Annotated in this window: 106 protein-coding genes, 1 tRNA gene and 6 pseudogenes (2 of these 113 cut by a window edge); 61 read left to right on the top strand and 52 right to left on the bottom strand. The window is 53.8% G+C overall.

The features are described from left to right. From AC0L73_RS04825 to AC0L73_RS04785, 9 genes are all read left to right on the top strand, one after another. Positions 1-487, top strand: partial view of a replication-associated recombination protein A gene (locus AC0L73_RS04825; RefSeq protein ID WP_473655021.1) — the 3' end only. It extends 830 nt beyond the left edge of the window; only the last 487 of its 1,317 coding nucleotides appear in the window; the start codon falls outside the window, past its left edge; its stop codon occupies positions 485-487. Then, a complete protein-coding gene (gene crcB / locus AC0L73_RS04820; RefSeq protein ID WP_473655020.1) occupies positions 484-861 on the top strand; it encodes a fluoride efflux transporter CrcB in 378 nt (125 codons plus the stop codon). Before AC0L73_RS04825 ends, crcB begins: the two co-directional genes overlap by 4 nt. Next, a complete protein-coding gene (locus tag AC0L73_RS04815) occupies positions 861-1,859 on the top strand; it encodes an RluA family pseudouridine synthase (protein WP_473655019.1) in 999 nt (332 codons plus the stop codon). Before crcB ends, AC0L73_RS04815 begins: the two co-directional genes overlap by 1 nt. Before the next feature lie 388 nt (positions 1,860-2,247). Then, on the top strand, positions 2,248-3,921 hold the full coding sequence (gene leuA, locus AC0L73_RS04810; RefSeq protein WP_227949786.1) for a 2-isopropylmalate synthase: 1,674 nt from the start codon (positions 2,248-2,250) through the stop codon (positions 3,919-3,921). Positions 3,922-3,973: 52 nt separating this feature from the next. Then, complete coding sequence (locus AC0L73_RS04805; RefSeq protein WP_473655018.1) at positions 3,974-4,645, top strand: HAD-IA family hydrolase; 672 nt, start codon at positions 3,974-3,976, stop codon at positions 4,643-4,645. A gap of 96 nt (positions 4,646-4,741) precedes the next feature. Then, positions 4,742-5,443 carry an ATP12 family chaperone protein gene (locus AC0L73_RS04800; RefSeq protein ID WP_227949791.1) on the top strand — a complete coding sequence of 234 codons (702 nt, stop codon included), beginning with the start codon at positions 4,742-4,744 and terminating at the stop codon, positions 5,441-5,443. A gap of 9 nt (positions 5,444-5,452) precedes the next feature. Continuing rightward, complete coding sequence (locus tag AC0L73_RS04795) at positions 5,453-6,985, top strand: acyl-CoA carboxylase subunit beta (protein ID WP_473655017.1); 1,533 nt, start codon at positions 5,453-5,455, stop codon at positions 6,983-6,985. 24 nt (positions 6,986-7,009) lie between these two features. Beyond that, positions 7,010-8,671 carry an acetyl-CoA carboxylase biotin carboxylase subunit gene (locus AC0L73_RS04790; RefSeq protein WP_473655016.1) on the top strand — a complete coding sequence of 554 codons (1,662 nt, stop codon included), beginning with the start codon at positions 7,010-7,012 and terminating at the stop codon, positions 8,669-8,671. Further along, positions 8,668-8,976, top strand: a complete 309-nt coding sequence (locus tag AC0L73_RS04785; protein WP_473655015.1) for an acyl-CoA carboxylase biotin carboxyl carrier protein subunit — start codon at positions 8,668-8,670, stop codon at positions 8,974-8,976. The genes AC0L73_RS04790 and AC0L73_RS04785 overlap by 4 nt, the downstream gene beginning before the upstream one ends. Positions 8,977-8,980: 4 nt before the next feature. On the opposite strand, the pseudogene lipB reads toward AC0L73_RS04785, so the two are convergent. After that, a pseudogene (lipB, locus tag AC0L73_RS04780) lies at positions 8,981-9,645 on the bottom strand (lipoyl(octanoyl) transferase LipB). A 120-nt stretch (positions 9,646-9,765) separates the two neighbouring features. Here lipB and AC0L73_RS04775 point away from each other — a divergent pair. The 4 genes from AC0L73_RS04775 to mgtE all read left to right on the top strand — a co-directional run bounded on the left by AC0L73_RS04775 (position 9,766) and on the right by mgtE (position 14,102). Continuing rightward, positions 9,766-10,020 carry a FliM/FliN family flagellar motor switch protein gene (locus AC0L73_RS04775; protein ID WP_227949798.1) on the top strand — a complete coding sequence of 85 codons (255 nt, stop codon included), beginning with the start codon at positions 9,766-9,768 and terminating at the stop codon, positions 10,018-10,020. Between the two features lie 66 nt (positions 10,021-10,086). Continuing rightward, positions 10,087-10,173, top strand: a tRNA-Leu gene (locus AC0L73_RS04770). Between the two features lie 201 nt (positions 10,174-10,374). Then, complete coding sequence (locus tag AC0L73_RS04765) at positions 10,375-12,702, top strand: NADP-dependent malic enzyme (RefSeq protein WP_227949801.1); 2,328 nt, start codon at positions 10,375-10,377, stop codon at positions 12,700-12,702. Between the two features lie 2 nt (positions 12,703-12,704). After that, positions 12,705-14,102, top strand: a complete 1,398-nt coding sequence (mgtE, locus tag AC0L73_RS04760) for a magnesium transporter (protein ID WP_227949803.1) — start codon at positions 12,705-12,707, stop codon at positions 14,100-14,102. A gap of 78 nt (positions 14,103-14,180) precedes the next feature. On the opposite strand, the pseudogene AC0L73_RS04755 reads toward mgtE, so the two are convergent. Further along, positions 14,181-15,008: pseudogene (locus tag AC0L73_RS04755) on the bottom strand (LysR family transcriptional regulator); the annotation flags it as partial. 138 nt (positions 15,009-15,146) lie between these two features. Between AC0L73_RS04755 and AC0L73_RS04750 the strand changes: the two are divergent. The 5 genes from AC0L73_RS04750 (at position 15,147) to AC0L73_RS04730 (ending at position 19,901) form a co-directional block, all read left to right on the top strand. After that, a complete protein-coding gene (locus AC0L73_RS04750) occupies positions 15,147-15,629 on the top strand; it encodes a PaaI family thioesterase (RefSeq protein WP_227949807.1) in 483 nt (160 codons plus the stop codon). An 88-nt stretch (positions 15,630-15,717) separates the two neighbouring features. Beyond that, positions 15,718-16,890, top strand: coding sequence for an isovaleryl-CoA dehydrogenase (locus AC0L73_RS04745; protein ID WP_473655014.1), 1,173 nt, complete (start codon positions 15,718-15,720; stop codon positions 16,888-16,890). A gap of 35 nt (positions 16,891-16,925) precedes the next feature. Next, on the top strand, positions 16,926-18,113 hold the full coding sequence (locus AC0L73_RS04740) for an acetyl-CoA C-acyltransferase (protein WP_473655013.1): 1,188 nt from the start codon (positions 16,926-16,928) through the stop codon (positions 18,111-18,113). Positions 18,114-18,146: 33 nt separating this feature from the next. After that, a complete protein-coding gene (locus AC0L73_RS04735; RefSeq protein WP_473655012.1) occupies positions 18,147-19,283 on the top strand; it encodes an acyl-CoA dehydrogenase family protein in 1,137 nt (378 codons plus the stop codon). Between the two features lie 12 nt (positions 19,284-19,295). Beyond that, positions 19,296-19,901, top strand: a complete 606-nt coding sequence (locus AC0L73_RS04730; protein WP_473655011.1) for a DsbA family protein — start codon at positions 19,296-19,298, stop codon at positions 19,899-19,901. Positions 19,902-19,969: 68 nt separating this feature from the next. Here the strand turns inward: AC0L73_RS04730 and AC0L73_RS04725 are convergent, their stop codons facing one another. Continuing rightward, positions 19,970-20,752 (bottom strand): SDR family NAD(P)-dependent oxidoreductase, encoded by a 783-nt coding sequence (locus AC0L73_RS04725; RefSeq protein WP_473655010.1) that lies wholly within the window; start codon positions 20,750-20,752, stop codon positions 19,970-19,972. 104 nt (positions 20,753-20,856) lie between these two features. On the opposite strand from AC0L73_RS04725, the gene AC0L73_RS04720 reads away from it, so the two are divergent. Genes AC0L73_RS04720 through AC0L73_RS04700 form a run of 5 tightly spaced genes read left to right on the top strand, consistent with a single transcriptional unit; the run spans position 20,857 to position 26,695 of the window. Then, on the top strand, positions 20,857-22,464 hold the full coding sequence (locus AC0L73_RS04720) for a carboxyl transferase domain-containing protein (protein WP_227949818.1): 1,608 nt from the start codon (positions 20,857-20,859) through the stop codon (positions 22,462-22,464). A gap of 9 nt (positions 22,465-22,473) precedes the next feature. After that, positions 22,474-23,268, top strand: a complete 795-nt coding sequence (locus AC0L73_RS04715; RefSeq protein WP_473655009.1) for an enoyl-CoA hydratase-related protein — start codon at positions 22,474-22,476, stop codon at positions 23,266-23,268. 21 nt (positions 23,269-23,289) lie between these two features. Next, on the top strand, positions 23,290-25,311 hold the full coding sequence (locus AC0L73_RS04710; RefSeq protein WP_473655008.1) for an acetyl/propionyl/methylcrotonyl-CoA carboxylase subunit alpha: 2,022 nt from the start codon (positions 23,290-23,292) through the stop codon (positions 25,309-25,311). Then, the gene (locus AC0L73_RS04705; protein ID WP_227949824.1) at positions 25,308-26,213 is read left to right on the top strand and encodes a hydroxymethylglutaryl-CoA lyase; all 906 of its coding nucleotides are present in this window, start codon (positions 25,308-25,310) and stop codon (positions 26,211-26,213) included. The genes AC0L73_RS04710 and AC0L73_RS04705 overlap by 4 nt, the downstream gene beginning before the upstream one ends. A gap of 47 nt (positions 26,214-26,260) precedes the next feature. Then, the gene (locus AC0L73_RS04700; protein ID WP_473655007.1) at positions 26,261-26,695 is read left to right on the top strand and encodes a DUF1489 family protein; all 435 of its coding nucleotides are present in this window, start codon (positions 26,261-26,263) and stop codon (positions 26,693-26,695) included. Here AC0L73_RS04700 and AC0L73_RS04695 read toward each other — a convergent pair. Continuing rightward, positions 26,687-28,765 (bottom strand): molybdopterin oxidoreductase family protein, encoded by a 2,079-nt coding sequence (locus tag AC0L73_RS04695; protein WP_227949828.1) that lies wholly within the window; start codon positions 28,763-28,765, stop codon positions 26,687-26,689. The genes AC0L73_RS04700 and AC0L73_RS04695 overlap by 9 nt on opposite strands. A 195-nt stretch (positions 28,766-28,960) precedes the next feature. Here AC0L73_RS04695 and AC0L73_RS04690 point away from each other — a divergent pair, with 195 nt between their 5' ends. Genes AC0L73_RS04690 through AC0L73_RS04675 form a run of 4 tightly spaced genes read left to right on the top strand, consistent with a single transcriptional unit; the run spans position 28,961 to position 32,822 of the window. After that, positions 28,961-29,698, top strand: coding sequence for a lysophospholipid acyltransferase family protein (locus AC0L73_RS04690; RefSeq protein WP_227949830.1), 738 nt, complete (start codon positions 28,961-28,963; stop codon positions 29,696-29,698). Beyond that, positions 29,698-30,969: a 3-deoxy-D-manno-octulosonic acid transferase gene (locus AC0L73_RS04685; RefSeq protein ID WP_473655006.1), complete on the top strand. Its 1,272-nt coding sequence runs from the start codon at positions 29,698-29,700 to the stop codon at positions 30,967-30,969. Before AC0L73_RS04690 ends, AC0L73_RS04685 begins: the two co-directional genes overlap by 1 nt. After that, a complete protein-coding gene (lpxK, locus tag AC0L73_RS04680; RefSeq protein ID WP_473655005.1) occupies positions 30,966-31,949 on the top strand; it encodes a tetraacyldisaccharide 4'-kinase in 984 nt (327 codons plus the stop codon). The genes AC0L73_RS04685 and lpxK overlap by 4 nt, the downstream gene beginning before the upstream one ends. A gap of 3 nt (positions 31,950-31,952) precedes the next feature. Further along, entirely contained in the window at positions 31,953-32,822 is an 870-nt protein-coding gene (locus AC0L73_RS04675; RefSeq protein WP_473655004.1) for a lysophospholipid acyltransferase family protein, read from the top strand. A gap of 8 nt (positions 32,823-32,830) precedes the next feature. On the opposite strand, the gene AC0L73_RS04670 is transcribed toward AC0L73_RS04675, so the two are convergent. Further along, positions 32,831-33,898: a Leu/Phe/Val dehydrogenase gene (locus tag AC0L73_RS04670; RefSeq protein ID WP_473655003.1), complete on the bottom strand. Its 1,068-nt coding sequence runs from the start codon at positions 33,896-33,898 to the stop codon at positions 32,831-32,833. 221 nt (positions 33,899-34,119) lie between these two features. Next, a complete protein-coding gene (locus tag AC0L73_RS04665; RefSeq protein ID WP_473655002.1) occupies positions 34,120-35,229 on the bottom strand; it encodes an NAD(P)/FAD-dependent oxidoreductase in 1,110 nt (369 codons plus the stop codon). Positions 35,230-35,305: 76 nt separating this feature from the next. On the opposite strand from AC0L73_RS04665, the gene AC0L73_RS04660 reads away from it, so the two are divergent. The 6 genes from AC0L73_RS04660 (at position 35,306) to AC0L73_RS04635 (ending at position 40,004) form a co-directional block, all read left to right on the top strand. Further along, positions 35,306-36,304, top strand: coding sequence for a DUF3179 domain-containing protein (locus AC0L73_RS04660; RefSeq protein WP_473655001.1), 999 nt, complete (start codon positions 35,306-35,308; stop codon positions 36,302-36,304). 150 nt (positions 36,305-36,454) lie between these two features. Continuing rightward, a complete protein-coding gene (locus AC0L73_RS04655) occupies positions 36,455-37,336 on the top strand; it encodes a division plane positioning ATPase MipZ (protein WP_227949845.1) in 882 nt (293 codons plus the stop codon). 31 nt (positions 37,337-37,367) lie between these two features. Then, the gene (locus tag AC0L73_RS04650) at positions 37,368-37,691 is read left to right on the top strand and encodes an ArsR/SmtB family transcription factor (RefSeq protein ID WP_415776516.1); all 324 of its coding nucleotides are present in this window, start codon (positions 37,368-37,370) and stop codon (positions 37,689-37,691) included. A 105-nt stretch (positions 37,692-37,796) separates the two neighbouring features. After that, positions 37,797-38,849 (top strand): permease, encoded by a 1,053-nt coding sequence (locus tag AC0L73_RS04645; protein WP_473655000.1) that lies wholly within the window; start codon positions 37,797-37,799, stop codon positions 38,847-38,849. 215 nt (positions 38,850-39,064) lie between these two features. Then, positions 39,065-39,433 (top strand): hypothetical protein, encoded by a 369-nt coding sequence (locus AC0L73_RS04640; RefSeq protein ID WP_227949851.1) that lies wholly within the window; start codon positions 39,065-39,067, stop codon positions 39,431-39,433. Between the two features lie 187 nt (positions 39,434-39,620). Then, a complete protein-coding gene (locus AC0L73_RS04635) occupies positions 39,621-40,004 on the top strand; it encodes a VOC family protein (RefSeq protein WP_227949854.1) in 384 nt (127 codons plus the stop codon). Between the two features lie 3 nt (positions 40,005-40,007). On the opposite strand, the gene pgmG is transcribed toward AC0L73_RS04635, so the two are convergent. The 5 genes from pgmG to AC0L73_RS04610 form a co-directional block, all read right to left on the bottom strand. Then, on the bottom strand, positions 40,008-41,387 hold the full coding sequence (pgmG, locus tag AC0L73_RS04630) for a phosphoglucomutase/phosphomannomutase PgmG (RefSeq protein WP_227949856.1): 1,380 nt from the start codon (positions 41,385-41,387) through the stop codon (positions 40,008-40,010). A gap of 28 nt (positions 41,388-41,415) precedes the next feature. Continuing rightward, positions 41,416-42,723, bottom strand: coding sequence for a UDP-glucose dehydrogenase family protein (locus AC0L73_RS04625; protein ID WP_227949858.1), 1,308 nt, complete (start codon positions 42,721-42,723; stop codon positions 41,416-41,418). Between the two features lie 37 nt (positions 42,724-42,760). Then, positions 42,761-43,642: a UTP--glucose-1-phosphate uridylyltransferase GalU gene (gene galU / locus AC0L73_RS04620; protein ID WP_473654999.1), complete on the bottom strand. Its 882-nt coding sequence runs from the start codon at positions 43,640-43,642 to the stop codon at positions 42,761-42,763. A gap of 71 nt (positions 43,643-43,713) precedes the next feature. After that, positions 43,714-44,415 (bottom strand): DnaJ domain-containing protein, encoded by a 702-nt coding sequence (locus AC0L73_RS04615; RefSeq protein WP_473654998.1) that lies wholly within the window; start codon positions 44,413-44,415, stop codon positions 43,714-43,716. 3 nt (positions 44,416-44,418) lie between these two features. Next, entirely contained in the window at positions 44,419-45,126 is a 708-nt protein-coding gene (locus AC0L73_RS04610; protein WP_227949864.1) for a hypothetical protein, read from the bottom strand. Between the two features lie 143 nt (positions 45,127-45,269). On the opposite strand from AC0L73_RS04610, the gene AC0L73_RS04605 reads away from it, so the two are divergent. Beyond that, positions 45,270-46,541, top strand: a complete 1,272-nt coding sequence (locus AC0L73_RS04605; RefSeq protein WP_473654997.1) for an NAD(P)/FAD-dependent oxidoreductase — start codon at positions 45,270-45,272, stop codon at positions 46,539-46,541. Beyond that, positions 46,541-47,869, top strand: a complete 1,329-nt coding sequence (locus AC0L73_RS04600; RefSeq protein ID WP_473654996.1) for an MATE family efflux transporter — start codon at positions 46,541-46,543, stop codon at positions 47,867-47,869. The genes AC0L73_RS04605 and AC0L73_RS04600 overlap by 1 nt, the downstream gene beginning before the upstream one ends. A gap of 6 nt (positions 47,870-47,875) precedes the next feature. Here AC0L73_RS04600 and AC0L73_RS04595 read toward each other — a convergent pair whose 3' ends face one another. The 7 genes from AC0L73_RS04595 to AC0L73_RS04565 form a co-directional block, all read right to left on the bottom strand. Then, positions 47,876-48,916, bottom strand: a complete 1,041-nt coding sequence (locus AC0L73_RS04595) for an AbrB family transcriptional regulator (protein ID WP_473654995.1) — start codon at positions 48,914-48,916, stop codon at positions 47,876-47,878. A gap of 1 nt (position 48,917) precedes the next feature. Next, on the bottom strand, positions 48,918-50,141 hold the full coding sequence (locus tag AC0L73_RS04590; protein WP_473654994.1) for a threonine synthase: 1,224 nt from the start codon (positions 50,139-50,141) through the stop codon (positions 48,918-48,920). A 4-nt stretch (positions 50,142-50,145) separates the two neighbouring features. After that, positions 50,146-50,874 carry a hypothetical protein gene (locus AC0L73_RS04585; protein WP_473654993.1) on the bottom strand — a complete coding sequence of 243 codons (729 nt, stop codon included), beginning with the start codon at positions 50,872-50,874 and terminating at the stop codon, positions 50,146-50,148. Between the two features lie 9 nt (positions 50,875-50,883). Then, positions 50,884-51,651 (bottom strand): SDR family NAD(P)-dependent oxidoreductase, encoded by a 768-nt coding sequence (locus AC0L73_RS04580; RefSeq protein WP_473654992.1) that lies wholly within the window; start codon positions 51,649-51,651, stop codon positions 50,884-50,886. A gap of 86 nt (positions 51,652-51,737) precedes the next feature. After that, positions 51,738-52,163, bottom strand: coding sequence for a DUF6691 family protein (locus AC0L73_RS04575; RefSeq protein WP_473654991.1), 426 nt, complete (start codon positions 52,161-52,163; stop codon positions 51,738-51,740). Positions 52,164-52,165: 2 nt separating this feature from the next. Further along, positions 52,166-52,609, bottom strand: coding sequence for a YeeE/YedE family protein (locus tag AC0L73_RS04570; RefSeq protein ID WP_227949881.1), 444 nt, complete (start codon positions 52,607-52,609; stop codon positions 52,166-52,168). A gap of 1 nt (position 52,610) precedes the next feature. Continuing rightward, positions 52,611-52,925, bottom strand: coding sequence for an ArsR/SmtB family transcription factor (locus tag AC0L73_RS04565; protein ID WP_227949883.1), 315 nt, complete (start codon positions 52,923-52,925; stop codon positions 52,611-52,613). 92 nt (positions 52,926-53,017) lie between these two features. On the opposite strand from AC0L73_RS04565, the gene AC0L73_RS04560 reads away from it, so the two are divergent. Further along, a complete protein-coding gene (locus tag AC0L73_RS04560) occupies positions 53,018-53,878 on the top strand; it encodes an MBL fold metallo-hydrolase (protein WP_415776517.1) in 861 nt (286 codons plus the stop codon). A gap of 4 nt (positions 53,879-53,882) precedes the next feature. Here AC0L73_RS04560 and AC0L73_RS04555 read toward each other — a convergent pair whose 3' ends face one another. Continuing rightward, a complete protein-coding gene (locus AC0L73_RS04555; protein WP_227949887.1) occupies positions 53,883-55,316 on the bottom strand; it encodes a serine hydrolase in 1,434 nt (477 codons plus the stop codon). Between the two features lie 210 nt (positions 55,317-55,526). Here AC0L73_RS04555 and AC0L73_RS04550 point away from each other — a divergent pair, with 210 nt between their 5' ends. From AC0L73_RS04550 to clpA, 4 genes and pseudogenes are all read left to right on the top strand, one after another. Then, the gene (locus tag AC0L73_RS04550; protein WP_473654990.1) at positions 55,527-56,216 is read left to right on the top strand and encodes a hypothetical protein; all 690 of its coding nucleotides are present in this window, start codon (positions 55,527-55,529) and stop codon (positions 56,214-56,216) included. 240 nt (positions 56,217-56,456) lie between these two features. Further along, positions 56,457-57,017, top strand: coding sequence for a phasin family protein (locus AC0L73_RS04545; protein WP_227949891.1), 561 nt, complete (start codon positions 56,457-56,459; stop codon positions 57,015-57,017). A gap of 236 nt (positions 57,018-57,253) precedes the next feature. After that, positions 57,254-57,586, top strand: a complete 333-nt coding sequence (gene clpS / locus AC0L73_RS04540; RefSeq protein WP_265334816.1) for an ATP-dependent Clp protease adapter ClpS — start codon at positions 57,254-57,256, stop codon at positions 57,584-57,586. Continuing rightward, positions 57,586-59,949 (top strand): annotated as a pseudogene (gene clpA / locus AC0L73_RS04535) (ATP-dependent Clp protease ATP-binding subunit ClpA). Before clpS ends, clpA begins: the two are co-directional and overlap by 1 nt. A 63-nt stretch (positions 59,950-60,012) precedes the next feature. Here clpA and AC0L73_RS04530 read toward each other — a convergent pair. Continuing rightward, entirely contained in the window at positions 60,013-61,116 is a 1,104-nt protein-coding gene (locus tag AC0L73_RS04530; protein ID WP_227949895.1) for a ferritin-like domain-containing protein, read from the bottom strand. A gap of 141 nt (positions 61,117-61,257) precedes the next feature. Next, positions 61,258-62,413: pseudogene (locus AC0L73_RS04525) on the bottom strand (GNAT family N-acetyltransferase). Positions 62,414-62,608: 195 nt separating this feature from the next. Between AC0L73_RS04525 and AC0L73_RS04520 the strand changes: the two are divergent. After that, a complete protein-coding gene (locus tag AC0L73_RS04520) occupies positions 62,609-62,809 on the top strand; it encodes a hypothetical protein (RefSeq protein ID WP_473654989.1) in 201 nt (66 codons plus the stop codon). Between the two features lie 202 nt (positions 62,810-63,011). On the opposite strand, the gene AC0L73_RS04515 is transcribed toward AC0L73_RS04520, so the two are convergent. Further along, positions 63,012-63,479: a RidA family protein gene (locus AC0L73_RS04515; RefSeq protein ID WP_227949901.1), complete on the bottom strand. Its 468-nt coding sequence runs from the start codon at positions 63,477-63,479 to the stop codon at positions 63,012-63,014. A 32-nt stretch (positions 63,480-63,511) separates the two neighbouring features. After that, a complete protein-coding gene (locus AC0L73_RS04510) occupies positions 63,512-64,984 on the bottom strand; it encodes an aldehyde dehydrogenase family protein (protein WP_473654988.1) in 1,473 nt (490 codons plus the stop codon). Between the two features lie 159 nt (positions 64,985-65,143). Here AC0L73_RS04510 and AC0L73_RS04505 point away from each other — a divergent pair, with 159 nt between their 5' ends. After that, positions 65,144-66,406: an adenylate/guanylate cyclase domain-containing protein gene (locus tag AC0L73_RS04505; protein ID WP_473654987.1), complete on the top strand. Its 1,263-nt coding sequence runs from the start codon at positions 65,144-65,146 to the stop codon at positions 66,404-66,406. 25 nt (positions 66,407-66,431) lie between these two features. Here the strand turns inward: AC0L73_RS04505 and AC0L73_RS04500 are convergent, their stop codons facing one another. After that, a complete protein-coding gene (locus AC0L73_RS04500; RefSeq protein ID WP_227949907.1) occupies positions 66,432-67,148 on the bottom strand; it encodes a GGDEF domain-containing protein in 717 nt (238 codons plus the stop codon). 352 nt (positions 67,149-67,500) lie between these two features. Here AC0L73_RS04500 and AC0L73_RS04495 point away from each other — a divergent pair, with 352 nt between their 5' ends. Continuing rightward, complete coding sequence (locus tag AC0L73_RS04495) at positions 67,501-68,307, top strand: EipB family protein (protein WP_473654986.1); 807 nt, start codon at positions 67,501-67,503, stop codon at positions 68,305-68,307. An 11-nt stretch (positions 68,308-68,318) separates the two neighbouring features. Here the strand turns inward: AC0L73_RS04495 and AC0L73_RS04490 are convergent, their stop codons facing one another. Genes AC0L73_RS04490 through AC0L73_RS04480 form a run of 3 tightly spaced genes read right to left on the bottom strand, consistent with a single transcriptional unit; the run spans position 68,319 to position 70,555 of the window. After that, positions 68,319-69,596: a DNA polymerase IV gene (locus tag AC0L73_RS04490; RefSeq protein ID WP_227949911.1), complete on the bottom strand. Its 1,278-nt coding sequence runs from the start codon at positions 69,594-69,596 to the stop codon at positions 68,319-68,321. Between the two features lie 10 nt (positions 69,597-69,606). Continuing rightward, entirely contained in the window at positions 69,607-70,278 is a 672-nt protein-coding gene (locus AC0L73_RS04485) for a hypothetical protein (RefSeq protein WP_473654985.1), read from the bottom strand. Position 70,279: 1 nt separating this feature from the next. Then, on the bottom strand, positions 70,280-70,555 hold the full coding sequence (locus AC0L73_RS04480; RefSeq protein ID WP_473654984.1) for a DUF3572 domain-containing protein: 276 nt from the start codon (positions 70,553-70,555) through the stop codon (positions 70,280-70,282). Positions 70,556-70,720: 165 nt separating this feature from the next. On the opposite strand from AC0L73_RS04480, the gene AC0L73_RS04475 reads away from it, so the two are divergent. Together AC0L73_RS04475 and AC0L73_RS04470 are read left to right on the top strand one after the other, a co-directional pair. Further along, positions 70,721-71,083, top strand: a complete 363-nt coding sequence (locus AC0L73_RS04475; protein ID WP_227949917.1) for a response regulator — start codon at positions 70,721-70,723, stop codon at positions 71,081-71,083. Positions 71,084-71,086: 3 nt separating this feature from the next. Then, positions 71,087-72,496 carry a PleD family two-component system response regulator gene (locus AC0L73_RS04470; RefSeq protein WP_227949919.1) on the top strand — a complete coding sequence of 470 codons (1,410 nt, stop codon included), beginning with the start codon at positions 71,087-71,089 and terminating at the stop codon, positions 72,494-72,496. A 69-nt stretch (positions 72,497-72,565) separates the two neighbouring features. On the opposite strand, the gene rpmG is transcribed toward AC0L73_RS04470, so the two are convergent. The 15 genes and pseudogenes from rpmG to ruvX all read right to left on the bottom strand — a co-directional run bounded on the left by rpmG (position 72,566) and on the right by ruvX (position 86,272). After that, on the bottom strand, positions 72,566-72,733 hold the full coding sequence (rpmG, locus tag AC0L73_RS04465; RefSeq protein ID WP_161315630.1) for a 50S ribosomal protein L33: 168 nt from the start codon (positions 72,731-72,733) through the stop codon (positions 72,566-72,568). Positions 72,734-72,844: 111 nt separating this feature from the next. After that, positions 72,845-74,002: an MFS transporter gene (locus AC0L73_RS04460; protein WP_227949921.1), complete on the bottom strand. Its 1,158-nt coding sequence runs from the start codon at positions 74,000-74,002 to the stop codon at positions 72,845-72,847. Next, positions 73,995-74,651: an NUDIX hydrolase gene (locus tag AC0L73_RS04455; RefSeq protein ID WP_227949924.1), complete on the bottom strand. Its 657-nt coding sequence runs from the start codon at positions 74,649-74,651 to the stop codon at positions 73,995-73,997. The genes AC0L73_RS04460 and AC0L73_RS04455 overlap by 8 nt, the downstream gene beginning before the upstream one ends. After that, positions 74,648-75,367 carry an NUDIX hydrolase gene (locus AC0L73_RS04450; protein ID WP_227949926.1) on the bottom strand — a complete coding sequence of 240 codons (720 nt, stop codon included), beginning with the start codon at positions 75,365-75,367 and terminating at the stop codon, positions 74,648-74,650. The genes AC0L73_RS04455 and AC0L73_RS04450 overlap by 4 nt, the downstream gene beginning before the upstream one ends. A 62-nt stretch (positions 75,368-75,429) precedes the next feature. Then, entirely contained in the window at positions 75,430-75,804 is a 375-nt protein-coding gene (locus AC0L73_RS04445) for a DUF983 domain-containing protein (RefSeq protein ID WP_227949928.1), read from the bottom strand. Between the two features lie 223 nt (positions 75,805-76,027). After that, a complete protein-coding gene (rnr, locus tag AC0L73_RS04440) occupies positions 76,028-78,211 on the bottom strand; it encodes a ribonuclease R (protein ID WP_473654983.1) in 2,184 nt (727 codons plus the stop codon). A gap of 31 nt (positions 78,212-78,242) precedes the next feature. Continuing rightward, the gene (topA, locus tag AC0L73_RS04435) at positions 78,243-80,867 is read right to left on the bottom strand and encodes a type I DNA topoisomerase (RefSeq protein WP_473654982.1); all 2,625 of its coding nucleotides are present in this window, start codon (positions 80,865-80,867) and stop codon (positions 78,243-78,245) included. A gap of 72 nt (positions 80,868-80,939) precedes the next feature. Then, a complete protein-coding gene (gene dprA / locus AC0L73_RS04430) occupies positions 80,940-81,821 on the bottom strand; it encodes a DNA-processing protein DprA (protein ID WP_473654981.1) in 882 nt (293 codons plus the stop codon). After that, positions 81,799-82,059 carry a hypothetical protein gene (locus tag AC0L73_RS04425; protein WP_473654980.1) on the bottom strand — a complete coding sequence of 87 codons (261 nt, stop codon included), beginning with the start codon at positions 82,057-82,059 and terminating at the stop codon, positions 81,799-81,801. Before AC0L73_RS04425 ends, dprA begins: the two co-directional genes overlap by 23 nt. Positions 82,060-82,132: 73 nt before the next feature. Next, positions 82,133-82,783 (bottom strand): hypothetical protein, encoded by a 651-nt coding sequence (locus tag AC0L73_RS04420; protein ID WP_473654979.1) that lies wholly within the window; start codon positions 82,781-82,783, stop codon positions 82,133-82,135. Positions 82,784-82,858: 75 nt separating this feature from the next. Continuing rightward, positions 82,859-83,512, bottom strand: a complete 654-nt coding sequence (gene plsY, locus AC0L73_RS04415) for a glycerol-3-phosphate 1-O-acyltransferase PlsY (RefSeq protein WP_227949940.1) — start codon at positions 83,510-83,512, stop codon at positions 82,859-82,861. A 9-nt stretch (positions 83,513-83,521) separates the two neighbouring features. Further along, positions 83,522-83,926, bottom strand: a complete 405-nt coding sequence (locus tag AC0L73_RS04410; RefSeq protein WP_473654978.1) for an amidohydrolase family protein — start codon at positions 83,924-83,926, stop codon at positions 83,522-83,524. After that, a complete protein-coding gene (locus AC0L73_RS04405; protein ID WP_473654977.1) occupies positions 83,923-84,813 on the bottom strand; it encodes an amidohydrolase family protein in 891 nt (296 codons plus the stop codon). Before AC0L73_RS04405 ends, AC0L73_RS04410 begins: the two co-directional genes overlap by 4 nt. Further along, positions 84,810-85,757: an aspartate carbamoyltransferase catalytic subunit gene (locus AC0L73_RS04400; RefSeq protein ID WP_473654976.1), complete on the bottom strand. Its 948-nt coding sequence runs from the start codon at positions 85,755-85,757 to the stop codon at positions 84,810-84,812. Before AC0L73_RS04400 ends, AC0L73_RS04405 begins: the two co-directional genes overlap by 4 nt. Before the next feature lie 55 nt (positions 85,758-85,812). Beyond that, a pseudogene (gene ruvX / locus AC0L73_RS04395) lies at positions 85,813-86,272 on the bottom strand (Holliday junction resolvase RuvX). A 104-nt stretch (positions 86,273-86,376) separates the two neighbouring features. Here ruvX and gatC point away from each other — a divergent pair. The 3 genes from gatC to gatB are packed head-to-tail and all read left to right on the top strand — an operon-like array spanning position 86,377 to position 89,599. Then, complete coding sequence (gatC, locus tag AC0L73_RS04390; protein WP_227949949.1) at positions 86,377-86,664, top strand: Asp-tRNA(Asn)/Glu-tRNA(Gln) amidotransferase subunit GatC; 288 nt, start codon at positions 86,377-86,379, stop codon at positions 86,662-86,664. Further along, a complete protein-coding gene (gatA, locus tag AC0L73_RS04385; RefSeq protein WP_473654975.1) occupies positions 86,664-88,142 on the top strand; it encodes an Asp-tRNA(Asn)/Glu-tRNA(Gln) amidotransferase subunit GatA in 1,479 nt (492 codons plus the stop codon). Before gatC ends, gatA begins: the two co-directional genes overlap by 1 nt. Before the next feature lie 2 nt (positions 88,143-88,144). Then, a complete protein-coding gene (gatB, locus tag AC0L73_RS04380; RefSeq protein ID WP_227949953.1) occupies positions 88,145-89,599 on the top strand; it encodes an Asp-tRNA(Asn)/Glu-tRNA(Gln) amidotransferase subunit GatB in 1,455 nt (484 codons plus the stop codon). A 308-nt stretch (positions 89,600-89,907) separates the two neighbouring features. Here gatB and AC0L73_RS04375 read toward each other — a convergent pair whose 3' ends face one another. Beyond that, the gene (locus tag AC0L73_RS04375; protein WP_227949955.1) at positions 89,908-90,225 is read right to left on the bottom strand and encodes a hypothetical protein; all 318 of its coding nucleotides are present in this window, start codon (positions 90,223-90,225) and stop codon (positions 89,908-89,910) included. Between the two features lie 108 nt (positions 90,226-90,333). On the opposite strand from AC0L73_RS04375, the gene recO reads away from it, so the two are divergent. The 4 genes from recO (at position 90,334) to AC0L73_RS04355 (ending at position 95,752) form a co-directional block, all read left to right on the top strand. Beyond that, the gene (gene recO / locus AC0L73_RS04370) at positions 90,334-91,122 is read left to right on the top strand and encodes a DNA repair protein RecO (protein ID WP_227949957.1); all 789 of its coding nucleotides are present in this window, start codon (positions 90,334-90,336) and stop codon (positions 91,120-91,122) included. Positions 91,123-91,164: 42 nt separating this feature from the next. Then, the gene (gene parC, locus AC0L73_RS04365; RefSeq protein WP_227949959.1) at positions 91,165-93,393 is read left to right on the top strand and encodes a DNA topoisomerase IV subunit A; all 2,229 of its coding nucleotides are present in this window, start codon (positions 91,165-91,167) and stop codon (positions 93,391-93,393) included. A gap of 35 nt (positions 93,394-93,428) precedes the next feature. Continuing rightward, positions 93,429-95,039: an AMP-binding protein gene (locus tag AC0L73_RS04360; protein WP_473654974.1), complete on the top strand. Its 1,611-nt coding sequence runs from the start codon at positions 93,429-93,431 to the stop codon at positions 95,037-95,039. Positions 95,040-95,155: 116 nt separating this feature from the next. Next, the gene (locus tag AC0L73_RS04355) at positions 95,156-95,752 is read left to right on the top strand and encodes a biotin transporter BioY (protein ID WP_227949963.1); all 597 of its coding nucleotides are present in this window, start codon (positions 95,156-95,158) and stop codon (positions 95,750-95,752) included. Between the two features lie 60 nt (positions 95,753-95,812). On the opposite strand, the pseudogene AC0L73_RS04350 reads toward AC0L73_RS04355, so the two are convergent. After that, positions 95,813-97,388: pseudogene (locus AC0L73_RS04350) on the bottom strand (TRAP transporter large permease). Next, positions 97,385-97,915, bottom strand: a complete 531-nt coding sequence (locus tag AC0L73_RS04345) for a TRAP transporter small permease subunit (protein WP_473654973.1) — start codon at positions 97,913-97,915, stop codon at positions 97,385-97,387. The pseudogene AC0L73_RS04350 and the gene AC0L73_RS04345 overlap by 4 nt, the downstream one beginning before the upstream one ends. A gap of 539 nt (positions 97,916-98,454) precedes the next feature. Between AC0L73_RS04345 and AC0L73_RS04340 the strand changes: the two genes are divergently transcribed. The 3 genes from AC0L73_RS04340 (at position 98,455) to AC0L73_RS04330 (ending at position 103,270) form a co-directional block, all read left to right on the top strand. Continuing rightward, entirely contained in the window at positions 98,455-99,546 is a 1,092-nt protein-coding gene (locus AC0L73_RS04340; protein ID WP_473654972.1) for a TRAP transporter substrate-binding protein, read from the top strand. A 63-nt stretch (positions 99,547-99,609) separates the two neighbouring features. Further along, on the top strand, positions 99,610-100,605 hold the full coding sequence (locus AC0L73_RS04335) for a TRAP transporter small permease subunit (RefSeq protein ID WP_473654971.1): 996 nt from the start codon (positions 99,610-99,612) through the stop codon (positions 100,603-100,605). 10 nt (positions 100,606-100,615) lie between these two features. Then, complete coding sequence (locus tag AC0L73_RS04330) at positions 100,616-103,270, top strand: TRAP transporter large permease subunit (RefSeq protein ID WP_227949974.1); 2,655 nt, start codon at positions 100,616-100,618, stop codon at positions 103,268-103,270. Positions 103,271-103,365: 95 nt separating this feature from the next. Here AC0L73_RS04330 and AC0L73_RS04325 read toward each other — a convergent pair whose 3' ends face one another. From AC0L73_RS04325 to AC0L73_RS04315, 3 genes are all read right to left on the bottom strand, one after another. Beyond that, a complete protein-coding gene (locus AC0L73_RS04325) occupies positions 103,366-104,085 on the bottom strand; it encodes an arginyltransferase (protein ID WP_227949975.1) in 720 nt (239 codons plus the stop codon). 91 nt (positions 104,086-104,176) lie between these two features. Further along, the gene (locus AC0L73_RS04320) at positions 104,177-104,896 is read right to left on the bottom strand and encodes an SLC13 family permease (protein WP_473654970.1); all 720 of its coding nucleotides are present in this window, start codon (positions 104,894-104,896) and stop codon (positions 104,177-104,179) included. Next, complete coding sequence (locus AC0L73_RS04315; protein ID WP_473654969.1) at positions 104,877-106,034, bottom strand: SLC13 family permease; 1,158 nt, start codon at positions 106,032-106,034, stop codon at positions 104,877-104,879. Before AC0L73_RS04315 ends, AC0L73_RS04320 begins: the two co-directional genes overlap by 20 nt. A 151-nt stretch (positions 106,035-106,185) precedes the next feature. Between AC0L73_RS04315 and AC0L73_RS04310 the strand changes: the two genes are divergently transcribed. Further along, positions 106,186-107,448 carry an NAD(P)/FAD-dependent oxidoreductase gene (locus AC0L73_RS04310; protein ID WP_473654968.1) on the top strand — a complete coding sequence of 421 codons (1,263 nt, stop codon included), beginning with the start codon at positions 106,186-106,188 and terminating at the stop codon, positions 107,446-107,448. On the opposite strand, the gene AC0L73_RS04305 is transcribed toward AC0L73_RS04310, so the two are convergent. Beyond that, positions 107,443-107,955 (bottom strand): RDD family protein, encoded by a 513-nt coding sequence (locus AC0L73_RS04305; RefSeq protein WP_227949981.1) that lies wholly within the window; start codon positions 107,953-107,955, stop codon positions 107,443-107,445. The two genes, AC0L73_RS04310 and AC0L73_RS04305, sit on opposite strands and share 6 nt — an antisense overlap. 130 nt (positions 107,956-108,085) lie before the next feature. On the opposite strand from AC0L73_RS04305, the gene AC0L73_RS04300 reads away from it, so the two are divergent. After that, the gene (locus tag AC0L73_RS04300; RefSeq protein ID WP_227949984.1) at positions 108,086-109,288 is read left to right on the top strand and encodes an MFS transporter; all 1,203 of its coding nucleotides are present in this window, start codon (positions 108,086-108,088) and stop codon (positions 109,286-109,288) included. Further along, positions 109,234-110,073, top strand: a complete 840-nt coding sequence (locus AC0L73_RS04295) for a class I SAM-dependent methyltransferase (RefSeq protein WP_473654967.1) — start codon at positions 109,234-109,236, stop codon at positions 110,071-110,073. Before AC0L73_RS04300 ends, AC0L73_RS04295 begins: the two co-directional genes overlap by 55 nt. A gap of 1 nt (position 110,074) precedes the next feature. Here the strand turns inward: AC0L73_RS04295 and motB are convergent, their stop codons facing one another. Next, positions 110,075-110,968 (bottom strand): flagellar motor protein MotB, encoded by an 894-nt coding sequence (gene motB / locus AC0L73_RS04290; protein WP_227949988.1) that lies wholly within the window; start codon positions 110,966-110,968, stop codon positions 110,075-110,077. Between the two features lie 29 nt (positions 110,969-110,997). Then, the gene (motA, locus tag AC0L73_RS04285) at positions 110,998-111,855 is read right to left on the bottom strand and encodes a flagellar motor stator protein MotA (RefSeq protein WP_227949990.1); all 858 of its coding nucleotides are present in this window, start codon (positions 111,853-111,855) and stop codon (positions 110,998-111,000) included. 257 nt (positions 111,856-112,112) lie between these two features. Between motA and AC0L73_RS04280 the strand changes: the two genes are divergently transcribed. Together AC0L73_RS04280 and AC0L73_RS04275 are read left to right on the top strand one after the other, a co-directional pair. Next, positions 112,113-112,586 carry a flavin reductase family protein gene (locus AC0L73_RS04280; RefSeq protein WP_227949992.1) on the top strand — a complete coding sequence of 158 codons (474 nt, stop codon included), beginning with the start codon at positions 112,113-112,115 and terminating at the stop codon, positions 112,584-112,586. Between the two features lie 87 nt (positions 112,587-112,673). Then, positions 112,674-113,570: an NAD(P)-dependent oxidoreductase gene (locus AC0L73_RS04275; RefSeq protein WP_415776518.1), complete on the top strand. Its 897-nt coding sequence runs from the start codon at positions 112,674-112,676 to the stop codon at positions 113,568-113,570. A 1-nt stretch (position 113,571) separates the two neighbouring features. Here AC0L73_RS04275 and AC0L73_RS04270 read toward each other — a convergent pair whose 3' ends face one another. Further along, complete coding sequence (locus AC0L73_RS04270) at positions 113,572-113,970, bottom strand: CAP domain-containing protein (RefSeq protein ID WP_227949996.1); 399 nt, start codon at positions 113,968-113,970, stop codon at positions 113,572-113,574. A 330-nt stretch (positions 113,971-114,300) separates the two neighbouring features. Between AC0L73_RS04270 and AC0L73_RS04265 the strand changes: the two genes are divergently transcribed. Then, a protein-coding gene (locus AC0L73_RS04265; RefSeq protein ID WP_473654966.1) for a trans-sulfuration enzyme family protein crosses the window boundary here: on the top strand, positions 114,301-114,865 show its 5' portion. It continues 347 nt past the right edge of the window; the window shows 565 of its 912 coding nt (coding positions 1-565); the start codon lies at positions 114,301-114,303; its stop codon lies beyond the right edge, outside the window.

Here is a 114,865-nt window from a genome sequence, read left to right as displayed (position 1 = left end):
GGATCCGCTTTATCTCGCGCGGCGACTCGTTCGGTTCGCGGTAGAGGATATTGGCATGGCGGATCCCAACGCGTTAGTGCAGGCTAATGCCGCGAAGGACGCCTATCAATTCCTCGGCTCACCGGAGGGCGATCTCGCAATTGCGCAATCGGTGATCTATCTCGCCACGGCGCCGAAATCCAACGCCGCCTATCGTGCCTTTAGCCAATCCAAGAAGGCGGCACGCAAGCATGGATCACACATGCCGCCCAAACATATCCTGAACGCGCCGACGGGAATGATGAAGGATCTGGGCTATGGAAAAGACTACGCCTATGATCATGATGCGGAAGATGGATTTTCGGGGCAGAGCTATTTTCCCGATGAAATGAAGCGCGAGCAGTATTATTCTCCGGTTGAGCGCGGGTTCGAGCGCGACATAAAGAAGCGCCTTGAATATTGGGCGAGACTGAGGGCGGAGAAGCAGGCCGGAAAGACAAAAAAATGAATATGTTCCTATCAGTGGCAATCGGCGGCGCGTTGGGTGCCTGCGCGCGTTACGGCGTCGCACAAATCATGCTGCGACAGCTAGGGCCGGGCTACCCTTATGGAACCTTACTTGTGAATATCGTCGGCTCTTTCCTGATGGGGGTGTTGATCGAACTGATTGCGCTGCGCTGGTCTCCCTCTCCGGAAATGCGCGTTTTGCTGGTGACAGGCTTTCTGGGCGGCTTTACGACTTTTTCTGCTTTCTCTCTCGACGTTGCGTTGATGGTGGAGAAGGGGGAGACACTCTCGGCGGCGAGTTATGTTTTAATGTCAGTTTTTCTATCTATTGCCGGGCTGTTCGCCGGCCTTCATTTAATGCGGGCGGTATTGTAATGAGCCGGGTTCAACATCTTATCGTGAGCGAGGACGAAGCGGATCAACGGCTCGATCGTTGGTTTAAGGCACATTTTCCGGGCCTTACCCACGGACAACTCGAAAAACTTCTTCGTAAGGGGGATATCCGGGTCGACAAGAAAAGATCAAAGGCGAATGATCGTCTTGAGGCAGGGCAGACAGTGCGGGTACCGCCTCTGGCGGATGATGTTTACAAACCGGTGCAAGCAAGAGGCCCGCGCGTGACGCAAGCCGAGAAACTCTCCGATAGGGATATCGCTGACATCCGGCAGATGGTCCTGCATATGGATGATGCCGTGATTGTCCTTAACAAGCCGGCCGGTCTTCCGGTTCAGGGCGGTAGTGGTCAGAACCGCCATATCGACGGTCTGCTGGAAGGATTGCGGTTTGACTATCCGGAAAAGCCACGTCTCGTACATCGTCTGGACAAAGATACATCTGGTGTCCTGGTGCTGGGCCGGACAAGGCAGGCGGCAAAGCATCTGGCGGAAGCATTCAAACGCCGCACGACGCGCAAGATTTACTGGGCCCTGCTTGTCGGTGTGCCAAAACCGCATGAAGGAACAATCAGCTATAACCTTGCCAAAATTGTTACCTCTAACGGAGAGAAGGTCGTTGTCGATCGGGAAGGGCAGACGGCAGTCACGGATTATTCCGTTGTTGAGGTCGCTGCACAAAAGGCCTGTTGGGTCGCATTCAAGCCACTCACCGGACGCACGCATCAGCTTCGTGTTCATGCGGTGGCGCTGGGCACGCCGATCGTTGGCGATGGCAAATACGGCGGCACGGAAGCTTTCCTGGACGGGATTGTCAGCAAGAAAATGCATCTGCATGCGCGGGAGATAACGATCTCGCATCCTGATGGGGGGGATGTCACGGTATCTGCGCCGCTGGATCGACATATGGCCGAGAGCTGGAAGCTGTTCGGTTTTCAGGAAAATGACTATGAAGATCCGTTCCTGGATATCGAGTTTTAGGCTCATGGGCACGGATTTTGCCGCTTTTGGCTTGACTAATGGCTTGGAATGACTAGATTTTCACGCATGATGAATTCGAACCGACTACTGAGCCTACGACTTATTGGCCCGGCACTCTGAACTTGGTGCCGGAGCGAAAGCTGTCCTATTCTCAAAATTGTCGGATAAACGAATGTGTGTAATGAAGACCTCTGGGTCGACCATCTCTGAAAATTTAAACGGTTCATGGCAGGAAGAGTGTCTTCACTCCTCCGGGGGGCTCTCTCGACTTCCAGGCGGTCGTTCGGATACGCGCGGCGTCCGGCGACCGTATGCAGGCTGCATTGAACTGAGTATATGAGAAACAAGGGGCGCATGGCGTCCAATCGAGACAAGAGGAATTCTAAAAATGACATTCACACCCGGCGACAAATATAAGGCATTCGAGCCGATTAATATTCCAGATCGACAATGGCCAACCAAGGTGATTGATAAGGCGCCGATTTGGTGCAGCGTGGATTTGCGTGACGGTAACCAGGCGCTGATTGAACCCATGGGGCATGAGCGTAAACTCCGCATGTTCCGCCATCTGGTGGAGCTTGGCTTCAAGGAAATCGAGGTCGGCTTCCCCTCTGCTTCCCAGACGGATTTCGATTTTGTCCGCTTCCTGATCGACGAAGGGGAAATTCCCGATGATGTGAAAATTCAGGTGCTGACCCAGGCACGTGAAGAGCTGATCCGCCGCACTTTCGAAAGTATCAAAGGTGCCAAGCAGGCGATTGTGCATCTGTATAACTCAACCTCTACCTTGCAGCGCCGGGTGGTGTTCGATCTCGATAAGGTTGGCATCAAGCAAATCGCAATCGAAGGTGCGAAACTGGTTCGACAGCTTGCCGATGAAATGCCGGAAACCTTGGTGCAGATGGAATATTCTCCGGAAAGCTTTACCCAGACGGAACTCGACTATGCCTGCGAAGTGTGCTCGGTCGTCATGGATATCTGGAAGCCGACGGTCGACAACAAGATCATCATCAACCTGCCTGCGACTGTCGAAGTTGCGAGCGCTAATGTCTATGCGGACCAGATTGAATGGATGCACCGCAATCTGCCTGATCGGGACAAGGTCCTGTTGAGCCTGCATCCGCATAATGACCGGGGCACCGGTGTTGCTGCCGCTGAATTTGGCATCATGGCAGGCGCCGACCGGGTGGAAGGCACCCTGTTTGGCAATGGCGAGCGCACCGGCAATGTCGATGTGGTGAATATCGCCATGAATATGTACACGCAGGGCGTTGATCCCGAGCTCGATTTCAGTGACATTAATGAGGTTGTCCGCACCGTCGAATATTGTAACCAACTGCCGGTCCATCCGCGTCATCCTTATGGCGGCGATCTGGTTTTTACGGCCTTCTCCGGATCGCATCAGGACGCGATCAAGAAGGGCTTCGGCGCGATGAAAAAATCAAACGATCCACTTTGGGCGATCCCTTATCTGCCGATTGATCCCGCCGACCTTGGTCGTAACTATGACGCGGTGATCCGGGTCAACAGCCAATCGGGCAAGGGCGGTGTGGCCTATCTGCTGGAGGAAGACTATGGGATTGAACTTCCGCGTCTGTTACAGGTTGAACTCAGCAAGGTGGTGCAGGGCGTGACCGATGAGACAGGGAAGGAGCTTTCCTCTGCGACGATCTTTGAAATTTTCGAAAATGAGTATCTCAACGCTAAGGGTGATATTGAATTTGTCGATCATCAGACGACAGTGGATACCCACGCATCCGAGCGGCGCAAACTGATCGCGACCATCCGCGAGAAGGGTAAGGAACGCACGGTCGAGGGTATTGGGACCGGTCCGATAGATGCCTATATGTCGGCCCTTAAGGACTCTTATGGCTTTGACCTCAAGGTCAATGATTATCGCGAGCATACAACCGGGTTCGGTTCTGACGCGGTGGCGGTGGCCTATGTTGAAATGCGCGATGACAAGGGTGAACCGATCTTCGGTGTTGGCCGTCATGCGAATATTGTAACGGCCTCTCTCAAGGCGATTACAAGCGCGGTAAACCGTTCGCAAAATCAGTAAGTTGATCAGGGCCGGTGATTTTTTCATCGGCTCTTTTTTACGGCAGGTATAGATGACAAATGCGTCTGATATTCTCGTGGTCTTCGATTGCGACGGCACGTTGGTTGATAGTGCACATAATGTTATCGCCTGTATGCGCGTGGCGTTTGAAGATGCGGACCTGCCTTCTCCAGCAGACCTTGATATTCGCCGAACTATCGGTCTCAATCCGGATGTGGCGGTGCGCCATCTGGCGCAAACCCCTTTGAGTGATACTCATCTGGAGAAAATTGTCAAAGGCTACAAACAGGCGTTCTTTCATCGGCGTTTGGAAGCGGATCATCACGAGCCATTGTTTGACGGCGTGCGTGAGGTGTTGGAATATCTCGCAAGCCGAAATATCGCCATGGCAGTCGCCACGGGGAAATCGATGCGCGGTGTGAATGCGGTGATTGAGCAGCATGGCCTCGATGGTTATTTTGGTTCCCTTCAGACACCCGATCATAACCCCGGCAAGCCGCATCCGCAGATGTTGGAGAAGGCAATGACAGCCGCTGGTGCGTTGCCGGGGCGAACATTTATGATTGGTGACACCAGTTTCGATATGATGCTTGCGAAAAATGCCGGATGCCGCGGGATTGGCGTGACTTGGGGCTATCATGATGATGCCGAACTGCTGGAAAGTGGCGCGGAGAAGCTGATCAATCGGTTTGATGAACTGCCGGAAATTGTGAGCGCAACGTGAAGGTTCATCAAAAAAACCAAGTCTAACCTTGCTTTTTCTTGCGTAATCGCTATAAGCCAAACGACTGTTAGGTTAAAGGCGCGAAAGCGAACAGGGATGAAACGCTTTTACAAAAAAGTGACGGCAGAAGAAGAGGGTGGGGCTTACTCCGTTCAGCTTGACGGGCGGGTGATTAAAACGCCGGCCAAGGCGCATTTGCGCCTGCCAACCCACGCACTTGCTGCCGCCATTGCTGAAGAATGGGATGCGCAGGAAACTGAAATCAATCCATCGACAATGCCGCTTATGCAGGCGGCGGCCACGGCCATAGACCGGGTCACGCCGCAGCGCAATAAGGTGATTGAGGAAATCGCAAACTATGGCGGGACCGACCTCGTCTGCTATCGCGCGACACACCCGCAAAATCTGGTGGAGCGGCAATTGGCGGCTTGGGACCCGATGCTGGAATGGGTCGAGCAGCGCCACAAGGTTTCACTTAAAACCTGTGAAGGCATCATGCATATACAGCAGCCGGAAGACTCATTAGCGCGGATGCGGGATGTCGTGGCGGCACAAAATGATATGACGCTTGCGCCACTTCATAATATAACTTCATTGTGTGGCTCTCTGGTGATCGCGCTCGCGTTGCTGGATGGGCGTATCACGGCGGAAGAGGCGTTTGAGATCAGCGAACTTGACGAAACCCATATGATGGAATTCTGGGGGTCAGATGCGGAAGCTGTTAATCGGCGGAACAATAACAAGAAAAGCCTTGCAGCAAGCGAGCGCTTTCTGAAATTAAGCGGCATTATTACCTGAGGAGGGGACATGCAGGACATCATTCAGCAGCTTGAAGAGAAGCGGGCCAGAGCGCGGCTCGGCGGCGGTCAGAAAAGGATCGACTCGCAACATAGCAAGGGTAAGCTTACCGCGCGCGAACGGATCAGCCTGCTTCTCGACGAAGGATCCTTCGAGGAATGGGATATGTTCGTCGAGCATCGCTGCGTCGATTTCGGCATGCAGGAAGAAACTGTCACAGGCGATGGTGTTATTACCGGCCACGGCACGATTAATGGCAAGCTGGTGTTTGTATTCAGTCAGGACTTCACCGTATTCGGCGGTTCCCTCTCTGAGTACCACGCCAAGAAAATCTGCAAGATCATGGATAAAGCTGTTCAGGTCGGTGCTCCGGTCATCGGCCTCAATGATTCTGGTGGCGCTCGCATTCAGGAAGGAATTGACAGTCTCGCGGGCTACGCGGAGGTGTTCCAGCGTAACGTGATGGCGTCCGGTGTTGTACCGCAAATCTCGGTCATCATGGGGCCATGCGCGGGTGGTGCAGTTTACTCCCCGGCGATGACAGACTTTATCTTCATGGTCCGCGACAGCTCCTACATGTTTGTGACGGGGCCGGACGTGGTCAAGACGGTCACGAACGAGACTGTGACAGCGGAAGAGCTTGGCGGCGCAAGTACACATACCAGCAAGTCATCTGTTGCCGACAACGCCTATGACAATGACATGGAAGTCCTGACGGAGGTTCGCCGTCTTGTCGATTTTCTCCCCTCCAGCAACCTGGAATCCTCGCCCGTTCGGGACAGCTTCGATGATCCGGATCGCAAGGAAAAATCACTTAACACGCTGGTTCCCGCCAATGCCAACAAGCCCTATGACATGATGGAACTGGTGGAGAAGCTGGTCGATGAAGGCGACTTTTTTGAAATTCAGCCGAATTTTGCGAAGAACATCATTACCGGCTTTGGCCGGATGGAAGGGCAGACTGTTGGCATCGTAGCCAACCAGCCGATGGTTCTCGCTGGCTGCATGGATATCGATAGCTCCAAGAAAGCGGCGCGGTTTGTTCGTTTTTGTGACTGCTTCAATATTCCAATCGTCACCCTTGTCGATGTTCCCGGCTTCCTGCCCGGCACGTCGCAGGAATATGGCGGCATTATCAAGCATGGTGCAAAGCTGCTCTATGCCTATGCCGAAGCGACGGTGCCGAAGGTTACTGTGATTACCCGCAAAGCCTATGGCGGGGCCTATGATGTGATGGCCTCCAAGCATTTGCGCGGCGACGTCAACTATGCCTGGCCATCGGCGGAAATTGCTGTGATGGGCTCCAAGGGTGCCGTGGAGATTATTTTCCGCTCCGAGATTGGTGATGAAGAAAAAATACAAAAGCGTACCGATGAATATCAGGCTCGCTTTGCCAATCCGTTCGTCGCCGGTCATCGCGGATTTATCGATGACGTGATCATGCCTAATAATACCCGGCATCGTGTCACCACATCACTGCGTATGCTTAAAAACAAACAAATGGAAAATCCGTGGAAAAAACACGGCAATATTCCGCTATAGGGTCGAAGGTAAAGGGAAAGAACAATGTTTAAAAAGATCCTGATAGCCAACCGTGGCGAAATCGCCTGCCGTGTTATCCGCTCCGCCCGTGCGATGGGCATCAAGACTGTGGCTGTTTATTCTGACGCGGATGATGGCGCCGTTCATATGCAGATGGCGGATGAGGCCGTGCATATCGGACCGTCTGCCGCCGCCGAAAGCTATCTCATTATTGAGAAAATCATCAGTGCCTGTAAGGAAACCGGCGCTGAAGCCGTGCATCCGGGTTACGGCTTCCTGTCTGAGAATCAGGCTTTCGCCGATGCGCTGGATGAGGCGGGGATTGCCTTTATAGGGCCGGGCAAGAAGGCCATCGCTTCTATGGGTGACAAGATTGCGTCCAAAAAGCTGGCGCTGGACGCCGGCGTCAATACCGTGCCGGGCCATATGGACTTGATCGAAGATGCGGAGCATGCCGTCAAAATCTCCAAGGAGATCGGTTATCCTGTGATGATCAAGGCATCCGCTGGCGGTGGCGGCAAGGGTATGCGGATCGCCCATGATGACGAGGAAGCACGCGAAGGTTTCCAGTCAGCCAAGAATGAGGCGATCAGCAGCTTCGGCGATGACCGTATCTTTATCGAGAAATTCGTCGTCGATCCGCGCCATATCGAAATTCAGGTGCTGGCGGACAAGCATGGAACCTGTCTCTATCTGGGGGAACGCGAATGTTCCGTCCAGCGGCGACACCAGAAGGTAATCGAGGAGGCGCCAAGCCCCTTCGTTGATGAAGATTTGCGTAAAGCCATGGGGGAGCAGGCGGTCGCGCTGGCCAAGGTGGTGGATTATCATTCTGCCGGAACGGTCGAGTTCATCGTCGGCAGCGACAAGAGCTTCTATTTCCTGGAGATGAACACCCGCTTGCAGGTGGAGCATCCGGTGACGGAACTGATCACAGGGATCGATCTCGTCGAGCAGATGATCCGAGTTGCCTATGGCGAGAAGTTGAGCCTGAAGCAAAAGGACATCAAGCTCACTGGCTGGGCCCTGGAGAGCCGCCTCTATGCCGAGGACCCCTACCGGGGCTTCCTTCCCTCCATTGGTCGCCTGAGCCGCTACAAGGTGCCGAAGGGGGATAACGTCCGGGTTGATACCGGTGTGACCGAAGGTTCCGAGATTACCATGTTCTATGATCCGATGATCGCCAAGCTGGTCACCTATGGTAAGGATCGTGATGAGGCGATTGAGGAAATGGGCCGGGCGCTTGATGCTTATGAAGTGAGCGGTATCGCCCATAACATCAATTTCCTGAATGCGGTTTGTAACCACCCGCGTTTCAAGGCGGGTAATCTCACGACTGGTTTTATTGCCGAGGAATATCCCGAAGGGTTCCACGGTGCGCCGCTTAGCGATGAAACCTATGAGAATCTTGTCGCCATTGCTACGCTTGTCCATTTACGCTCCGTCAGTCGATCACTGAAGCATGTGGTTGAGAAGACAGCCACGAAATGGGTCGTGAGCGAAGGCAAGGAAAAGTCCGTAGTGGTTTCGGCAGAAGATGCGAAAGGCGGCATCGAGGTGAAGATCGGGGGTCGCGTCATTGCGGTTCGTTCCAAATGGGAACCGGGCAAGCGGCGCATCAAGGCCAAGGTCAATGGCGTCAAGATGATTGCTCAGCTTTCACTCTTCCGGGGGCTATCCGATTGACTCATGGTGGTGCAGAAGTTGATCTCTCTGTCCGGACGCCAAATGCGGCGGCGCTTGCGGAAATAATGCCGGTCAAGATTGCACCGGATATGTCGAAATATCTTCTCTGCCCGATGCCCGGGATAATCGTCGCTGTCAATGTCAGTGAAGGCGATGAAGTAAAGGCCGGTCAGGCACTTGCTGTGGTCGAGGCGATGAAGATGGAGAATATTCTCCGTGCCGAGCAGGATGGCGTGATTTCCGCCGTGAAAGCAGGCGCAGGTGATGTCCTGGCGGTGGACGACGTTATTCTGGAATTCGAATAAGCTATCAGGCGGCTTCGGTCACGAGTGTGCCGAGGTCGCCGTTCTCTAAAAAGACCCGATTGAAGGCAGCCTTTAGTTCCATGTCGACTTCCGCCATGCTGACCGGAATTCCCAGATCGACAAGGGACGTCACCCCGTGCTCGGCAATGCCGCAGGGGACAATTCCTTCATAATGGCTGAGGTCGGGATCGACATTGATTGAGATCCCGTGAAAACTCACCCAGCGACGCACACGCACGCCGATTGCCGCGATCTTGTCTTCGCGAAACCCCTGTCCACCCAGACGCCAACCCGCTCACAGCGTTTTTCGCCCTTGATTTGATACTGCGCGAGTAACTCGATAACCCAGTCTTCCAAATCCTGCACATAGGCGCGGATATCCGCATTGCGCTTCTTTAAGTCCAACAGAACATAGGCGATACGCTGTCCGGGGCCATGATAAGTATATTGTCCGCCGCGGCCTGCGTTATAAACGGGGAATCGGTTCGGGTCTTTAAGATCTGCGGCATCTGCGCTGGTCCCTGCGGTATAAAGCGGGGGATGCTCCAGCAACCAGACCAACTCCCGCGCGGTTCCCTCGCGGATGGCCGCAACTCTGGCCTCCATTGCGGCAAGCGCCTCTTCATAGGGGATCGGCGCGTCAGATATTTTCCATTCAATTTCCTGCATGCTCGCTATATAGCATTTTCCAGCGAAACAGCAATATTTGGCGGTGGTTGTTCATCTTAATATCCTGTTAACCCTGATGGTTGATAATGGCCCATCTTCGGTTTACAGGAATTTACGGGCATGAGCGAGGAAGACAAGGCAATTGAAGGCGTTGATGTGGAACTCTCGGTAGTTCTGGGAAAAGCAGTCATGCCAATTCACCAGCTTCTGAAAATGGGGCGTGGCGCGGTTATCGAACTTGATGCCGGTGCGGATGACGATGCCGTTGTTCTTGCAAACAACAAACCGATTGCCTACGGGGGCATTATTATCGTTGATGATAACATCGGTATTTCGATCACCGATAGCTTCAAGACAAATCTCCCGGAATTTTAATTCATCGAATTTGTGATTCAGTTGTTGCGTGAGGGACAAACATTTGTTATTTCCCTCGTCCATTGTGCGGTCGTGGCGGAATTGGTAGACGCGCAGCGTTGAGGTCGCTGTCCGGTAACACGGGTGGAAGTTCGAGTCTTCTCGACCGCACCACTTCTCATATAGCCCATATCTGGCTGAAGAAGTTTTCCACAACAATTTCATGAAACTTTCCCCAACTACGTTATGATGGCGTGGTATAGGGATGTTCGCGTATTTCCTTAATATATTGATGCTGCTAATTTATTTATGGTGGTGTTATATATTGCCATCAGGTTGCAGCGGGCATCGATTTTTTCGGGAGATTGGGAGAGCATGGTGAAAGATATTTCTGAGAAGGCAATGGATTATCACCGGTTGCCTAAGCCCGGAAAACTGACCATTACGCCGACAAAGCCAATGGATACTCAGACTGATCTGGCTATGGCATATTCACCGGGCGTTGCGCATCCATGTCTTGCCATCGCGGATGATCCCGCTCAGGCCGCGGAACTAACTGCGCGCGGCAATCTCGTCGGTGTTGTCACCAATGGCACGGCAGTCCTTGGCCTTGGCGCGATTGGCCCGCTCGCCTCCAAGCCGGTGATGGAAGGGAAGGCCGTTCTTTTTAAGAAATTTGCCGGGATAGACGTCTTCGATATTGAATTGGCCGAGACAGATCCTGAAAAACTGGTTGATATTATTTCGGCGATGGAGCCGACTTTCGGCGGTATTAATCTGGAAGACATCAAGGCGCCGGAATGCTTTGTCGTTGAGAAGCTCTGCCGGGAGCGCATGAACATCCCTGTCTTTCACGATGATCAGCATGGCACGGCGATTTGTGTGGCAGCTGCCGTTTATAATGCGCTGCGCGTGGTCGAGAAAGATATTGCCGAAGTCAAGCTAACGGCCTGTGGGGCAGGGGCGGCAGCGCTTGCCTGCCTGAACCTGCTGGTCAGCCTGGGGTTGCCAAAGGAAAATATTACCGTCTGCGATATTCATGGTGTTGTTTATAAAGAGCGTACGGTCGAGATGGACCCATATAAATCTGTCTTCGCCGTGGATACGAACAAGCGAACCTTGGCAGATGCCATGCATGGCGCAGATATATTCCTCGGCTGTTCTGGTCCCGGTGCGTTGAAGCCTGAGATGGTGGAGACTATGGCCGAGAAGCCGATCATTCTGGCACTTGCCAATCCGACACCGGAAATCCTGCCCGAGGAGGCCAAGGCGGTTCGGCCGGATGCTATTATCGCGACGGGACGCTCGGATTATCCGAACCAGGTCAATAACGTCGTTTGTTTTCCATATCTCTTTCGCGGTGCCCTTGATGTGGGCGCGACGGAAATCAATGAGGAAATGAAAATCGCCGCGGTCAAGGCCATCGCCAATCTCGCAATGGCGGAACAATCGGATATCGTCTCGAAAGCATATGGCGGCGCGCAGGCGTGTTTTGGCCCGGAATATCTTATCCCGACGCCATTTGATCCGCGTCTTTATCTGGAAGTCTCCTTCGCCGTTGCAAAGGCGGCAATGGAAAGCGGCGTTGCGACTCGCCCCATAGAAGATCTGGAGAAGTACCACCAGCATCTTTCGCATTTTGTTTATCGTACGGGTTTTGTCATGAAGCCGTTGTTCGATCGCGCGCGTCAGGAAATTATGAGCGTCGCCTATGCGGAAGGGGAGGAAGAGCGTGTCCTTCAAGCCGCTCAGACGGTCGTCGATGAAGAGCTGGCAAGGCCTATCCTGATCGGGCGAAGCAAAGTCATTGAATTCAGGATCGAGAAACTTGGCCTTCGTATCCGTCCCGGTGTTGATTTTGAGATTGTCGATCCTGAAGATGATCCGCGCTACCGGGAATATTGGCAGGCCTATCACAAACTGCGGGAGCGGTTTGGGGTCGATGTGGAAACCGCAAAGGCCCGCATCCGCACCAACACGACGATCATTGGCGCGATGATGGTTCATCTTGGTCATGCGGATGCCATGATTTGCGGAACCTATGGTAAATATGATCAGCATTACCGACGCGTCTCCGATATCATTCCGTTCCGGGAAGGGGTGCGTGATGCGTCAGCGCTGCATTTGCTGATCATGCCCGATCGCACCTTGTTTTTCACCGATACACAAATCAGCCATGAACATACGGCGGAAGAGCTCGCTGAGCTGACAATTCTCTCTGCGGAAGAAGTGCGACGATTCGGGATTGAACCCAAGGCCGCGCTCTTATCCTATTCTAACTTTGGCTCGACAGATATGCCGTCGGCACGGCGTGCGCGTAAAGCCCTTGCGATAATAGAGAAGCTGGCTCCCGAATTGGAGGTTGAGGGGGAAATGAAGGCTGATACGGCACTGATCCCTGCAATCCGTGAGGCGATTTTCCCTAATTCCCGGCTGCAGGGCGCGGCAAATCTTCTGGTTATGCCCAATCTGGATGCGGCAAATATCAGCTATAATATCGCGAAGAGCATCGGGCATGGCATAGCCGTTGGACCGATCCTGATCGGCATGTCAAAGTCCGTGCATGTGACGGCGGCGTCGATCACCGTACGCGGACTTGTAAATATGACGGCGATTGCCGCTGTTGATGCGCAAGATCATAAGGTTGGAAAAATGATGCCCGGACCAGTCGCGAGAAGAGAACGTCTGATAGAAGAAGGTTAATCATGACCGATGCGCAGGAACATAAAGACGACCTCCTCGATGAGGAGAACACTGCGCCTTCTTACGGTCTGAGCGATGAAATTGTTCAGGAAATACAGGGCGCCATAGAGCGCGACGACGCGTCTTTCATCCATGACAAGCTCGAGGATTGGCATTCCGCTGATATGGCGGATTTGATCGAGCAGTTGAAGCCGAAGCTGCGCCTGCCTCTGCTGAACATCATGGAAGGCCGGGTCGATCCGGATGTTTATTCCGATCTCGACGAGAATGTGCGTGAACATCTGGTCGATGATATGGAACCAGCGGAGATTGCCGCTTTCCTCAATGAGTTGGAGCTTGACGACGCAGTTGACGTGTTGGAGAGCTTTGAGGAAGAAGAGCAGCGCGAAGTTCTGAAGGAAATCCCGGCCGATGAGCGGGGGATTCTGCAGGAAGGTCTATCCTACGGGGAGGATAGTGCCGGCCGGTTGATGCAGCGTAACCTGATTGCGGTGCCGGAATATTGGGATATCGGCCAGACCATCGACTATATGCGTGATACCGAAGATCTACCTGAAGAATTCTACGAAATTTTTGTGGTTGATCCTCGGCATCACCCCATTGGCACTATTCCGCTCAACCGCGCCATGCGAAGCAAGCGCCCTGTTCAAGTCCGCGACATCATGGATACGGAGCAGAAGCTTATCTCGGTCGATATGGATCAGGAAGAAGTCGCCTATTTGTTCCAGCAATATCGCCTTACCTCCGCGGCGGTTGTTAATGATGATGGTGCGCTGATCGGTGTGATTACGGTTGATGACATCGTCGATGTTATCAGCGAAGAGGCGGAGGAGGATATCCTGCGCCTCGGTGGTGTGTCCGAAGATGACCTGTTCGGCAGTGTGATGTCGACAACAAAGGCACGTTTCCTGTGGCTTTTCGTTAATTTATTGACGGCCATTGCAGCCTCCATCGCGATTGGTTTATTCGACGCAACGCTAGAGGCTATTATCGCGCTTGCCGTTCTGATGCCCATTGTTGCCAGTATGGGAGGCAATGCGGGTACCCAGACGCTGACGGTCGCAGTGCGCGCCATCGCAACGAAGGAGTTGACCGCAGCCAATATGCTCCGAATCCTGCGTAAGGAGACCATGGTGGCGTTTTTGAATGGCAGTGTTTTTGCGGTTTTGATCGGCGTGATCGCCTGGGCCTGGTTCGATAATGTGCAGATAGGCTTGATTATTGCGCTGGCGATGATCATGAACATCCTAGTCGCCGCTGTCGCAGGGATGATCGTGCCGGTCACGCTCGACCGGATGAATATCGACCCGGCCATTGCCTCCAGCGTCTTTGTGACAACCGTGACCGATATTGTTGGCTTTGTTGCCTTTCTCGGCCTGGCGACGGTTGTCCTGCTCTAAATGTTGATTACCGCGCCCAATCGAGGTTTTCGCTGCGGCGCGCTCTGGATGCCAGTCATGGCTGGTCGCGAACATATGAAATGAATGAACTCGATCATTCTGTTTTTCCTTTGGCCAGACCAGCCCGATCACGCGATCAATGTTGATCCCTTCCACCGGCACAAGTGTAACGCCGGGCGCGTTTAAGGTATCTGGCATCATACAGAGCCCAAGGCCTGCGCCGACATATGCAAGAGCTTTTTCATCCTGATCAGTTCTGAAAACAATATGCGGATTGACACCTGCGCTGGAGAAGGACCGGGTTACTTCGGTCTCCGCTTCGCAATGGGACCGATGCAGGAAATCCAGTCCGTCCAACTCCGTCAAGGGGATCGCGTTGCGGTTGGCGAAGGAATGGCCGCTCGGGACGGCAAGCATATATTTCCAGTTATAAAGCCGCGTAAACTGAGCGTTGCTGACTTCTTCAGGGGGCGTAGAGATCGCAAGATCGATCCGCCCTTCATCAAGCCAGCGTTGTAGCTGAACTGGCGTGCTATCCTTTATGGATATCTGAATATCCGGATGGGCTTTCCCGAAATCATTTAGTAATGCTGCGATCCGTCCCGTAGGCGCACTTCGAAGCAAGCCCAACTGCAAACGCCGGATCGGGTTTTTTCGCGTGATGTCTGATTTTGCCGCGTTACATTCATATATTATGGTGCGGGCGCGGGGGAGAAATCGGCGGCCAGCCTCGGTCAACGATATCTTCCTGGATCCGCGGTTGAAAAGCGGAGTGCCAAGTTCCGTTTCAAGCTTTTTAATTCCTGCGGACAGTGTTGGCTGGCTCACGAAGGCGCGTTCTGCCGCGCGTGAAAAATTGCTGGTTTCGACAATGGCCAGAAAATATCTGAGCTGATAAAGATCCATACTATAGATAATATCAATAACTATGATTGAAACAAATGATTTTATCTATTGGAAGGAAACGCTTATATTGTCACCAAGCAATTGGGAAGGATTGACGGGTTATCGCCCCGGAACGGTCCTCAAATTCGGGAATAAGGCATGCAGACGGAATTCGAACCACGCAATCCGAATTATGATAGCGCTGTCCGTGATAGTTTCTCTCGGCAGCCCTATATGGCGGATATCGGTGCCCGGATTGATCTGATTGATCCGGGTGTATGTGAGCTGTCCCTAGGGTTGCGTCCGGGGCTAACGCAGCAGCATGGTTTTTTCCATGGCGGGTTGGTGGCGGCTCTTGCTGATTCCGCTGCGGGGTATGCCTGCTATTCACTCTTTCCCGAGAACAGCACGATTCTGACGACTGAGTTCAAGGTAAACTTCCTCAATCCCTCTCAAGGGGCGCGATTGAGAGCGCGGGGGCGAGTATTGAAGACGGGCAAGACATTATTTGTGTGCCAAGCGGATGTCTATTCGGACGGGGATAGTGGTGAAAAGCACTGCCTGACCGGTTTGTTTACGATGATGTGTCTGATGGGGAAATCGGACGCGTTAAACCTTGGCCGCGAAGTAGTATCGACATGAGTAGCATGACGCGCCATATTAGGTTTTGTCAGGCCATTTGCGTATTTTAAACCATCATTTAATCATCTTTTGAAGGTAGGGAATAACGATGTCAGCAATTAATTTTCCGGGTCTCAATTTCGGTCTTGGTGAGACGGCTGATATGATTCGCGATACGGTGTCCAACTTTGTCAGCGAAGAACTCGCCCCGAGAGCTGCGGAAATCGATGCCACCAACGAATTCCCCATGGATATGTGGCGGAAGATGGGAGATATAGGGCTTCTCGGGATCACCGTAGACGAAGCCTATGGCGGCGCTGGTCTAGGCTATCTGGAGCATTGTGTTGCGGTCGAGGAAATCAGTCGAGCGTCAGCCTCTGTCGGGCTATCCTATGGCGCGCACTCAAATCTCTGTGTGAACCAGATATCTCGTAACGGGACCGAGGCGCAAAAATCCAAGTATCTACCAAAACTGATCAGCGGAGAACATGTCGGCGCGCTGGCTATGAGTGAACCGGGCGCGGGCTCCGATGTGGTCTCAATGCGGCTCAGAGCAGAGAAAAAGGGTGATCGTTATATCCTGAATGGCAATAAATTCTGGATCACTAACGGCCCTGATGCGGATGTCCTTGTCGTCTATGCGAAGACCGCGCCGGACGCGGGCCCGCGGGGCATTACGGCCTTCCTCATAGAGAAGCATTTTGCCGGGTTTTCCACGGCGCAGAAGCTCGATAAACTTGGCATGCGCGGCTCCAACACCTGTGAACTGGTGTTCGAGGATTGTGAGGTGCCGGAGGAGAATATTCTGGGGCCGCTTAATGAAGGTGTGCGCGTATTGATGAGTGGGCTCGATTATGAACGCGTTGTCCTTTCCGCCGGACCGCTGGGCATCATGCAGGCCTGCATGGATGCGGTGATCCCGTATATTCATGATCGGGAACAGTTCGGCCAGCCTATCGGGACGTTTCAACTGATGCAGGGCAAGGTTGCAGATATGTATTCGACCATGAATGCCTGCAAGGCTTACGTCTATGCGGTTGCTAAATCGTGCGACCGGGGAGAGACGACGCGAAAGGATGCGGCCGGAGTAATTCTATATGCGGCGGAGAAAGCCACTTGGATGGCGCTGGAGGCGATCCAGGCGCTGGGCGGTAATGGCTACATTAATGATTATCCAACCGGACGGCTTTTGCGCGATGCCAAGCTCTATGAGATTGGTGCGGGCACGAGCGAAGTCCGGCGGATGTTGATCGGGCGCGAACTGTTTAACGAGACATCATAAAAATATAAAATAACCTGTTGAAAATGGAGAAGAAAATGAATGAAGATCCAATTGTCATCGTTGGTATGGCGCGGACGCCAATGGGCGGATTTCAGGGCGATCTTTCCGACGTAAAAGCCCCGGCATTGGGTGCTACGGCGATTAAGGCGGCGATGGACCGCGCTGGTGTGACCGGAACTGATGTCGACGAAGTGATCATGGGCTGTGTCCTGCCGGCGGGTCTCGGTCAGGCGCCAGCGCGTCAGGCCTCCTTCGGCGCGGGCATCCCCGACAGTGTGGGCTGTACAACCGTGAACAAGATGTGTGGCTCCGGCATGCGCGCTGCGATGTATGGTTATGACGCCCTCAAGGCAGGCAGCAACAATGTTGTTGTCGCGGGCGGGTTTGAAAGCATGACGAATGCCCCGTATATCCTGCCGAAAATGCGTACAGGACTGCGGCTCGGTCATGGCGATGTGAAGGATCATATGTTCCTCGATGGGCTTGAAGACGCTTATGAGGAAGGCCGACTGATGGGCAGCTTTGCGGAAGAAACCGCTGGCCTCTATCAGTTTACCCGCGAAGCGCAGGACTCATACGCAATTGAATCGCTGCGCCGGGCGAAACAGGCGACGGAAGATGGTACTTTTGCCGCCGAAATTACGCCGGTCACGTTCAAGACCCGAAAGGGTGATGTTACGATCGACAAAGACGAGCAGCCGCTCAAGGGCCAGCCAGATAAAATTCCAACGCTCAAACCCGCCTTCGCGAAAGATGGCACGGTCACGGCGGCAAACAGCTCCTCTATCTCAGATGGCGGCGCGGCACTGGTCCTGATGAAGGAAAGCGAGGCGAAGAGGCGTGGGTTGAATCCCATCGCGAAATTCCTCGCCCATTCGACCCATGCCCGTAAACCTTCCGAATTCACCATGGCACCAATCGACGCGATTCAGAAGGTGATGGACAAGGTCGGCTGGACGAAAGACGACGTTGATCTGTTCGAGATTAACGAAGCCTTCGCCGTCGTCACAATGGCGGCAATGAAAGACCTTGGCCTTGATCATGAGAAAGTCAATGTGCATGGCGGGGCTTGCGCGCTCGGCCATCCCGTGGGTGCATCCGGTGCACGGATTGTCGTAACACTTCTCTCTGCCCTGCAGAAATACGGTAAGACACGTGGTGTTGCCTCCCTCTGCATCGGCGGCGGGGAAGCGACGGCGATGGCACTTGAACTTGTCAATTAATCGCTGAGACCCACGCAAAATGGAGGAGGCTAGATGATTTTAACCGAAGAGCAGACCATGATCCGCGACATGGCGCGTGACTTTGCGCAAAATCGTTTGGCCCCTCATTCCGTAGAATGGGAAGATGCTGCTGCCATCCCGCGTAGCGTTCTGAACGAGATGGGAGCCCTCGGCCTGATGGGCATGACGGTGCCGGAAAGCTATGGCGGGGCGGCGGCTGACTATGTCTCCTACGCCCTTGCGCTGATAGAAATCGCAGGCGGTGACGGAGCGGTTTCTACGGTGATGAGCGTTAACAACTCACCCTGCTGCGCCGCGATTCTGCAGGAAGGAACCGAGGCGCAGAAAGAGGCTTTCCTCCCACAGCTTGCCAAGGGGGAAGAGATTGGCGCTTTCTGCCTTACCGAACCGCAGGCGGGCTCTGATGCGTCCGCGCTGAAAACCCGAGCCCGTAAGGAAGGGGACCATTACGTCCTGAACGGCACCAAGCAATTCATCACGTCGGGCAAGATTGGCGGAATTGCTCTGGTTTTTGCCGTCACGGATCCGGATGCCGGAAAGAAGGGAATTAGCTGCTTCATTGTACCGACGATCAGCGAAGGGTATCGCGTCGTCTCGGTTGAGAAAAAACTCGGTCAGAAAGCCTCCGACACCTGCCAGATCGCCTTAGATGATATACATATTCCTGCGGCGAATATGCTCGGGCCGGAGGGGGCGGGATATCGCATTGCACTCGCCAATTTGGAAACAGGGCGCATCGGTATTGCCGCGCAGAGCGTCGGTATGGCCGGCGCGGCACTGGCACATGCGTTGGCCTATGCAAAAGAGCGCAAGGCATTTGACAAAACAATCATCGAACATCAGGCAGTCGGCTTCCGCCTTGCGGATATGGCAACCAAGCTGGAGGTTGCACGGCAGATGGTGCTGCATGCGGCAAGCCTGAAAGACGCGGGACTGCCTTGCCTGACCGAGGCAAGCATGGCGAAACTCTTTGCGTCAGAAATGGCGGAAGAGGTCTGCTCTGGAGCGATTCAGACCCTCGGCGGCAATGGTTATATCGCCGACTATCCGGTCGAGAAAATTTACCGCGACGTCCGGGTTTGCCAGATTTATGAAGGCACATCTGATATTCAAAAGCTGGTGATTGCGCGCAACCTGGCGATGGGGTAGTGGTTTAAGAATATGTCTAAACCCATTGATTTTTATTTCGATTTCTCATCCCCCTATGCCTATCTTGGCAGTTGCCTGATCGAGCCGATTGCGGCAAAGCATAGTCGTGAGGTCAACTGGCATCCCTTTATGCTCGGCGTTGCCATGCAAGGGGAGAAAACCTTCCCGCTGACGCAATATCCCCTGAAAGGGGACTATTCACGGATGGATTTTGAGCGAACCGCCCGCTATCACAATATCCCCTTTGTCATGCCGGCGGATTTTCCGAAGTTGACCCTGGGTGCATCCCGTGGATTCCTGTGGATTTCGCGCGAGGATCCGGGAAAAGCCGTCGAGTTCGCGAAGAAAATCTTCGCCGCCTATTTCGTCTCGGGCAAGGATATCTCCGATATCGAGATCGTTGCCGACATTGCGGAAGAGACCAGCGTTGATCGTGCCGCTTTTATGGAAGCTGTGCAAAATGACGCGATCAAGGCGGCCTTCAAGGCCTCGGTTGAGGATACCGTGTTCAACAGGAAAGTTTTCGGCGCACCGTTTTTCATTGTTGAGGGAGAGCGCTTCTGGGGCGCGGATCGCGTGGGTCAGCTTGATGAATGGCTTGAGACAGGGGGGTGGTAATGAATTTGGAGACGCAAGATTTTCAGATTTCCGACCCCGCCTTTGCGGAGCCGGAAGATGTAGCGAACTTAAAAGAGGAAATAGCCGCCGTCGATCAGCATGGTATCGCCCGTGTGGTAGGCGCTGGCGTCCGACATCAGATAAACGCCCATGCCGCCAAAATCTTCGGGCTGGCCCCAACGCTTGGCCGGGATGCGCGGTTTAACGGCATCGGAGAATTTCTGCCAGGCGATGGCATTTTCCGTCATCGCGGTTTCAATCCAGCCGGGCAGGATCGCGTTTGCAGTGATGCCCTTGCCGGCGAATTCCACAGCAAGTGCGCGGATCATGGAGATGACGCCGCCTTTTGTCGCCGCGTAATGCTCGTTTCGTGCAGCGCCAGAAATGGCAGCGAGACTGGCTGTGCCGATGAGGCGTCCGCCCGGATCCCCATTCTCGGCGCGCTCCACCATATGTCTCGTCGCGGCTTGGAACGTATAAAAGACGCCATCGAGATTGATATCGAGGATGCGATGCCATTCTTCGTCGTCGATATCCAGGAAGGATTTCTTGCCCGAGCTTACGCCCGCATTCGCAAAGCATCCGTCAACACGGCCAAATTGCGACAGCGTCTCGGCAAAGCAGTCCTTGACCTCATCTTCTTTCGCAACATTACAGATGAGAGAGGAAACCTTCGTACCGTGAGCTTTGAGGCTTTCAACGGCGGCGGCATTCTTGGTTTCGTTTGTACCCCAGATGCAGATGTCGCCACCTGCTTGCGCAATGGCGTCCGCCATGCCAAGGCCAATGCCTCCGTTTCCGCCAGTGATGAGGGCGACCTTACCTGTCAGATCAAATGGATTATAGGCCATTTATGGCTCCTTTATTGTTTCTTGCGTAGAGGCAAATCCGTAACACATAGGGCGACTTTCGCCAAGCAATCGATTTTCGCGTGCTGAAAAGGAAAATGACCTAGATGACTGTATTGAAAAGCAGCCTCAATACCCGGAGTGACGAATTCAAGGCCAATGCGGCGCATATGGCGGGCCTCGTCGAGGATTTGAAGGAAAAAGTGGCAACCATCAAGCAGGGCGGTGGGGAGCGTGCGCGCGACAAGCATCTCTCCCGCGGAAAACTTCTCCCGCGTGAGCGGGTGCGCAAGCTTCTCGATCCCGGTTCTCCTTTTCTGGAATTCAGCCAGATGGCGGCGTGGGATATGTATGGCGGGGATATTCATTCTGCTGGGATCATCACCGGAATTGGCCGGGTTGAAGGGCGCGAATGTATCATCATCTGCAATGACGCGACGGTAAAGGGTGGCACTTATTATCCGCTGACCGTCAAGAAGCAACTTCGGGCGCAGGAAGTAGCACTGGAAAACCGGCTTCCATGTATTTATCTTGTCGATTCCGGCGGGGCGAACCTTCCCAATCAGCAGGATGTGTTTCCCGACCGCGATCACTTTGGTCGGAGCTTTTATAATCAGGCGAATATGTCTGCCCTTGGCATCCCGCAGATTGCGGTTGTTATGGGATCCTGTACTGCGGGCGGGGCCTATGTTCCGGCGATGTGTGATGAAAGCATTATTGTGCGCAATCAAGGCACTATCTTCCTCGCGGGTCCGCCCCTTGTGAAGGCAGCAACGGGGGAAGTCGTCTCCGCTGAGGACCTCGGTGGGGCTGAGGTGCATTCGCGCACCTCCGGCGTGACCGACCATATGGCCGAGAATGATTTACATGCCTTGCAGATCGCGCGGCGTTGCGTTGCCAACTTCAACCAGCCGAAAGCGATGCAGCTTGAGCTGCGTAAACCCAGACCACCGCTCTATGATCCGAAGGAAATTTACGGCCTGATCCCGAAGGATATGCGCACGCCTTTCGATGTGCGGGAGATTATTGCCCGCGTCGTCGACGGTTCCGAATTCGATGAATTCAAAAAGAATTACGGCACGACGCTGGTTACCGGTTTTGCCCATATCCATGGCTATCCCGTTGGCATTCTCGCAAACAATGGCATACTCTTTTCCGAGTCTTCTGTAAAAGGCGCGCATTTCATTGAGCTCTGCTGCCAGCGGAATATCCCGCTTGTTTTCATGCAGAACATCACGGGTTTCATGGTTGGCCAGAAATATGAGGCAGGCGGCATCGCCAAGGATGGTGCCAAGTTGGTGACCGCCGTCGCAACTGCGAAGGTTCCCAAATTCACGATGATTTTTGGTGGTTCGTTCGGGGCTGGAAACTATGGTATGGGCGGTCGTGCCTATAGCCCGCGCCTTCTCTGGATGTGGCCGAATGCCCGTATCTCAGTGATGGGCGGACCGCAGGCTGCCTCGGTTCTCGCCACCGTCAAGCGCGACGGGATGGAGGCGCGCGGCGAGAGCTGGAGCGCGGAAGAAGAAGCCGCCTTTAAAGCGCCGATCGAAGCGCAATATGAAAAGGAAGGCCATCCCTATTTCGCGAGCGCCCGTGTCTGGGATGATGGTATTGTCGATCCGGCGGAGAGCCGGATGGTCTTGGGGCTCGGTATTTCCGCTGCCCTTAACGCGCCAATTGAGCCGACAAAGTTCGGCCTGTTCAGAATGTAGGAGAGTTTTATGAGTGAAGAATCAGCCGTATTGCATTTTTCCACTGATGGTATTGCAACCATCACCCTCAACCGGCCAGAGGTGCACAATGCCTTTGATGAGGAACTGATCGAACGCCTTGGCGATATGTTCGAGGATGTCGGTCATCAGGAAGGTGTGCGTGCTGTCGTCGTTGCGGCAGCAGGCAAGAGCTATTGTGCAGGTGCGGATCTAAACTGGATGAAGCGGGCGGCTCATTTTACGGATGAAGATAACCGCGAGGACAGCATTGCTTTGGGAAGAATGCTGAAAAACCTTCATGCCATTCCGAAGCCAACCATCGCGCTGGTGCAGGGCGCGGCCTATGGCGGGGGACTGGGTCTCGTCGCCGCCTGCGATATCGCCATCGGGGTCAAAGCCGCTAAATTCTGTCTTTCCGAAGTGAAACTTGGTCTTCTTCCGTCCGTGATCTCGCCCTATGTGGTAGAGGCAATTGGTATTCGCGCCTGTCGCCGTTACTTCCTTACAGCGGAAGTATTTGATGCGGTAGAAGCCCATCGTCTTGGCCTGTTGCACGAAGTAGTTGAAGATGTACATCATCTTGCCGAAGCACGGGACCAACTGCTGGAGCAGATTATGAAGAATGCGCCGGGCGCTATGGCGGATTCAAAAGACCTGATCTATACGGTCGCGGATCGTCCAATTGATCAGAATATGATTGAGGAAACAGCGGAGCGCATAGCAAGCCGTCGGGCAACAGATGAGGGGAAGGAAGGGGTCGAAGCCTTCCTTGAAAAGCGCAAGCCCGTCTGGCACACTATTTAACCTAAATAGGATATATAACCGGTGTTTAAAAAAATACTCATAGCGAACCGCGGAGAGATTGCCTGCCGGGTCATGGCCACGGCGGCGAAGCTCGGCATCCGGACGGTTGCCGTCTATTCCGAGGCAGATGCCAATGCCCGCCATGTCGAGATGGCGGATGAAGCCGTCCTGATCGGCCCGGCAGAAGTCTCGGAGAGTTACCTGAAGGGGGATACCCTGCTTGAGGTTGCGCGCGGGACCGGGGCCGAGGCGATCCATCCCGGCTATGGCTTCCTCTCTGAAAATGCGGGGTTTGCGGAGAAATGCGCAGAGGCAGGTGTTGTCTTTATCGGCCCACCCGCGGATGCGATCCGCGCGATGGGACTGAAAGACGCAGCAAAGGCCCTGATGGTCGAGGCCGGGGTGCCGGTGGTACCGGGTTATCATGGGGAAGGGCAGGATTCCGATATGCTGGCGAAGGAAGCGGAAAAGATTGGCTATCCTGTCCTGATTAAGGCGGTCGCTGGTGGTGGTGGCAAGGGAATGCGGAGCGTGAGTTCCGCAAGCGAATTTCCGGCGGCTTTGGCGTCTGCGCAGCGCGAAGGAAAGTCGGCCTTTGGCGATGATCGTGTACTGATAGAGAAATTCCTCACCAAGCCTCGCCATATCGAAATTCAGGTTTTCGCTGATTCCCATGGTAATGCGGTGCATATGTTCGAGCGCGATTGCTCCCTGCAACGGCGGCATCAGAAGGTGATCGAGGAAGCACCGGCGCCGGATATGCCTGAGACGATGCGAGAGGCCATGGGGGCCGCAGCCGTCGCAGCGGCCAAAGCGATTGGGTATGTTGGGGCAGGCACCATTGAATTTATCGCCGATGTCTCCAACGGGTTGAAGGAAGATGCCTTTTACTTCATGGAGATGAACACGCGCCTGCAAGTGGAGCATCCGGTGACGGAAATGATCACCGGGCAGGATTTGGTGGAATGGCAGTTGAAGGTTGCTGCGGGGGGTGAACTCCCTTGTGCGCAGGAAAACCTCTCCATCTCCGGCCATGCGTTCGAGGTGCGGCTCTATGCCGAAGACCCGGCGAATGATTTCCTGCCAGCGACGGGGCAATTGCTCCGGTTGCGCCCACCTCGGGAATCGGACGGAGTGCGAATTGATACCGGCGTGCGGGAAGGTGACACGGTGACGCCGTTCTATGATCCGATGATCGCAAAGCTGATTGTCTGGGATGAAACGCGCGATTTGGCGCTTCAGAAATTGAGTGCCGCCCTTGATGAATATCAGGTGGCGGGTGTTGCGACGAACCTCGCATTCCTCGGTAATATCGCTGACCATCCATCTTTTGCGGCGAAGGATCTCGATACTGGTTTTATCGACCGTTTCAAGGATGACCTGGTGCCGGCCCCGCTGACCCCGTCGGATAAGGATATGGCGATTGCCGTGGCGCATCTCCTGCTGGAGCGGGAGAAAGCTCATAAAGCGATTCGTGCCGCGACAAATGATCCTTATTCGCCCTGGGATGATCTTACCGGCTGGCGACCTAATGATACTGGCCATGATGATTTCAAGTTCGAGATAAACGAGATGGAAGTCACCACCCATGTCGTTTATGAAAGGGGAGGCTATCTGATCGATCTGCCGACTGGCGTGCTCCCAGTGCAGGCGGAAAGGACGGCGGATGGTGGTCTTCTTGTGGATATCGCCGGACATAAGCTGTCCGCTGCGGCAGTGACCCAGGGTAACAAAATTATTGTCATGACAACCGGGCGGCAGGTTGAACTGACGCGGATCATTGATGATTTTGATGATGCCGGAGGGCAAGCGGGGGCTGGTGCCATCACGGCGCCCATGCCTGGAAAGCTTATTCAGGTATTTATCGAATCGGGTGCACCAGTCACGAAGGGCGATCCTCTTGTTGTTCTGGAGGCCATGAAAATGGAGCATACATTAACGGCCCCGCGGGACGGCATTATTGAAGAGATATTTTTTGACGTCGGAGACCAGGTGGATGATGGCACAGTGCTTGTCTGCCTTGAAAGTGAGGAAACATCATGACGCTTCCCTCCAAGGTGCGTATTTTTGAAGTCGGTGCGCGGGACGGCCTGCAGAATGAAAAGCAGATGGTCCCGGCGGATATCAAGGTTGAATTGATCGAGCGGTTGGTCGAGGCGGGCGCGACTGCAATTGAAACTGGAAGCTTTGTCTCCCCGAAATGGGTGCCACAGATGGCGGATACTGCCGATGTGATGGCGAAGGTTTCTCGTTATGATGATGTTACCTATGCGGTTCTGACACCGAATATGAAAGGGTATGAAGGAGCGATTGCCGCCAAGGCTGACGAAATCGAAATTTTCAGTGCGGCGTCAGAAGCGTTCAACCTGAAAAACATTAATTGTTCCATTGCTGAAAGCTTGGAACGGTTTGTCCCGGTTACAGACGCCGCCAAAGCGGCGGGCATTCCCTACCGTGCAAGTATTTCCTGTGCGCTTGGCTGTCCGTTTGAGGGGGAAGTCGCCCCAGAAGCGGTGGCCGATGTCGCCAAAAATCTATATGATATGGGCGCTTACGAAGTTTCCATTGCCGATACTATCGGGGTCGGTACACCGACCCGCACCAAGCAGGTGATCGAAGCTGTGGCCAATGTTATCCCGCTTGATGTTATGGGCGTGCATTTTCATGATACCTATGGTCAGGCGCTGGCGAACTACTTCGCGGCGCTGGAAATGGGCATCTCGAAATTCGACAGCTCCGTTGCCGGGCTTGGCGGCTGTCCCTATGCGCCGGGTGCAACGGGAAATGTGGCGACAGAAGATGTTGTTTATATGCTGGACGGAATGGGGATTGATAGTGGGCTCGATCTTAAGAAGTTGGTCAAGACAGCATGGTTTATATCTGATTATCTTGGACGTCCGCCGGTGAGTAGTGTTGCCAGGGCTTTGAAGAATAAGGTCGATTAATCCGGGTTAGCTGGACAAGCAAGGCCCTTTCGGAGTATCTTCAGGATATGTCAGTACATCTTCTAATCGTTAGCGTCGGGATCACGACGGTGGATCAGCTGCGCGCCAATCAGTCACGACGGCTGATTGCGGGCCCGCTTTGTCATGTCACGAAACAACGTCCGACCCGTGAGGCAGAATTGCTAGAGGGGGGCTCCGTATATTGGATTATCAAGGGTCATATCGCGGCGCGCCAGAAGGTCGTGGAGCTTGAACGGCTTTTTGACTCTGAGGGCGAGAAATGCGGCCTGATCCTTGATTCCGAATTGATCGAGACGGAACTGTTTTCGCGCAATCCGCATCAGGGATGGCGCTATCTGGAAGATGATGATGCCCCGCGTGACCTTCGTGATCTGGTAGAGGAAAGTGAAGCCGACGAAGATAGCGAAGGGGAGATGTCCGAGGAAATGGCCGCGGAACTTCGCAACCTTGGCCTAATCTGACGGGGCAGGTTCCGGCTTGATCCAGATTGCGGTATCGTGAAACACTGCGCCACCGTTGGGTTTAGCGGCCTCTGCACTGATAAGGATATTGATCCCGACTTTCTCGATAAAATGCTTTCCGGGCCAGACCCCTTCAGAAATCACGGTGCCGGGCTGCTGGCCATCAAAAACCTCTACATGAATTAATAACGACCCCAACCGGTTGCCGAGACGCACAACAGCTCCATCATCTGCGCCAAGTCTGGCGGCGTCGCTGCTATGGATCTTGACTGTCGGTCGATTCTCCCGCTTTAGCGAGGTAGGCGTCGCGGTGAAAGATGAGTTGAGAAAATTCCGCGCTGGCGCTGTCACCAAACGAAAGGGATGCTCTGCGTCTGTCTGGTCAATCACCTCCCAATGATCGGGCAGGGACGGCATGCCCTCAAAATTTGGCCCCATGCGTGACCAGTCAGGTGTGAAGTGGAACTTCTTGTCGGAATGGGCAAAACCGTTCAGGTAATGCGCCTCTTCAAACGGAATCTGGCAGTCATGCCATTTGCTGGCGGTCAGGTTTTCCGCGTCGGGCCAGCCAGATATTTTCAGGGTGTCATCGATTATTTCCATTTCCGTCATCTCGAACCCGCGATGTTTCGCACCGAGGCGCTTTGCGAGCCCAGAGATAACTTCATGGTTGGAGCGGCATTCACCAAGTGGCTCGATAATCTTCCCGCCCATCATGATATGATTCTGTCCGCCCCCTTGATAAAAATCATCATGCTCCACAAAGGTTGTGGCGGGCAGCAGGATATCCGCCATTTTCGCGGTTTCCGTCATAAACTGTTCATGCACGCAGACGAAAAGATCGTCGCGCGCGAAGCCGGCATGAACTTTCGTGAGATCCGGCGCGACATCCATCGGGTTCATATTCTGGATCAGCAATCCGGTAACCGGCGGCCCATCGCCAAGGTCTCGCTTATCGCCGGTGAGTACCGGTCCAATACGCGACATATCGAGATTGCGGATGGATGGATCACGTGCATCCAAACCTTCGACAAGGGTTTTATCCCAGTGATAAATGGCACCATTGTTGTGAAAAGCGCCGCCGCCTTCATATTGCCAGGAACCGGTTACAGCGGCGAGGCAGCTTGCGGCATGCATGTTGACAGAACCATTCCGGCTCCGCGAAAAGCCATAGCCGAGCCTGAGGAAGGACTTCTTCGTCTGGCCATAAAGCCTCGCAAATTCATATATCTCCTCAATCGTGAGGCCTGTTATCTCGGCGGCCCATTCCGGTGTCCGGGTTTTAAGATGCTCTTCCAGCTCAGCCGCGCCTTTGGTGTATTTTTCCATATAGGCGCGATCAGTCATGCCTTCCGCGAACATGATATGCATGACCGCACAGGCAAGCGCGCCGTCTGTACCGGGCCGGAGGCAGAGATGCATGTCGGCGGTTGCCGCCGTCGGATTGCGATAGGGGTCGATGACGACAATCTTCGCCCCTCTCTCTTTGCGGGCGCGGGTCGCATGGGTCATCACATTGACTTGGGTGTGAACAGCATTAGTCCCCCAGATGACCACAAGATCGGATTTTGCCATTTCTCTTGGATCGGTCCCGTGCAGCGATCCGGTTCCAACATTCCAGCCGGTCCAGGCCAGCATGGTGCAGATTGTGGACTGCTGCCGCGAATATTTTTTGACATGGCGCAGCCGGTTGATCCCGTCCCGTTGCACAAGCCCCATTGTTCCCGCATAATAGTAGGGCCAAATGGTTTCGCTGCCATACTCGGCTTCGCGTTTCAGGAACGCATCTGCTACTTCATCAAGGGCGTCGTCCCAGCTGATTTGTTGCCATTCGCCGCTGCCTTTCGGGCCAACCCGACGCATGGGATGCATCAGACGGTCGGGATGATGGGTCCGCTCTGTATAGCGGGCGACCTTCGCGCAGATTACGCCGGCGGTGTATGTGTTGTCTTCCGCGCCGCGTACCCGGCCGATTTGCTGCGGTCCCAGCCGTTCAATCTCCAACGCGCATGTGGACGGGCAGTCATGCGGACAGGCGGAGGGGAGAATTTCTGGAGCAATGCTTGTCATGGGCTGCTTTTCTTTAGTTTTTGCTTTGGCGGTAGGCGTTTTTTGCGATCGATGGTTGGCAGATAGATTAGTGAGATATTGAAAGCGCTGCAATCCATGGCGATGAAAAAGGTGATTTTTTGGTGAATAGGCTGGAATTGGCGGGTCGGGCAAGATATATCGGGGCGTGGGATAACCCGGTGAAAGCACAGATATTTGAAGTTATTTAAGAAAATACTGAAAAGCAACGGCGCCAAGGCTGTGATCAGCCTGTTGGCGGCGGGTTATATCTGGCTTGTCCACCGCACCAGTCACTGGGAGGTTATCAATGGGCAGGCACCGCACGCCCTGATGAGCGAAGGCAAACCCTTTATCCTTGCCTTCTGGCATGGTCGCCTGTTGATGATGCCGATCTCCGTTCAGCGCAAGACGCCGGTTCATGTCATGATCTCCCACCATGGCGATGGGGAGATTATCGCCCGCACGATTAAGCATTGGGGACAGGAGAGTATAAGAGGGTCCGCGACAAAGGGTGCGGCGGCTGCGGTTAAGCAGATGCTGAAGATCCTGAAAAAGGGGGAGGTGGCGGTTATTACTCCGGACGGGCCGCGCGGGCCACGTATGCGCGCGCAGGAGGGAGTCGTTCGTCTTGCGGCCATGTCCGGTTTGCCGGTCTATCCGGTTAGCTTCTCAACCACGCGGGGTAGAATACTTGGTAGCTGGGATCGCTTTCTCCTCGCCGCGCCGTTCAGCCGGGGCGTTGTTATCTGGGGTGATGGGGTCGAGGTACCACGGAGAGATGAAAACGGTGCCTATCAGCAGGCGCGCGATGCAATTGAGAACAGCCTCAACGAAATTACTCATGCTGCAGATAAGGCCTGCGGGCGGGAGCCAGTCGCTCCGGAATCTCGTGATAAGCCCGTGAAGCCGCATAAGAAGACAGCAGAACTCTGATGCAGATGGCCCTCTATAATGGCCTGCTGTGGATTGGCACGCCGATCCTCAACCGGCATTTGAAAAAGCGACTCGCGGTGGGCAAAGAAGACCCGGAGCGGTTCCCGGAACGCTTGGGGAATGCTTCTCGCGCGCGACCGGAAGGGCTGCTCATCTGGATACATGCCGCGTCCGTTGGGGAGTCGGTTTCGGCTCTGTCGCTGATTGACGGGCTGTTGAAGCGGTCGTCTGGGCGGCATATTCTGGTAACGACCGGCACCCGCACTTCGGCGGAGATTATGGCGAACCGCCTGCCGGATCGTGCCATTCACCAGTATGTCCCGATTGACAAGAAAGACGCGGTGCAACGGTTCCTTGATCATTGGCGACCGGACATGGCAATCTGGATGGAGTCGGAAATCTGGCCCAATCTGATCGTTGAAAGTGCCGGTCGCGGGATTCCGATGATGATGGCAAATGCGCGGATCACGGAAAAGTCCTATCAAACCTGGCGGAAATCTTTCGGCTTCTCGAAAAAACTGCTCTGCTGTTTTCGCTTTTGTTCTGCCCAATCGGAAGAAACCGCCGCGCGGCTGCGCGATCTTGGGGCGAATTCTGTGGAATGTTTTGGTAACCTCAAATTTGCCGCTGAACCCTTGCCGGTTGATCCTGAGGCGATTGAAAGCATGGCGGTCGCGGTTGGAGCCAGACCGCTTTGGCTTGCAGCTAGTACCCACCGGGGGGAAGAAACGTTCATCCTCTCGGCACATTGTCGGCTTTTGGAGACATATCCGCACCTGCTAACCTTGATTGTCCCGCGCCATCCCGAACGAGGCGCGGAAGTGGCGGCGCTCGCGGTGGAGCAGGGGATTGCGGTGGTGCAGCGGTCCGATGGCAATACAATTGAGGCTGGAACTCAAGTTTATATTGCGGACACCATTGGAGAGCTTGGCCTTTTTTATCGGATTGCACCGATTGTCTTTATCGGTGGATCGTTAGTGCCGACGGGCGGGCAGAACCCGCTGGAGGCAGCGCGACTTGATTGTGCGTTGCTGCACGGGCCGCATATGGATAATTTCACTGATGTAATGCAGAGTTTCGATAAGCATGATGCGAGCCTGACTGTCACAGATGCTCAAACACTGGCAAAATCCGTTGGCGATTTGTTAGGCGATCCAGCGCTACGGGCGGAGATGGTAATCCGCGCGGGCAAGGTTGTCGCGGGCGGCACTGAAACACTGCAGAAGACGCTCGCCAGGATCGAAGATCTCCTCGCGGGAGGGATGCAATGAAAACGCCCCAGTTCTGGCAGCGCGATAGCAAAAGTTTGCTTCCCGATCTTTTGACGCCGGTTGCCTGGCTATATGGAGGGATCAGCCGTTGTCACCGTGCTTCGCAAAAGTCAGCACAGGTTTCCGCGCCGGTAATCTGTGTCGGCAATGTGGTGGCCGGGGGCGCGGGAAAGACACCGGTTGCCATCGCTGTCGCTCGGCTGTTTCTGGCTGAAGGGAAGAGACCGCACTTTCTGACACGGGGATATGGCGGAAGCCTGATGGGCCCTATCCGTGTTGTGCTCGATGTGCATACATTTCAAGAGGTGGGGGATGAGCCTTTGATCCTTGCCGAGACAGCACCGACATGGGTTGCTAAGGACAGGGTTGCTGGTGCGCGTGCCGCGGCGGAGGCAGGGGCGGATGTGATTATCATGGATGACGGTTTTCAGAACCCGACGCTTGAAAAGGATTTCTCGCTCCTCGTGTTGGATGCAGAGTATGGCGTAGGGAACGGGCGATTGATTCCTGCGGGGCCGCTTCGGGAAACCCTTGCTGCGGGGCTTTGTCGAGCCGACGCAGTTATCCTTGTTGGCGAAAATCCAGATAATAACTTAAAAAACCAATTAAATAATATAAAACCGGTGTTTAAGTCTAGATTAGTTCCGCGTGAATCCATCGATGGGATCAGCGGAGAGAAGGTGTTTGCCTTTGCCGGTATCGGCCGCCCTGAGAAATTTTTTCAGAGCCTTAAAGACGCTGGATGTGGATTAATAAATCACTTTAGCTATGCCGATCATCATATTTATAAAAAAGAAGAAATTATGAGTATGGTTGAGGCGGCAGCGACGGAAAATGCGGCTCTGGTTACGACCCGAAAGGACTATGTCAGGCTGTCGCTAGAGGCAAAGATGATGGTTACCGTTTTTGATGTTGATATGACTTTTGCTGCGCCGGATAAACTGAAAACTCTTCTACTTTCGGTTCTGAAGGAAGGGTAGTACTTGGAAAAAATTTCCATTAAATATCGCCTGGAATGGATAGCCGTTAGAATCATGATGGCTATTTTTCGACTGCTGGGCCGGGATCGGGCCGCTCGTTTTGGCGGCTGGCTTGCCCGTAAAGTTGGGCCACGCATGCACGTTCACCGTCTTGCACGGGAGAATATGAAAATGGCTCTTCCTGGCATGACAGACCGTGATGTTGAGAAAAATCTTTTCAGTATGTGGGACAATCTTGGCCGAAATGTCGGGGAGATTCCGTTTAACCGGGAAATTCTTGATGATACGGAAGCTGTTGAGATTGTCGGGGAGGAATATTTGACCGCTCATGTCGAAAATGGCAAGGCGGCCTTTTTTGTGACGGCCCACTATGGCCCCTGGGAACTTGTTGCATTGGTGGGGCGGCGGTTCGGAAAGCGCGCGACTGGTATTTATCGCGCAGCTAACAATCCGCTTGTTGAAAAATATTTTCAGGAAATGCGCGCCGATCCAAGTTATCGTTTTGTGCCGAAAGGGAATGAAGGCGCGCGCACCATTTTAAAAGCGGCGCGGAACGGCGGGGCGATTGTCCTTCTCAATGATCAGAAGCTGAATACCGGCGTTGCGGTGCCTTTCTTCGGGCACGAAGCCATGACCGCTCCAGCGGTGGCTGAGATTGCCTGCAAGATGGATGTGCCCGTTTATCCAATGCGTGCCGAACGGTTGGAGGGCGGGCGCCGCCGCCTGACCATCTATCCCGCGCTTGAAACATCGCGCATGGGCGACCGGAAAGCGGATGTCTTTGCGCTTTTGAAGGCGATCAATGAGACGTATGAGCAATGGATAACCGAGCGGCCGGACCACTGGTTCTGGGTCCATAACCGCTGGTCCTGAACTGCTTCTTAACTTGCGAGAGCGAGCTCAGCCTTTTCATTGCGAACACGTTCTAACCGCTCTAATGCAATTTTATCGGCGATCTCGGCGGTTGTTACCTTTTCACGCTTTGCCCTCTCGAAAATACTGAGGCATGTGTCATATATGCCTGCGACCTGCTGCATTGCTTTCTCGCGGTCAAACTGCGGTCCTTCATGGCTGATGATGATGATGCCGCCCGCGTTGATTGCGTAATCCGGTGCATAGAGGATGCCGTTTTCCATAAGCATTTTCGCGTGACGATCTTCTGCCAGTTGATTATTGGCGGACCCGGCAATAACACGGGCCTTCAACCTGCGGATCGTGTCGTCATTGAGAATGGCGCCAAGCGCGCATGGGGCGAAGACATCAACTTCCTGATCATAGATCGCATCGAGGGGGACGGCGGTCGCACCGAGATTTTGCACGGCTTTTTCGACAGCGGCTTTATTAAGATCGGTGACAATCAGTTCAGCGTCGGCCTCCTTTAACAGCTCGCACAGCCCATATCCGACATTGCCAAGACCCTGCACTGCGACTTTAACGCCGGAAAGGTCACTCTTGTTCAGTTCGAGTTTAACCGCTGCACGCAGGCCATGGAAAACACCCCAAGCTGTCGCGGGAGAGGGGTCGCCACTATTTCCTTCAGTAATTCCAGCAATATGTCGGGTGGATCGGCGGGCGATTTCAAGATCTGGCACGGTGGTGCCGACATCTTCCGCCGCGATATAGGTGCCGCCCAGTTGATCGACGGCACGACCGAAGGCTTCAAACAGTTCTGGTGTCTTATCTGTGTGGGCGTTGCCTATGATGACCGACTTGCCGCCGCCAAGATTAACCCCGGCGAGGGAGGATTTATATGTCATTCCGCGGGAGAGGCGGAGGACATCGGCGATGGCCTCTTCCTCGCTTTTGTAATCCCACATGCGCGTTCCGCCAAGTGCTGGGCCGAGGGTGGTGTCATGAACGGCGATAATTGCCTTTAGCCCCGACTTCTGATCATGGAAAAACAGAACATCTTCGTGATTGTCGAACTCTTTCGCAGAAAATACTGTCATTACAAGCCCCAAAAAATATTTAGCTAATATAGCGTTCTAAGCTTGATATTTTCTTAAATTTGCACGAAATCAATTCAAATTTTGCCCATATTGAAAGTTCGCAGCATCCTTGCGCCAAATTCGGGAAAGGATTTGCAAAATTTCCACCTGAAGCATGGAAAAGAAATAAATAATCTGCCCTGATAACGCTGATTTGGCGCAAAATCGCCTATTCAGGCGATTCACAATCGCTCAGTTTGATCGAGCATTTCCATTACAGCCTCTCCAATTCGCAAGCTGGCGGTTAGTCCGGGACTTTCCATTCCAAAGAGATTAACCAGCCCCGGAATATTGTGATTCTGCTCGCCAGATAAGACAAAATCGGCGGCGGCGCCGTCCGGGGTCTGAACTTTCGGGCGAATGCCGGAATAGGCTGGGATCAAGCTGTCATCGGGCAGCGCCGGGAAATATCGGCGGATCGCTTCATAAAAATCTGTGCAGCGGGCAGGATCAACTTCATAGTCGATTTGGTCGATCCATTCCTGATCGGGTCCAAACCGGATTTGCCCTGCAAGATCAAGAGTCACATGAATACCGAGGCTCGCCGTATTTGGCACCGGATATATGAGATGCGAGAAGGGCGCGCGCGCTGTCATGGTGAAATAGCTGCCCTTGGTCAGATAGCGCGTGGGAATATGTGCCGGTGCAAGGCCTGAAATACTCGCGGCGATCTCTTGCGCAGAGAGCCCCGCCGAATTAATCAGGTTACGGCATTGAACAGTTGTCCCATCTGCAGTGACTGCGAACCCTTCCTTCGTTCTTTCGGCCGTCTCGAACGGCGTGTTATAGGCAATGGCGCTGCCGTTATCCTCTATCTCCCCCACATAGGCGAGCATGAGCTGGTGGCTGTCGATAATCCCGGTGGACGGGGAGAGAAGGGCGGCTGTGCAGTTGAGCGTAGGTTCCATCTTTATGGCCGCATCCTGCGAAAGATATTCTATGTCATCAACGTCATTGGCGGCCGCCTTCGCCGCCAGAGAATCGAGGGTTTCCAGCTCCGCCTCCGACGTGGCGACTATCAGCTTGCCGCATCGCTGATGTGGGATATGGCGGGCTACGCAATAGTCATAAAGCCGCTTCTTCCCTTCGACACAAAAGCGCGCCTTCAGGCTGTCTTTAGGATAGTAGATACCCGCGTGGATAACCTCGCTGTTACGCGACGACGTTTCCTCCCCGAAATGCGCTGATCTTTCCAAAACAAGCACGTCACGGCCCGCTACCGCAAGGGTCCGGGCGATGGCGAGGCCGATAACGCCGGCGCCAATTACGATATTTTCAACATCCAAAGACATAGCCGTCCCTAACAGTTTTCCCTTCAATCACAAAGGGTTGATTTTTAAATCTGTGTCAATATTCCTAGAATAAGGCATGCAACGAATTTATGCTCTCCTTCTTCTAAGCTTTTTTGCACCACTCCTTGGCGCCGTAGACGCGTCCGCAAATCCAGAGCTATGGGCGAAGTTCTGGCCAGACACAGATTTTTCTAAAAGCGACGTGCCATTTGATGAAATTCGAAATGGCGGTGTCCCGAAGGACGGCATTCCGGCAATCGATAACCCGGCTTTTATCCCGGTTGCCGAGGCCGATCATCTTAAATCGACCGAACCGGTGATTGGTGTCGTAGTGAATGGGGAGGCAAAGGCCTATCCGCTTCAGGTCCTTATCTGGCATGAAATTGTGAATGATGAAATTGGCGGTGTTCCAATTGCAGTGACCTTTTGCCCGCTTTGTAATGCGTCACTTGTCTTTGACCGTCGGATAACCCACCCTTCGAAGGGAGATATGATCCTCGATTTCGGGACGACCGGGAAACTCCGCCATTCTGATCTGGTCATGTACGATCGGCAGACGGAAAGTTGGTGGCAGCAGTTCGTAGGCCAGGCGATTATCGGGGAACTCACCGGGATGGAGCTGGATATGCTGCCGGTGAGAATCGAATCTTTCGCCAAGTTCAAGGAAAGAATGCCAAATGGCCAAATTCTTGTTCCGAATGATAAAAATTTTCGTCGCTACGGACTAAATCCGTATCAGCAATATGACAGCGCCTGGCAACCTTTCATGTATAACGGGGACTTGCCAGAAAATGTTGCGGCGCTTTCGCGGGTCGTTGTTGCCGAAGGGCGCGCCTGGGCGCTCGACTTCCTCCGGCAGGAAAAACGGATTGAAACATCAGATGGCCTCCTTCTGAAATGGGAGAAAGGGCAGAATTCTGCGCTTGATGCCGGAGTTATCGGGGAAGGGGTCGATATCGGTAATGTAACGGTTCGTCGTCGGACGGAGACGGGTTACATTGATATTGTCTATACCGTCGATTTTGCCTTTGCTCATTACGCCTTCCACCCCGATCAGCCAATCGTTCATGAATGAGCGAGATTTCCATCTTCCGTCAACTTTTTGTAAATCCGATCTGGATATGATGCTTGTCTTGTACCGGTGGCTGGTTTACTAAATTACCGCATCATATCAGATGTTGGAAGCTAGTTGGCGGCGGTGAGAATTGCTGGGGGCGAATAAAACGTGTCAAACGTGACGGTGACTTTGGACGACTCAAATTCTGAAAAAGATCAGCAGCCCACTCGTGCGCATATAATTGTGGTGGGAAATGCAAAAGGCGGATCCGGGAAATCCACAACCGCCATGCATATCATCATTTCCTTGCTGACGATGGGCTTCAAGGTCGGGGCCATTGATCTTGACGGTAAGCAGAAAACCCTTGGGCGATATATCGAGAACCGGCAAAGCTTCATAACGAAGAAAAATCTTCAACTGCCGATGCCGTCGCTTAAGGTGATCGAGCCGAGCCCGAAGAAGAATATGGACGAGGCACAATCGGATGAGCGCGCAAGATTTGTCGGGGCTCTACAGGAACTCGTCTATGAAAATAACTTCGTTGTCGTCGATTGCCCGGGTGCTGACAGCTTCATTTCCAAACTGGGCCATTCCTTTGCAGATACCCTGCTGACACCGATGAACGACAGCTTTATCGACCTTGATTTGCTAGCGACGGTTAATGGGTCCAGCCTCGAGGTTGAAAAACCAAGCTGGTATAGCGAAATGGTCTGGGAACAGCGTAAACGTCGGGCATTGATCGATAATCACAAGATTGACTGGGTGGTGATGCGCAACCGGCTTTCTCATACGGATGCCCATAATAAGCGCCATATCGAGAAAATCCTGAAAAAACTGGCGGCGCGCATTTCCTTTCGCGCGGCCCCCGGTTTCGGTGAACGAGTGGTATTTCGCGAGCTTTTTCTCAAGGGCCTGACAATGCTCGATTTGAACAAGAAGGGCGTTGGCGTTAAGATGTCCATGAGCCATGTGGCGGCGCGCCATGAATTGCGCCATTTAATCAAGTCGCTGAATTTGCCGGGCGTTGAAGACAAAGTCGAAAAACTATAGCCACGGTCGAGCGTGAAAGAGATCCAAAATGATGGAGACTGAAGAAGCCGCAGTCGCGCTTGCGAAGCTTGGTCATCCTGTCCGGTTGAGGATTATGCAGTATCTGGTGCAGGCAGGGGAGGCCGGATTGGCCGTGGGTGAGATACAGGCACTTCTGGATATTCCCGCATCAACCTTGTCCCATCATATTTCCCATCTTGTCAGCGGCGGACTGATCCGGCAGGAGCGAGAAAGTCGCACCTTGCGCTGTTTCGTCAATTATAAAAAGGTGGAAGGGCTGGTTGAGCTTCTAACCGATAAATGCTGCATGGGCGTTGACCTCCCTAAGGCCGAGATTTTGGCCGAAGAAGGCTAATCAAGCCAAAATTCCTATATTTCGACAATTGTCGAAATAACTTCTTGCAAAGTTTCAGAGTCGGTGTTACCTGTTTATTAATTCGACTAATCTGGAAATATGAATATGTCTCTTAATGAAGCTTTACAAAATCTATCTCACGGTAAGTCCCGTTTATGGGCTCTGCTAAGTGACCGGGTTATTCTTGCGGCACTTTTTATAGTCCTTCTGGTGGCGGTTTTCGATCCTGCCAATCTCCCCGTCAGTCTGCTATTTTTATGGGACGCAGTTGTTGGTATGGCGCCTTTCTTTGCCCTTGCCATCGGCCTTGCGGCCTACTTTTCGGCAACCGGAGCCGATAATCTGATCGCGCGGGCTTTCTCCGGATCACCCATGACGGCGATCGCCGCCGCGTCGGTGGTTGGGGCGCTTTCTCCCTTTTGCTCCTGCGGGGTTATCCCGCTTGTCGCGTCTCTTTTGACCGCCGGTGTTCCGCTCGCGCCGGTGATGGCCTTCTGGATCGCGTCACCAATCATGGACCCGGAAATTTTTGTGCTGACCTCCGTCGGAATCGGCTTCGAGTTCGCGGTTGGTAAAGCTGTAATTGCCATTTTACTCGGCCTGTTTGCCGGGGCTTCTGTATATCTCCTGCAACGAAAGGGATGGGCACTTGATCCGTTGAAGGGGGAACTTTCTGGTTGCCGCAAGAAAATATCGCTCACCGGTCCGGTCGAGGTTGAGTGGAAGTTCTGGCAAAATTCAGATCGTACGCGGCAGTTCGCCAGTGCGGCAGCGTCCAACGGTTGGCTGATCGGTCGCTGGTTGATCCTTGCCTTCCTCATCGAGAGTCTGATGGTGACCTATATCCCCACCAGCTTTATCGAGGCGTTTGTCGGGCAGGATAATCTCTTCGCCATTCCTCTGGCTGTTTTGGTAGGTATCCCAAGCTATCTGAACGGATATGCCGCCATTCCGCTGGTCAGTGGTCTTATCGATCTGGGTATGTCTCAGGGTGCAGCGATGGCCTTTATGACGGCTGGAGCAGTTTCTTCTATTCCGGCGGCAATCGCGGTTTTCGGCCTGGTTAAGAAGCCTGTGTTCGGTCTGTATCTCTTCCTCGGTATTTCAGGGTCGGTCGTGACCGGTATCGCTTGGCAGTTGTTGAGTAAAGCCCTCTAAAAGGGGTATTCAATGCTCCGGAGATAGCGTGCTGAAAGGCAAAGGCCCTACCTCGTATCCGTCAGAGAACCTCAACAATATGATAGCCGGCCCTTTTAATGGGGCCGGCTAATTTATTATTAACCTTTAATCTATACGCTTTTCACCATAGCGATAGGTCTCCTTGTTTTCCGTGGGGTTAATGACGAGACAAATTCGCGGAAAAGGAGGAGCGTATGTTAAGCTTTATTAACCATACCAGACATTTTCTCATTCGTAATGTCGGCATGCGCTCTGTCATTTCTTTTGGACTTGCAGTGCTCTTTATCGCAGCCACGTTGGTTTCATTCCAAGTGACAGACGCAACAGCCCAGAATGTGTGCTTTGAGCGAACCGCACTAATGAAGCATTTGGGCGGCAAATTTGAAGAGGCACCGGTTGCGGCGGGCCTTGCTGCGAATGGAAGCGTGCTTGAACTGTTTTCGAGCCCCGATGGGGTTACCTGGACAATTGTTTTGACGCAACCGAATGGCGCAACCTGTGTGATGGCGTCGGGTGAATCTTGGGTCGGCATGAAAAAGCCCAAGAAGGGCAAGGTTAGCTAGTCGCATATACATGCGTATTTAAAAGCGCGTAGCGTCATGTATGGCTTTGTGATGTATATGGATGGGAAAGGGCTGGATCGTTTGATCCGGCCCTTTTTCGTTCAATAATAGGGGGCTATACAGATTTTCAAAATCCGCGTAGCTTGCGTCTGTAATTTTCGGGACATCAGATAAAAAGGAAAAATAGATGATCGGTTACATAACCCTGGGAACGAATGACATTGATAAAGCCGCGGAGTTTTATGAAGCACTGCTCGGTGAAATCGGGGCGAAGCGCGTCGTCAATGAAGATCACCTGAAAATGTGGAGTGTGGCGCGAGGCCAGCCCATGCTTGGCGTTATCAAGCCGCATGACGGGAAGCCAGCAACATTTGGCAATGGGACAATGTCGGCGCTGTTGCTGGATAGCCCTGAAACGGTGTCAAAGATGCACGCCAAAGCGCTTGAGCTTGGTGCGACGGACGAAGGTGCGCCGGGACCGCGCGGCGCTGGTCAACTATTCTTCGGGTACTTCCGCGATCAGGAAGGGCACAAGCTTGCCTTTTACGCACCAAATAAAGCGAAGGATTGACGCCTAGAAAGTGGGCGCATCCACCTCCGCGTTTAATAGTGCTTGTTGAAGCTGGGATTTGAGGCGGGACAACCCTTCATCATTCTTGGCTTCACAGCGCGCGACCAGAACGGCCTGCGTATTTGACGCACGCAGCAACCACCAGCCATCCTCCGTACTAACCCGAACGCCATCAATATCGGAATAATTGGCACCAGCCGCCGCAAGGGCATCCTGAATGCGGGTGACGGCGCCGAATTTTTCTTCATCCGGACAGGCAAAGCGCAGTTCCGGCGTATTGATCATTTCCGGGAGCTCATCACGCATCTCATCCAGGGACTGAGCGCTCGCTCCGACAATATTGAGCAGACGGAGCGCGACATAGAGCGCATCGTCATAGCCATAGTAGCGGTCATTGTAAAAGATATGACCGCTCATCTCCCCGGCGAGAGGGGCGTTCACTTCCTGCATTTTGGATTTGATCAGTGAATGGCCGGTCCGCCACATGATCGGCTCTCCGCCGAGATCGCGTATGGTATCAAATAGGATCTGGCTCGCCTTCACATCGGCAATAATCGGAGCGCCAGGACTGTTGGCGAGAATTTCCTTTGAAAGGACGGCGAGCAACTGATCGCCCCAGAGAATACGTCCCTGTCCATCGACAACACCGATGCGGTCACCGTCGCCGTCAAAGGCGATTCCCAGATCGGCGTTCACTCCCTTTACAGTGTTGATCAGGTCTTCGAGGTTTTCAGCGACCGTTGGGTCGGGGTGATGATTTGGGAAGCTGCCGTCGATTTCATCAAAAAGCAGCATATGGCTACCGGGAAGCTTGGCGACCAGCTTGCGTAATCCCTCGCCGGTGACACCATTGCCGCAATCCCAGACGACATTCAGGTCGCGACCGCCGACGAAATCCTGCAACAGTCGGGCGAGATACTCTTCCATAATGGGGTGGTCAATAACGCGTCCCGAACCTTCTTCAAATGGGCCAGAGACGCTTAATTTTCCAAGTTCCTGTATCTGTTCGCCATAGAAAGATTTGCCGCCCAGCATCATCTTGAAGCCGTTATGGCTTGGTGGGTTGTGGGAGCCGGTGATCATGATCCCGCCGCCAGATTTCAGGGCATAAGTGGCGTAATAGAGCATCGGGGTCGGACCCATACCGATATCGAAAACATCAATTCCTGTTGAGGTCAAACCCTTGATCAGGGCTGTCTTCAGCTTCGGGGATGTTTTGCGCCCGTCATAGCCAATGGCGACATTCTCATATCCCCCTTGGTTGAGAAGGGTTCCAAAGCTGCGGCCGATGGCTTCGGCGTCCTCATCAAATAGGGTTTCATCGATGATCCCCCGGATATCATATTCGCGCAAAATGGTTGGGTTGAACTCATGCTTGGTCATTTAATGTTACTTCCCGGATTTCCTGAACTTACGTCGGGCGCCCAATGCTGCGATAGGTAAACCCTTTGATAGCCATATCATGAGGATCATAAATATTCCGTAAATCTACCATGACAGGCGTCTTCATCATGGATTTGACCCGCTTGAGGTCCAATGCCCGAAATTCATTCCATTCGGTGATGATGACAAGGGCATCCGCCCCCTCAATTGTGGCGTACGAGCTGTCGCAGAATTCCACGTCGTCGAGGAGCTTGCGCGCTTCTTCCATGCCCTCGGGATCATAGGCCCGGACGACGGCTCCGGCCTTGACCAATGCCGGAATGATATCAAGGCTCGGGCTCTCGCGCATATCGTCGGTGTTGGGCTTGAAAGTGAGGCCGAGGACGGCAATTTTTCTGCTTGATACGGATCCTCCGCAGGCGTCGACTATTCGTGCGGCCATGTCCATTTTGCGTTTTTCATTGATATCGATGACGGTATCGACAATGCGCATTGGGGCCTCTGCCTCGACCGAGGTCTGGTAAAGCGCGCGGGTATCTTTGGGAAAGCAGGAGCCGCCAAAACCGGGGCCGGGGTGGAGGAATTTCGCGCCAATTCGCCCGTCCAGTCCAATGCCGCGCGCGACATCATGGACATTCGCGCCAACTTTCTCGCAAAGGTCCGCAATTTCATTGATGAAAGTGATTTTGGTCGCAAGGAAGGCATTACCCGCATATTTCGTAAGCTCGGAGCTTTCTAGACTGGTAAAGACAAGAGGTGTCTGGAATAGAGAAAGCGGTCGGTAAATCGCCGACATCACCTCCTGCGCACGGGGCTCCGTCGTGCCGACGATCACGCGGTCGGGTCTCATGAAATCCTCGATCGCGGCGCCTTCACGCAAGAATTCGGGATTGGAAACTACATCAAAGTCCGCGTCCGGATTGGTCTCATGCAGAATGCGTTCTACCTCCCTGCCGGTCCCGACGGGAACCGTGGACTTGGTAACAACCACCGTGTAGCCGGAGAGGGCGGCGGCAATTTCTTTCGCCGCAGCATAGACATAGGTGAGATCAGCCTGCCCGTCGCCGCGGCGGCTTGGCGTGCCGACGGCAATAAAGACGGCATCCGCGCCGGCCACAGCGCTTTTCAGGTCCGTCCCGAATTTGAGATAGCCCGAGCGGGTGTTCTTCTCGATCATCGCCTGCAGGCCGGGCTCGAATATTGGCACCTCACCAGCATTAAGGCTGTCAATTTTCCCTGCATCCGTATCGATACAGATCACATCATGCCCGAATTCCGAAAAGCAGGTACCAGAGACCAGCCCGACATAGCCTGTCCCAATCACAGCGATATGCATCGCAAAATCTCCGTACTATTAGTCGTGAGATGATATACTACAGTTTATTGGCGATTTTTTTGACAATGTTCATTAAATCGACCTTCATGTCTTCGCGATGGAGCGCGAAGGCGATATTTGCCTCTAAAAATCCAATTTTATCGCCGCAGTCATATCGGGTGCCGTCAAATTTCATGCCGAAGAACGGATCGCCGCCGAGCATGGTGGAGAGCGCATCAGTGAGTTGGATTTCATTGCCGGCACCGCGGGCCTGGTTTTCAAGGAGGTCAAATATATTTGGCTCCAGAATATAGCGCCCAATGACCGCAAGATTGGAAGGAGCGTCCGCCGGGGCGGGTTTTTCCACGAGGCTCTTAATCTCGATCAGGTTTCCATTTTCCGCGCCCGGACCCAAAATACCGTAGCGGGAGGTATGTTCTTCAGGGACTTCCATTACCGCCAGCATATTGCCGCCGCCAATCTTTTCGCGCGCCTCAGTCATCTGGGCAAGGCAGGGGGTGTCAGCCAATATCAGGTCGTCGGCGAGAATAACGGCGAACGGTTCATCCCCCACCAGGCGTTTCGCGCACCAGACCGCATGGCCGAGACCAAGCGGTTCCTGCTGGCGGATATAGGCGATGGAGCCCGCTTTCGGCACGCCTTCCTGTATTTCTCGGAGAACATCATCTTTATGTCGCTCGTTCAGGACGCTTTCCAATTCATAGGACCGGTCGAAATGGTCCTCGATGATGGTCTTGCCGCGTCCAGTGACAAAAATGAACTCCTCGATGCCTGCATCCCGCGCTTCTTCAACGGCATATTGGATAAGCGGCTTATCGACGACAGGGAGCATTTCCTTCGGCATGGCCTTCGTTGCCGGAAGAAATCTTGTTCCAAGTCCCCCGACAGGGAACACGGCTTTGCGAACTTTTTTTGGCATGCTGATCTGACCCGATGATTGTACTATAAAATTTATGGCATTTCGCCTGCCGCTAAGGCAACCCCTGATTTTCAGGTTTTGAGCAGAACATCCTTTGCTTCATTGAGTTTAGCGGCCATGTAATCGGATCCATTATGATCAGGGTGAAATTTCTTCATCAACCTGCGGTGGGCTGCCTTGATGTCCGAAATTGAGGCGTCACTGCCAAGTTCAAGAATTTCAAATGCCTCCTGCCGGGTCATTGGTCCGTCGCTACTTGTCGCCCGGGTGCGTTCTTCCTTTGACTGGCTTTTACCGCCTTCTGCCTCGAAATCTTCATCAAAATTACGGGCGATGAAACTTTCCAGAATCGCTATGGTTTGCTCGTCATCGGCGCATTCGTGATGAAACTCACCAAGCTCCGCACGGCTAAGGGAGGAGAGTTGCCGCCCTTCGAATTGTCCGCGCAAGATCATGGCATCCATCTCGCCGGTGTCGTGGTTAAGGGAGGCCTGCAGCCAATCTGTCTCTACATCTGATTGTTGCCCGGTAGAGGGACGGCGGGAACTGAATAGAGGCTTGCTTCTTAGGAAGAAAAGCGCCGCAGCAACAAATGGGCCCGCATAGGCAAAGCGCCCTGTCAACGCGAAGAACCCTGCAAGGACCGAACAGATAATGACGGCGGAAATTCTGAGTGCCTTGACAAGTTTTTTAGGATCGGCCGTTGCAATAGCCTGACTGCCGATCATCACAGCCAGAAGGAGCGAAACACCGATGATGAAATAGGCCAGCATGGCTTACTTTATCTGCTGTAGGAGGAGCTTTGCCTCGCCGCCAGATTTCTTGCTGAAATCGCTGAGGGCCTTGCGCCCTCCGGCGGCATAGGCAGCAACAGCCCGAAGCAAGTTGCGGAGTGTAGCTGCGCTGGCACTGTCAAAACGACAATAGGCCCCGCCCGAAAGCCGTGCCATCTGGCGGAAGCAATTTTCCGCGATCGTGTCATGTCCTTCCTGAAACAGGAATATCGGAACCTTCAACATCCCGAGCTGCCCGGCGAGATGGCAGAGCTGGTCCGCATCTTCCTCCATGCAGTCACCTATATAGACAAGGGCATTGACGCGGTCCTTTTTCGTCTGGCGGAGGGTATGTTTCAGCACTTTCTCGATCTGTGTATGGCCGCCAAGGCAGAACACGCGAGACATCGGACGGATTAGGGCCTGACTGTCGGTCGTCCATTTGGTTGCCTTGAATTCGCCAAAGCCCCGAAAAAAGGCGATCTGAAGTTCCAGCCCGCCGATTGAGCCGGCCTCTTCGAACATTTCATGTTGTAGATGCGATGCTCTGTCCCAGGTTGGTTGGCGGCTTGCCGTGGCGTCGATCGAGAATATCAGCCGTCCGTTCTTGCCTGTCGGTGCCCGCACCGGGGCGGCCGCGACTTTCTTCAAAAACTCGGTGACGTCATCCTTGCCGGACTTTTTATCAGATTTCTCTATATTTTTGGCCAAGCCGAGCTTTCCCCATTTGCCGATCATTACCCCTTAGATAGGTGTTTTTGAAGAAAAATTCAATTCAAAGGCAATTAGGCTTGCTCTTCGGCGGACCGCGGGACAAGAATGATTAAAAAAGTGAGTTGATACGGAGACAGCCAATGAAAACCGACCCTTTCTGGTGGGATGCCGCAAGGCCGGAACCCACCGGCACAGTGTTGCCGGACGGCGTCAGTGATGTGCTGATCATCGGCGGCGGCTATACGGGGCTGTCGGCGGCGCTCACTCTTGCCAAAAATGGACAGAAGGTCACGGTTCTTGATGCGGAAATGCCGGGATATGGTGCCAGCGGACGCAATGGCGGCATGATCGGCAATTTACTCAAACCTGGGCTTTCCGGCCTGATCAACAGCTATGGCGCGGAAAAAGGCTGTGCCATTTATAAGGAAGCGTTGGCTTCCGTTGATTTTATTGCAGAGCGCATTGAGGAAGAAGGGATCGACTGCGATCTAGCACTGACCGGCCGCTTTTACCCCGCCGTGCTTGAGAAACATTATCGCCGCATGAGCCACGATTTTGAGGTTCGGCAAAAATATCTCGATATTCCCGAAGAGATGGTCGGGGCGAATGATTATGGAGAGGATGTTGATAGTGCCGGATATAAGGGCGGGCTTAGGCAGCATCATACGGGCGGGTTACATCCGGCGAAATATGTGACGGGCCTGACGAATGCCGCAATGCGGGCCGGGGCGCAGATCATTGCGCCGCTCCGGGCGGAAGAAGTTACAAAAAAACCAACAGGCTTTGCGGTCCGCACCGCGCGAGGTGAACTGGCGGCGCGGGCGTTGCTGATCGCTACCAATGGCTATGGCGGCGGGCTCCTTCCCTATATACAGAAACGTGTTTTCCCGGTCGGGAGCACCATGATCGCGACCGAGGAACTTTCCGAGAATCTGGTCGCTAGCCTGTTTCCGACAAAACGGATGATTACGGATACGCGCAAGATGCTGAGCTACTACCGTCCCTCACCAGATGGACGCAGGGTGCTGCTTGGTGCGCGTCCGACCATCTTTCCCGCCACTCCGGAGGTGCAGGCCCGCTCCCTCAAAAAGACGCTGGATCAGATATTTCCGGCGCTCCGGTCGACGGCGGTCAGCCATGTCTGGTCCGGTAATGTCGCCTATGACTTTGCCGCCATGCCGACGATCGGGGAGCATGAAGGTATTTTCTACGCCATGGGTTATTGCGGCTCGGGCGTGGCGATGTCGGGTTATTTCGGACATAAGGCTGCGCTTAAAATTCTCGGTGATCCGGACGGGGAGACAGCCTTTGACGGCTTGCCGCTGGAGGATCGTTTCTATTATAACGGCAGGCCCTGGTTCCTGCCTGTCGCCATGATGGGCTACCGCGTCCGCGATTATTTTGGTTTCTGATGACAGTATCCGCTTTTTTCTCCCTGCCGAGCCACCGCGAGACATGGCGTCTGGTCTGGCCGATTATCCTGTCCAATTCCTCCGTTCCGCTGTTGGGGGCCGTGGATACCGCCGTTGTCGGCCATCTGCCCGAGGCCCATTATATTGGATCGGTCGCCATAGGCGCGCTTATTTTCAGCTTCCTCTATTGGGGGTTCGGGTTTCTCCGCATGGGGACGACGGGATTTATCGCCCAGGCCTCCGGTGAGGGGGATGCGACGGAAATCCGCTCGGTACTCGCGCGGGCGATCATCCTTTCTACGATCATCGCCGTCGTTGTCCTGCTTATACAGGGATTGGTCCTGTGGCTGTCGCTTTTGATGATCGAAGGTTCGCCCCTCGTTGAGGGCGGGGCGGCGGATTATTTCTATGTCCGAATCTGGGGTGCGCCGGCGGTTCTTGCCAATTATGCGTTGATGGGGTTCTTTATCGGCATCCGCAATACGAAAGCGGCGCTCACCGTTCAGATATTCATGAACGGCCTGAATATCATTCTCGACCTGATCTTTGTTATCGGTTTTAGCTGGAATGTCATCGGTGTCGCGGCAGCGACGGCGATTTCAGAATCCCTGGCGCTTCTGCTGGGGCTCTATATCGTCCGGCGGGAACTTGCGCAGATTGGTGGTGTATGGAAACGCTCAGCGATCCTGTCCCTTGCCAAGATGGGACGGCTTCTGGCTGTCAATCTTGATATTTTCATCCGCACCATTCTGTTGATCTTCGCCTTCGCCTATTTCACCGCCCAAGCCGCGAAAGAGGGGGATGTCACGCTGGCGGCCGTCGCGGTGCTGATGAATTTCATCCATTTCATGGCCTTCGGTCTGGACGGCTTCGCTTTCGCGGCGGAGGGGATGATCGGTACGGCCATCGGGGCGAAGCGGCCTGACAAGCTGCGGGAGATTGTCTATGTCACCGGATTTTGGGCGCTGATCGTTGCCTGCCTTTATGCGCTGGTTTATCTGGTGTTTGGTTCCGCGATTATCGATTTACTTACTGGCATTGATGATGTGCGCGCGCGCGCGAATGAGTTTCTTCCTTGGCTCATTTTCATGCCGCTGGTTGCTATCTGGTCCTATCAGATCGACGGTATTTTCATCGGCGCGGTGCAGTCGAAGGAGATGCGCAATGGCATGATCATTTCCTTCATTGCCTATATGGCGGCGATGCATGTTTTTGGCGAGCAGTGGGGGACGCAGGGGCTCTGGGGGGCGCTGGTCGTGTTCTTCGTTGTTCGGGCCGTGACGCTGGCCGTCGTCTATCCGCGCGTGGAACGGCGGGCGAGGGCCTGAGCGCTATTACTTTGCCTGACCGGTCAGACGCCGCTCGATTGCGGAGAATGCCATAGGCACCAGCGCGATGATCAGGCTGATCCGGATAACATGCATGGTGGAGACGAAGGCAACGTCAATCCCAAGGGCGAGGGCGACCAGTGACATCTCCGCAAGGCCACCGGGGCTGAGGGCGAGAATTATTCCAGGAATACTAACGCCGATGGTCTCGGCAAAGAAATAGGCGAAGATGGCGGCAATCAGAACCATCAAGGTGGTTGAGGCGAAGCTGAGCCCGATGACATGCCGGATGTCGCGAAAACGGGTGCCAAGAAAACGCGCGCCAATCGCTGTTCCAATCACCAATTGCGACGCATAGACAAGTATCATCGGGGGCGAAACGTCCGTTATCCCGGCCATTTGAAAGGCTGCCGTCGCCAACAGAGGTCCCATCAGGTGATAGGCAGGCAGGCGGCATAGATAGCCGCCACCATAGCCGATCAGCGTCGCAACGAGCAGCCAGCCGTCCCCTGCAATATCCTGAATTGAGCCGAACAGTGACACGGTCTGGGCCGTCCCTTCCAATGTGACCCCATAGCGGAAGATCATCGGAACAGTCATCACCAGGATCAGGATGCGTGATGCATGAATCAGCGCGATTGTCGGGCCATGGCCGCCCTTCGCCTCACCAACTTCATACATGACGTTTAGACCGCCGGGAGCCGCGGAGAAGTAGGCAGTGGTGGGATCAAATTTACCCACACGGCGATAGAAGATATAGACCAGCGCCATCGATATCACGACGCTCACTACAAGGAGGAGGAGCCCGCCGCTCCACCGGCCCATGGCGGTAAATGTCTCTGTTGTAAAGCCACTGCCAAGCATGACGCCGAGGATTGCGGTCATTATTTTACGTAAGGTTCCATTTACCGCGAGATTGAAACCGCGCAGCGCCGCGATAGTGGAGAACACCATCGAGCCCAGCATCCAGGCGAGCGGGAGATCGGCAATAAAAAAGAGGGCCCCGCCAATCCCGCCGATGAGGAGTGCAGTAGCAGTACGTTTCACGTCAGTTCTGCCCCATCGCGCTGTAATCGATTGCTTTGTTCCGGTCGAGCGATGTTCCGGCTTTCGGCATCGGATATTTCAATCCCGTTGCACAATTAAACAGGACGGTCTTGTCGGTATCCGAAACAAGGCCTCTGGTCCGCGCAAACTGATAGGCGGCATAGGTTGCAGCTCCTTCCGGACAGAGAAGAAGGCCGTCTCGCCCGGCAACGGTGGCGCGTGCATCTTCGATTGCGGCATCGGACACGGCAATCGCGGCGCCGCCACTTGCCCGGACGGCGCGCAGTATCAGGAAGTCGCCGATGGCCGCCGGAACCCGTATACCCGCGGCCACGGTATGCGCATCCTGCCACAGTTCGGCATGTTCCTTGCCCTCTTCATAGGCTCGCACGATCGGCGCGCAGCCTTCTGCCTGAACAGCGAACATCTTGGGTCTTTTTGAGCCGATCCAGCCGATTGCCTCCAACTCGTCAAAGGCTTTCCACATACCGATCAATCCCGTGCCGCCTCCGGTGGGGTAGAAAATGGCATCCGGCAATTCCCAATTAAACTGTTCTGCAAGTTCCAGCCCCATGGTTTTCTTGCCTTCAATGCGGTATGGCTCCTTAAGGGTGGAGACATCAAACCACCCCGTTGCAGCCTTTCCCTCCCCAACAATCTTTCCGCAGTCGTTGATCAACCCGTTGACGCGAAACAGGTTTGCTCCTTGAAGGCCTGTTTCCGACATATTGATTTCCGGTGTGTCGGACGGACAGAAAATATAGCTTTCCATCCCTGCGCGTGCGGCATATGCGCTTAGGGCAGCGCCGGCATTTCCATTCGTCGGCATGGCCGTTTTGCGGACGCCGAGTTCCTTGGCCATACTGACCGCCATAACAAGGCCGCGGGCCTTGAAGGAACCCGTCGGCAGGCGGCTTTCATCTTTGACATAGAGGGGCGCGTCGCCGGAAAGGGATATCAGCGGTGTGGTAATCTCTCCCAAAGAGACAATATTTTCTGTCCGCCGAACGGGAAGAAATTCACGGTATCTCCAAATATCCTGTGGGCGGGTTGCGAGGGTTTCCTTGGTGAGTGCTTCCTTCAGCTTTGCAAGGTCATATCGCACAAGAAGTGGCCAGCCATCGTCTGACAGGTTATGGAGCGTGTCAGCGGGGTAGATCTTCCCGGTCATGCTGCATTCAAGATGAGAAACAAAGGTTGGGCGGTCTGCAGTCAGATTGTTCATTATGTTACACCTGTTCAAGGAGTGTTGTCATGCCGGGATGGTCAAATACTTGGGCGTGCTGGGCAAGGAGGGAGGTTCTCTTCGCCCTGATGTTTGCATCCGTTATATTTTGCCGGATAAAATCATGAAGGTCCATTCCGGGCGCGAGGGAATCGCGAAGACGGGACTGAAGGGCCTGTTGATCCAGAATCGGGAAGGGTGCACCCTCACAATCAATGCCGCCGAGTGTGACTGGCGACCCGTCCAGAAGCAGGCTTCCGTGGAGGCTGATATAAGCGTGGACGGTGTCGATGGTTCCATGCTGCGTACAAGATATATCGATCCCATCCATCCTGACGAAGCGGTAGTTCTGCCCAATGGCTTCGGTTTCATGCATACGGGTGAGTTCTTGCTCGTTCAGCCAGGTGATATGGGCATTTGTGATAGCACCCGGAGCGGCGTGCAGGGCCGCGGCGACCGATCCGTAGCCGGAAAAATGCGCCGAATAGCTGCAGCAGATGTCATGGAGTTTCGCCGCCGTCACCGGAATATGAAGATCTGGCGACGTGCCGTATTTACGGAGCAGCTGTACCGGCGATCCGTTGGAGCCGCAAGCAAGCACCGGTATTCTTCCGCTAAAATCTTTCTCCGGCGGTAGGCCTTGTGCTGCGCCGCCGGAAAAGAGGAAGGAACCCGCGGGCCTCGGATAGGGATAGCCGAGGGCGCGGGCGATATCGTCGGGAAGAGGGGGCACCAGCGCGGATTAGGCGCCCAGATGCATGCCGCCGTCGACGATGACAATTTCGCCGGTGATCATGTGGCCACCTTCGGTAAAGCAAAGAACAGCGTCGGCAATATCCTCCGGCTGGCAGACGGCTTTCAGCGGTACATCGCGGACCAGCTTCTTTTTGTAGGCGTCATATTTATCCTCGCCATAACCCTGCAAGAGCCAGCGGGTTTCGATAAAGCCGGGGCAGATCGAATTGACCCGAATTTCCGGGCCCATCGTCCGGGCGAGGGCCTTGGTCATCGAGTTAAGCGCCCCCTTAGAGGCGACATAGGCAATACTGGAGCCGATACCGTTCGTTCCCGCGACGGAGGAAATCATAACGATGGAGCCCTTGCCGGTTTTCTTCATATAGGGAGCGACGGCGCGGGACATCTGGAACGGTCCGATGGTGTTGACGCTGTAGATATCATGAAAATCATCGGCGCTCAGCCCGTCGAGATCGCTATGGGCGACGAATTTCGTCTTACCCGCATTGTTGACCAGCACGTCGAGCCGACCCCATTTGTCTGCCGCGGCCTTGGCCATGGCACGGCAGTCGTCGTCCTTGGAAACGTCGCCCTGGAACAAAAGCGTCTCGACGCCCTTAGCGGCGCAAGCTGCTTCAGTTTCTTCGGCTTCCTTCAGGCTTTTTGTATAGTTGATCACAACATTATAGCCCTTGTCCGCGAGCGCGAGGGCGATCGCGGCTCCTGCGCCTGTGGCAGATCCGGTAACAATGGCAACTTTATTGGATGATGACATGATATTTCCCGTTGTTTTTATTTATATCCGGCCGACAGATTACCCAAGTTTGGCCGTGACATAAACGAGAAAATACCAGCCCGCCCTTATGATGTCTTTTTAAAGGCCCCTGTCAGGACTTTGGCGACAACAATGCCCGCGATCATCGCCCCGACAAAGACAAAAATCTTTGGGTTGCCATAGGCGAGAGAACTGAGCGCCGGACCGGGACACAGACCGCCGAGACCCCAGCCAAGACCGAAAAGAACGGCGCCAGAGATGAGATATTTATCCAGATCCGTCTTAGTGGGCAGCTTGAATTCCTTGCCAAAGAAAGGGGAGGGCTGCTTCAGGATGAAACGGAAAGTGATGACGGTGACAAGAACGCCGCCGCCCATTACAAAGGCAAGACTCGGGTCCCAGTTACCTGTCAGATCGAGAAAGCCAATGACCTTGCCGGGGCTGACCATGCCGGAGAGAGCGAGGCCAAACCCGAATAGAAGGCCGGATATCAGACTGATGATATTGAACATGGTTAGCCTCCCACTACGGTGCGCATGATGAAAACAGTAACAACCGCGACAGCCATGAAAATCATGACAGCGGTCAGGGATCGCAGCGAAAGACGGCCGAGACCGCAGATGCCATGCCCGCTGGTGCAGCCCGCACCGACATAGGTACCAGCTCCGACCAGAAGCCCTGCAACGACAAGAAGGGCATAATGAGCATTGTCAGAAAGTTGATAGGGATTGATGTTCAGAAATGACATATCACCACCGAAGAGAGGATAAGCGGCGGCTCCGACGATGAGCCCGGCAATAAACAGGATCCGCCAGAGAGCGTCATTTGATTGAGGAGGAATTAGGTTAGATAGAATTCCGCTGATTCCGGCAATCCGGCCCGCCATAAGCAGTAACGTCGCGGCAATCCCGAGGATAATGCCTCCGATCAGTGAACTATAGGGCGTAAAGTTTTCCATTTCAGAATTGTCCTTGTCTGTCTGTCTTACAATATAGCGCGTACAGAACGGAAATGACCTGTCTGGCCTCGTCTCCGTCGAGAGAGTAAAAAATTGTTTGACCCTCACGTCGGGTCTGTACAAACCCATCCTTTCGGAGCAGGGCAAGTTGTTGTGATACAGAAGAGGAGCGCATATCCAGTGCCTCCGCCAATTCATTGACTGAGATCTCTCCCTCACTCATCCGGCAGAGCAGCAATAGCCGGGTTTCACTCGACAAGGCCTTCATCAGGTTGCTGGCACGGGAGGCGGAATGTTTCATATCTTTAATCTTCATGCTTGTATATCTACGTATATATGAATATATTGTCAAGCATGATGAAAAATTACAAAGTAACTTCCTGCGACTTACCCGGAGAGGAGCGAATGATGAATCCAGATGTAAAGGCATTCTTTCACAAGCCAACGTTTACTGTCAGCTATGTTGTGTCAGATCCGGACAGCCGGAAGGCTATTATTATCGATAGTGCACTGGATTACGATAACGCATCCGGGCGGACGGCGACGACAGCGGCCGATGAGGTCATCGATTTTGTAAAGGCGCAGGAACTGGATGTTGAATGGATACTGGAAACCCATGTCCATGCAGACCATCTGACCGCTGCACCTTATTTACAGGAAAAGCTGGGGGGCATCATCGGAATCGGCGGTGTCGTAAAGGAAGTCCAGTCGACCTTTAAAAAGGTCTTCAATTGCGGCGACGAAGTTGCGGACGATGGATCACAGTTTCAGCATTTGTTCCAGGATGGTGAGACCGTTGAGGTTGGCGGTATGACCATCGAAGTGATGGCGACGCCGGGCCACACACCAGCCTGTATCATTTATAAAATCGGCGATGCCGTGTTCGTTGGGGATACATTGTTTATGCCTGACTTTGGTACGGCTCGGTGTGATTTTCCGGGAGGAGATGCACGGACATTATATCGCTCTATCCAGAAGATTTTTTCCTATCCCCCGGAAACGCGGCTCTTTATGTGCCATGATTATGGGCCAAATGGTCGGGATTACGCGTGGGAGACATCGGTTGCCGAGCAGCGCGCGAACAATATCCACATCCATGACGGAATATCAGAAGAAGAGTTCGTGAAAATGCGAACAGAGCGCGATGCGACTCTTTCTATGCCGGTGCTGATCTTGCCGTCTATCCAAGTCAATATGCGTGCCGGGCATTTCCCCGAAGCCGAGGAAAACGGCGTTTCCTATCTGAAGGTCCCGTTAAATGCCCTTTAGCGGGTTAGGAGTTACTGTTCTGTGCGATATAGTTTGGAAGCCGTAAATCCGGTGCGACGACGAAACAGGAGAAGCGTCGCTCTGCCAGGTTGCTGCAGGCTTTGCGAGCCTCCGCCTCTTCAAAGCCGATAAGTTGCGCTCGGTAGAAAGGCTTGCCGTCAGAAATAGCTTTCTCAATATTAACGCGCCTTCCTTCCAGAATGCCGCCAGCCTGAGCGGCGGCCTTATAGACTTGATCGCGGGCGGTGGTCATCAGGCTGTATGCGCCAATCTGGATGGCCCAGTTAGTATTCTCTAATGGCCGTGGCTGGAAGGCGGAAGGCTGTGCGCGGGTGCTCTTCACTGCGTCAACATTGCGAACATGTGAATAACTCGTGGAAGCTTTGTTCACGACGGGCAGGGGAGTGGCTGCGGTGCTGGCAACCTTGATTTCTGCGGTTCCGCTATGAGGCGTGCCAAGCGCAATTTGTAATGGCTTGTCAATCGGCAGCGGGACGACGGTCGGGTGCAATTGTTCAATCTGGCCGAACCCTTTATCGAGGAGGGCGGCCATATGGATATCGCGGCTTTTCGCGCTGCGTCCGCCAAAGACGACGCCGACCAGCCGGTTGGAGCCACGTTTGGCGGAGGCAACCAGATTAAAGCCGGACGCGCGAATATAGCCGGTTTTGATACCGTCCGCACCCTTGTACTTCTTCAGGAGGTTGTTGTGATTTTTAAAGGCCTTGCCCTTGTAGTCAAATTTCTCCAGAGACATGAAATGATAATACTGCGGAAAATCATGAATCAGGGCAGCGCCCAAAATGGCCATGTCGCGGGCTGTGCTCTTTTGTCGCCGGTTGGGAAGGCCACTGGCGTTGCGAAAGCTCGTCCGTCTCATGCCGAGTGTTTTGGCTTTCGCCGTCATGTCACGGGCAAAGGCGGCTTCCGTCTTGGCCATGCTTTCGGCGAGAACTGTCGCGGCGTCGTTCGCAGATTTAGTAATCAGGCCGAACATTGCGTCGCGCACAGTGATCTGCTGACCCTTTTTCAGTCCCAGCTTCGTCGGCGCCTGACCGGCCGCACGGGCAGAGACAGGCAGTTTCTGATCCAGCCGGAGTTTGCCACGCTGAAGCGCATCGAAAGTCATGTAAAGGGTCATGATTTTGGTAAGGGATGCAGGGTATAGCCGATCATCGGCATTGCGTGAATAAAGCACCTCGCCTGTACGGCTGTCCATGACAACGGCGGCGTAGCGGGCCTCTGCGGCAGTCGGTATAGTCATCATCACGGTCAGGAGAAGCAAGATGCCACCAACCAGCTGAGACAATACTCGTCCCTTTGCCATGGCAAGCAATTTTATCCGGAGATTTTCCTGTCCGGCACTGAACGTCGCTGTTGTTGAAACCTTTACCAACGGCTTACCTATAATACTATGAATACGAATACGATTACGCACGGAATTTCCCGTTCCTGAGGGAGTGTAAAAAATTCGGCGAATCATGTCCATCAAAATCCCGATAAATTTTTTATCTCTGTATCTCAACAAAATAACTTATCCTCTTGATGTGTGTGTATTATCGCATTTTCGTGATTTATCCTTTTTATCTTACAGGCGGATGGTTAATATCTGGTAAGCATTATTAATTTAATTGACTGGAGAGGGCCGATGAACGTCGTATCTACAAGTCTGCGGGTTCTGTGCCTGTCCATTTTGCTCGCTTCCTGTACTTCGGACGGGGGAACGAACAACCCGATCTTCCGGCCTTTCCAATGGTTTTCCTATGCCAATGGGGATGATATCCGCGCCAACTGCGAACCTGGGCGCAATGCCCGCTATCGGATGATCTACAACGCAATATATGATGAGCAGGTGCGAACCTATGATATCCTCCAAATTACGACATCTGAATCCGCGATACAGACCACACGCGCATTCCGTGGCGGTATCAATGTGGATTGGCTGCTCGCGGCCGGAGGCACCAGTGGGCCGCAGGCGACCCATGAAAGCAAGGAGGTGATCAGCCTTAAGGATCTGATTGCTATTGAGCAGGCACTGATCAAATCCGGATTTGAGCAACCCGCCATCAAGGGGCAGATCCTCTATTCCGATGAGTTCTACTGGATTGCTATGGTTTGCCGGGATGGCAACTTTAAATATTATGCCTGGACAGATGACAATGCGGACATAGCCAAGCTACCTTTCCGCGAGGTTCTGTCGAAAGGGGATAAAACCGGCGTGCCATTTCAGGAACCCTATGTGCCTGTGGTTTTCGGTCGGTCATCGCGATACTACAATGGCGGGCGGGACAGCACATATTTCACGTTACAGGTTGGCGATAATGGTTTGGATCTTTGAAGAGGCTGACTTTTTCAAGATTTTGGTGTGAAATTTTTGTTGCATTTGCGGGTTTTTCAAAAAAATCAGGCGTTATTTTTTAAAATATTATAATTAAATCAATAGATTATTATATTTTCTATTCTTTGTTGCACTGCACAAAAAAATCATTGACATTTATCAGCACCCTATTATATACAGGTGACATTGTTGCAGTGCAGCAAAAGAAATTTTGAGACGCTAATCAGAAAGGTTAAGTCAATGACAAAGAAAGCCACTACAAACGCAACCGTTGACCCGGCTGTCGTTACTAAGGAAATTGAAGAAATGGTCGCAACCGGCCGCAAGTCGCTTCAGGAAGCCTTTATTAATGGAACTGAAGCTGCTGAAAAAGCATTCAAGTCCAACACCGAAACATTCAAGACCAATTACGAAAAGGCAATTGCCGAAGGTAAGACCGGTTTTGAAAAAGCTATCAAGTCTCTTGAAGGTTCGCAGTTCTATGACAAGAACAGCTCAGAGGCTTTCGTAAAGGCAAGCAACGCAGCCGTCGAGAAAAGCGAAAAAATCGGCGCGGAAATGATCGACTTCGGTACAGGTCAGCTGCAGGAAGTTTTCAACGTCACGAAAACAATTGCTGAAACAGAAGATGTTGCCAAGGCTGTCGAAATTCAGACTGAATTCGCTCGCACATCCATGCAGAGCTACATGTCTGAAGTAGGCAAGCTGAACTCTCTCATTGCGGAAGCTGCGAAATCAGTTGTTGAGCCATTTGGCGCACAGTATGCAGCCAGCCTTGATATGTTTTCGAAGCCGGCTTAACGCCAGCTGACATTTCAAGCGTCTTGAAAAGGCCCGGATTCTTCCGGGCCTTTTTTCGTGCCCAAACGAAAGTTGGTCACTTTTTTATAAAATTTTGCCTTCGGTAATAATATTTTTTGAATTTCCTGATAAGATATATACTTAAATAAGTGGGCGTAGGGTTATAGTTAAAGCCAGACTGGCGTAGCAAGATGGAGCGAAAGAATATTATCATATCTGGTTGGATAAAAATGAAGATGAGCGGCAACGATAAAAAAGACGAAGACGACCGGGGTACGGGAACAGGCCTAGTCACCAAGACAAAGCCTAAAACCAAAAAACCGTCTCTTTGGCGTGTGTTGTTGTTGAATGATGATTACACACCGATGGAGTTCGTTGTCTTTGTGCTCCAGAAGTTCTTCAATATGGATGAGCAAACCGCTGTTCAGGTGATGCTACATGTTCATCAGAAGGGCGTCGGTAATTGCGGGGTGTTCCCGTATGAAATTGCCGAGACCAAAGTTGCCCAGGTCATTGATTATGCACGCGAAAATCAACACCCCTTACAATGTACGATGGAGAAAGAATAGTGCCCGGATTTTCCAACTCACTTGAAGAAACTCTACATCGTGCAATGGCATTGGCGACATCTCGCCGACATGAATTCGCGATGCTGGAGCATTTACTTTTTCCCTGACCGAGGACCAGGACGCCGCCGCCGTGATGCGTGCGTGCAATGTGGATGTTGATCTGCTGCGTCGGGACCTTGAGACATTTATCACCGACGAACTGGATGATTTGGTCATGGACGGCTTTGTCGAGGCGCGCCCAACGCTGAGTTTCCAGCGGGTGGTTCAGCGCGCGTTGATCAATGTGGAAAGCTCTGGCCGGGAAGAGGTGACAGGCGCCAACGTTCTGGTCGCGATCTTCTCTGAACGGGAGAGTCATGCGGCCTACTTCCTGCAGAAGCAGGAGATGACCCGCCTCGACGCGATCAGCTACATTAGCCATGGCGTTGCCAAGGCACCAGAGCAAGGAATCGGCCCGTGCTATTCGAGGAGTAGAGGGAGATTATAAGGCCGAAAAGGAAGAAACTCCACCGCAAGAGGAAAAAGCTGAAAACCTCGAAGCGCTGGACGCTTACTGCGTTAATCTGAATGAGAAGGCGGCTGCGGGCAAGATTGACCCGCTGATTGGTCGCGCCGATGAGGTGGAGCGGACGATCCAGGTTCTCTGCCGCCGGTCCAAGAACAACCCGCTTTATGTGGGTGATCCCGGTGTTGGCAAGACGGCCATTGCCGAAGGCCTTGCTCGTCGGATTGTTCATGGGGATGTGCCAAGCGTACTGTTGCCTGCCGTCATCTATTCCCTCGATATGGGATCGCTGCTGGCGGGTACCCGTTATCGCGGTGATTTTGAGGAACGGCTGAAGGCAGTCATCTCTGAGCTTCAGGGGCTGGACGATGCCATCCTCTTTATCGATGAAATCCACACTATTGTTGGCGCAGGTGCGACAAGTGGTGGGGCGATGGATGCCTCCAACCTTCTCAAGCCGGCACTCGCCAGCGGGGAAATCCGCTGCATCGGGTCGACGACTTATAAGGAATTCCGCAGTCATTTCGAAAAAGACCGGGCACTGTTGCGGCGGTTCCAGAAGATTGATGTTCGCGAACCGACGGTCGAGGATAGCATCAAGATCCTGAAGGGACTGAAACCCTATTTCGAGGAGTATCACAAGATCCGCTACACGGCGGAGGCCATTCGCACGGCCGTGGAACTCTCCGCGCGCTATATCAATGACCGCAAGTTACCGGACAAGGCGATCGATGTGATCGACGAGGTGGGTGCGGCGCAGATGTTGAAAGCAGAAAGCAAGCGCAAGAAAACCATCGGTGTGAAAGATGTCGAGGCTGTGGTCGCCAAAATCGCACGGATACCGCCGAAATCGGTCTCCAAGGAAGACACAGTCAACCTGCGCAAGCTCGATGTTGACTTACAACGCGTTGTCTTCGGTCAGGATGCAGCGATTGATGCGCTGGCAAGTTCCATCAAACTGGCGCGCGCGGGTTTGCGCGAACCTGAAAAGCCTATCGGTTCTTATCTCTTCTCCGGTCCGACCGGTGTTGGTAAGACTGAAGTTGCACGGCAGCTAGCCTCTATCATGGGACTCAACCTGATCCGCTTCGATATGTCTGAGTATATGGAGCGGCATACGGTCAGCCGCCTGATTGGCGCACCCCCGGGCTATGTCGGGTTTGATCAGGGTGGTCTCTTGACCGACGCCATTGATCAGCAACCGCATTCGGTCCTTCTGTTGGATGAGATCGAGAAGGCGCATCCGGATCTGTTTAATATTCTTCTGCAGGTCATGGATCATGGCAAGCTGACGGATAACAACGGCAAACAGGTGGATTTCCGAAATGTGGTTCTGATCATGACGACCAATGCGGGCGCTCATGAAATGACCAAGCAGGCCATTGGTTTTGGCAATGATGTGCGCGAGGGCGAGGATGAGGAAGCGATTAAACGTCTCTTCACCCCGGAATTCCGCAACCGTCTCGATGCGACCATTCCTTTTGCACCGCTGCCGCCGGAAGTTGTCTCCCGTGTTGTCGAAAAGTTCGTTCTGCAGCTTGAAACACAGTTACAGGATCGGAATGTCACGATTTCGCTGTCTGACACCGCCGCGACATGGCTCGCCAAGAAGGGTTATGACGTCAATTATGGCGCCCGGCCACTTGCCCGGGTTATTCAGGAGAGTATCAAGAAGCCGCTGTCCGAAGAACTGCTCTTTGGCAAGCTGGCGAAAGGTGGACATGTCTCTGTTGGTGTGAAGGCAGGGGAGCTTACTTTTAGGGTCGAAAGCGCCGCCGAGTTGAGCCGCAAGGAGGAAGCGGACAAGAAGGTGGCGAAGAAGGGACCCAAAAAAGATAAGGAACTGGCTGAAAAGTAATCTGCCGTTCCAGAACGCAATAAAGGCGGGAAAATTTCCCGCCTTTATTAATGCAGTCTTTGGTTATTTCTGGCCGATGACCCTACGGCCCTGATTGAGGCCCTTGAGAAGTTCAATCCCTTCATCGGCGATAGCATAGCCAACCATATCCTCGTTCTCGCCGGCCATTTCCTCCATATCCACCCAATGGGAGTAGATCGGACGGGTCCGCTCAGTGATGATCCCTGATTTCAGCAGGGTCTTGACCAGAACGCGGAAGATGTTTGTGGATTCTTTTAGCGTGTCACGGCGATCTTCATCCGTGAATACTTCGCGGCAGGCGTCGCGCACCCATTCCCAGTCCAGCCCAAATTGATCATAAATGACCCGTTTTTGGCGGATATTGATCAGATTGAAGAGAACGGTCTCGAAACATTGGGCAGCCCAATCTTCAACCCGGTCTTGCTCTTCTTTTGACAATTTTGGGATGGTTCTATCGGCCCAGATCTTGCCGAATTTATGGTGGAAGGCCTCGTCGGTCATCACCAGCTGGGTCAGCCGTTTCAGAAGTGGGTCGTTCGTCTTCGCATGGATATTCGCAAACGCGCCCATGGCCAAGCCTTCGACCAGCATTTGCATGCCGACCAGCTTTTTGTAAACTTCTTCGGCGCCGACAAGTTCATTCAGAAGGACGCCGAAAGCTTCGCCGATCTGATAGGGGCGACCCCAGCGGGTGCTGATATAGCGGCTGAACGCAGTGACGTGGCGGGCCTCTTCACGGGTCTGGTTAGAGGCATATTCCTGTGCTCCCGGATCGACCATGATATGGCAAAGGCTGGCGCTTAAGGAAAGCGCACCCTGTTCACCATGCAGGATAGTAGAGAGGCTCCAACGGGTACTTTCATTGGCGAGCTTGATTTTTTGACCTTCATCCAGCTTATCGGCCACGGCGCTTTGCAGTTCCGGGATAGTTTCGGGCGGCATGATATATTCGGCGTTGATGTCAAAGGGGCTCGAAAAATCGAGATAGGTGGAATCCATGGGATCCCAGAAATGATCATGGGTTGCTGAAATAATGCCATCGAAAGCATCTGTACGCGTCCCATAACGGTCCACTTCCAGCATTGCCGGAAAGTCGTCGCGGTTCACGGTATCGTAAATCGGATCGTGCGTAATATGGTCGGTCATGTTGGCTCCCTTGCACCTGTTTTCGCCGGCAGCGTCTTTCGCGGCTGCTCTTTACGTTTACGTAAACGTCAATATGACATACATCAAATTTAGGGATTTTTCAACAACAGATTTCGGACGATAGTGGCTTCGTCAAAAAATCTAGCGGGAATTTTCGCTACGAAAGGGGGAATGCTCGGCAAGATAATTGATCTCTGCCTCAACCTGTTTTGTCTCCGCCTTCAGGTAATCGGAGACTGCATCATGAAAGCCCGGATCGCGCATCCAATGGGCGGAGTAGGTCTCCGTTGGTAAATAGCCGCGGGCGAGCTTGTGTGGCCCTTGCGCCCCGGCCTCCACCCGTCTGATGCCATGTTTAATCGCATAATCTATGGCGCGGTAATAACAGGTTTCGAAATGCAGGAATCGGTGATCCTCTGTGCAGCCCCAATAGCGGCCATAGAGGCAATCACTGCTTTTCAGGTTTAGCGCGCCGGCAATGTAGCGTCCGTCTCGGCTGACCATAAAGAGCACAACCGCTTCGCCAAGGCGCTCCCCCAGCAGGCTAAAAAATTCGCGGTTTAGATAGGGCGTCCCCCATTTGCGATTTCCTGTGTCGATATAGAAATGATAAAAGGCGTCCCAATGCGCCTCACCAATGTCATTCCCCGTAAGAATTTCGAATTCCAGATCATTTTCCGTTGCCCCCTTGCGTTCTTTCCGGATGGCCTTTCGCTTGCGGGAGGACAGCTGCGCAAGGAAATCGTCAAACGTCTCGTAATTTTCATTCACCCAATGGAACTGCTCGCCCGTGCGGATGAGAAAGCCTTCCTGCTCCATCAACTCGCGTTCCTCAGGCTCCAGAAAGGTCGCATGAACTGAGGAGAGGTTGAGTTTGTCCGCCACCTGTTTTGTCCCTTGCAGGAGGAGACGTTGATGTACCAACCGTTCCGGCCCCTCCGGCACGAGAAGACGAGGGCCCGTCACAGGGGAGAAAGGCACCGAAAGCTGCAGTTTCGGGTAATAGCGTCCGCCTGCGCGCTCATAGGCATGGGCCCAGCTATGATCGAAGACATATTCCCCACTGGCTGTGTCCCTTCACATACATTGGGGCGATCCCGGCAATCGTGCCATTCAGTTCCAATGCGAGGTGATAAGGCATCCAGCCACTATCAGCGGAGACGGAGCCGCTATCCTCCAGTGCTTTCAGGAACTGGTGGGTGACGAAGGGATGATCCGTTGTCAGGCAGGCATTCCAATCGGCCTCCCGTATCTCGGCAATGGATTGAAGGGTTTTAATCAAAGGAGTGTCAGACATACGGCCCGGAAAACTGAAATAGGAGCGCCCTTTGCTACTGTAACAGATATCTTTTTTCGCTGCGGGAAGAATTCAAGAAAATTTCCCAGAAAATACTTTTGGTTTAATGACTTGAAAAAAATACAACTTATATATGTATAAAAGAGGAGATTATTTACTCGGAGATTGCTCCGGCAGACGTAATTGGAGATGAACATGGATTGGATAAAAGTCGGTATTAGCGCACTACTCGGCGGTGCGGTTGCCGCCGCTATCACGGCGTTTCTTGTTATATATTTCGATAAACCCGCCGCGAGTCCTAAAGGCGGGAACTTGATGGAACAGCTAACCGGAAGTAGCAAGATGGATAATCGTCAGCAGGGCGAACAATTCCCTATGCAAAAGCACGGACGGTAAAACACTCGTGGCATGTTAGGTGAGCCAAACACTTGTCAAATGAAGATCACTCTAAGGGCTCAAAATTTTGGCACGTTTAGGAATAAATCAAGCAACAAAGTTATTGCTCCGATGGCACTCATACATCAAATGTGTTTTTGAGCTGTGCTCATGCGTTAATGGCTGATTTAAGGGGGAGCGTTTATCGCGCTCCCCTTTTCCCTTAGCTGATCTCGAAAACCGCGTCGATTTCGACCGCGACATTCATCGGCAGGGCATTGGTGCCGACGGCGAAGCGGGCGTGGCGACCCTTATCGCCGAAAACCTCAACCATCAGGTCAGAGGCCCCATTTACAACCTTTGGCTGTTCTCCAAAGCCGTCGATGCAATTGACGAAGCCGCTCAGCTTCACGCAGCGTACCACCTTGTCGAGATTGCCGCCGCAGGCTTCTTTCACCTGAGAGAGGATATTGAGGCCGCACACCCGGGCGCAGGCCATACCTTCTTCTGTTGTGAAGTCCTTGCCGACCTTGCCCTGATAGGCGATCTTGCCGTCAACGAAAGGCACCTGTCCGGAAACGAAAACCAGATTTCCTGTCTTCACAAACGGGACGTAATTTGCCGCCGGGGCTGTTGCGCCCGGAATTTCGATACCGAGCTCCGCCAAATGGGCGTCAATCTTGCCAGTCATTCTATACCTCTTGTTTTGAATTATGCGTTAAATCAACCCCCCGGACGGCCACCGCCGCCCGCGGTGATCCGGATGCCGACATTCTTCGTTTGAACATAGTTGAGCAGCGCTTCCTGCCCTTTTTCCCGGCCGTAGCCGGACCGCTTCATGCCGCCGAAAGGTGTTTCAATCCCGCCGGCGAACCATTCATTAACAAAGACATGGCCGGCGACCAGTTGGTCTGCCGCCCAATGCGCCGTTGCGAGGTCCTTGGTGTATACGCCTGCGCAAAGGCCATAGTCAGTCCCATTTGCGAGTGCGAGGGCCTCTTCCGGGTCATCATAGGTGAGGATGGAAAGCACAGGGCCGAAAACCTCTTCCCGCGCGATGGTCATGTTCGGCGCAACATTAGCAAAGACCGTAGGTTCGATAAAATGCCCGGGAAGTTCGTTATGTTTCCGTCCGCCGGAAACAGCCTCTGCACCAGCCTGAGAAGCGGCGAGGCACATACCCTCTATCTTGTCAGCCTGCGCGGCTGAAATCACTGGTGTGAGATCATGGCCATCGATGCCGGGACCAATAGAGAGAGATTTCGCCTTTGCGGCCATTTTCTCAACGACTTCAGCCTGAAGGGACTTTGGCACGATCAGGCGCGATTGCGCGGAGCAAACCTGTCCAGCATGGCTGAAAATTCCGCTAGCGGTGGAGTTGATGGCCTGATCAACGTCAGCATCCTTGAACAGGACACCCGCGGATTTACCGCCGAGTTCCATGACGCAGGGGATGACACGCTCCGCCGCCGCACGCAGGATCGACTGGCCCGTCGCGACTGAACCGGTAAAGACAATATGATCGATATCGGGATGTGAGACGAGCGCCGCGCCACACTCATGGCCATAGCCACAGAGGATATTCACTGCGCCTTTTGGCACCCCGGCGCGATGACATGCCTCGGCAATAAAATAGGTGGAAACGGGGGAGAGTTCCGGTGACTTCAGAACGACAGTGTTTGCGGTTGCAAGGGCGCAGGCAACGGACCGCGCGGCAATCTGCAGCGGGAAGTTCCAAGGCACGATCTGTGCCGAGACGCCGAAGGGAGTGGGAATTGTGTAATCCACATAATCTGCGCCGAGCGGGATCATCCGTCCTTCCAGCTTATCGGCAAGGCCTCCGTAATAGGTGAAATAACGCGCCGCGGCCAATGCCTCATTCTTGCCACCTGCGAGGGTTTTTCCGTTATCGAGGCATTCTGCAAGGGCAATCTCATCGGCCATTTCTGTCATATGCCGGGCAATCTCAAACATCAGCGCGCCGCGGTTTGTCGGGCGCATATTGTAAAGCTCCCGGGTCTCAAAACAGGCGCGGGCCGCGGAGACAGCCGTGTCTACATCGGATTGTCCCGCCTGCGCCACCTCAGCGATAATCTGGCCTGTTGCGGGGTTTTCAATCTCGATACGACCGCCATCTATGGCGTCTACCCATTCACCGTTTATGTAGTTCTGCCAGAATTTTTTTATCTCGCTCATGGCTTGCCTTCTTTGCTTTCTATTTTTGCGATTTCTATCACGGCGATAGGCCGAGAGCCAGCCCGGGCTGGCTCTGACGGTAAAAATTTCAATTTCGACTTTTATAAATGTAGAGTAAGCCTATATCAACGGGACCAATCAAAGCAGTCAGGTGCACTCATGGGTCTTATGAATAATGTGGATGGCGAGAATCGGTGTGGCCATTTTCAGGCCGATGACGAGAATGGGGAACTGTTCGCTTGGCTCATCCAAGCCGGTTTGACGGGGACACGTGTCCGGGATGTCTTTACAGAATTTTGTGAGCGGTTGAATACGCGGGGGGTTCAGCTCAAGCGCGGGAATATCGCGCTGAGTGCGATCCATCCGCAGGTCAGTGCGTTCATGTATACCTGGCGGCGTGGCGAAGGGCTTGTCACAAATACGAACTTCCTGCATTCGGATATTCCCGGGGAAGGTTGGTTCTCCAGCCCCTTTTTCTTTATGCTGGCGAACAATATTCCCTTTCTGCACCGGCCGCTATCGAAGGACAATGAGCTGGATTTTCCGGTTCTTGTTGAGTTTCGGGACGAAGGGCTGACGGACTGGTTCTGCCAGATATTTGATTTTGGCTGGGGTTTTGAGAACCAGAATTTGGAAACATCCGCTGGCCTGATTACAAGCTGGGCGAGCGATCGACCGGGCGGCTTTACTGAGGAGGAATTTGCCATTCTTAGTAAGGCGATCCCTTTATTCGGCCTTGCCATCAAGGGGATTGCATCGTTCCGAACAGCCAGATCCATGCTGGAAACCTATATCGGGCGGGACACTGCGGGGAAGGTTCTCTCTGGTCAGGTGCGGCGCGGCTCTGTCGACAGTATCAATGCAGTGCTTATTTATGCGGACCTGAAAGGTTTCACCAAACTTTCCGATACCATTGAAAAGGGCGATCTGGTGGAAATGCTGGATCACTATCTCGCCAAAATGGCTAGCCCGATCGAGGCGGCTGGTGGAGAAATTCTTAAATTTATGGGGGACGGTGTTCTTGCAAGCTTTGATCTGACCTCGGCGGATGATCAGGCGGTAATGGATATATGTAAGACAGCTCTCGACGTGACTGAGACAATGGCGGAAGGCGTTAAACTTCTCAATCGAAATAGGCGAGAGGCTGGCAAGCCAACAATGGAACTCGATATCGCCTTACATGTTGGCGAGGTAATGTATGGCAATGTGGGTTCGGAAACGCGGCTCGATTTTACCGTCATAGGACCGGCGGTGAATGAAGTCAGCCGAATTGAGGCCCTCTGCGATAAACTTGGGACGAACCTGCTCGCGTCCGGCGATTTCATGCGGACCTGTAGTAACGTATCCTTACCACTCCGGTCCTGCGGATATCACGAATTGCGCGGCGTACGCGAACCGATAGAGCTTTTTTGCCGCGACTAATTCGATACGTCAGGTAACGCGACGATCAAGAGGCGCGCGTTACCTTCTTGTTCGCCTTCTTATTCTCATACATGGCGTGGTCCGCGGCTTTCATCAGGTCGCAATATGACTTGTCGCCAGTGTAGGGAATAACCCCCATACTGGCTTTCAGAAAGATTTTCCGTCCACGCGCCGGAATGGAGGTGGCGCTGATTTCACGCTGAATGGCCAGGGCGCGAGCTTTGCCGTTTTCGGTGTTTGTCCGGGTCAGGACAAAAACGAACTCATCTCCGCCGATGCGGGCGACAAAATCCGAACTGCGAAGGTTATGCTGTAGATTCGCGGCGAATTTCTGTAGTGCAATATCGCCTGTGTCGTGACCGAAGCGGTCATTGATTTCCTTGAAATCATTCAGATCTAGGAAGGCGACAACTCCTTCTTCACCGTGCCGTTGCGCAGAGGCAAGAGCCCGGGTCATGAATTCCTGCAAGCCCCGACGATTATGTAGACCGGTCAGTTCGTCCGTGGTGGAAAGGGCCTCCAACTCCCGGATCCGATGCTGCTGCTCTGTTATATGCTGTTCAGCACTTGCGGCATAGGCAATGACCCGATTAATCAGCTGCCAGTGTTTGGCCGGTGCCTGTCGTCTCAGGCTGGACTGGAGGGCCGTGGAAAGATCTTCCAGTTGCGAGCCAATTTCCGCCTCAAACCCCGGTGGGTGATCTGTTTGAACGGACGATATATGTGTCATGGACGATGACATAACTCTAGTCTCCTCACAAAAGCCGCTCTGGAAGCTACATTGGTTGTGCCTTTTTATAATCCAGGTCGGCGTAAACTACTGCCCCAATAAAAGCAACTACCATGCCAATATTTGGGCTTATAAAAATCGTTTAAAATCAATACATTGAACTAAAAAATAAAGATTTTCTTCATATTTTAGACAAAATTGTGGGGAATTTTATGCCTTTCAGATCGGAATAATTGACCTACATAGATAGAATACCCCCATCTTCCACGATAAGCCTTCACAGTCGCAAAATTGAGGTATATTACTGGCCTTTATGGATTTTAGGCGGCCTGCGCAGCTCAGTTAAAATGGATTAATAGTTGAAATGAAATGGTCTAAAGTTGTTTTCACGCTTGTTGGTATCGGCTTGACCGGTATTGCCGGGTTTTCTTCCGCGGCACCGCTGCAACTGGCGTCTCATCAGGCCGTATATGACCTCCACATGGAAGATATTGGTGAGAACAGTGGCCTTGAAGGCGTTCGCGGGCGCATTGTCATGAAGGTTGAGCAGCAATGTGATGGCCTGATTGTGAACCAGCGTATGCTGCTGGAAATGATCAATTTTGAAGGTAATGTCATTGTCTCTGATTACAGCCAGTCGACTTGGGAAGATAATGACGGCCGGATGATGCGCTTTGACATGTCGAATATGCTGAACGGACAACTGATTGAGAAATACAGCGGTATTGCCGAGCATCGCGAGAATGGCACGGTTGTCGAGTTCGGCGATCCTGATCAGCCCGATCTGGAACTACCCAGCGATGTCATTTTTCCAGGCGAGCATACGCGAATGGTTTTGAAAGCCGCCGCCGCCGGCAAGAACCTGATTTCCGCGAAAGTTTATGACGGTAATGGGGAAGATGGGCTTTCTGACACTCTTGCTGTGATCGGTAAGGGGCAGACGCTCCTGGAACCGTCTGAAGCGGAGGAGGAACTGAAGGGGCAGGTTTTCTGGCCACTACAGATATCTTTCTTTGATCTGAGGCAGCAACAAACCGAACCGGATTATAGAATTGCCATGAAAATCTTCGGCAACGGTGTCGCTACGGATTTGCATCTTGATTACAGCGATTTCTCGCTGCGCGGAGAGATTGCGGAATTGACTTTCCTGACGTCGGAGAAATGTTCCTGATCCAGGGGCGGTCAATTTTTACCGGTCAGGCCACGTCCTTTGGTGATGACTGCATCTCCAAATTTATCTCGCAGCTTGTCAATTGCGGCCTCAACCTCTTTGTCGTGCCCGGAATTGCCGCTTAAGAGGTCGGGTCTATCGGCGTCATCAAGCTCGCCAAAACTACTGATACCCACCCCGATAAGCCGAAAGTTATGGCCCGGCACCGCCTTCTGGAGGAGCGGGCGCACTTCCCGGTAGAGTGTTTCCGCGAGTTGCGTAGGTTGGGTGAGGGTATGGCTGCGGGTCAGGGTCTTGAAATTGCCGGTTTTGAGTTTCAGCGTGATCGTCTTACCTGCTTTATTAGATTTTTTAAGGCGCTTGGAGACTTTTTCGCAGAGTGGCCACAGTCGAGCTAGCAAAATATCGATATCCGAAATATCCGTGGCAAATGTGGTCTCTGCGGAGATGCTCTTGGCGCGGAGGTCAGCTTTCACGCGGCGTTCATCCTCTCCGCGCGAAAGGTGATAGAGGCGGCTTCCCATCACTCCATAACGCGCCACCAGTTCCGCTTTCTCGCGATGCTGCAATTGGCCGATGGTGCTGATGCCTTCTGCCGCAAGTTTACGATTAAGTGCTTTACCGACGCCCCAAATGTCGCTGACCGGTCGGGGATTTAGAAAATCTATCGCCTCCGCTCGGCCGATGACGGCAAATCCGTTTGGCTTATCAATGTCTGAGGCGAGCTTGGCGAGATATTTATTATAACTAAGCCCGACGGAGACGGTGATCCCGATTTTCTTCTCCACCTCTCGCGCGAGCCAAGCCATAGATTGCGCTGCGTTCCGATGGTGCAGCCGTTCGGTGCCAGATAGATTAAGAAACGCTTCATCAAGGGAGAGGGGCTCCACATCCGGTGTCAGCATATCAAACAGGGCGCGAATTTCTCTGCTGACGACGACGTATTTCGCCATATCCGGCGGGATAATGACCGCATCGGGACATAATTTTTTGGCCTTGAACAGCGGCATGGCCGACCGCACCCCTGACATCCGGGCGATATAGCAGCAGGTGGAGACAACGGCGCGTGGGCTGTCATGGCAGATGATGAGCGGCTTGGCGTTCAGCTCTGGGTTATCGCGTTTCTCCACAGATGCATAAAAGGCATCGCAATCGACATGGGCGATGGAAAGGTCGAACAATTCCGCATGGCGGAGGAGCTTCGGCGACCGGCAGGCAGGGCAGCGTTTGCCGTCGCGCGCAGAATTTTCTTCCAGGATTGTCAGGCAGTTGCGGCAAAGGCTGTCCATAGCGCCTCTGTCAGTACTCGCCTGTCTCGATATGGCGGATAATATGTGCGCTGATCTCTGGCCAGTTATAGAGGCGGCTGTGGCTATGTTCCGCGGGCCCCAGAAGATCGGATAGCCGTGGATCGGCTATATAATGCAGACGGTGGACATGCGCGGCATGCTCATTAACGGAGCTATGATTATGCGGAATATCATCAATAAAATAGGCTGGAGCGTTTAACCCCTCTGTCAGGAAACGGACAACCTGTCCCTTGCTGCCGACATTGGCGATCAGAGGGAAATCCATCCCTTTGTCCTTGAGACCTAACAGTCGCTTGGCCGCATATTTGGGCGGGACGTTACTGAGGACGACAATCTGCGCATGATCTTGTAGGCTGGCAAGTCCCTCGGCCGCGCCATCGACGGCGGGAAGAACGGCGCAGCGCTGATCGAAAAAGTCGGACAGAATGACTCCGACCTCGGCTTGGTCAATCGGTTCTTTATCGGCAATACGACGGATATTGCCGGTGAGGGCAAAAGACGACCAATCAAAATAAAGATCAAGCGATTTGAGGAAATCCTCAAGCCCGATCATGAAGTTAAACAGGACTTCATCCGCATCTGTAATGATAAGCGGACGGTCGCGATCGATCGTTAGTTTCTCTAGCTGCGGGCGGACTTCATCGTGGATACCGGTAAACATTTTAATAATCCTCTACCGGCGCACCGGGTAAAAACTGACGCGCCCGAATGATGCTAGTAGGATCCAGCTTCTCGCTTGCGCAAAAATCGATTAATATATCCTCATGCATCAGCAAAAAATCAAGTACACCGGCCAGAATCTCCGGATTTTCGGCCGAGCTGGCGAGAGTGCCAGTGTCAATACCGGTTTCTGCGAGCATCCAGCTCATGGTTTTTTCCTGCTCTGCAATAAAAGTGAGCGCCTGCAGCGCGATTATTTCGGATTTTTCGTGATTCATAAAATTTTCTGTGCTTGAAACCCTGTATGGTAAGGGAAAATTAAACATATTTCTGTTTATTGTGAATGAATGATAGCCCCATGTGCAGGAAATCGAAAGCTCTCTCTGGGTCTATGTAAACCGTCTCACTTTGGCGATTGTACTTGTGAATTGGACATACTGAAAATGAAGACAGTGTTGATTGTCGAAGATAACGACTTAAATATGAAGTTATTCCACGATCTGCTGGAAGCGCATGGTTACAACACCATCCAGACAAAAGATGGAATGGAAGCTTTGAGCCTCGCGCGGGAGCATATGCCGGATCTGATCCTGATGGATATTCAGTTGCCGGAAGTTTCCGGGCTGGAAGTGACGAAATGGATTAAAGAGGATGAGACGTTGAAGTCAATTCCTGTTATCGCCGTCACTGCTTTTGCAATGAAGGGGGACGAAGAAAAAATCCGCGAGGGGGGCTGTGAGGCCTATGTCGCGAAACCAATCTCCGTCGAGAATTTCCTGAATACAGTTAAAGAATTTTTGAGCTAGATTATGTCTGCACGCATCCTGGTCGTCGACGATGTTATCCCGAACGTTAAAATACTCGAGGCAAAACTGTCTGTCGAATATTATGACGTGGTAACGGCATACAACGGCCCTGATGCACTGGAGATCGCGCAGTCACAGCTGCCTGATCTTATCCTGCTCGATGTTATGATGCCGCAGATGGACGGCTTTGAAGTCTGTCGGTGTCTGAAGGCCGACCAACGCACGGCGCATATCCCGGTTGTGATGGTCACGGCGCTCAGCGAAGCTGCGGACCGTGTTCAAGGGCTGGAATCCGGTGCAGATGATTTCTTGACAAAACCGGTTGATGATCTCGCTCTGTTTGCGCGGGTAAAGTCTCTTTTGCGCCTTAAAATGATGATGGATGAATTCCGCCTGCGCGAAGAGACCAGTTCGGAATTGGGCGTGATCAGTATGTCCGACCGCAAGGAAGAAGCCATTCAGCGGGCCCGGATACTGGTTATCGACGACAACGAATATTCGGTCCGCATGATGAAGGATATCTACGCGGAAACCTACGATATTACGCTTGAACCGGATATGGAAGAGGCACTGGTGCTGCTCCGTGGTGGCGACTATGACCTTGCGGTTGTCAGCCTCGATTCTGCAAATTACGATCCGCTGCGGCTCTGCTCTAAAATCCGGAGTCTTGAGGAAACGCGGCAATTACCCATTCTGACGCTGGTAGATGATTCGGACCGGGACAAGCTTATCAAAGGCATGGAAATCGGCGTTAATGACTATGTGATGCGCCCTATTGATGCGAATGAATTAATTGTCCGGACACGGACCCAAATCCTTCGCAAGCAGTATCAGGACCGGTTGCGACACAATTTCCATCGTAGCATGGAACTCGCGGTGACAGACAGCCTGACCGGTCTGTATAACCGTCGCTATATGTCAAATCATCTCGATGCATTGCTGCAGAGGGCGAAACTGGATTATAAACCTGTCTGCGTCATGATCATGGACATTGATTTCTTTAAACGGGTTAATGATACCCACGGCCATGATGTGGGCGATGAGGTGATCCGCGAATTCTCCGAGCGTATTGGCGCAAGTGTTCGCGGTATTGATCTTGCCTGTCGCTATGGCGGAGAGGAATTTGTCGTGGTCATGCCCGACACTGATCTATCCGTTGCCTCGACTGTCTCCGAGCGCCTGCGCAGGCAGATTTCGGAAAAGCCGTTCTCCGCGAGCAAAGGAGCTCTGGAGCTTGACCTGACCTGTTCAATTGGTGTTACCGTCTCGAAAGAGGAGGAAAACTCCGACCGTCTACTTAAGCGGGCGGATGAAGCGCTCTACAAGGCGAAAGGGGATGGCCGCAATCGTGTGGTCGTTGCCCCGTCTAATGTCGAGACTTTTGATAGAGCGCCGGGTGTCGTCGCGCGCTGACAGGCGCGTTTTTTCCAACAAAAAAGGCCGCATCAATTTGCGGCCTGTTTTCATTCAGCGTGAGAAAGCCTATTTGATCTTGGCTTCCTTGAATTCCACATGCTTGCGGACAACGGGATCGTATTTGCGTACGACCATTTTTTCCGTCAAGGTGCGCGGGTTCTTCTTGGTCACATAAAAGAAACCAGTATCCGCTGTGCTTACCAGCCTTATTTTCAATGTTGTCGGCTTAGCCATGTCCGAAACTCCAGTCGTTCCCGCAGAAAGGCGGGCAAAAATAATAATCGAAGCCCGGAAAATACGGATTTAATTGGCGAAGTCAAGCGGATGCTTGGAAAATTCGCTTTTTTAGGCCTTGCGTGACCGGCGCAGGTGATTGGCGGCAACAAGGACGAACAGCAGGCAGGCGGCGGCGAAAGTCAACGGCATGCCGTGCGGTTTGATTATCTCCATCGCCACACCTGCCAAAACGGGACCTAGCAGGCTGCCAAGGCCCCAGAGCATGCCGACTGCCGCCGTTGCGGTGACCAGATCACCGCCCTTGAATTGCTGGCCCATGATAACAAGGGCAATGGTGTAGGTGCCGACGACCCCGCCGCCCCAGACAATTAAGAGCGGCCAGAGCAGGTAGGGAGTTAAAATGACAAGGGGGAGGATCAGGGCGCCAAGGACCCCGACGATACCACAGATGAGAATCACCAGGGTTCGGTCAAACCGGTCCGCCAGCCAGCCGATGGGAACCTGCAGCAGGATATTGCCGGCGAGCAGGGCGCTCGTCATCAGCACGGCAATTCCCAGAACCTGTCCGTTCTTTACGCCATAGACGGGCAGCAAAGTCAGCACCGATCCGTCGAAGAAGGCAACGAGTATAGTTGCCGCGCTGATCATTGGCGCAATCTTTATAAAGGAGAAAATGGAATAGCTGCTTTTCTCCCCAAGGTCCGGGAACCGGTCGCCGACGATAAGAAACGCGAATCCGGCGCTGAGGACGATCAGGCTGGCGACGATGAAGGGCAGGCTCCCCTCCGCGCCAAGAAAATTGATCAGCACCGGGCCAAAGGCAAATCCGCAGGTCATGGAGGAGACATAAATCGCAATGGTCCGCCCGCGGGTTTTCTCCCGCGCGATTTTATTGAGCCATGTTTCACTGATCAGGAACAGAATGGCCATCGACAGACCGATCATCAGCCGCAGGAAAAACCAGAAATAGATGTTGTCCGACAGGGATAGCGCCCAGATGGAGACAGCGGAGATCAGCAGTGCCCCCCACAGCATCTTCCCTGACCCGACGACGCGTGTGCAGGCCGGGACCGCCGGGGACGCCAGCAGGAAGGAAAGGGCAGGCATGGCTCCCATCAGGCCAATGACATCGCTGCCATAGCCCCGCTTCTCCATGAGCAGGGAAACGAGGGGTATCGAAAGACTAAGGGAGACTGCCATCGCCGTTACAGCGGCAATCACGGCAATTAGGGCGCGCCGGTTATCCACCAGCGCGGCATCAGTCATTGTCGTGATTGCGGATAAAGGGTTTGCCCTTGTAATAAGTGAAGATTGGAACGTTGCCAGATTGACGGGGCAGCGGCGCTGCGGCCCGTTTTATTTTCCGGTCAATCTCGTCGAGGACGAATTCTGTTACGTCGATCAGCGGGACGCGATGGGTCTCGGATAGTGGAATCCAGTGCAAATCGACTAACTCGCCCGAGCCACCAAGGTCGCCACCGGTTATATGCTTGGCATCAACGGTGAGAAATCGCGTATTGAAACGAATGGGGCTTTTTGGTGGCGTGATGGCGCGGGCGATAAAATCTAGCTGTGACAGGTCCGGCACGAGTTGATCGCCCTGAAGATCACCAATGATCAGGCCGGTTTCCTCATGGGTTTCGCGTACGGCCGCCGCTGCGACCGCATGGGCCATGCCGGCGGGCTGTGAAAGCATCTTCTCGATATCCGGCGCAAGTGGGGCAAGTGGTGTCATGCTTGCGTCGGACTTGTCTACGCGGCCCCCCGGAAAAACATAAACATCCGGCAGGAACCTGTGGGCCTTTGATCGACGACCCATCAGAACATATAGATCATCGGCGCGCTGTTCATAGATGACAAGGCTGGCGGCATGCCGGGGCTTAACCGGCTGCAGTTGGCGGGTGAATTTTGTCATTCTTCACCATAGATTCGTTTGCCATGGCGCATCATGAACATAGGAACAGGCACTTTTGGATCCTGCGGGGGACGATCATTGAGGAATTTTTCGGCGTATCCTAGAATATTTTCGGTAATGAGTGGTATATCAAGATTTAATGCGTCCTTGATCGTTACCCAGCGAATATCGAGCAACTCACCTGATCCCTTTATATCGCCTTCCAATGTTTCTGCATCGGCCACGAAAAACCGTGTGTTAAAGCGCTTCTTGCGTGACGGCGGCGTCACTGCGCGGGCGATATAGTCGAGCTTTGATAAGTCGGGCCCGCAAGTGGTCGTGCCAAACTCGTTCCAAACCTGCACACGGGATTTTCTTGGGCGTGAATAATTTCCGGCAAGACGAAGGCCCGTTTCCTCAAATGTTTCACGAATGGCGGCAATGGCAAGTGCACGGGCGCGGGCCGGAGTGCATCCGCCGCGCAGCAGCCGTTCCATCACATCCTCGCGCAGGTCTTCGGCGGGGGGAATGCGGCTGTCACTGGCGTCCACGCGGCCACCGGGGAAAACGTAAGTGTTGGGCATGAAGCTATGTCGCCCGCTGCGCTCTCCCATCAGGATTTCAACATTTTTGCTGCTTTGCCGATACAGGATCAGGGTGGCGGCATCTTTGGGGCGAGGGGCTTTACTACCGTCGGTACGGCTTTCGGCGACGCTTCTTTTTTTCTCAGTACTCATAATCGTTGGACTTCCATTTTTCGTCCAACTATGCACCTGCCAGCCGGGCAAGTCCAGAAAGTTTAAGTGAAATCGCCGCCAAAACCATGCATCTGGCGGGCCCATTGAATACCGATCAGTGCGCCCTTGATCCTGGGCAGCAACCACAGCGCCGAGACTAGGGAAACAGGGAGCCAGATGGTAAGCTGTATCCATGTTGCCGGGCTGTAGACCTGTTCAACTGTCAGCATGCCAGAGAGGACAAAATGGAGCACGATGAGCATGGTGAAATAAGGCGGTGCATCGTCGGCGCGCTGGTGATGTAATTCCAGTCCGCAAGCGTCGCAGGTATGATTGACCTTGATATATTTTCCGAAAACATGACCTTTGCCGCAATCCGGGCAGCGTTGTCGTAGACCATTCATCATGGCCTGCCATACCGATCTTGAAGCTGACATTATTTCCATCTTTTCCCTACTTTTCTCACTCTAATACGCTGCATACTAGCATCAGATATGCTTGAAATGTATTATGAAAAGGGCTTTGCGACACTCTGCCGCAGCGGTCAATCGCTTTGTTGACGGCGTTTTGCCCGCTTTTTCCCCTTGGGGAGCGTACGTTTTTTCTTTTTAACCGGTTTTCGGGTGGGTGGTTTTCCCCCGCCTCTGGTTTTACGGTCTGTCACCGGACGGCGGCGAGGGGAGGGGCGCCCTCTCGTCCATCGTCAATCTCGACAATCATGCTGCCTGTCACGATATCCACTTCGCGCAGGCGCACGGCTAGACGGTCGGCGAGGCGGAAAACTTGGCCCGTTCGCTTGCCGACCAGCATATGCTTTTCGGGGTCGAAATTGAAAAAATCACTGCCGAGGGTCGATATGGGGGCCAGTGCGTCGGCGCCGGTGTCATCCAGAGATAGGAACAGCCCGGCGCGGGTAACACCGGAGACTTTGGCTTGAAAAATCTCTCCCACCTTGTTGGCAAGGAAGACGGCGGTAAACCGATCCGTTGTTTCACGCTCAGCCACCATGGCGCGTCGTTCGGTTGCCGAAATCAAAGTGCCGATCTCGGTAAATTCCAGCGCTTCCTCTTCCTTCAGGCCGCCATCGCCGAGCTTGAGCGCCGCGATCAGGCTGCGGTGAACCAGCAAATCAGCATAGCGCCGGATGGGGGAGGTGAAATGTGCATAATTTGAGAGATGCAGTCCAAAATGATGCAGGTTCTCCGGGCTGTAGACCGCCTGCGACTGGCTGCGCAGGACCAACGAGCTTACCAGTTCCCGGTCGATCTCGTTATCAGCTTGAGCGAGGATACGATTGAATGTTTCCGTCGTGACAACCTGCCCTTTCGCAAAGCTGATATTCATCTCCGCAAGTGTTTCATGCAGGCCGATCATTTTGTCGGTCGCCGGAGGTTCATGCACACGGAACATGCAAGGACGCTTCATCTGAGTCAGCGTTTCCGCCGCCGAGACATTGGCCTGGATCATGAATTCTTCGATCAGCATATGCGCCTCGAACCGTTCACGCTTGTGCACGGCCTTGATAAAGCCGTCATCGCCAAACTCTATTTGCCTTTCAGGCAGGTCAAGGTTAAGGGGATGGCGCCGGGCCTTTGCTTTTTTAAGCGCAGCGTAGGCCCCATACAGCGGCTCAATCACCTCGGCGGCGAGCATATCAGTCTTGTCGTCGAATTCACCCTCATGGGCGTTCTGGGCTTGTCGGTAGGTGAGGGAGGCAACAGATCGGATCAGGCCGCGCATGAATTTATGCCGCAGCTTATTACCCTCTGCATCGAACCACATTTGCACTGCCATCACCGGTCGGTCGACGTTCTCATGCAGGGAACAGAGATCGCTGGAAAGTTCGTGCGGCAGCATCGGCACCACACGGTCCGGGAAATAGACGCTGTTGCCGCGCTCCTTCGCTGTTCTGTCGAGGGCGGAGCCATGGGTCACGTAATGGGCGACATCAGCAATGGCGACAATCGCCTGCCAGCCGCCCTTGTTCTTTGGGTCGTCATCCGGTGCGGCCCAGACCGCATCATCCCGATCGCGGGCATCCGCCGGATCGATTGTGATCAGGGGCAGGCCGCGCAAATCGGTGCGCTTACCAAGTGTGACCGGCTTCGCCGCCAGAGCTTCATTGATGGCATCGTCACTAAACTTGTCCGGGATGCCATGGGCGTGGATTGCAATCAGGCTGAGGGACGCCGCATCCCCCATGGGGCCAACGCGTTGTGTCACCCTCCCTTCCGGCAGGGCGTGGGTTTTGCCCGGCAGGATATCGCAGAGCACGACTTCACCTGTTTGCGCTCCCATCGAGTTTTCGTCGCGGACGACAACCTCTTTCTTGAGCTTGCGGTTGGTTGGCTGTACGCGGCCGTCCTTGCCTATTTTGGTATAAACGCCGAGCACGGGACCTGCAGAGGCTTCCAGGCGGCGGATAACGCGGGCTTCATAAGTTCCGTCTTTCTGTCGCGCGAGACGGGCAAGCAGGCGATCGCCTACGCCCGGCGCCTGTGTTCGTCCGGGATGCAGCACATAAATAAGCGGTGGTTTGCTATCCTCTTGCCAACTGACGGGCTTGGCAATGGGCTCCCCGTCCTTGTCGATCCGATCCACCTCGATCACTGTGACAGACGGCAAGGCGCCCGCCGGGGCAAGCTCCCGTTTGCGTCCACGCTCCAGTTGACCTTCTTCGACCAGTTCCTTCAGGATTTTTTTCAGGTAAATCCGGTCGGCACCCTTGATATTAAAGGCTCTACCGATCTCCCGTTTGCCGACGGGTGTCTCACTCTCATCGATAAAGGCGCGAACCTGTTCCTTGGTCGGCAGATGGTCGCGCGTTGGTTTTTTAGGCGTCAAAATATCCGGTTTTCTGTTTTAAACGATAAGTTCATTCCGCCGCCGCCGCCGGCTTTTTAGGGGCCGCCTTCTTCTTTGCGGGCGCCTTTTTCTTCGCCGGTGCCTTTTTCTTTGTGGCGCCGGCTTTCTTGGCGAGCTTCGGCTTCTTACCGCTCTTCTCCGCCCGTTCGGCTAGCAGCTTGACGGCTTCGTCCAGTGTGATCGTCAGGGGGTCGGCATCCTTCGGGATGGTCGCATTGATACCGCCATGAGTGACATAGGCCCCGTAGCGCCCGTCTTTCACGTTGATATCCGCCTCATCTGCCGGATGCTGCCCGACAACCCGAAGCGGCGCTGTCGTGCGACCGCCACCGCGTGTTTTTGCTGCGGCCAGTAGTTCGACCGCACGGTTCATACCAACGGTCAGCACTTCCATACTGTTTGAAAGCTTGCCGTATTTTCGTTCGCTTTCCACATAAGGGCCATAACGGCCGAGCCCTGCGGTGATTATCTTGCCGGTTTCCGGATGTGGGCCGATGTCGCGCGGCAGGCCGATGAGTTGGACTGCGAGATCGAAATCGATGGATTCCAGAGGGATATCTTTCGGGATCGAAACGCGTTTTGGCTTTTTCTTGGGTTCCGGCTCACCAAGCTGCAGATAGGGTCCGTAGGGACCTTTTCGCAGAGTGATCATCAGCTCGCTTGCGGGATCGACGCCAATTTCTTTCGGGCCATCGTCCGCTGTGCTGTCCGCGTCTTCCGCACTTTCGCCTAGCTTGCGTGTGAAGCGGCAGTCGGGATAGTTGGAGCAACCAATAAAGGCCCCGAAACGGCCAGTCTTCAGGCTGAGGCGGCCATCGTCGCATTTCGGACAGGAACGGGGATCTTTCCCATCCTCGGTCGGGGGGAAAACATGGGGTGCTAGAACCCGGTTTAGTTCCTCCAGAACATCAGAAACACGAAGTTCTGCAGTGCCTTCTACTAATGTATTAAAGTCAAACCAGAAGTCGCGTAAAACCTGTTTCCAATCCATATTCGCGGCGGACACATCATCTAGCTTTTCTTCCAATTGCGCTGTGAAATCATATTCCACATAGCGCGTGAAGAAGGAGGCGAGAAAGGCTGTGACGAGCTGCCCCTTGTCTTCGGGGATAAAGCGCTTCTGGTCGATCCGGACGTAATCGCGATCCTGCAAAACAGAAATGATAGAGGCATAGGTTGATGGTCGGCCGATGCCGAGTTCTTCCAGCTTCTTGACCAGGCTTGCCTCCGAATAGCGGGGTGGCGGCTCGGTGAAATGCTGGTCCTCACGGACTTTGTCCGTTGCGACATCTTCTCCGGCCTTGACGGCGGGCAGGCGGCTGCCATTTTCGTCATCCGCCACGTCGTCGCGGCCTTCTTCATAGAGTTTGAGGAAGCCGGGAAAGCGGACGACGCTGCCGGTGGCACGTAATATCTGGCCCTCGCCATCGCTGAAATCAATAGTGGTGCGTTCAAGCTGCGCGCTTTCCATCTGGCTGGCAATTGTCCGCTTCCAGATCAATTCATAGAGCCGCAAATGCTCCTGATCCAGATATTTAGCGACCATTGCCGGCGTGCGCGACAGATCCGTCGGGCGGATGGCCTCATGGGCCTCCTGCGCATTCTTGGATTTCGATTTATAGAAGCGCGGCTTCTCCGGCACATATTCCTTGCCATACTCGCTGGCGATCACATCGCGGGCGCTATGCATAGCCTCCATCGCCAGGCTGACACCGTCAGTACGCATATAGGTAATCAGGCCCTGCGTCTCACCGCCGAGGTTGAACCCCTCATAGAGCTTTTGCGCGACCATCATCGTCCGTTTCGCCCCATAACCCAGCTTGCGAGAGGCTTCCTGCTGCAGGGTCGAGGTGGTGAAGGGCGGGGAGGGGTTACGCTTTGTGGGTTTCTGCGTGACATCTGCAATTGAAAAGCTGCCAGCCCGGACTTTTTCCGCGGCTGCCGTCGCGGTTTCTGCATTCGGCAGGGCAAATTTGTCGAGTTTCTTGTTCGCAAGATGGGTTAGCCGTGCGGTGATCTTGTCCTTTTTGCCGGTCAGGAAATCCGCATCGATCGTCCAATATTCCTCTGCGGTAAAGGCTTCGATCTCCAGTTCCCGCTCGCAGATGAGGCGGAGCGCGACGGACTGAACGCGGCCCGCAGATTTCGCGCCCGGCAATTTCCGCCAGAGAACCGGCGATAGGGTGAAACCCACAAGATAATCGAGTGCTCGGCGCGCCTGTTGTGCATTCACGAGGTTCATATCCAGCTCACGCGGATTAGCGATTCCCTCCAGCACGGCGCGCTTGGTGATCTCGTTAAAGACGACGCGGCTGACTTTCGCGTCCTTCAGTTTTTTCTTCTCTTCCATCACCTTCAGCACATGCCAGGCGATGGCCTCTCCTTCACGATCCGGGTCAGTTGCGAGATAGAGATTTTCCGCGCCGGAAAGCGCATCGGCAATGGCCTTGATATGCTTTGCGGATTTCGCATCATTCTGATAATGCATGGCAAAATCCTGATCCGGCTCGACTGAGCCATCCTTCGACGGCAGGTCGCGGATATGCCCGTAGGATGCCAGAACCGTATAGTCCGAGCCCAGATACTTATTAATCGTCTTGGCTTTTGCAGGGGATTCGACAACAACAACGTTCATATCAATACCGCAGACTTTCTACTTATATACAAGGTCTCTCTTTTGCACGTCATGCCGTGATATATAAAGGTGCTATTCGACGATTGAAACCCTGTTTCCGAAATGGCGTTCTATTCTGCCTGCCAGTTCCAGTTCAAGTAAAATCGTTAAAATCGTTGCAGGGGAGTGTCCGGTGAGGCGGATCAGTTCATCGATTTCGACCGGCGTCGGACTGAGATAAGAGAGAATATCCGGGCGTAGCCGATCAAGTTCCTGTTCCGCTGGCTGTACAGGATCGAGGAATGGTAGAAGCGGTTGGTCCGGTTCTTTCAAGGGGCGCTGGCGAATGCTCTGCAACGCATCGATGATATCTGTTGCCTCTTCAATCAGCATAGCACCGTTCCGGATAAGGTTGTTTGTTCCTTTTGCACGCGGATCCATGGGGGAACCCGGCACAGCAAACACCTCGCGCCCCTGTTCCAGAGCCATGCGCGCGGTAATGAGTGAGCCAGAGCGGGGAGACGCCTCCATTACCAGTACCCCAAGTGCAAGGCCGGAAATAATCCGGTTGCGGCGGGGAAAATGACGTGCTTGCGGGACGATGCCCATGGGCTGCTCCGCGATGACGCAGCCGCGTTCGTATATTTCCTCCTGCAGGGCCTTGTTCTCGCGCGGATACGGATAATCGAGGCCGCCACCGACCACGGCGATGGTTCCGCCCTCCAGTGAAGCCTTATGCGCCGCCGTATCGATGCCGCGCGCAAGGCCAGACGCGATAATGATATTCGCCTCGGATACGCCGCTAGCGATCTGTCCAGTCAGGCGCAGCGCGACAGCGGAAGAGTTGCGGGCGCCGACAACGGCCAGAATGTCCTTATTTAACAAATGGGCATGGCCGCGAATGGAAATGACGGGCGGCGGATCGGCAATCATACGCAGGGAATGCGGATAATCAGGTTCGCATGCGGCGATCATTTGCCCGCCAAAGGTCAAAACGGCGTCCATCTCCCGCGCGGCTTCCCCGGCTGGGCAGACGCGGATCGGTTTTGCGACCCCCTTTTCGCGCGAGATCGGGCAGAGCCTCAAGTGCTTTTGACGCACTGCCGAAACGACCCAGCAACTGAAAAAAGGTGATTGGGCCTACATTCTCGGACCGGATAAGGCGAAGCCAGGCCAGTCTTTCTTCTGCTGACAGTTCTGTTTGCTGTTCCATTTTTGGAAGATGGCAGAAGAACAATTATCGCGTCAATTGAATTTTTCCACGACATATGCGCGTTATATATTGCCTAGGTCTTGTCATCGTCAGTCTCTATGTCGCGAAACTGCGGCGACATGTTGAAAAGGTTTTTAAACGACAAAGCGTCCGATTTTCTTTCTTCAATTGGTGTTGGATTGGCGGAAACAGACCCTATCGATGGCTCTGCTGCGGGAATGATCAGGGGATCAGGCGCCGCTTCCAATCGTTCCATCATATTCTCGAATTTTTCGATTTCCGCCAGAACTTTCATTTCTTTCGCCACGTTGTTGTCCTGCAGTTTCTGTCGTTGAACTGGGGATTTCATCATAACGTCGGGCGTTCTCTTATTGGATTGGGTCTGCATGGTAGTCCGGGGATTTCGCTTGATCATCTGTCGCCGCCTCAGCTTGCGGGGGTGGCGGTCATCCTGCCATAGCTCGCGTCGTTTTGCCTTTGGGTCAGGGCCCCTAAAACTGCGCGTGTCTGGTTCTTCGATGGTCGGCGATGGTGCTTCTTGCTGATCATCCAGAACCGTTTTATGAAGGATGACAAATTTATCCTGAAAAAAGCTGTGACGCTCGGCGATGTCGGCTTTATGGCGCGTGACATGCGCCGTAAAAGCATTCCCTGCCGCGTCCTGCAATTGTTGCAGGCGGAGGACGTTGACATCCTCAATAAACTGCGTGGCACCCGATTCCATCGGCTTGTCCTTGATCTCTCAGGCGTTAATATTCTCTTTTAAATAAGTATAAAGAAAATATAGTTCAACCGATGATCAGGATTTCTTTTTGCCGATATGGGGCTCTTCACCTTTCATTATGCGACCGATATTTTCCCGGTGACGGAGAAATATCAGCAAGGCCATTAGCGCGGAGAACTCAATCCGTTGGGTGTCTCCATAAAACGTACCGCCAAGCGGAGAGAGATCTTGTAGGATATAGATGTAAAGCGGGGCGAGCGCGGCTGCGACCAGCGCCGACAGCGACGAAATCCGGAAAATCAGCGCGGTCACCAGCCAGGTGAGCGCAACGGCCAATCCGGCGGGCCAGCTTATCGCCAGCATCACACCGATAAAAGTCGCGACACCCTTGCCACCCTTGAATTTCAGCCAGATTGGGTAGAGGTGGCCGAGAAAAGCTCCACCGCCCGCGAGCACTGCATAATCCTGCGTGAAGAATGTATTGGCGAGAATGACGACAAGAGCCCCTTTGCCACCGTCAAGCAACAAGGTGGCAAGCGCGAGGCCCTTGTTGCCAGTGCGCAGAACATTTGTCGCACCGATATTGCCAGAGCCAATTTTCCGCACATCTCCAAGCCCGGCCATTTTTGTGAGCACCAGCCCAAAGGGGATGGAGCCAATCAAATAGCCGATGACGGCGGCGGCATAAAAGGGCCAAGTATAGCTGAAATCGCCTAAAGGATCAGGCATTCGGGCCTCCTAAAGCTCAAAAACGGCTTTGCCGCGCACAAAGGTTTTAAGAACGCGACCCTGCAGCAGATGGCCGTCAAAGGCGGTGTTCTTCGATTTGGAGAGTAGGGCGTCGCCATCCACCTGCCAGGGTTTTTCCGTGTCGAAAAGGAAAAGATCAGCATCCGCGCCTTTTTTGAGTGCTCCGGCGTCAAGTCCGAGAAGCTTAGCAGGCGCGACTGTCATGGTATGGAGCAGACGGAGGAGGTCAACATCTCCGTTGTGATAGAGTCGCAGGCTGACCGGCAGCATGGTCTCCAGCCCGATCACGCCGGGCTTGGCTTGCGCAAACGGCACGCGCTTGCTGTCCGCGCTTTGCGGCAGATGCTGGGATGAGATAATATCGATGGTGCCGTCCTTGATTCCCTCGATCACGGCGAGGCGTTCCTCCTCCTCACGAAGGGAGGGGAGACGCGGGCGAAGGTACGATACTCGCCAAGTTCCAGATCATTGAGCGCGTGATAATGAGGGGCGGTGCCGGCCGTGACATTCAACCCGTCATTCTTCGCCCGGCGCATAGTGTCGAGGGCGTCTTTCGTGCTCAAATGCGCCGCATGCCATCGCGCGCCGGTCATCTTGACCAGCCGGATATCGCGTTCCACCAGAATGGCTTCGGCGCAGGTGGGTACGGATTTGAGACCCATGAAAGTGGCCGTACGTCCGCCGGTTATCACACCGCCCGCCGCGAGCGCGGGGTCCTCTGCATGGACGATGACGGGAAGGTCGAACATGGTGGAATAGGCAAGCGCCCGGCGCATCAGATTTATATTCTGAATGGCGAACTGGCCATCACTGACGGCGACGACACCTGCCTCGGAGAGAAGGCCCATCTCAGCCATTTCTTCGCCCAGCAGGCCTTTCGTCAGCGCGCCGGTAATACATACCTTGACCGCACAGGAGTTTTTCGCGCGTCGCTGCACCATTTCAACCAGTGCCGGATCATCGATGACCGGTTCAGTGGCAGGAAAGGCATTGATGGTGGTCACCCCGCCCGCGGCGGCGGCCATCCCGGCGGTCGCCATGGTTTCGCGGTGTTCCTTGCCGGGCTCGCACAGATAGGCATGGGCGTCGACAAGGCCGGGGGCAAGATAGTAGCCGTTGCAATCCTCTATTTTTGCGCCGTCGGGCAACGTGTCTTTGGTGATTTGCGTGCCCCAGTCGAGAATTTTCCCCTTTTCAATCAGGACGCCGCCTTGGGTGTCCGTGTTTGTTGCCGGGTCCAGCAGGCGGGCATTGATGAGGGCACGGATCGGTTTGCTCATTCCACTATCTCCCGCGATAGAAGGTCAAGGCAAGCCATGCGCACGGCGACCCCCATTTCCACCTGTTCCGATATGGCACTGATGTTCAGATCATCGGCAATCTCGGAGTCAATCTCGACGCCCCGGTTCATCGGCCCCGGATGCATGATCAAAGCGTCCTTCTTGGCGACGGACAGCTTTTCCTTGTTCAAGCCAAAGAAATGGAAATATTCGCGGATCGACGGCACGAAGGAGCCTTGCATCCGTTCGGTCTGCAATCGCAGCATCATGACAATATCGGCGTCCTTCAGCCCTTCGGACATTTTGTTATAAACTTCCACACCCATCTTCGCGGCGTTGGACGGGATCAGGGTGGTCGGCCCGACGATCCGCACCCGCGCGCCCATGATGTTCAAAAGCGCAATGTTGGAACGGGCGACGCGGCTATGCTGGATATCGCCGCAGATGGCAACAATCAGCCCTTCCAGTCGGCCTTTGCGCCGACGGATGGTGAGCGCGTCAAGTAACGCCTGTGTCGGATGTTCATGACTACCGTCCCCGCCGTTGATCACCGCGCAATCGACCTTTTGCGAAAGAAGATGCGGCGCGCCCGAATCACCATGGCGGATCACCAGCACATCCGGGTGCATGGCGTTTAGCGTCATCGCCGTGTCGATCAGGGTTTCGCCTTTTTTCACCGAGCTCGATCCGACCGACATATTGATGACATCCGCACCGAGGCGCTTGCCCGCCAGCTCGAACGAGGTTCGGGTCCGAGTGGAGTTTTCAAAGAAGAGGTTGATCTGGGTCTTGCCGCGCAGGAGATCACGCTTTTTATCTGGCGTGCGGGCGATCTCTGCGTAATGTTCGGCCAAAGAAAGGATTTGATTGATATCGGTTGCATTCAGCCGTGCGATATCAAGGAGATGCCGATGGGCAAATCGTATGGGATCTGAGTTTGTCATTAAAAGCCAACTGTATAGCGGCCTTCCCAAAAAGCGACAAGCGCAAGTTGATTTTTTATCTCATCGCATCGAGCGCGCCCTGAAGGATAAAGGCGGCGGCCATTTTATCGACCGCTTTTGCCCGTTTCTGGCGGGATGCGTCGGCGTCAATCATGCTGCGGGTGACGGCGACGGTGGACAGGCGCTCATCCCAGAAACACATGGGCAGGTCGAAATATTCCTCAAGATTTTTCTGAAATTGGCGAGATCGACTGGCAGCGCGGCCCCTCGCTTCCGTCCATATTGACTGGTAGACCAATGACGAAACCGCCGATGGACCATTTCTCGATAATTTTGCGGATTTCTTCCGCATCCACCTTGAACTTTGTCCGCTTGATTGTCATAAGAGGCGTGCCTATTTTCAAGGCGGGGTCGGAAATGGCCAGACCGATGGTTTTCGTGCCGGGGTCCATGCCGAGTAGCCGCTTGTCGATGGGCAACAGATGTTTCAAATGGGTGGGGTTGTCGAGAAGCATTGGTTACGCTAATTTGCAGCCAATGTCGGCTTGGCGTTCGTTTTAAGTTGGAAACAGTCCGGGCCGACCCTCCGGATAGCTTCTTTTATAGCAAAGGGTGACAGATGTCGCTTGATAAAGCCACTGTGGCTAAAGTAGCCAACCTGGCCCGCATCAAGATCGAGGAAAAAGACCTCGAACCGATGGCGGCCGAATTGAATAATATCCTGGGCTGGGTTGAACAGCTTGGCGAGGTGAATACCGATAATGTGGAGCCGATGACCTCGGTTGCCGAAATGAGTCTGCGCTGGCGCGCCGATGAGGTAACCGACGGCGGTTATGCAGAGGATGTTGTCGCGAACGCGCCGAGCAGTGAAGACGGGTATTTCGCCGTACCGAAAGTGATCGAATAATGAGTGATCTGACAAAACTGACAATTGCGGAGGCGCTGGGCGGCCTTGAGAAAGGCGACTTTTCCTCGCGTGAGTTGACAGCTGCCCATATCACGGCGATGACGGCCTCCAAACCGCTGAACGCCTTTATCACCGAAACGCCGGAGCAGGCGGTCGATGCCGCAACCGCGTCGGATGCGCGCCGCGCGAAAGGGGAGGCGGGCAAGCTTGAGGGTATTCCAATCGCCATCAAGGACCTCTTTTGCACCAAGGGCGTGCTGACCACAGCAGCCTCCCATATTCTCGATGGCTTTACTCCGCATTATGAAAGTACCGTCACGGCCAATCTCTGGGGTGCGGGCGCGGTGATGCTCGGCAAGGTCAATCTTGACGAATTCGCCATGGGCTCCTCCAACGAGACCAGCTATTACGGTAATGTGGTCAACCCCTGGCGGCGCGACGGCGACGATAGTGCGCTTGTGCCGGGCGGTTCGTCCGGTGGTTCGGCCAGTGCGGTTGCCTCCTTCAGCGCCATGGGCGCAACGGGAACGGATACCGGCGGATCGATCCGCCAGCCTGCGGCCTTCACCGGGATTGTCGGCATGAAGCCAACCTACGGGCGTTGCTCCCGTTGGGGCGTGGTAGCCTTTGCCTCCAGTCTCGATCAGCCGGGACCTATGGCCCGCAGCGTGCGCGATACAGCGATCATGCTGGAGGCCATGGCCGGGTTCGATGCGAAAGACAGCACAAGTGTGAATATGTCAGTGCCGAATTTCGAGGACGCTATGACCGGCGATATCAAGGGTCTCAAAATCGGTATCCCGAAGGAATACCGCATCGACGGCTTGAGTGATGAAATTGACGCGCTCTGGCAGCAGGGCATCGACTGGCTGAAAGATGCCGGGGCGGAGATTGTCGATATCAGTTTGCCACATACAAAGTACGCACTCCCGGCTTATTATATTATTGCACCGGCGGAGGCGTCCTCCAACCTCGCGCGTTATGACGGCGTGCGCTTCGGTCTCCGGGTTGAGGGGGAAGACCTCAACGATATGTATGCCAGCACCCGCGCCGAAGGCTTCGGTGCAGAAGTGAAGCGCCGCCTGTTGATCGGCACCTATGCGCTCTCCGCCGGTTATTACGATGCCTATTACCTGAAGGCGCAGAAAGTCCGCGCCCGCATCGCCGAGGATTTCAAGCAGGCATATCTCAATGTCGATGCAATCCTCACCCCGACGGCGCCCTCGGCCGCCTTTGGCTTCGGCGAGAAGGGGGATGACCCGCTCGAGATGTATCTCAATGACGTCTTTACCGTTCCGGCGAGCCTTGCCGGTCTTCCCGGCATTTCGGTTCCGGCAGGTCTTTCCAAGGAAGGTCTTCCGCTTGGCCTGCAACTGTTGGGCAAACCGTTCGATGAGGAAACTGTCTTCCGCGTGGGCGGCGTTCTCGAAGAGGCCGCCGGCTTTACCGCCACACCGACCGACTGGTGGAGGGGATAACGATGGGTATGATTATTCAGGGTGCCACCGGAGATTGGGAGGTCGTGATCGGCCTTGAAATCCATGCGCAGGTCACCAGCAAGTCGAAGCTTTTTTCGGGTGCATCCGCCGCCTATGGGGCAGAACCGAACAGCCAGGTTTCCTTCGTTGACGCGGCGATGCCGGGCATGCTTCCCGTGATCAACGAGATGGCGGTGGAGCAGGCGGTGCGCACGGGACTCGGGCTCAATGCCAAGATAAATAAATTTTCTGTCTTTGATCGGAAGAACTATTTTTACGCCGATCTGCCGCAGGGCTATCAGATTAGCCAGTTCTTGCAGCCGATCGTCGGAGAGGGAAAAATCCTCATCGACCTGAAGGACGGGGAGACACGGGAAATAGGGATTACCCGCCTGCATCTGGAGCAGGACGCGGGCAAAAGCCTGCATGACCAGCACCCGAGCCAAACGTTCGTCGATCTTAACCGTTCCGGCGTGCCGTTGATGGAAATTGTGTCCGAGCCAGATATGCGTTCGCCCGAGGAAGCGGCGGCCTATGTGAAGAAAATACGCAGTATCGTGCGTTATCTTGGGACATGTGATGGCAATATGGACGAGGGCTCCATGCGCGCCGACGTCAATGTGTCCGTGCGCAAACCGGGTGATGAGTTTGGTACGCGCTGCGAGATGAAGAATATCAACTCCGTCCGTTTCATGCAGCAGGCGATCATCTATGAAGCCAACCGCCAGGTTGATATTATCGAGGCGGGCGGCACGGTCGATCAGGAAACCCGGCTCTACGATCCGGACAAGGGCGAGACCCGGTCCATGCGCTCCAAGGAAGAGGCGCATGACTACCGTTATTTCCCGGATCCGGACTTGCTGCCGCTTGAATTCGACGGTGCGTTTATCGAGCGCATTCGCGAAACCCTGCCGGAATTACCCGATGATAAAAAGGCGCGCTTTATCAGTGAACTTAGCCTTTCCGCTTATGACGCGGGCGTGCTGGTTACGGAAAAAGAAGTCGCCGATTATTTCGAGGCGGTGGCCGAGGGACGCGATGCCAAGCTCGCCGCCAACTGGGTGATCGGCGAGTTGTTCGGCAACCTCAACCGGACGGGGAAGGATCTTTCGGACAGCCCGGTCGAGGCGAAGGCGCTCGGTGAACTGATTGACCTGATTAAAGATGGGACGATCTCCAACCGTATCGCGAAGGAAGTCTTTGAGGAGATGTTCGATACCGGTAAGGCCGCGGCTGATATTGTCGAGGAAAAAGGCCTGAAACAGGTTTCCGATACCGGCGCAATTGAAGCTGCGATTGATGAAGTGATTGCCGCTAACCCCGATAAACTTGCGGAATATCGCGGCGGCAAGGACAAGCTTTTCGGCTTCTTCATGGGGCAGGTGATGAAAGCGACGCAGGGCAAGGCGAACCCCGGCGTTGTCACCGAAATCCTGCGACCCAAACTCGACGGTTAGTTCGACGAAATAGCAAAGACAAAATGCGGTCGCGTGAGCAGCCGCATTTTCTTTATCTTATGCGTAAGATTGCACCGCCCAGATCAACATTAACGCCGGGAAGGTCAAGACATAGGCGACTTCACGGAGGTTGGAGAGCCGTTTACTGCGGGCTTTGGTTTTGCGTGAAGACATGATTTATCCTTGAAATACATGAAGAAATTGAACTTATGTGCGAGAAAATGTGGTTGTTTCGCATATGCAGCATTGATTTAAATCAATGGCTTGCCGGATTTACTTCGCGAGCGCAACATTTTTCCGGCAAGTCGCTAGATCAAGACAATTTCTAACCGGTAGGGTGAGTCCTTTGTGATCTGGATAATCTCTATGTCGTGATTTGTCGGCGTTGATTTACGGTAGGTAACGCCCCAGGCTGTCACGTCGATGCGGCAGATTAGTCCGTCATATTTCAATGCGACCTGATAGCCAGACGATGGCCCGCGGCACCGGCAGCGGTGATATTTGAACGGGGTGAGAATTTCCGGCGGGGGAGACAGCCATTCCACGCTCTCGGTGTCCAGCTTTTGATAGTAGAGGTTTTTATCGTTGATAGTGCTGATCAGGGCGATATGGGTTTCCAAGGGCATTCTTCCTTCCTTTTTTGTCCCCCTTGGGACGCATAGCCGCTCCGCCTTGTGAGAAAAAGGAGTGCGAATTCTGTTCGGAATAACCGCATGATCTGGTAGGCTCATTAAATGCAGTGGAACGATAGTGGCCTTATCCTCAGTGTCCGCAAACACGGGGAAAATAGCGTGATTATTCATGCCTTTACCCGGAAGCAGGGGCGTTCTTCCGGGCTGGTGCGCGGCGGAGTTGGCCGCCGATTACGCGGTATTTTGCAGCCGGGCAATGAAGTTGAGCTTGAATGGCGGAGCCGCCTTTCCGAACAACTTGGGTCTTTCACAGTCGAACTTAAGAAATCCCGGGCAAGCGCCCTGTTTGATATGCCGGATGCGCTCGCAGGCGCGAGTTCCGCGTTGGCGCTTCTGGATATTGTCTTGCCCGAGCGGGAAGCGCATGGCGCGCTCTTTGATGCAACGCTTTTACTGTTCGATGCACTTGCCGACCAGCCGGAAATATGGCCACTTCTGCTGGCGCGTTGGGAACTCGGCCTCTTGACTGAGATTGGTTACGGCCTTGACTTGACCCATTGTGCCGCGACGGGAGTGACGAGCGATCTTGTCTATGTTTCCCCCAAATCCGGGCGCGCTGTCAGTGCTGGCGCCGGCGCACCCTACCGGGAGAAACTGTTGCCCCTGCCGGCTTTTCTTGGTGCCCGGTCGCTAGATCCGGACGCCGCAGAGGAGGCGCCTTCAGCAGATATTCTCGGCGGGCTGGAGCTTACCGGCTACTTCATCGGGAAATTTATCAGCGAGCATCACCCGAGGGTTCATCTCTCCGCGCGGGAGCGGATGCTGAGTGCTCTCCGGCGTCGTCACGCCCCTCAATCCGGGGAAAAAATACCGGAAAATGACGAGGCCTAATTTTTTCCTCCTCAAACGAAAATCAGGTGGTATATAGGAGGCATGAGTGACCATTCCCCCATTAGACCTGGCGAAATTGTTCCTACTTCGCTGAAAGACGCCATAAGCGAGCGTTACCTCGCCTATGCGATGTCCACCATCATGTCCCGTTCTCTTCCCGATGTGCGCGACGGGCTGAAACCAGTTCACCGGCGTCTCCTTTATGCGATGCGGCTGCTCAAGCTCGATCCAGGGTCGGGCTTCAAGAAATGTGCCCGTGTTGTCGGCGATGTGATCGGTAAATATCACCCGCATGGTGACCAGTCGGTTTATGACGCTCTGGTCCGTCTCGCGCAGGAATTTGCGCAGCGTTATACGCTGGTGGAAGGGCAGGGAAATTTCGGGAATATCGATGGCGATAACGCAGCTGCCATGCGTTATACGGAGGCGCGCCTTACCATCATCGCCGAAATGTTACTTCGTGATATCGATCAGGACACGGTCGATTTTCGCCCGACTTATGATGGTGAAGATAAAGAGCCAATGGTACTCCCGGCGGCTTTTCCGAATCTGCTCGCCAATGGCTCAGCGGGTATCGCTGTCGGTATGGCAACCTCTATCCCGCCGCATAACGCCATTGAACTCGCGAATGCGCTTTTGCATTTGATCAAGTATCCGAATGCCGGCATCGACAAGCTGGTGGAGTTTATTCCGGGTCCTGATTTCCCGACTGGCGGGGAGTTGGTGGAGAAACCGGAAAATATCCGCGAGGCCTATCTCACAGGGCGCGGCAGTTTCCGTCAGCGTGCGACATGGGAAGTGGAAGACCTTGGGCGCGGCACATATCAGATTGTTGTCACGGAAATTCCTTATCAAGTGCAGAAAAGCAAGCTGATCGAACGGATTGCCGATCTGATCCAGACCCGGAAGCTGCCCTTCCTCGCCGATGTGCGCGATGAATCGGCGGAGGATGTTCGGCTCGTGCTGGAACCACGAAGCAAGAATGTCGAGGCTGAGATGCTGATGCAGGGTCTCTTCCGCCTCAGCGATCTGGAAACACGCTTCTCACTCAATATGAATGTGCTTGATGCAACTCAGACGCCCGGGGTGATGAGCCTGAAAGATGTGCTGCTTGCCTTCCTCGATCACCGGTTCGAGGTACTGGTCCGTCGCTCCAAATTCCGGCTTGGCAAGATTGAGGCACGGCTGGAAGTTCTGGAAGGCTATCTGATCGTCTTCCTCAATCTTGACGAGGTGATCCGCATCATCCGCGAGGAGGACCATCCTAAGCAAAGCCTGATCGACACCTTCAAGCTGACAGACAATCAGGCGGAAGCGATCCTCAACATGCGGCTGCGGTCTTTGCGCAAGCTGGAAGAAATGGAGCTGCGCACCGAGCATGATACTCTGAGCGCGGAAAAGGCTGGCCTTGAGGCCCTGCTGGAGAGCGAGGATCTCCGAAAGGAAGCCATCTCGGACGAGATTCGCGAGATGAAGAAGGCCCTACAAAAGGTGCCCGCAATTTCCGAACGGCGGACCCGCATCGGCGAGGCACAAGAGCTTCCCGATATCCCGCTTGAAGCGATGATTGAGAAAGAACCGATTACCGTTATCTGTTCCGACAAGGGCTGGATCCGTGCGCTGAAAGGCCATGTTGATGAAGGCGGGAGCGAGAAATACAAGGATGGAGACAAGGGCCGGTTCTGGATCAAGGCGGAGACGACGGACAAGCTTGTCCTGTTTGCGACCAACGGACGGTTCTACACGATTGGCTGCGACAAGCTTCCGCGCGGACGCGGGCATGGAGAGCCGGTGCGCCTGATGATTGATCTTGGTAATGATCAGGATATAGTTTCGCTCTTCGTGCATAAGCCGGACCGCAAATTGCTTGTCGCTTCCAGTGACGGGCGCGGTTTTGTCATTGATGAAAATGGCGTCATCGCCCAGACCCGAAACGGCAAACAGGTCCTGAATGTTTCCGGCGATGTCGAGGCGGCCTTCTGTGTCGATGTAGAAGGCGACAGTGTCGCTGTGATCGGCGATAACCGCAAGCTCAACTGCTTCGCGCTTGAGGAACTTGGTGAAATGGCTCGCGGGCGCGGCGTCACGTTGCAGCGCTATAAGGATGGCGGGCTATCGGACATCAAAACCTTTACGAAGGAAGAAGGGCTCACCTGGAAGTCGGGGGAGCGCACCCGGACCGAGGCCGACCTCACCGGTTGGTACACACGGCGCGGGAATGCAGGTCGTCTGCCGCCGCGTGGTTTCAACAAGAGCAATAAATTCAGCTAGATTAATTCCAGTATTGTCAGTGAAACGAGGGGATAATGAACACTGTTTATGAGGCTTTTCGCACAACCTTTGCGAAATATCCGGATAATCCATTTCTCTGTGTGCCTGCTTACGCGAAGCGCAGCTATCATCCGGGCGGTATCGAGATAACCTATGCGGAAGCGGCGGAAGAGGTTGAGCGACTGAGGTCAGTTTACCGGAGTTACGGCTTTTCCCACGGCAACCGGATTGCCTATCTACTGGAGAATCGTCCCGATTACCTTCTGCATCTGTTGGCGGCGAATTCCCTTGGTGTTTCCTGCGTGCCCGTCAATCCGGACTACCTGCATGATGAGATGTCCTATCTGCTCGATCATTCGGAAGTCGATCTTGTCGTCACGATCGAAGAACGAGCAAAAGATGTGCAGGCCGCCGCATCGGAGCGGGTTCGTCCACTTCCTGTTGTTCTGTTCGAGAAATTTGGCGGCCCTATGCCGCGCCCTCGTCCGGCGCCACACGCAGGAAAAGAGCCAGAACTGATGAGCGAGGTCAGCCTTCTTTATACCTCCGGCACGACCGGGCGACCAAAGGGCTGCGTCCTGACCAATGATTACTTCCTGACCGCCGGGCGGACCTATATGGAACTGGGTGGCGTTGCCACCATTCGTGAGGGGCAGGAACGGGTTTATAATCCGCTACCGCTCTTTCACATGAACGCAGGTGCGGTGTCTTTCGTCTGTATGATTCTCTCCGGAGGCTGTCTGGTGATCCCCGACCGGTTTCATCCCTCAACTTGGTGGCAGGAAATCGCCGAGACACGCGCGACTGGCATCCATTATCTCGGTGTTGTTCCACCGCTTCTCCTGAATCGGCCGAAAAGTGATCTGGACACCGCGCATAACGTGCGCTTCGGGCTTGGTGCAGGCGTAGAGCCGGAGCTACATGAAATCTTCGAGAAGCGCTTCGGCTTCCCGTTGGTCGAGGTGTGGGGCATGACTGAAACCGGCCGTATCTTCGCCGATAGCATTGAACCGCGGCTAATCCATACCCGCGCCTTCGGTCGCCCGGGCGAAATGCAGGCGCGAGTTGTTGACGAGAAGGATCAGGATGTTCCCGTCGGGGCAGAAGGCGAATTGCTGGTGAACTGCGCTGGCGAAGATCCACGGCGAGGCTTTTTTGCCGGTTATCTCAAGAATGAAGAGGCGACAGAGGAAGCCTGGCAAGGCGGCTGGTTCCATACCGGTGACACAGTGCGCCAGGACGAGAGCGGGATGCTTTATTTCGTCGACCGCAAGAAGAACATCATCCGCCGCTCCGGAGAGAATATTGCCGCCGCCGAAGTGGAGGCTGTGCTACAGGCGCATGACGATGTGGCCAAAGTTGCAGTGATCGCGGTGAAGGATGAAATCCGTGAAGAAGAAGTCATGGCCTGCATTGTTCTGATGGAAGGGGTCGTTTCTTCGGAAGAGACTGCACGGAAGATTTTCGATTATTCGAATGAAGCACTTGCTTACTTCAAGACGCCGGGCTGGATCCTGTTTCTGGAGGACCTGCCAACAACTGGCACCCAGAAAATTCAGAAAACCAGAATTTTCGGGTCTGACGTCGATCCCCGTGCAGAAGAAGGGGCGGTTGATTTTCGGAGCATTAAGAAAAAGTCCAAGTAGATTTCTGAATAAATTTAAGCGCTTAACGTATATTTTATATTGATTGCCAAACAGACGTTTGGTAGATTTACTTTTTATCCTACGCCCGTTCGGGCAAGTTAGTAAAAGGAACCCAAATGGCTTCATCTGAGACTTCTTCAACCCTGATCGGCGCATTGTGGAGCGTGGATGCGGACGCCTCCCGTGTGGAAAAACTATTCCGGATTGCCGTTCTTGCCTTCGCCGGAACCGCGCTTCTCGCGATTTCCGCACAGATTTCTGTTCCCATGTGGCCCGTGCCCATGACCATGCAGACATTTGCCGTTGTCCTGATCGGGGCGGCCTATGGCTGGCGTCTTGGTGGTGCCACGGTGGCGCTTTATCTCGCCGAAGGGGCCATGGGCCTGCCGGTCTTTGCAAATGCGGGTAGCGTTGCCTCCCTTGTTGGCCCGACGGCGGGTTATTTGGTTTCCTTTGTTGCCGCCGCCGCCCTCGTTGGCGCATTGGTCGAGAAGGGCTGGGGTCGCTCCCTCACGAAAACAACGCTGGCCATGACGATTGGTACAGCGGTGATCTTCGCGGGCGGCGTTGCCTGGCTCTCCACATTCACTGGCGTTGAAAAGGCGTTGGTTGTCGGGATGTATCCGTTCCTCGTCGGCGCAGTAGTCAAGATCGCGCTGGCGGTTGCTGTTCTGCCGATGGCATGGAAGCTGGTCGGTAAAATCCGTAAATAATTCACAGAATTTTATGCGACAGGCGGGCGGGGCGTTGAAAGGCGTCCCGCCCGTTTTTTGTTAACCCCCGCCGTTCAAATAATGAGGTAGCCAGGTTGCAAGCGCGGGAAAAGCAGCAAGCAGGCCGAGCGCCGCAAGCTGTAGCAACACAAAGGGAATTGCGCCGCGATAAATAACGCCTGTCGTCACTTCCGGCGGGGCAACACCGCGAAGATAAAAGAGTGCAAAACCGAACGGCGGGGTTAAGAAGGATGTCTGCAGGTTCATCGCGATCATGATGCCGAGCCAGATGGGGCTGATATCCATCAGCAGCAGCACCGGCGCAACCACGGGGACTACAACGAATGTAATCTCTACGAAATCGAGGAAAAAGCCGAGCAGGAATATCACGATCATGACGGCGAGCAAAGCGCCGAAACGTCCGCCCGGCAGATCGCTCAGCAGGCGGTAGACGAGGTCATCCCCGCCGAGGCCCCGAAAGACGAGACTGAAAATTGTTGCGCCGATCAGGATAACAAAAACCATAGCCGACATTTCCATGGTCGACTGGCACACCTCGCTCAGGATGCGACTTTGGTAAAGCCGGAGAAGGGCGAGCATCAGCCCTGCGATTATTAGCGTGAGGAGGAGAAATGCAAAGACGGCCGCGAGGCCAATCCCCTCCGTGGCGATGCCTTTCAAATCAACGAAGTTGGCGAGTATGAGTAACGCAAATACGCTGATCCCTGCGGCATAGAGCAGCCAAGTCTCGCGTCCCCCACGACGCAGGGAGGCGAGCAGGATCGCGCCAATAGCGCCGACGGACGCGGCCTCTGTCGGGGTGGCAATACCGAGCAGGATCGAGCCCAGCACCGCAATGATCAGGATAACTGGCGGCAAAAGTGAACGGAGGAGGAGTGGAAACAGTTTAATCCCGGAGCCTGTTGTGGTCTCCATCGGGACCGCCGGGGAGCTTTCTGGCTTCAGCCAAGGCTATGGCGAACTGATAGAAAATATAGAGCCCGACGAGAATCAATCCCGGAAACAGAGCTCCTGCAAAAAGATCACCAACCGAGACAGGCTCCGGCGACCAGTTGCCCTGCAGCGACTGGGCGGCGACATAAGCATTCGAAACCTGTTCCGCTAAAATAATCAATACGATAGAGGGTGGGATTATTTGTCCGAGGGTACCGGCGGCGCAGATTGATCCGGCGGCAAGGCGCGGATCATACCCCTTGTTCAGCATGGTCGGCAAAGACATGAGCCCCATGGTGACGACGGCCGCGCCGACAATGCCGGTGGAGGCGGCAAGCAGTGCGCCAACAACGATCACGGAAATGCCAAGACCACCGCGCAAATTCCCGAATAGGGCGCCCATGGCGGCGAGCAGTTCTTCCGCCACGCGGGATTTTTCCAGCATGATTCCCATAAAGATAAAGAGCGGCACGGCGAGCAGCGTCTCATTCCACATAGCGACGCCGAAGATGCGCGACGGGATTGCCCCCAGCAATGAAAGGTCAAAAACGCCAAACAGCCAGCCGACGCCGCCCACAAAAAGCGCGCTGCCCGCAAGCGTGAAAGCCACCGGGTATCCCGCCATCAGACTGAGGATGGTAACCGCGAATAAGGCAAAAGCGAAAGTGTCCGCGATCGTCATGGCTGTCCCTTCGCGAAAATTTGGACAATCGCGTGGCAGGTGCTCGCGATCCCTTGCAGGATCATCAGGACAGGAAAGGCCAAAAGTAGAGATTTTAAAAGGAAGAGAACCGGCAGGCCGGAGCTTTCGCGCGATCCTTCCATAATCGTCCAGGAACCGGCAACATAGGGCCAGCTGATAATCAGGATCACGAGGCAAACCGGGATCAGTACGAACAGGTTACCCAGAAGATTGATGAAGGCCTTGCCTTTTTCTCCGAGCTTGCCATAGAGAATATCGATGCGCACATGTCCGTCGCGGCGCAGGGTATCGGCGGCGCCAAGCATAAACAAAAGGGCGAAACTGTAGATCACGCTTTCCTGCACTGCGATTAGGCCGATGCCAAAGACATAGCGGGCGAGGACGAGGAAAAACTGTGTGAGCACCATAAACAGCGCGAGCCAGGAAATATATTTTCCGACGGTGGCGCTCAGTGAATCAAGTAATCCGGCAAGTGAGGTGAGGCGGGTCACGCAGATTTCTTCCATATTACAGGGTCTTCGCCCCTGTCTAGCAGAACTGAAGGCGTTATAGGCGAGAGGCTGGAATTTGGCAACTAAAGGGAATTTTTAGGGGTCGCCCTATGCAGCATTTTGAACGGATTCGAATAGTTACATCTTGAATAAGGAGGAAATTGCCCTAAACCGCGATAATTTATACTGTTTTTCTAGTCATCATCAAAAAAATATGAAGACGAGATTACCTCTGTCTGTAAATATGATTTATTTGATAATATATATAATAAAAACAGATAATTATATACTATATTTAATCTAAAGTATTAGAACACGGCAATAATATGCATTTTTTTGAATATGAAAATTTGCCTTGTATTTGACCTATCTTCCTGCAAAATGCAATCAACAGGGAGAATTCGCGAAATCAAATAACTGGCCATAGATGCCAGACTAATAAGAAATCTGCGCCAAAGCAGGTCACCGAAATCCCGCGAATAATCTGTTACATGAACGCTATTTTGAGGGACGGATCAATCCGTCTTTCAGTTTTAAAATGGGAGGATCATTTTATGGAACGACGCAAGTTTTTAACAGGCGCAGCACTTGCTGGTGCAGGGGTTGCCGCGGCACCGTTTGCTGCACCGGCCCTTGCACAGGAACGCAAGGAAATGACGGTTGTCTCTACGCGGCCACGGGATTTCCCGGGTCTCGGAATCAGTGCACAGCGTCTTTGCGCTCGTATCACCGAAGTCAGTGAAGGTCGCCTTACAGTGAACTATTTCGCTGCTGGTGAACGTGTTGGTGCATTTGACTCGTTTGACGAAGTTGCCTCCGGTAACGCTCAGGCGTACATCGGCGCTGACTATTACTGGAAAGGCAAGCATCCGGGTTTTGCGTACTTCACGTCCGTGCCTCTCGGAATGACCACAGTAGAATGGAATGCCTGGATCAAGTTCAAGGGCGGTCAGGCTCTCTGGGACGAAATGTCCGGTGAATTCGGCCTGAAAGCACTGCCTTGCGGCGCGACCGGTACCCAGATGGGCGGTTGGTTCAACAAGGAAGTGAATTCTGCTGAAGATTTCAAGGGCCTTAAATTCCGTATGCCGGGCCTCGGCGGTGACGTGATTGCCAAGCTTGGCGCATCCGTTGTTTCTCTTCCGGGCGGTCAGATTTATGAAAACCTCGTTTCTGGCGCAATTGACGCAACGGAGTGGGTTGGTCCTTACAATGACTACTTCCTGAAATTCTACGAAGCCGCCAAGTATTACTACTATCCGGGCATGCATGAGCCGGGCGGGGGACTTGCCTTCGGCATGAACAAAGCATGGTGGGAAAGCCTCACCAAATGGGAGCAGGAACTGATCACGACTTGCTGCATGGAAGAACATGCTGCGCAGTACGAAGAAGCTCAGGCTCTTAACGGTGAGTATCTTCAGAAGATGATCACGGAAAATGGCGTTGTCTTGAAGGAATTCAACGACGATGTCTATGACGCCTTTGCCGAAGCTGCGGCAACGGTGTTTGAAGAAACACGCGCTCATAGTGCGCTTGCAACGAAGATCGACGATTCCTTTCAGATGAACCTCCGGGAAATCGGCGGTTACCAGAAGATCGCGGAAGTCGCCTTCTCTAACCAGCGGAACCGAGTGCTGGGTATTTAAGTTGCATTTAATGCGGACAGGGGCGGGATTACAATCTCGCCCCTTCCCCTATGGGAGGCGCTGATGATGATGGCGGGGGATGTTTATGCATCAAACCGCGGGCTGCAGTGGACGGTTCGTGTATTTGGTTGGTGCATGTTGGTTGGGTTACCAATCTACTTTTTCAATAACTATTTGATTTTTGTTCAGGACTGGCCGGGCCTCGCGCCTATGTTTGGCGATGGTGAGGTTTTAACAGAATCCTGGATACAGTTCAGTTTATATATTCTCGGGCTTGTATTTGCCATTGTCCTAGTCCGCCGGACATCTACCCGCCATTTGCGGGATGAGGCGGCGATGATCACCCGTTTTAATACCTATCTTGTCCGCGCAGCATTCTGGGCAGTATTTCTGGTCGGCATTGTTGATATGTCTCTCTCTTTTCTCCGGATCGAGGGGCTATTGCAGCATCTGATTGGGGATGAGTTAAATGTCGAGATGGGGCGCGCCCATTTTCGCGGGCCCTATATCCATATTCCCCTGATATTCCTGTCACTCCTGATTGCGCTTCGCTCCCGCACGCTGGGCTTTCAGTGGTTGGCACTGCTGGTTGTTTTTGCTGAATTGGCGATTGTTCTTTCCCGCTTCATCTTCTCCTATGAACAGGCGTTCATGGGAGATCTGGTGCGTTTCTGGTATGCCGCGCTTTTCCTGTTTGCAAGTGCCTATACTCTGGTAGAGGAGGGGCATGTCCGCGTCGATGTGTTCTATGCCGGCTTTACCAACAAGACCAAGGGCTTTGTGAATGCGGTTGGCACATTGTTTATGGGGATTACTCTCTGCTGGACAATCTTGTTTGTCGGTATGGGCAGCAAGGCGTCCATTATCTACAGCCCGCTCTCCAATTTTGAAGTGAGCCAGTCCGGGTTCGGCCTGCACGTGAAATATCTCATGGCCGGATTTCTAGCCGTATTTGCGGTGACCATGTTAATCCAGTTTGTCAGTTACCTGATGGAGGCTGTCGCCGATTATCTGGAGCAACCGGGTCATCACGACCATGAAGCGTCATTGACGGGATAGAGTATAAATCATGGAACTTGTCTTTCTCGCTCTCCTTATCTTCCTGATGGCTCTGGCTCTTGGGTCTGGCTATCCGGTTGCCTTCGCGCTGCCCGGATCTGCGATTATCACCGTTAGCCTCGCGGCCATCGTCGGCTATGCGGCAACCGGTAATCCGGACGCTTATTTCTCGCACGGCGGTCCCTGGCAATGGCTGAGTGCCGGTGTGACCAACCTGCGCGGCGTCTATTGGGAGGTAGAGCGTGATACGCTCATCGCGATTCCGCTGTTCATTTTCATGGGCATTATGCTGCAGCGCTCCAAAATTGCCGAGGATCTGCTGGTTACAATGGCGCAGTTGTTTGGCCCGGTACCGGGTGGCCTTGGAATTTCCGTTGTCTTCGTGGGCGCGCTTCTGGCGGCGACGACAGGTATTGTTGGCGCGACCGTTGTCGCGATGGGACTGATTTCCCTGCCGGCGATGTTGCGCAACAACTATTCGAAATCATTGGCAACGGGCACGATTGCCGCCTCGGGCACGTTGGGCCAGATTATTCCGCCGTCGATCGTTCTCATCATTCTCGCCGACCAGCTCGCGAGCGCGGTCGATCAGGCGGGAACGACGCGTAAGGCACTATTCAAATCCGCGACGGGGGAGCTGTCCATGCCTTCCTCCTTCGATGTGGTGTCAACCAGTGCGGGAGAAATGTTCCTTGGGGCGTTTGTGCCGGGCTTGCTACTTGTCGCCATCTATATGCTGTTTATCTTGATCTACGCCCTGATCAATCCAAAGGTGGCCCCGGCCGTTCATGGCGGAACCTTCGACAGAGCGTTTTTCGGCAAGTTGGCGTTGGCACTCTTTCCGCCGCTCGGGCTTATTTTTCTCGTCCTCGGATCGATCCTTGCGGGTATTGCAACGGTGAACCAGGCGGGTGCCATTGGGGCCGTGGGTGCCATTATGATGGCCGGATATCGCCTGAAAAGTGAAGAGAGAGGGGCCTATACGCCGGTTCTGCTCGGCTTGGCATCTCTCGTTCTCATTCTGGGCGTGTTGATGATATTCCAGCCCAACGTCAAATCTATTGAAACGACCAAGGATGCGATTGGCATTGCGCTTGGTGCCATCGGGACTGTGGGCCTGATTATCGCCATCGGCTGGAGCAGTATGCGGGCGCTCAAGATCGAGAATACCCTGCAGGAAGTGATGATCGAGACGGCGAAAACGACGTCTCTCGTGTTTATCATTCTGCTTGGCGCGGCGATGCTGACCGCGGCGTTCCGCGCGTTTGGCGGTGAGGAACTCGTCCGTGACTTCCTTAACAGCATGCCGGGTGGTTTTTGGTCAAAATTCATCATCGTCATGGCGGTGATTTTCGTGCTTGGCTTCTTCCTCGACTTTATCGAGATTGCGGTGGTTGTTGTGCCGATCGTGGCGCCGATCCTGCTGGCCGATCCATCGGCGAATATTACCGCGGTTTGGCTCGGGGTGATGATCGGGCTGAATATCCAGACATCTTTCTTGACGCCGCCCTTTGGTTTTGCACTCTTTTACCTGCGCGGTGTGGCACCGGCGATCGTTAAGACAGTTGATATGTATAAAGGTGTGATCGCCTTTATTTCGCTGCAGCTGATTGCTTTGCTCATCGTCGGGCTATATCCACAGTTGGTGAACTATTTGCCGAACCGTTCTTCCTTGACGTCGGAGACGGCGCCTCCACCTAGGAACCCGCGCCTGAATTACTGCGTTGATCGCTATATCGCCGATCAGTTCCAAACCAATGGTGCTGCGATCAATGCTTCGATTGCGGAGGCACGTCAGCTTAATCTCGATTACCTGCCGAAGCGGTTGAAGACTAGCCTCGAAAAAAGCTTTGACGCGGCGTCTTCTGCTCCGGCATTGATGGCGGAGGCTTGGCAGGCCGATGGCGTCATCAATGAGAATGTTGGCGCGTTCAAGCCTATTCAACAAGTCGTTCGTGGCATTGAGGCTGAGATCGCGGATGTGGATCTGGAGATCAAGGATCTCAAAGTCGACATTGGCCGGATGTATTCTGAAGATTTGGCTGATGCCAAGAAGAAATTAGAGGATCAGGTCGCGGTTTTGGAAACAAAACGGGCGAAGCTGGCCGCGGAAATTCCATCAGACTGGAAAGAAACCTATGACAGCTTTCATAAGCTGCTGAAGGCAGAAACACTGCTTCGGAGTAAGTACAATCGTGCCGCGGGGGAAGCTTATAAGCCGGTTGCGGAACTGATTGCTATCTTGCAAAGCAACAGCGGGTATTTCGATCTAAAGGCGGATCTGGATCAGATTAAGGACGATTTCGCCGGGGAGGACCCCGCGGCCTTGATTGCATCGATTGAGGATCTGAGCAGCCGTGTCAGTGAAGTAGAGGGGGCATCTGATGTTTCCTCCGGACTGTCGAAAGTCCGGCGCAGCCTGAAAGCCAATACGCCTGATTTCGAAAAGGCAACGGAAGAGATGGATAAGGTTCTCGCGAAATATGAGGAACAGGTTGGCTGGCGAAATCAGGCTGGAACCAATTTGTTGCCGACATTGGAGAAGTATGAACTGGTTATTCGCGATACTGTGGGGCTGAGGGAGCAACGCAAGCTGGATAAGGATCAGGCGATCTTTGTGGCAGCGTGTCAGTCTGGCCACCGGGATGTGTCCCATTACTTCTGATATCTGATGATGGGATAGAAAAATGACGAAGCGGCGGGCAGAAAAGCCCGCCGCTTTTGTGTGTGCTGTTGAAAGGTTGGTTGGACCCGGCGTTGCTATTTTGGCAACAGTTTCCAGCCGTCGCGGGTCAATATTTCAGAGGGATAGAAGCGCTTTTTGTATGCCATCTTTGGGCTTTGATCGATCCAGTAGCCAAGATAAACGTAAGGGAGGTTCTGCCGCTCGGATTCGGCTATATGCCAGAGAATCAAATAGCTGCCCGGACTGCGATGGTCCTCATCTGGATCGAAGAAACTGTAGACAAGCGACAGACCGTCTTCCATCTCGTCGATCAGGCAGACGGCGAACAGACTACCGTCGGGCTTTCGGAACTCTGCGAGTTTGGAGCGGACAGGACTCTCCTCAACCATTGCCTGATAGTCGGAGAAATCCATATCCACCATACCGCCTTCAGAATGACGTGAAGACAGATAGCGATGGAATAATTCAAAATGTTCGCGTGAAGCCTCTGAGGGGAGAATTTTTGCGGAAATATCCTCATTCGCCTTCCAGGTACGCCGAAATGACTTTTTCAACCGGAAATCAGCGGCTCTGACACGGATAGGAATGCAGGCGTCGCAGCCGTCACATGCTGGCCGGTAGGCAAGATCCTGACTGCGCCGAAAGCCCGCATGGCTGAGCGTGTTATGCAATCCATCGGGGTCATCCCCGGCAAGCAGGGTTACCACCTTGCGCTCCAACCGATCATCAAGATACGGGCAGGGGGCGGGCGGGGTCGAGAAGAAAAACCGCGATGGGATTTCCACGCGTTTCATCTTGCCATATGTCCCATTTTATTTCCCATATGATAAAGGTAACGCGAATTACTGAGTTCGCAAATAGCGCGCACAAATAAATGTCGCGATTTTACATTAATCCATAATAAAAAGGCGCGAAAAGGGAGAATATGATCCAAAGCAGCAACACCAGTGGCGCACCCGCCTTGAAAAAATCAGCAAATTTATAGTGCCCGGGGCCCATTACGAGAAGATTCGTTTGATAACCCATCGGTGTGGCGAAAGAACAGTTCGCGGCAAAGATTACAGCAAAGACGAAGATCATTGGATCGACGCCCAACTCCTGCGCGATGCTGATCCCGATAGGGGTGAACAGGACGGCCGTCGCGTTATTGCTGAGAATGTTTGTAAAGACGGCAACCAGCAGGAAGAAGGCCGAAAGAATAACACTCGGACCAGCACCGGCCATAATCCCGAGTATCCCATGAGCGAGGTAGCTCGCGCCGCCGGTCGCCTGCATAGCTGCGCCCAGGCCTAGGGCCGCACCGATCAGCAGCAGGATGCGTCGGTCTATCGACCGGCTCGCCTGATAGACATTGAGGCAGCCGCTTACCACCATTGCCACCGCCCCGCAGACGGCGGCCACCACGATGGGGAGTAATCCGGTCGCGGCGCAAACAACAACGGCACCAAAAATTATGCGCGCCTGCCAGGCAAGCGCCGTCGCCGGTAACTCGCGTGTCGACCATTCCATCAAAAGCACATCCGGATTATTGCGGAGCCGCATTATATCCGACCGATTCCCGAGGATGAGCAGTACATCACCGGCCTCAAGGCGGATATCCGTCATCCGGCTGGTCCAGAATCATGCGGGAGCGGCGCTGGATACCCACCACAACACAGCGGGTACGATAATGGAAACTGATCTGATAGAGTGCCCGCCCGATCATGCGGGACGCCGGGGCGACGACGGCCTCGGCCAGCGTCTGTTCCTGCACATTCCCAAGCTCTTCTGTTGCTTCCGCATTCGGGCTGTCCGGCTCCAGAAATCCCTGCAATATTTGTGGATTGTCAGAAAAGGCTTCGGTTATGGATTTACGGGTGCCGGCGAATACCACTGCGTCGGCAGGTTTCAGGGTAATGCCGTCAAATGGTGGTAGCAGCACATGCTCGCCGCGCTGTATAAAGCGGATGGTAATATTGCGTAAGCTCGGGAACTGACCGGCGACAGCTTCCTCTCCCACGAGAGGGCTGTCGGGGGCAACTTCCATCTGTACGATGAACTGCTTGCCCGAAATGTCGACAACCTCCCCCTTCATCGATGTCCGGTTAGGCAGAATGCGCGGGATGACTATAAGCGCATAAATCAGCCCGAAAAACGCTAGAACTGCGCCGGGGATCGTGAAATCAAAGAATCCAATTTTTGGCTGCCCCGCTTGCGTCGCTGCGGCCATCACAAGCAAATTAGTGGAAGAACCGATGAGCGTGGTCATGCCACCGAGAATGGAGGCGTAGCTCAGCGGGATCATCAGGGTCGAGGTGGAGCGGTGCATTCGTTCGGCCAGTGCGGTCATCAAAGGGATGAAGATCACGACGACCGGCGTGTTATTCATAAAAGCGCTAATCACCAGCACGGAGGCAAGCACGACAGCAATGGCAAGGATCGGGTGATGACGGCGCAAGGTCACGAGACGACGGATCGGCTGTTCCAGTGCGCCGGTGCGCACAATGCCTTGCCCGACAACGAGCAGGGAAAGAACAGTAATCAGCGCAGGATCGGCAATCCCGGCGAGAATTTGCGTTGGGGTGAGCAGATTCTTGCCCGATTCATCAACCAGCGGATAGAAGTGAAACAGCAGAAGCAGGGCCGCGATTACTCCGATTGAGGAGATTTCCAGCTCCACCTGCTCATTGGCGAAGGCAAAAATCGCAACGGCAATAAGGGCGAAAACCGCCCAGATATGATACACTGACCCAACTATTTCCATTGGCCGCAATAATTTCCTTGCTGTTTTTACGAGTCGGAGTAAAAGCTTCGCGTTGGCAGATATACCGACACCTCCATCATGAGGATTGTCTCTGATCTTGCAAGCCTGTTGTTATCGCCGAATGGCCATAAACCTTTGAAGAAAAACCAAGATGAACATTTCATATTATGATGCCTCGGCGTTGGCGCGTGCCGGGTATCCACGACTGAAGGGTGCGCAAACTGCTGATGTATGTATTGTTGGCGCAGGCTACACCGGCCTGTGTGCAGCGCTGGATCTGGCTGCGGCCGGTTTATCGGTAATCGTGCTGGAATCAGAGCGGATTGGCTTCGGTGCGTCGGGCCGAAATGGCGGCCAGATCGCGACAGGTTACTCCCCGGGAATGATCGATACGGAGGCGTTGGTCGGGCCGGAAGACGCACGCCGTCTCTGGGATCTCTCGGCAGAGGCGATCCGGCTTCAGAAAGAACGCATCGCGCATCATAATATTGCCTGTGATTTGGAAGCGGGAGAGCTTTATGCCGCCGTTAAACCGCGTCATCGCGACTGGTTGCTGGAAGAGCAGGAACATTGCGAGAAAAACTATGGCTATCGCGATTACCGCTGGTTGGAGCAGGAAGAACTGGGCGACTATATAAATTCCGAGCGCTTCTGCGGTGGGTTGCTGGATTCATCCGGCGGGCATCTGCATCCGCTGAATTATGCACTTGGTCTTGGCAGGGCGGCCCATGATGCCGGGGTGCAGATTTTCGAAGACTCCCGTGTAGAGGACGTCAAGAAAGGCAAAACTGCTGTTGTCACTACGGAAGAAGGCTCGGTCACCGCGCGTTATGTGGTTTTAGCGGGCAATGCCTATCTTGCAGATCTGGATCACTCGCTCGCCGCGAAAATAATCCCTGTCGATGCCTGTATCATCGCGACAGAACCATTAGGGGAGGTGCGTGCGAAGGCTTTGATGCCAGCGAATATCTGCGTTTCTGATACCAACTTCAATCTCGACTACTTCCGAATGTCGTCGGATCACCGCTTGCTCTATGGCGGGCAGGATAAGCTGATCAGCAAGCGAACGATGGCGGGGGCGGCGCTTAGGGAAAATATGCTGGCGACTTTCCCCGAATTGGAAGATGTGAAGATTGACTATATCTGGGGTGGCAAAGTCGCGGTAACGCGCAATCTTCTTCCCGATGTGGGGCGGATGGACGGCAATATTTACTACGCCCAAGGTTATTCCGGGCAGGGAGTGCCGCTTTCGGGTATTGCTGGCCGCCTCATCGCCGAGGCAATCCAGGGGGATGCCGGCAGATTTGACGTATTTGCGCGCATTCCGCACAAGGCTTTTCCGGGCGGAACAGCACTTCGCGTGCCGCTGCTCTCCATCGCCCGGCTTTATTATGAATTGAGGGATGCCTTATGAACGGATCGGCACGCGCCGGATTACCGTGTCGACCAGATAGTCATGGAGCAGCCGTCCACGTGGGTTAAACAGCGAGACCAGCAGGATCAGGGATGATGTCGCAGCCATGGTGAAATAGAATAACGCCGCATGAATGAGCGCGATCAGGTAATCCGGCGCGTCGCCATTCATGCGCTCCATCCGGACATTCATAAACCGCATCCCGATCGTTGCATTCCCGGGTCCACCGACAAGAAGAGTATGATAAAGAATCGGGATCGCCGCCAGAATAAGCACGAGGAGCGGGGTCAGCACGCCAAAGGTAATCACCCCGATCAGCGTTGCGGCAATGGTCGCAGCAATGGAAATAACCGCGATGCAAAGCACGTCGATCGCATATGCAAAGACACGGCGGAGGCGGATCGATTCATAATCATCGGGATTGAATGTGCCGCTCGCGGGCTTGCTTCTGGGGCCATTTTCCTCCAGCGGCGACAACTCAATCAACGGGCCGTTCTGATTTTTCATAGTGCGCGAAATCCTTTCGCATGAGAAACAATTGGTATCGCATTTTTTTTGTAAATGGTACTTGTCGATTGAAATACAATGCTCCATTGCTGTTTCCGGGCGCGGCAGGATGGCATGAAAAGGAAAGAAAATGCAGTCACGGCCGATACTTATCTTAATTCTGGCTGGCGGATTGATCAGCCTGATCGCCATGGGGTCGCGCGCGGCCTTCGGCCTGTTTCTGGAGCCTGTTTCATCAGATTTCGGCTGGGGGCGGGAGGTTTTCGGCCTCGCCCTTGCAATCCAGAATATCGTCTGGGGATTGTCCCAGCCCTTCGCCTCCGCCATTGCCGATAAATACGGCTCGGGCCGCACGCTGGTCGTCTCCGGAATTGTCTATGCGGCAGGGTTATTCCTGATGTCGCAGACAGGCAATGCGACAGAACTGCATCTCTCCGCCGGGCTAATGATTGGCCTTGGTCTCTCCGGGACCGGCTTTGGTGTGGTCATCGGTTCTGTCGGACGTGCGGTACCAGAGGAAAAACGTTCAATGGCGCTTGGGATTGTTGGCGCGTCGGGTAGTCTCGGTCAGTTTTTGATGGTTCCGCTGGGTCAGGCATTCCTGGCAAACTATGGTTGGTCGATGGCGCTGGTGCTGATTGGCTGTTGCGCGCTGTTGATGATCCCGGCCTCTGCCTTTGTGAGGGGCAAGGCGGAAGACAGCGCCGCCGCCGGCGCGGCCAATCTCTCCTCCGCCGTGCGGGAGGCCGCGGGCAATGGCAGCTACTGGTTGCTTTTCTTCGGATTTTTCGTGTGTGGTTTCCATGTGACTTTTGTGGCCGTGCATCTGCCCGCCTATATCGTGGATATGAATGTTGCGCCGAAATATGGTGCGATTGCCCTTTCCGTGGTCGGTTTGTTCAATGTGATCGGTTCGCTGGCGTCCGGCTATCTCGGCGGTAAATATTCCAAGAAATACCTGCTGAGTGCGCTTTATTTCCTCCGCGCCGCGCTGTTTGTTGCCTTTATCCTCATTCCGATCAGCCCGCTGACGATTATCGTCTTCGCAGGCGCGCTCGGTCTTTTGTGGCTCTCGACCGTGCCGCTAACCTCCGGTTTGGTGGCGGTCATGTTCGGGCCGAAATATATGACGACCCTCTTTGGGTTTGTCTTTTTCGGCCATCAGATTGGGGCGTTTCTCGGAGCATGGATCGGGGGTGTAGCGTTCGATTTATATGGCTCCTACGATATTGTCTGGTGGATGAGTGTAGCCCTCGGCATTATTTCCGGGCTTATTCATTGGCCGATCCGGGAGGGGATGGCAACTCGTCCAGCCCAGGCGGTTGGTGGCTAGACGAGGGTAGCGGGAACTTGCGGGGGAAGAAAATATCACCGGTCCTTGCGGCCCTTGCCATTCAGGCAGCGATTTTTGTCGGGCTTTACCTGCTGCGTCCGGTTGTGGAGGAAGGGATAGACAGGCCGGTTCCGATGCTCTGGCTGGTGTTGGCGCAAGGCCTTATTGCCGGGATTGTGACAAGAGGATTTGGTTTTTCCATCCCATGGGTAATCGGGCAGGTGATCGCACCACCGCTTTTATTGTTTGCGCTCGCGCTCGACCTGCCGAGCTGGATTTTCCCGGTTATCCTTATTCTGCTGGTTCTGGTGTTCTGGAACGTGGCAGTGGGGCGGGTGCCCCTGTTCCTGACCAACCGCACCACATCAGAGGCAATTCTCAAGTTGCTCCCGAAAAAGAACGGATTTTATATGGCCGATCTTGGGAGTGGGCTTGGCGGTACGCTTCGTCACCTTTCGAGAAATCGGCTGGATGCTCAGTTTTCTGGGCTTGAAACGGCACCGCTGCCGTTCGCACTTTCCTGGTTGTTGGGTCGCTTGAGCGGCATAAAGAACCTGGAGTTTCGTTTTCAGGATATTTTCAAGGCTGATTTAAGCGAATTTGATGTGGTCTATTGCTTTCTCTCCCCGGTGCCGATGCCGGACTTGTTCGAAAAAGCAAAAAAGGAAATGAAACCCGGCAGTCTTTTCATCAGTAACAGCTTTGTGGTGCCGGGCCATAAACCCAATAGGACGGTCAAGGTGGATGACCGACGTCAGACAAAATTGCTGATCTGGAAGATGTAATTTATTTCAAGTTAGGCGGAAGGACCGGTGTCTCCCGCAGGAGAATAATACTGATCCGGCGGTTTCCGGGGTTGGATGGGTCGTCGGCAATCAGCGGATCCGTATCCGCCCGACCGGCGACTTTTTCAATCCGATCCGGTTTCAGTCCGGCATCCAGAAGGGCGCGGCGGCTGGCATTTGCACGATCCGACGATAGTTCCCAGTTTGAATAGTCGCCACCATTGAAGGAGGAACTGTCCGTATGTCCACTTATAGAAAGACTGTTGGGCAGTTCTTCAATCGACTTGGCAATCTTTCCTACCAGGCTTTGGATGCGCGGTGTGATGTTGGAGCTGCCACTTTCGAACATACTTTCGTTGAATTGATCGACAATCTGAATGCGCAAGCCCTCGGGTGTCATGTCGATAATGATATTGTCCTTTAGGCCGGAAAGCTCCGGGTCCTTGTTGATCGCCTGACGGATCTGGTCGCGAGCTTGCTCGAAGCTGGCCTCCTCAATCTTGCGCAGCTTTTCAAGAAGTTCCGCTTCTTCCATTTCACGGGTTTTGCGGGCGTCTTCACTCTCGCCCTTGCGGCCGTTGTCCGGCGGGCTGATGCTGGAAACAGCGGACGGAACACCAAGATTTGAAATCTGTGCCCCCTCGGTCTGCATACTGGTTCCGCCCATAACACCGCCCGCGCCGGACTGACTCAGGCTGGCGGTTGTCGGTGCAAAATAGTCGGCCAGGCCTTCTTTCTGTTCGGTCGTTGTCACGTTCAAAAGCCAAAGTAGCAAGAAGAACGCCATCATCGCCGTCACGAAGTCAGCATAGGCAACTTTCCAGGCGCCGCCATGCGCGCCATGGCCGCCTTTCTTGATTTTCTTGACGATAATTGGGGCGAGATCATCCGCCATAGGACACTCTTACTTTTGGGCGTAAAATATCAGACAGTTGGCGCTTCATTGCAGGCTTCTTCCAGCTCTATGAAGGTCGGACGTTCATGACTATAAAGGGTCTTGCGGGCGAACTCGACCGAGACAGCCGGGGCATACCCCTGTAGATGAGCGAGCAATCCCTGCTTGATGCATTCGAAATATTTGCTGTCGGCATCAGTGAATTGCTCAAGGTTTTTACCCATGGGAGAAAACAGGCCGTAGGCCACGAAAATACCAAAGAAAGTACCCACAAGCGCTGCCGCAATAAGACCGCCGAGCACTTCCGGCGGTTCAGCAATAGAACCCATAGTAATAATCACACCCAGCACGGCCGCAACGATACCGAAGGCGGGAAGGGCTTCACCCAGCGCAGTTACCGCACCGGAAATGGCATGTCCCTCGTTATGATGGGTTTCGATATCCTGATCCATCAGGTCTTCCAGTTCATGTGGATTTTCAGTCCCCATGGTCATCAGCCGGAGATAGTCGCAGACAAAATCGACTGCGTGATGGTTCTTGGAAAAGGCTGGAAAATGTTGAAAAAGCTCACTTTCATGCGGATTTTCGATATGCGGTTCCAGCGCGATCATTCCTTTGGTCTTGGAAAGCTTGAATAAGGCGTAGAGAAGGGTCAGCAGCTCGGTATAGGATTTCTTGTCATGAGGCGCACCTTTCATCAGCTTGCCGAATGACTTTAGAAATCCGAAAATCACCCATTTCGGGTTGGACTGCAGGAAGGCGCCAACACCTGCGCCGAGAATAATCAAATACTCTAGCGGTTGAAACAACACGGCAAAGCTGCCGTGGGGGGCATAACCACCGGCGACGGAGCCGAATGTCACTACGATACCAATAATCCAAAACATTCTTACACAGATGTCCTTACACGATGGCTTCCAAGGAGTTGGATGCTGATTTTGCCCCGAGAATGGTTAATAAACAGTGTGTAATTTTAGGAAGTTTTTAAAGATAGCCCTGTATGCACAAAGAGTTGGTCAATATTCGTCGCTAAAAGATGGTGTAAAAAAATGGGTGATTTCGGATGCAATTTATGGGAAAGTGCCGCCAGTTTGCAAATCACTCGCAAATCAAGCGCGGATTATAATATAGGTGCCGGTTGCGCATGAGCTTTGACGCCAGAGAATTTAGAAATGCACTGGGGTGTTTCGCCACGGGGATAACGGTTGTCACGTCGAAAGGCGCGTCGGGCGAACCCCTTGGTGTGACGGTAAACTCTTTCAGTTCCGTCTCCCTCGACCCGCCGTTGGTCCTGTTCAGCCTTGCCCATGTCGGCGGCCATTGTCAGGAATTTCTTTCCAGCGGGAAGTTTGCCGTGAATATTCTCACGCCGGATCAGCGCCATCTTTCTGATCGCTTTTCCATGAACCGTGATAACCGATTTGAAGGGATTGATCATCTCGTCGGGGAGAATGGTAGCCCGGTGTTTGAAAGCAGTCTCGCTGTTTTTGAATGTGAGACACATGCGGTGCATGAGGCCGGAGATCATGCGGTATTTATCTGCAAGGTAACGAATGTCATCATGGCGGATAAGGAAGAGGCACTCCTCTTTCATAAAGGACAGTACCACACGCTCTGAACCTTCAGATTTCCATCTATCGAAAAATTCCCTCTCGGGTCTTTCAACCAAGGCCGGGACCCGCTACAACTGACTCAGAATAATTGGATCAGGAGACGGGTGAACATGGGTGAAAAAGCAGCATTTATCGGGCTTGGCGTTATGGGATATCCGATGGCGGGATTCTTGCAAAAGGCCGGCTACGAGATGACCGTCTATAATCGCACCACCGCTAAGGCGGAAAAATGGGTGGCGGAATATGGTGGCTCCTTCGCGAAGACCCCGGCGAAGGCAGCGGAAGGCGCTGATTTCGTTATGGTCTGTGTCGGCAATGATGACGATCTGCGCAGCGTTGTTCTCGGCGAGACTGGTATTCTCTCCACTATGAAGGCGGGATCGATTTTTGTGGATCACACCACTGCTTCATCTGAGGTGGCGCGTGAACTTGGCGCCCTCGCCAAGGAAAAGGGCATAGGCTTTGTCGATGCGCCAGTCTCCGGCGGGCAAGCGGGTGCGGAAAATGGAGTGCTCACTGTCATGTGTGGCGGCTCCCAAGAAGATTTTGACCGTGCCAGCAAGCCGATCGACGCCTATTCCCAAGCTTGCAAGTTGCTCGGAGACGTGGGGGCGGGACAGCTCACCAAGATGGTTAATCAGATATGTATTGCCGGCGTGGTTCAGGGTCTTTCGGAGGGGATTCACTTTGCCGAAAAGGCGGGGCTGGATGCGGAGAAGGTGATTGAGGTGATCTCCAAGGGTGCGGCGCAAAGCTGGCAAATGGAAAACCGCTACAAAACAATGATCGCCGATAAATTCGATTATGGTTTTGCCGTGGACTGGATGCGCAAAGATCTTGGGATTTGCCTCAAGACCGGTGACCAGATTGGCGCGAGCCTACCGAATACCGCGCTCGTCGATCAATATTATAGCGATGTTCAGAACATGGGCGGCAATCGTTGGGACACGTCCAGCCTGATCACGCGACTTCGCAAGCTGAACAAATAGATTAAAGCGGTGCGGCGAGGGAGAGAGACCAGTATCGCGCGATTTCTGGCGTCTCCGGCGTGGCGGGCGAGATGCCGAGGCCAACATCTGTGACCTTGTCATTCAGGATATTGGCGCGGTGCGGTGGGCTGTCCATCCACATTCTGACCACGCCAGCCGCATCCACCGCGCCGAGGGCGACATTCTCGGCGGCGGTGGAGAAGCGATAACCGACGCTGTGAATTCGCTGATCGAATGTTGTTTGGCCCGCGCCCAGATGTGAGAGCGCTTGTTTTCGGTCCATGAATTCCGCATGCTGCTGTGCGGTTTGCATCAGTAGGTCGTTTGGGATAAGTGGTGCAAGATTAACCTTCCCGCGTTCAGCATTCAGGCCGTCGATGACATCTGTTATCAGGCTCATTGGAATTCCCCTGTTGTCAAAACCAAAAATATGCATGATCACTATCAGAACGTGACTACCGGTCATTTTGTGAGGAATTTCCACCATGACGGACGAAAATAAACCGCTAAACCGCGACACCCTGATTGCGCAGGGACTGGGCTGGATGGAGCCGGAGCATAAATCACTCGCGCCCGGTATTTACCCTGCCACCACCTATGAGCGGGAAGGGAACGGCAGCTATCCTTCAGGGCGCATCTATAGCCGTCCGGATAACCCGAACTATGAGCAGCCGGAACAACTTCTAAAAACGCTTGAAGGGGGAGCGATGCACTTCTTTTCTCCTCTGGCATGTCCGCCGGTGTTGCGGTGGTGCAGGCGCTTAAATCCGGTGATCATATGGTTATTCCGCGTGTCATGTATTGGGGTCTGCGCGCTTGGATGCTGTCCTTCGCCAAGGATTGGGGGATCGAGATTACCACCGTTCCGAATGGTGATCTTGCGGCGTTGGAAAAAGCTGTCATTCCGGGCAAGACGAAACTCCTCTGGATGGAAACCCCCGCGAACCCGACATGGGAGGTGGATGATATCGCCGTCTGGGCCGCGGTGGCCAAGAAGACGGGAGCTCGTCTTGCCGTTGATAACACGGTGGCAACACCCTTACTCACCAACCCCTTGAAGCTCGGCGCGGATATTGTCATGCATTCGGCAACGAAATATCTGAATGGCCACTCCGATGTGCTGGCGGGCGCGCTGATTACCGCGACCGAAGATGACTTCTGGGACAGGATTATCACCAACCGCCGGACCAACGGCACGGTTATGGGCCCGTTCGAGGCGTGGCTCTTGCTGCGCGGGATGCGCACTCTGCATTTGCGGGTTGAACGCGCCTGTTCGAGTGCCATGGCCATCGCTA

The sequence above is a fragment of the Sneathiella sp. D3-11 genome (assembly GCF_055809395.1).
The sequence above is the reverse complement of the archived record's forward strand: the minus strand, read 5'-3'. Positions and strand labels throughout refer to the sequence as shown.

Bases quoted from the DNA above. Each gene is read 5' to 3' on its own strand.
- AC0L73_RS04355 (WP_227949963.1), top strand. From the start codon at position 95,156: ATGGCTTCATCTGAGACTTCTTCAACCCTGATCGGCGCATTGTGGAGC.
- AC0L73_RS04530 (WP_227949895.1), bottom strand. From the start codon at position 61,116: ATGACCGACCATATTACGCACGATCCGATTTACGATACCGTGAACCGC.
- plsY (WP_227949940.1), bottom strand. From the start codon at position 83,512: ATGCCTGATCCTTTAGGCGATTTCAGCTATACTTGGCCCTTTTATGCC.
- AC0L73_RS04450 (WP_227949926.1), bottom strand. From the start codon at position 75,367: ATGAGTACTGAGAAAAAAAGAAGCGTCGCCGAAAGCCGTACCGACGGT.
- AC0L73_RS04705 (WP_227949824.1), top strand. From the start codon at position 25,308: ATGACGCTTCCCTCCAAGGTGCGTATTTTTGAAGTCGGTGCGCGGGAC.
- AC0L73_RS04565 (WP_227949883.1), bottom strand. From the start codon at position 52,925: ATGAAGATTAAAGATATGAAACATTCCGCCTCCCGTGCCAGCAACCTG.
- AC0L73_RS04515 (WP_227949901.1), bottom strand. From the start codon at position 63,479: ATGACTGGCAAGATTGACGCCCATTTGGCGGAGCTCGGTATCGAAATT.
- leuA (WP_227949786.1), top strand. From the start codon at position 2,248: ATGACATTCACACCCGGCGACAAATATAAGGCATTCGAGCCGATTAAT.
- AC0L73_RS04470 (WP_227949919.1), top strand. From the start codon at position 71,087: ATGTCTGCACGCATCCTGGTCGTCGACGATGTTATCCCGAACGTTAAA.
- AC0L73_RS04660 (WP_473655001.1), top strand. From the start codon at position 35,306: ATGCAACGAATTTATGCTCTCCTTCTTCTAAGCTTTTTTGCACCACTC.
- AC0L73_RS04615 (WP_473654998.1), bottom strand. From the start codon at position 44,415: ATGCTGGCCTATTTCATCATCGGTGTTTCGCTCCTTCTGGCTGTGATG.
- AC0L73_RS04715 (WP_473655009.1), top strand. From the start codon at position 22,474: ATGAGTGAAGAATCAGCCGTATTGCATTTTTCCACTGATGGTATTGCA.
- AC0L73_RS04320 (WP_473654970.1), bottom strand. From the start codon at position 104,896: ATGACGGATATCCGCCTTGAGGCCGGTGATGTACTGCTCATCCTCGGG.
- AC0L73_RS04300 (WP_227949984.1), top strand. From the start codon at position 108,086: ATGCAGTCACGGCCGATACTTATCTTAATTCTGGCTGGCGGATTGATC.
- AC0L73_RS04800 (WP_227949791.1), top strand. From the start codon at position 4,742: ATGAAACGCTTTTACAAAAAAGTGACGGCAGAAGAAGAGGGTGGGGCT.
- motB (WP_227949988.1), bottom strand. From the start codon at position 110,968: ATGGCGGATGATCTCGCCCCAATTATCGTCAAGAAAATCAAGAAAGGC.
- AC0L73_RS04360 (WP_473654974.1), top strand. From the start codon at position 93,429: ATGAACACTGTTTATGAGGCTTTTCGCACAACCTTTGCGAAATATCCG.
- AC0L73_RS04795 (WP_473655017.1), top strand. From the start codon at position 5,453: ATGCAGGACATCATTCAGCAGCTTGAAGAGAAGCGGGCCAGAGCGCGG.
- AC0L73_RS04335 (WP_473654971.1), top strand. From the start codon at position 99,610: ATGATGATGGCGGGGGATGTTTATGCATCAAACCGCGGGCTGCAGTGG.
- rpmG (WP_161315630.1), bottom strand. From the start codon at position 72,733: ATGGCTAAGCCGACAACATTGAAAATAAGGCTGGTAAGCACAGCGGAT.
- AC0L73_RS04505 (WP_473654987.1), top strand. From the start codon at position 65,144: ATGGGTCTTATGAATAATGTGGATGGCGAGAATCGGTGTGGCCATTTT.
- AC0L73_RS04640 (WP_227949851.1), top strand. From the start codon at position 39,065: ATGTTAAGCTTTATTAACCATACCAGACATTTTCTCATTCGTAATGTC.
- AC0L73_RS04730 (WP_473655011.1), top strand. From the start codon at position 19,296: ATGTCTAAACCCATTGATTTTTATTTCGATTTCTCATCCCCCTATGCC.
- AC0L73_RS04330 (WP_227949974.1), top strand. From the start codon at position 100,616: ATGGAACTTGTCTTTCTCGCTCTCCTTATCTTCCTGATGGCTCTGGCT.
- AC0L73_RS04480 (WP_473654984.1), bottom strand. From the start codon at position 70,555: ATGAATCACGAAAAATCCGAAATAATCGCGCTGCAGGCGCTCACTTTT.
- crcB (WP_473655020.1), top strand. From the start codon at position 484: ATGAATATGTTCCTATCAGTGGCAATCGGCGGCGCGTTGGGTGCCTGC.
- AC0L73_RS04545 (WP_227949891.1), top strand. From the start codon at position 56,457: ATGACAAAGAAAGCCACTACAAACGCAACCGTTGACCCGGCTGTCGTT.
- AC0L73_RS04775 (WP_227949798.1), top strand. From the start codon at position 9,766: ATGAGCGAGGAAGACAAGGCAATTGAAGGCGTTGATGTGGAACTCTCG.
- AC0L73_RS04400 (WP_473654976.1), bottom strand. From the start codon at position 85,757: ATGACAAACTCAGATCCCATACGATTTGCCCATCGGCATCTCCTTGAT.
- AC0L73_RS04510 (WP_473654988.1), bottom strand. From the start codon at position 64,984: ATGAGCGAGATAAAAAAATTCTGGCAGAACTACATAAACGGTGAATGG.
- AC0L73_RS04590 (WP_473654994.1), bottom strand. From the start codon at position 50,141: ATGAACAATCTGACTGCAGACCGCCCAACCTTTGTTTCTCATCTTGAA.
- AC0L73_RS04455 (WP_227949924.1), bottom strand. From the start codon at position 74,651: ATGACAAAATTCACCCGCCAACTGCAGCCGGTTAAGCCCCGGCATGCC.
- parC (WP_227949959.1), top strand. From the start codon at position 91,165: ATGAGTGACCATTCCCCCATTAGACCTGGCGAAATTGTTCCTACTTCG.
- AC0L73_RS04315 (WP_473654969.1), bottom strand. From the start codon at position 106,034: ATGGAAATAGTTGGGTCAGTGTATCATATCTGGGCGGTTTTCGCCCTT.
- AC0L73_RS04685 (WP_473655006.1), top strand. From the start codon at position 29,698: ATGCAGATGGCCCTCTATAATGGCCTGCTGTGGATTGGCACGCCGATC.
- AC0L73_RS04695 (WP_227949828.1), bottom strand. From the start codon at position 28,765: ATGACAAGCATTGCTCCAGAAATTCTCCCCTCCGCCTGTCCGCATGAC.
- pgmG (WP_227949856.1), bottom strand. From the start codon at position 41,387: ATGACCAAGCATGAGTTCAACCCAACCATTTTGCGCGAATATGATATC.
- AC0L73_RS04325 (WP_227949975.1), bottom strand. From the start codon at position 104,085: ATGAAACGCGTGGAAATCCCATCGCGGTTTTTCTTCTCGACCCCGCCC.
- AC0L73_RS04700 (WP_473655007.1), top strand. From the start codon at position 26,261: ATGTCAGTACATCTTCTAATCGTTAGCGTCGGGATCACGACGGTGGAT.
- AC0L73_RS04460 (WP_227949921.1), bottom strand. From the start codon at position 74,002: ATGACTGATGCCGCGCTGGTGGATAACCGGCGCGCCCTAATTGCCGTG.
- AC0L73_RS04345 (WP_473654973.1), bottom strand. From the start codon at position 97,915: ATGGAAGAAATCTGCGTGACCCGCCTCACCTCACTTGCCGGATTACTT.
- AC0L73_RS04305 (WP_227949981.1), bottom strand. From the start codon at position 107,955: ATGAAAAATCAGAACGGCCCGTTGATTGAGTTGTCGCCGCTGGAGGAA.
- AC0L73_RS04550 (WP_473654990.1), top strand. From the start codon at position 55,527: ATGAACGTCGTATCTACAAGTCTGCGGGTTCTGTGCCTGTCCATTTTG.
- AC0L73_RS04495 (WP_473654986.1), top strand. From the start codon at position 67,501: ATGAAATGGTCTAAAGTTGTTTTCACGCTTGTTGGTATCGGCTTGACC.
- topA (WP_473654982.1), bottom strand. From the start codon at position 80,867: ATGAACGTTGTTGTTGTCGAATCCCCTGCAAAAGCCAAGACGATTAAT.
- AC0L73_RS04645 (WP_473655000.1), top strand. From the start codon at position 37,797: ATGTCTCTTAATGAAGCTTTACAAAATCTATCTCACGGTAAGTCCCGT.
- AC0L73_RS04625 (WP_227949858.1), bottom strand. From the start codon at position 42,723: ATGCATATCGCTGTGATTGGGACAGGCTATGTCGGGCTGGTCTCTGGT.
- gatC (WP_227949949.1), top strand. From the start codon at position 86,377: ATGTCGCTTGATAAAGCCACTGTGGCTAAAGTAGCCAACCTGGCCCGC.
- AC0L73_RS04670 (WP_473655003.1), bottom strand. From the start codon at position 33,898: ATGACAGTATTTTCTGCGAAAGAGTTCGACAATCACGAAGATGTTCTG.
- AC0L73_RS04270 (WP_227949996.1), bottom strand. From the start codon at position 113,970: ATGAGCCTGATAACAGATGTCATCGACGGCCTGAATGCTGAACGCGGG.
- AC0L73_RS04560 (WP_415776517.1), top strand. From the start codon at position 53,018: ATGAATCCAGATGTAAAGGCATTCTTTCACAAGCCAACGTTTACTGTC.
- AC0L73_RS04575 (WP_473654991.1), bottom strand. From the start codon at position 52,163: ATGTTCAATATCATCAGTCTGATATCCGGCCTTCTATTCGGGTTTGGC.
- AC0L73_RS04805 (WP_473655018.1), top strand. From the start codon at position 3,974: ATGACAAATGCGTCTGATATTCTCGTGGTCTTCGATTGCGACGGCACG.
- AC0L73_RS04600 (WP_473654996.1), top strand. From the start codon at position 46,541: ATGACAGTATCCGCTTTTTTCTCCCTGCCGAGCCACCGCGAGACATGG.
- AC0L73_RS04815 (WP_473655019.1), top strand. From the start codon at position 861: ATGAGCCGGGTTCAACATCTTATCGTGAGCGAGGACGAAGCGGATCAA.
- lpxK (WP_473655005.1), top strand. From the start codon at position 30,966: ATGAAAACGCCCCAGTTCTGGCAGCGCGATAGCAAAAGTTTGCTTCCC.
- AC0L73_RS04635 (WP_227949854.1), top strand. From the start codon at position 39,621: ATGATCGGTTACATAACCCTGGGAACGAATGACATTGATAAAGCCGCG.
- AC0L73_RS04650 (WP_415776516.1), top strand. From the start codon at position 37,368: ATGGAGACTGAAGAAGCCGCAGTCGCGCTTGCGAAGCTTGGTCATCCT.
- AC0L73_RS04765 (WP_227949801.1), top strand. From the start codon at position 10,375: ATGGTGAAAGATATTTCTGAGAAGGCAATGGATTATCACCGGTTGCCT.
- AC0L73_RS04750 (WP_227949807.1), top strand. From the start codon at position 15,147: ATGCAGACGGAATTCGAACCACGCAATCCGAATTATGATAGCGCTGTC.
- dprA (WP_473654981.1), bottom strand. From the start codon at position 81,821: ATGATCGCCGCATGCGAACCTGATTATCCGCATTCCCTGCGTATGATT.
- AC0L73_RS04340 (WP_473654972.1), top strand. From the start codon at position 98,455: ATGGAACGACGCAAGTTTTTAACAGGCGCAGCACTTGCTGGTGCAGGG.
- AC0L73_RS04500 (WP_227949907.1), bottom strand. From the start codon at position 67,148: ATGTCATCGTCCATGACACATATATCGTCCGTTCAAACAGATCACCCA.
- AC0L73_RS04280 (WP_227949992.1), top strand. From the start codon at position 112,113: ATGAGCTTTGACGCCAGAGAATTTAGAAATGCACTGGGGTGTTTCGCC.
- AC0L73_RS04445 (WP_227949928.1), bottom strand. From the start codon at position 75,804: ATGTCAGCTTCAAGATCGGTATGGCAGGCCATGATGAATGGTCTACGA.
- AC0L73_RS04720 (WP_227949818.1), top strand. From the start codon at position 20,857: ATGACTGTATTGAAAAGCAGCCTCAATACCCGGAGTGACGAATTCAAG.
- AC0L73_RS04665 (WP_473655002.1), bottom strand. From the start codon at position 35,229: ATGTCTTTGGATGTTGAAAATATCGTAATTGGCGCCGGCGTTATCGGC.
- AC0L73_RS04740 (WP_473655013.1), top strand. From the start codon at position 16,926: ATGAATGAAGATCCAATTGTCATCGTTGGTATGGCGCGGACGCCAATG.
- AC0L73_RS04735 (WP_473655012.1), top strand. From the start codon at position 18,147: ATGATTTTAACCGAAGAGCAGACCATGATCCGCGACATGGCGCGTGAC.
- AC0L73_RS04490 (WP_227949911.1), bottom strand. From the start codon at position 69,596: ATGGACAGCCTTTGCCGCAACTGCCTGACAATCCTGGAAGAAAATTCT.
- AC0L73_RS04485 (WP_473654985.1), bottom strand. From the start codon at position 70,278: ATGTTTACCGGTATCCACGATGAAGTCCGCCCGCAGCTAGAGAAACTA.
- AC0L73_RS04420 (WP_473654979.1), bottom strand. From the start codon at position 82,783: ATGGAATCGGGTGCCACGCAGTTTATTGAGGATGTCAACGTCCTCCGC.
- AC0L73_RS04310 (WP_473654968.1), top strand. From the start codon at position 106,186: ATGAACATTTCATATTATGATGCCTCGGCGTTGGCGCGTGCCGGGTAT.
- AC0L73_RS04725 (WP_473655010.1), bottom strand. From the start codon at position 20,752: ATGGCCTATAATCCATTTGATCTGACAGGTAAGGTCGCCCTCATCACT.
- AC0L73_RS04520 (WP_473654989.1), top strand. From the start codon at position 62,609: ATGGATTGGATAAAAGTCGGTATTAGCGCACTACTCGGCGGTGCGGTT.
- AC0L73_RS04605 (WP_473654997.1), top strand. From the start codon at position 45,270: ATGAAAACCGACCCTTTCTGGTGGGATGCCGCAAGGCCGGAACCCACC.
- AC0L73_RS04570 (WP_227949881.1), bottom strand. From the start codon at position 52,609: ATGGAAAACTTTACGCCCTATAGTTCACTGATCGGAGGCATTATCCTC.
- gatA (WP_473654975.1), top strand. From the start codon at position 86,664: ATGAGTGATCTGACAAAACTGACAATTGCGGAGGCGCTGGGCGGCCTT.
- AC0L73_RS04375 (WP_227949955.1), bottom strand. From the start codon at position 90,225: ATGCCCTTGGAAACCCATATCGCCCTGATCAGCACTATCAACGATAAA.
- AC0L73_RS04790 (WP_473655016.1), top strand. From the start codon at position 7,010: ATGTTTAAAAAGATCCTGATAGCCAACCGTGGCGAAATCGCCTGCCGT.
- AC0L73_RS04475 (WP_227949917.1), top strand. From the start codon at position 70,721: ATGAAGACAGTGTTGATTGTCGAAGATAACGACTTAAATATGAAGTTA.
- mgtE (WP_227949803.1), top strand. From the start codon at position 12,705: ATGACCGATGCGCAGGAACATAAAGACGACCTCCTCGATGAGGAGAAC.
- gatB (WP_227949953.1), top strand. From the start codon at position 88,145: ATGGGTATGATTATTCAGGGTGCCACCGGAGATTGGGAGGTCGTGATC.
- AC0L73_RS04745 (WP_473655014.1), top strand. From the start codon at position 15,718: ATGTCAGCAATTAATTTTCCGGGTCTCAATTTCGGTCTTGGTGAGACG.
- AC0L73_RS04580 (WP_473654992.1), bottom strand. From the start codon at position 51,651: ATGTCATCATCCAATAAAGTTGCCATTGTTACCGGATCTGCCACAGGC.
- clpS (WP_265334816.1), top strand. From the start codon at position 57,254: ATGAGCGGCAACGATAAAAAAGACGAAGACGACCGGGGTACGGGAACA.
- galU (WP_473654999.1), bottom strand. From the start codon at position 43,642: ATGCCAAAAAAAGTTCGCAAAGCCGTGTTCCCTGTCGGGGGACTTGGA.
- recO (WP_227949957.1), top strand. From the start codon at position 90,334: ATGCAGTGGAACGATAGTGGCCTTATCCTCAGTGTCCGCAAACACGGG.
- AC0L73_RS04425 (WP_473654980.1), bottom strand. From the start codon at position 82,059: ATGGAACAGCAAACAGAACTGTCAGCAGAAGAAAGACTGGCCTGGCTT.
- AC0L73_RS04405 (WP_473654977.1), bottom strand. From the start codon at position 84,813: ATGAGCAAACCGATCCGTGCCCTCATCAATGCCCGCCTGCTGGACCCG.
- motA (WP_227949990.1), bottom strand. From the start codon at position 111,855: ATGTTTTGGATTATTGGTATCGTAGTGACATTCGGCTCCGTCGCCGGT.